Annotated in this window: 103 protein-coding genes, 1 other RNA gene and 1 other annotated feature (2 of these 105 running past the window's edge); of the genes, 11 read left to right on the plus strand and 93 right to left on the minus strand. The window is 46.8% G+C overall.

The genetic code is table 11. The features are described 5' to 3' along the window. The 8 genes from bshC to FS628_RS15440 form a co-directional block, all read right to left on the minus strand. Positions 1 to 895: the 5' portion of a bacillithiol biosynthesis cysteine-adding enzyme BshC gene (gene bshC / locus FS628_RS15405; protein WP_145323190.1), read on the minus strand. The gene continues 737 nt to the left of window position 1, outside the view; the window shows 895 of its 1,632 coding nt (coding positions 1-895); the start codon lies at positions 893 to 895; its stop codon lies off the left edge, out of view. 157 nt (positions 896 to 1,052) lie between these two features. Further along, entirely contained in the window at positions 1,053 to 2,822 is a 1,770-nt protein-coding gene (locus FS628_RS33035) for an ABC transporter ATP-binding protein (protein ID WP_145323193.1), read from the minus strand. Between the two features lie 17 nt (positions 2,823 to 2,839). Continuing rightward, positions 2,840 to 3,721, minus strand: coding sequence for an ABC transporter permease (locus FS628_RS15415; protein WP_405173030.1), 882 nt, complete (start codon positions 3,719 to 3,721; stop codon positions 2,840 to 2,842). Between the two features lie 47 nt (positions 3,722 to 3,768). Beyond that, positions 3,769 to 4,701 (minus strand): ABC transporter permease, encoded by a 933-nt coding sequence (locus tag FS628_RS15420; RefSeq protein WP_100527052.1) that lies wholly within the window; start codon positions 4,699 to 4,701, stop codon positions 3,769 to 3,771. A 190-nt stretch (positions 4,702 to 4,891) separates the two neighbouring features. Continuing rightward, complete coding sequence (locus FS628_RS15425) at positions 4,892 to 6,589, minus strand: peptide ABC transporter substrate-binding protein (RefSeq protein ID WP_145323195.1); 1,698 nt, start codon at positions 6,587 to 6,589, stop codon at positions 4,892 to 4,894. 153 nt (positions 6,590 to 6,742) lie between these two features. After that, a complete protein-coding gene (locus FS628_RS15430) occupies positions 6,743 to 7,117 on the minus strand; it encodes a DUF3397 domain-containing protein (RefSeq protein ID WP_145323197.1) in 375 nt (124 codons plus the stop codon). 17 nt (positions 7,118 to 7,134) lie between these two features. Continuing rightward, positions 7,135 to 8,076, minus strand: a complete 942-nt coding sequence (locus tag FS628_RS15435; protein ID WP_145323199.1) for a ketopantoate reductase family protein — start codon at positions 8,074 to 8,076, stop codon at positions 7,135 to 7,137. Positions 8,077 to 8,226: 150 nt separating this feature from the next. Then, on the minus strand, positions 8,227 to 8,877 hold the full coding sequence (locus FS628_RS15440; RefSeq protein ID WP_017687282.1) for an RsfA family transcriptional regulator: 651 nt from the start codon (positions 8,875 to 8,877) through the stop codon (positions 8,227 to 8,229). A 315-nt stretch (positions 8,878 to 9,192) separates the two neighbouring features. Here FS628_RS15440 and FS628_RS15445 point away from each other — a divergent pair, with 315 nt between their 5' ends. Together FS628_RS15445 and FS628_RS15450 are read left to right on the plus strand one after the other, a co-directional pair. Then, the gene (locus FS628_RS15445) at positions 9,193 to 9,429 is read left to right on the plus strand and encodes a DUF2626 domain-containing protein (protein WP_076332330.1); all 237 of its coding nucleotides are present in this window, start codon (positions 9,193 to 9,195) and stop codon (positions 9,427 to 9,429) included. Between the two features lie 183 nt (positions 9,430 to 9,612). Continuing rightward, positions 9,613 to 10,692, plus strand: coding sequence for a hypothetical protein (locus FS628_RS15450; protein WP_145323201.1), 1,080 nt, complete (start codon positions 9,613 to 9,615; stop codon positions 10,690 to 10,692). A gap of 2 nt (positions 10,693 to 10,694) precedes the next feature. On the opposite strand, the gene FS628_RS15455 is transcribed toward FS628_RS15450, so the two are convergent. Continuing rightward, positions 10,695 to 11,960: an ABC transporter substrate-binding protein gene (locus FS628_RS15455; RefSeq protein WP_145323203.1), complete on the minus strand. Its 1,266-nt coding sequence runs from the start codon at positions 11,958 to 11,960 to the stop codon at positions 10,695 to 10,697. A gap of 221 nt (positions 11,961 to 12,181) precedes the next feature. Continuing rightward, positions 12,182 to 13,516, minus strand: a complete 1,335-nt coding sequence (locus FS628_RS15460; protein WP_145323205.1) for a PhoH family protein — start codon at positions 13,514 to 13,516, stop codon at positions 12,182 to 12,184. 241 nt (positions 13,517 to 13,757) lie between these two features. Here FS628_RS15460 and FS628_RS15465 point away from each other — a divergent pair, with 241 nt between their 5' ends. After that, a complete protein-coding gene (locus FS628_RS15465) occupies positions 13,758 to 14,453 on the plus strand; it encodes a YhcN/YlaJ family sporulation lipoprotein (RefSeq protein ID WP_145323207.1) in 696 nt (231 codons plus the stop codon). Positions 14,454 to 14,460: 7 nt separating this feature from the next. Here FS628_RS15465 and FS628_RS15470 read toward each other — a convergent pair whose 3' ends face one another. The 6 genes from FS628_RS15470 to FS628_RS15495 form a co-directional block, all read right to left on the minus strand. Then, entirely contained in the window at positions 14,461 to 14,913 is a 453-nt protein-coding gene (locus FS628_RS15470; RefSeq protein ID WP_145323209.1) for a pyridoxamine 5'-phosphate oxidase family protein, read from the minus strand. Between the two features lie 99 nt (positions 14,914 to 15,012). Then, positions 15,013 to 16,074, minus strand: a complete 1,062-nt coding sequence (locus FS628_RS15475; RefSeq protein ID WP_145323211.1) for an LCP family protein — start codon at positions 16,072 to 16,074, stop codon at positions 15,013 to 15,015. Between the two features lie 90 nt (positions 16,075 to 16,164). Beyond that, entirely contained in the window at positions 16,165 to 16,461 is a 297-nt protein-coding gene (locus tag FS628_RS15480; protein WP_047843765.1) for a YlaH-like family protein, read from the minus strand. A 301-nt stretch (positions 16,462 to 16,762) separates the two neighbouring features. After that, positions 16,763 to 18,607 carry a translational GTPase TypA gene (gene typA / locus FS628_RS15485; protein WP_145323213.1) on the minus strand — a complete coding sequence of 615 codons (1,845 nt, stop codon included), beginning with the start codon at positions 18,605 to 18,607 and terminating at the stop codon, positions 16,763 to 16,765. 176 nt (positions 18,608 to 18,783) lie between these two features. Next, positions 18,784 to 19,278 carry a hypothetical protein gene (locus FS628_RS15490; protein ID WP_145323215.1) on the minus strand — a complete coding sequence of 165 codons (495 nt, stop codon included), beginning with the start codon at positions 19,276 to 19,278 and terminating at the stop codon, positions 18,784 to 18,786. Between the two features lie 297 nt (positions 19,279 to 19,575). After that, on the minus strand, positions 19,576 to 20,235 hold the full coding sequence (locus FS628_RS15495) for a TerC family protein (RefSeq protein ID WP_145323217.1): 660 nt from the start codon (positions 20,233 to 20,235) through the stop codon (positions 19,576 to 19,578). Between the two features lie 87 nt (positions 20,236 to 20,322). Between FS628_RS15495 and FS628_RS15500 the strand changes: the two genes are divergently transcribed. Further along, positions 20,323 to 21,033 carry a TerC family protein gene (locus FS628_RS15500; protein ID WP_062835479.1) on the plus strand — a complete coding sequence of 237 codons (711 nt, stop codon included), beginning with the start codon at positions 20,323 to 20,325 and terminating at the stop codon, positions 21,031 to 21,033. Positions 21,034 to 21,154: 121 nt separating this feature from the next. Here FS628_RS15500 and thiI read toward each other — a convergent pair whose 3' ends face one another. The 6 genes from thiI to FS628_RS15530 all read right to left on the minus strand — a co-directional run bounded on the left by thiI (position 21,155) and on the right by FS628_RS15530 (position 26,002). Next, positions 21,155 to 22,396 (minus strand): tRNA uracil 4-sulfurtransferase ThiI, encoded by a 1,242-nt coding sequence (gene thiI / locus FS628_RS15505; protein WP_145324187.1) that lies wholly within the window; start codon positions 22,394 to 22,396, stop codon positions 21,155 to 21,157. 6 nt (positions 22,397 to 22,402) lie between these two features. After that, complete coding sequence (locus FS628_RS15510) at positions 22,403 to 23,551, minus strand: cysteine desulfurase family protein (RefSeq protein WP_145323219.1); 1,149 nt, start codon at positions 23,549 to 23,551, stop codon at positions 22,403 to 22,405. Positions 23,552 to 23,723: 172 nt separating this feature from the next. Continuing rightward, entirely contained in the window at positions 23,724 to 24,470 is a 747-nt protein-coding gene (locus tag FS628_RS15515) for a lytic transglycosylase domain-containing protein (RefSeq protein ID WP_145323221.1), read from the minus strand. A 190-nt stretch (positions 24,471 to 24,660) separates the two neighbouring features. Continuing rightward, on the minus strand, positions 24,661 to 25,074 hold the full coding sequence (locus FS628_RS15520) for an MFS transporter (RefSeq protein ID WP_145323223.1): 414 nt from the start codon (positions 25,072 to 25,074) through the stop codon (positions 24,661 to 24,663). Positions 25,075 to 25,110: 36 nt separating this feature from the next. Continuing rightward, positions 25,111 to 25,329, minus strand: a complete 219-nt coding sequence (locus tag FS628_RS15525; protein ID WP_076211597.1) for a DUF1540 domain-containing protein — start codon at positions 25,327 to 25,329, stop codon at positions 25,111 to 25,113. A gap of 166 nt (positions 25,330 to 25,495) precedes the next feature. Beyond that, entirely contained in the window at positions 25,496 to 26,002 is a 507-nt protein-coding gene (locus FS628_RS15530; RefSeq protein ID WP_145323225.1) for a YpuI family protein, read from the minus strand. A 282-nt stretch (positions 26,003 to 26,284) separates the two neighbouring features. On the opposite strand from FS628_RS15530, the gene FS628_RS15535 reads away from it, so the two are divergent. Then, positions 26,285 to 28,159, plus strand: a complete 1,875-nt coding sequence (locus FS628_RS15535) for a S8 family peptidase (protein ID WP_145323227.1) — start codon at positions 26,285 to 26,287, stop codon at positions 28,157 to 28,159. A gap of 444 nt (positions 28,160 to 28,603) precedes the next feature. Here FS628_RS15535 and pdxR read toward each other — a convergent pair whose 3' ends face one another. After that, complete coding sequence (gene pdxR, locus FS628_RS15545) at positions 28,604 to 30,124, minus strand: MocR-like pyridoxine biosynthesis transcription factor PdxR (protein ID WP_145323231.1); 1,521 nt, start codon at positions 30,122 to 30,124, stop codon at positions 28,604 to 28,606. A 108-nt stretch (positions 30,125 to 30,232) separates the two neighbouring features. Here pdxR and FS628_RS15550 point away from each other — a divergent pair, with 108 nt between their 5' ends. Then, positions 30,233 to 31,462 (plus strand): aminotransferase-like domain-containing protein, encoded by a 1,230-nt coding sequence (locus tag FS628_RS15550; protein WP_145323233.1) that lies wholly within the window; start codon positions 30,233 to 30,235, stop codon positions 31,460 to 31,462. Between the two features lie 250 nt (positions 31,463 to 31,712). On the opposite strand, the gene rnpB is transcribed toward FS628_RS15550, so the two are convergent. From rnpB to FS628_RS15700, 31 genes are all read right to left on the minus strand, one after another. Next, positions 31,713 to 32,121: RNase P RNA component class A (rnpB, locus tag FS628_RS15555), an RNA gene on the minus strand. A gap of 82 nt (positions 32,122 to 32,203) precedes the next feature. Next, a complete protein-coding gene (locus tag FS628_RS15560) occupies positions 32,204 to 33,319 on the minus strand; it encodes a Nif3-like dinuclear metal center hexameric protein (protein ID WP_145323235.1) in 1,116 nt (371 codons plus the stop codon). Further along, on the minus strand, positions 33,295 to 34,053 hold the full coding sequence (locus tag FS628_RS15565) for a tRNA (adenine(22)-N(1))-methyltransferase (protein WP_145323237.1): 759 nt from the start codon (positions 34,051 to 34,053) through the stop codon (positions 33,295 to 33,297). Before FS628_RS15565 ends, FS628_RS15560 begins: the two co-directional genes overlap by 25 nt. Before the next feature lie 184 nt (positions 34,054 to 34,237). After that, complete coding sequence (rpoD, locus tag FS628_RS15570) at positions 34,238 to 35,377, minus strand: RNA polymerase sigma factor RpoD (RefSeq protein WP_062835490.1); 1,140 nt, start codon at positions 35,375 to 35,377, stop codon at positions 34,238 to 34,240. Between the two features lie 43 nt (positions 35,378 to 35,420). Beyond that, complete coding sequence (gene dnaG / locus FS628_RS15575) at positions 35,421 to 37,241, minus strand: DNA primase (protein WP_145323239.1); 1,821 nt, start codon at positions 37,239 to 37,241, stop codon at positions 35,421 to 35,423. Between the two features lie 47 nt (positions 37,242 to 37,288). Further along, complete coding sequence (locus tag FS628_RS15580; protein ID WP_440131283.1) at positions 37,289 to 37,756, minus strand: YaiI/YqxD family protein; 468 nt, start codon at positions 37,754 to 37,756, stop codon at positions 37,289 to 37,291. Between the two features lie 229 nt (positions 37,757 to 37,985). Then, positions 37,986 to 40,061, minus strand: coding sequence for a glycine--tRNA ligase subunit beta (glyS, locus tag FS628_RS15585; protein ID WP_145323241.1), 2,076 nt, complete (start codon positions 40,059 to 40,061; stop codon positions 37,986 to 37,988). Further along, complete coding sequence (gene glyQ, locus FS628_RS15590) at positions 40,054 to 40,941, minus strand: glycine--tRNA ligase subunit alpha (protein WP_145323243.1); 888 nt, start codon at positions 40,939 to 40,941, stop codon at positions 40,054 to 40,056. The genes glyS and glyQ overlap by 8 nt, the downstream gene beginning before the upstream one ends. A 102-nt stretch (positions 40,942 to 41,043) precedes the next feature. After that, positions 41,044 to 41,193 (minus strand): hypothetical protein, encoded by a 150-nt coding sequence (locus FS628_RS32020; RefSeq protein WP_222125240.1) that lies wholly within the window; start codon positions 41,191 to 41,193, stop codon positions 41,044 to 41,046. A 158-nt stretch (positions 41,194 to 41,351) separates the two neighbouring features. Beyond that, a complete protein-coding gene (gene recO, locus FS628_RS15595; protein WP_047843778.1) occupies positions 41,352 to 42,104 on the minus strand; it encodes a DNA repair protein RecO in 753 nt (250 codons plus the stop codon). A gap of 33 nt (positions 42,105 to 42,137) precedes the next feature. Beyond that, positions 42,138 to 42,278 carry a YqzL family protein gene (locus tag FS628_RS15600; protein ID WP_145323245.1) on the minus strand — a complete coding sequence of 47 codons (141 nt, stop codon included), beginning with the start codon at positions 42,276 to 42,278 and terminating at the stop codon, positions 42,138 to 42,140. 104 nt (positions 42,279 to 42,382) lie between these two features. Further along, a complete protein-coding gene (gene era / locus FS628_RS15605) occupies positions 42,383 to 43,282 on the minus strand; it encodes a GTPase Era (protein WP_145323247.1) in 900 nt (299 codons plus the stop codon). 37 nt (positions 43,283 to 43,319) lie between these two features. Further along, positions 43,320 to 43,733, minus strand: coding sequence for a cytidine deaminase (locus tag FS628_RS15610; RefSeq protein ID WP_145323249.1), 414 nt, complete (start codon positions 43,731 to 43,733; stop codon positions 43,320 to 43,322). A gap of 293 nt (positions 43,734 to 44,026) precedes the next feature. Next, positions 44,027 to 44,398 carry a diacylglycerol kinase family protein gene (locus FS628_RS15615; protein ID WP_145323251.1) on the minus strand — a complete coding sequence of 124 codons (372 nt, stop codon included), beginning with the start codon at positions 44,396 to 44,398 and terminating at the stop codon, positions 44,027 to 44,029. Continuing rightward, positions 44,398 to 44,895 (minus strand): rRNA maturation RNase YbeY, encoded by a 498-nt coding sequence (ybeY, locus tag FS628_RS15620; RefSeq protein ID WP_036674804.1) that lies wholly within the window; start codon positions 44,893 to 44,895, stop codon positions 44,398 to 44,400. The genes FS628_RS15615 and ybeY overlap by 1 nt, the downstream gene beginning before the upstream one ends. 114 nt (positions 44,896 to 45,009) lie before the next feature. Then, complete coding sequence (locus FS628_RS15625; protein WP_145323253.1) at positions 45,010 to 47,259, minus strand: HD family phosphohydrolase; 2,250 nt, start codon at positions 47,257 to 47,259, stop codon at positions 45,010 to 45,012. A 16-nt stretch (positions 47,260 to 47,275) separates the two neighbouring features. Then, positions 47,276 to 48,247 (minus strand): PhoH family protein, encoded by a 972-nt coding sequence (locus FS628_RS15630; RefSeq protein ID WP_145323255.1) that lies wholly within the window; start codon positions 48,245 to 48,247, stop codon positions 47,276 to 47,278. A gap of 6 nt (positions 48,248 to 48,253) precedes the next feature. After that, positions 48,254 to 49,447 carry a sporulation protein YqfD gene (gene yqfD, locus FS628_RS15635; protein ID WP_145323257.1) on the minus strand — a complete coding sequence of 398 codons (1,194 nt, stop codon included), beginning with the start codon at positions 49,445 to 49,447 and terminating at the stop codon, positions 48,254 to 48,256. Continuing rightward, the gene (gene yqfC / locus FS628_RS15640; protein ID WP_145323259.1) at positions 49,444 to 49,737 is read right to left on the minus strand and encodes a sporulation protein YqfC; all 294 of its coding nucleotides are present in this window, start codon (positions 49,735 to 49,737) and stop codon (positions 49,444 to 49,446) included. The genes yqfD and yqfC overlap by 4 nt, the downstream gene beginning before the upstream one ends. A 180-nt stretch (positions 49,738 to 49,917) precedes the next feature. Further along, on the minus strand, positions 49,918 to 50,517 hold the full coding sequence (locus FS628_RS15645) for a hypothetical protein (RefSeq protein WP_145323261.1): 600 nt from the start codon (positions 50,515 to 50,517) through the stop codon (positions 49,918 to 49,920). Positions 50,518 to 50,530: 13 nt separating this feature from the next. After that, positions 50,531 to 51,541, minus strand: a complete 1,011-nt coding sequence (floA, locus tag FS628_RS15650; protein WP_076332307.1) for a flotillin-like protein FloA — start codon at positions 51,539 to 51,541, stop codon at positions 50,531 to 50,533. A 164-nt stretch (positions 51,542 to 51,705) separates the two neighbouring features. Then, the gene (locus FS628_RS15655; protein ID WP_145324189.1) at positions 51,706 to 53,028 is read right to left on the minus strand and encodes an NfeD family protein; all 1,323 of its coding nucleotides are present in this window, start codon (positions 53,026 to 53,028) and stop codon (positions 51,706 to 51,708) included. Between the two features lie 285 nt (positions 53,029 to 53,313). Then, entirely contained in the window at positions 53,314 to 53,757 is a 444-nt protein-coding gene (locus tag FS628_RS15660) for a GatB/YqeY domain-containing protein (protein ID WP_062835503.1), read from the minus strand. A gap of 15 nt (positions 53,758 to 53,772) precedes the next feature. Next, the gene (rpsU, locus tag FS628_RS15665) at positions 53,773 to 53,946 is read right to left on the minus strand and encodes a 30S ribosomal protein S21 (RefSeq protein ID WP_005547957.1); all 174 of its coding nucleotides are present in this window, start codon (positions 53,944 to 53,946) and stop codon (positions 53,773 to 53,775) included. A gap of 269 nt (positions 53,947 to 54,215) precedes the next feature. Next, on the minus strand, positions 54,216 to 54,575 hold the full coding sequence (locus FS628_RS15670; RefSeq protein ID WP_145323263.1) for a histidine triad nucleotide-binding protein: 360 nt from the start codon (positions 54,573 to 54,575) through the stop codon (positions 54,216 to 54,218). Positions 54,576 to 54,924: 349 nt separating this feature from the next. Continuing rightward, complete coding sequence (locus tag FS628_RS15675) at positions 54,925 to 55,269, minus strand: hypothetical protein (RefSeq protein ID WP_145323265.1); 345 nt, start codon at positions 55,267 to 55,269, stop codon at positions 54,925 to 54,927. Between the two features lie 432 nt (positions 55,270 to 55,701). Further along, on the minus strand, positions 55,702 to 59,121 hold the full coding sequence (locus tag FS628_RS15680; RefSeq protein WP_145323267.1) for an SbcC/MukB-like Walker B domain-containing protein: 3,420 nt from the start codon (positions 59,119 to 59,121) through the stop codon (positions 55,702 to 55,704). Continuing rightward, the gene (locus FS628_RS15685; RefSeq protein WP_145323269.1) at positions 59,118 to 60,302 is read right to left on the minus strand and encodes an exonuclease SbcCD subunit D; all 1,185 of its coding nucleotides are present in this window, start codon (positions 60,300 to 60,302) and stop codon (positions 59,118 to 59,120) included. Before FS628_RS15685 ends, FS628_RS15680 begins: the two co-directional genes overlap by 4 nt. Before the next feature lie 59 nt (positions 60,303 to 60,361). Next, positions 60,362 to 64,780, minus strand: coding sequence for a helicase-exonuclease AddAB subunit AddA (addA, locus tag FS628_RS15690; protein ID WP_145323272.1), 4,419 nt, complete (start codon positions 64,778 to 64,780; stop codon positions 60,362 to 60,364). Further along, positions 64,777 to 68,280 carry a helicase-exonuclease AddAB subunit AddB gene (addB, locus tag FS628_RS15695; protein WP_145323274.1) on the minus strand — a complete coding sequence of 1,168 codons (3,504 nt, stop codon included), beginning with the start codon at positions 68,278 to 68,280 and terminating at the stop codon, positions 64,777 to 64,779. Before addB ends, addA begins: the two co-directional genes overlap by 4 nt. 428 nt (positions 68,281 to 68,708) lie before the next feature. Beyond that, on the minus strand, positions 68,709 to 70,085 hold the full coding sequence (locus FS628_RS15700) for a class I SAM-dependent rRNA methyltransferase (RefSeq protein WP_145323275.1): 1,377 nt from the start codon (positions 70,083 to 70,085) through the stop codon (positions 68,709 to 68,711). Between the two features lie 699 nt (positions 70,086 to 70,784). Between FS628_RS15700 and FS628_RS15705 the strand changes: the two genes are divergently transcribed. Then, positions 70,785 to 71,786: a Na/Pi cotransporter family protein gene (locus FS628_RS15705; RefSeq protein ID WP_145323277.1), complete on the plus strand. Its 1,002-nt coding sequence runs from the start codon at positions 70,785 to 70,787 to the stop codon at positions 71,784 to 71,786. A 66-nt stretch (positions 71,787 to 71,852) separates the two neighbouring features. Here FS628_RS15705 and FS628_RS15710 read toward each other — a convergent pair whose 3' ends face one another. From FS628_RS15710 to gpr, 18 genes are all read right to left on the minus strand, one after another. Continuing rightward, positions 71,853 to 72,287, minus strand: coding sequence for an NUDIX hydrolase (locus FS628_RS15710; protein ID WP_145323279.1), 435 nt, complete (start codon positions 72,285 to 72,287; stop codon positions 71,853 to 71,855). Positions 72,288 to 72,400: 113 nt separating this feature from the next. Continuing rightward, the gene (mtaB, locus tag FS628_RS15715) at positions 72,401 to 73,747 is read right to left on the minus strand and encodes a tRNA (N(6)-L-threonylcarbamoyladenosine(37)-C(2))-methylthiotransferase MtaB (RefSeq protein WP_145323281.1); all 1,347 of its coding nucleotides are present in this window, start codon (positions 73,745 to 73,747) and stop codon (positions 72,401 to 72,403) included. A gap of 2 nt (positions 73,748 to 73,749) precedes the next feature. Then, positions 73,750 to 74,514, minus strand: a complete 765-nt coding sequence (locus FS628_RS15720; RefSeq protein ID WP_145323283.1) for an RsmE family RNA methyltransferase — start codon at positions 74,512 to 74,514, stop codon at positions 73,750 to 73,752. Positions 74,515 to 74,652: 138 nt separating this feature from the next. Beyond that, on the minus strand, positions 74,653 to 75,333 hold the full coding sequence (locus FS628_RS15725; protein ID WP_145323285.1) for a site-2 protease family protein: 681 nt from the start codon (positions 75,331 to 75,333) through the stop codon (positions 74,653 to 74,655). Between the two features lie 3 nt (positions 75,334 to 75,336). Continuing rightward, positions 75,337 to 76,302, minus strand: coding sequence for a 50S ribosomal protein L11 methyltransferase (prmA, locus tag FS628_RS15730; protein ID WP_145323287.1), 966 nt, complete (start codon positions 76,300 to 76,302; stop codon positions 75,337 to 75,339). 161 nt (positions 76,303 to 76,463) lie between these two features. Next, positions 76,464 to 76,856: a hypothetical protein gene (locus tag FS628_RS15735; protein WP_145323289.1), complete on the minus strand. Its 393-nt coding sequence runs from the start codon at positions 76,854 to 76,856 to the stop codon at positions 76,464 to 76,466. Then, positions 76,849 to 77,028 carry a YfhD family protein gene (locus FS628_RS15740; RefSeq protein WP_062835520.1) on the minus strand — a complete coding sequence of 60 codons (180 nt, stop codon included), beginning with the start codon at positions 77,026 to 77,028 and terminating at the stop codon, positions 76,849 to 76,851. The genes FS628_RS15735 and FS628_RS15740 overlap by 8 nt, the downstream gene beginning before the upstream one ends. 221 nt (positions 77,029 to 77,249) lie before the next feature. Further along, the gene (locus FS628_RS15745; protein ID WP_145323291.1) at positions 77,250 to 77,618 is read right to left on the minus strand and encodes a hypothetical protein; all 369 of its coding nucleotides are present in this window, start codon (positions 77,616 to 77,618) and stop codon (positions 77,250 to 77,252) included. Positions 77,619 to 77,861: 243 nt separating this feature from the next. Beyond that, the gene (gene dnaJ, locus FS628_RS15750) at positions 77,862 to 78,986 is read right to left on the minus strand and encodes a molecular chaperone DnaJ (RefSeq protein ID WP_062835521.1); all 1,125 of its coding nucleotides are present in this window, start codon (positions 78,984 to 78,986) and stop codon (positions 77,862 to 77,864) included. Positions 78,987 to 79,115: 129 nt separating this feature from the next. After that, a complete protein-coding gene (dnaK, locus tag FS628_RS15755; protein WP_062835522.1) occupies positions 79,116 to 80,960 on the minus strand; it encodes a molecular chaperone DnaK in 1,845 nt (614 codons plus the stop codon). A gap of 158 nt (positions 80,961 to 81,118) precedes the next feature. Beyond that, positions 81,119 to 81,682: a nucleotide exchange factor GrpE gene (grpE, locus tag FS628_RS15760; RefSeq protein ID WP_145323293.1), complete on the minus strand. Its 564-nt coding sequence runs from the start codon at positions 81,680 to 81,682 to the stop codon at positions 81,119 to 81,121. Between the two features lie 43 nt (positions 81,683 to 81,725). Further along, a complete protein-coding gene (gene hrcA / locus FS628_RS15765) occupies positions 81,726 to 82,757 on the minus strand; it encodes a heat-inducible transcriptional repressor HrcA (RefSeq protein WP_145323295.1) in 1,032 nt (343 codons plus the stop codon). A gap of 255 nt (positions 82,758 to 83,012) precedes the next feature. After that, positions 83,013 to 83,483 carry an N-acetyltransferase gene (locus FS628_RS15770; protein WP_145323298.1) on the minus strand — a complete coding sequence of 157 codons (471 nt, stop codon included), beginning with the start codon at positions 83,481 to 83,483 and terminating at the stop codon, positions 83,013 to 83,015. Positions 83,484 to 83,601: 118 nt separating this feature from the next. Then, positions 83,602 to 84,786, minus strand: coding sequence for a radical SAM family heme chaperone HemW (gene hemW / locus FS628_RS15775; protein ID WP_145323300.1), 1,185 nt, complete (start codon positions 84,784 to 84,786; stop codon positions 83,602 to 83,604). A gap of 221 nt (positions 84,787 to 85,007) precedes the next feature. Further along, complete coding sequence (lepA, locus tag FS628_RS15780) at positions 85,008 to 86,822, minus strand: translation elongation factor 4 (RefSeq protein ID WP_145323302.1); 1,815 nt, start codon at positions 86,820 to 86,822, stop codon at positions 85,008 to 85,010. A 146-nt stretch (positions 86,823 to 86,968) separates the two neighbouring features. Further along, complete coding sequence (locus tag FS628_RS15785; protein WP_145323304.1) at positions 86,969 to 87,328, minus strand: hypothetical protein; 360 nt, start codon at positions 87,326 to 87,328, stop codon at positions 86,969 to 86,971. A 53-nt stretch (positions 87,329 to 87,381) separates the two neighbouring features. Continuing rightward, entirely contained in the window at positions 87,382 to 88,677 is a 1,296-nt protein-coding gene (locus FS628_RS15790) for a stage II sporulation protein P (protein WP_145323306.1), read from the minus strand. 144 nt (positions 88,678 to 88,821) lie between these two features. Beyond that, the gene (gene gpr / locus FS628_RS15795; RefSeq protein ID WP_145323308.1) at positions 88,822 to 89,823 is read right to left on the minus strand and encodes a GPR endopeptidase; all 1,002 of its coding nucleotides are present in this window, start codon (positions 89,821 to 89,823) and stop codon (positions 88,822 to 88,824) included. Positions 89,824 to 89,998: 175 nt separating this feature from the next. Between gpr and rpsT the strand changes: the two genes are divergently transcribed. Beyond that, positions 89,999 to 90,271: a 30S ribosomal protein S20 gene (gene rpsT / locus FS628_RS15800; RefSeq protein ID WP_024628504.1), complete on the plus strand. Its 273-nt coding sequence runs from the start codon at positions 89,999 to 90,001 to the stop codon at positions 90,269 to 90,271. Positions 90,272 to 90,460: 189 nt separating this feature from the next. Here the strand turns inward: rpsT and holA are convergent, their stop codons facing one another. The 3 genes from holA to FS628_RS15815 form a co-directional block, all read right to left on the minus strand. Next, a complete protein-coding gene (gene holA / locus FS628_RS15805; protein ID WP_145323310.1) occupies positions 90,461 to 91,477 on the minus strand; it encodes a DNA polymerase III subunit delta in 1,017 nt (338 codons plus the stop codon). A 256-nt stretch (positions 91,478 to 91,733) separates the two neighbouring features. Next, on the minus strand, positions 91,734 to 93,029 hold the full coding sequence (locus FS628_RS15810) for an anti-sigma factor (RefSeq protein WP_145323312.1): 1,296 nt from the start codon (positions 93,027 to 93,029) through the stop codon (positions 91,734 to 91,736). Further along, positions 93,026 to 93,574, minus strand: a complete 549-nt coding sequence (locus FS628_RS15815) for an RNA polymerase sigma factor (protein WP_145323315.1) — start codon at positions 93,572 to 93,574, stop codon at positions 93,026 to 93,028. The genes FS628_RS15810 and FS628_RS15815 overlap by 4 nt, the downstream gene beginning before the upstream one ends. Before the next feature lie 351 nt (positions 93,575 to 93,925). Between FS628_RS15815 and FS628_RS15820 the strand changes: the two genes are divergently transcribed. Beyond that, a complete protein-coding gene (locus tag FS628_RS15820; protein ID WP_145323317.1) occupies positions 93,926 to 94,228 on the plus strand; it encodes a hypothetical protein in 303 nt (100 codons plus the stop codon). A gap of 130 nt (positions 94,229 to 94,358) precedes the next feature. Here FS628_RS15820 and FS628_RS15825 read toward each other — a convergent pair whose 3' ends face one another. The 9 genes from FS628_RS15825 to FS628_RS15865 all read right to left on the minus strand — a co-directional run bounded on the left by FS628_RS15825 (position 94,359) and on the right by FS628_RS15865 (position 102,694). Beyond that, entirely contained in the window at positions 94,359 to 95,129 is a 771-nt protein-coding gene (locus tag FS628_RS15825) for a glycosyltransferase family A protein (protein WP_260871047.1), read from the minus strand. A 280-nt stretch (positions 95,130 to 95,409) separates the two neighbouring features. Further along, the gene (locus FS628_RS15830; protein ID WP_145323319.1) at positions 95,410 to 96,723 is read right to left on the minus strand and encodes an ABC transporter substrate-binding protein; all 1,314 of its coding nucleotides are present in this window, start codon (positions 96,721 to 96,723) and stop codon (positions 95,410 to 95,412) included. 24 nt (positions 96,724 to 96,747) lie between these two features. Then, complete coding sequence (locus tag FS628_RS15835; protein WP_145323321.1) at positions 96,748 to 97,572, minus strand: carbohydrate ABC transporter permease; 825 nt, start codon at positions 97,570 to 97,572, stop codon at positions 96,748 to 96,750. A 19-nt stretch (positions 97,573 to 97,591) separates the two neighbouring features. Next, positions 97,592 to 98,464 carry a carbohydrate ABC transporter permease gene (locus FS628_RS15840; protein ID WP_145323323.1) on the minus strand — a complete coding sequence of 291 codons (873 nt, stop codon included), beginning with the start codon at positions 98,462 to 98,464 and terminating at the stop codon, positions 97,592 to 97,594. Continuing rightward, positions 98,461 to 99,549, minus strand: coding sequence for an ABC transporter ATP-binding protein (locus FS628_RS15845; RefSeq protein WP_145323325.1), 1,089 nt, complete (start codon positions 99,547 to 99,549; stop codon positions 98,461 to 98,463). The genes FS628_RS15840 and FS628_RS15845 overlap by 4 nt, the downstream gene beginning before the upstream one ends. Positions 99,550 to 99,572: 23 nt before the next feature. Further along, positions 99,573 to 100,409, minus strand: a complete 837-nt coding sequence (locus FS628_RS15850; RefSeq protein ID WP_145323327.1) for a metallophosphoesterase family protein — start codon at positions 100,407 to 100,409, stop codon at positions 99,573 to 99,575. Positions 100,410 to 100,448: 39 nt separating this feature from the next. After that, positions 100,449 to 101,282 (minus strand): HAD-IIA family hydrolase, encoded by an 834-nt coding sequence (locus FS628_RS15855; protein ID WP_145323329.1) that lies wholly within the window; start codon positions 101,280 to 101,282, stop codon positions 100,449 to 100,451. Between the two features lie 18 nt (positions 101,283 to 101,300). Beyond that, positions 101,301 to 102,014 (minus strand): glycerophosphodiester phosphodiesterase, encoded by a 714-nt coding sequence (locus tag FS628_RS15860; RefSeq protein ID WP_145323331.1) that lies wholly within the window; start codon positions 102,012 to 102,014, stop codon positions 101,301 to 101,303. A 140-nt stretch (positions 102,015 to 102,154) separates the two neighbouring features. Next, complete coding sequence (locus FS628_RS15865; RefSeq protein WP_145323333.1) at positions 102,155 to 102,694, minus strand: glycerol-3-phosphate responsive antiterminator; 540 nt, start codon at positions 102,692 to 102,694, stop codon at positions 102,155 to 102,157. Between the two features lie 164 nt (positions 102,695 to 102,858). Here FS628_RS15865 and FS628_RS15870 point away from each other — a divergent pair, with 164 nt between their 5' ends. Then, complete coding sequence (locus FS628_RS15870) at positions 102,859 to 103,347, plus strand: pyridoxamine 5'-phosphate oxidase family protein (protein ID WP_145323335.1); 489 nt, start codon at positions 102,859 to 102,861, stop codon at positions 103,345 to 103,347. 133 nt (positions 103,348 to 103,480) lie between these two features. Here the strand turns inward: FS628_RS15870 and FS628_RS15875 are convergent, their stop codons facing one another. The 3 genes from FS628_RS15875 to FS628_RS15885 all read right to left on the minus strand — a co-directional run bounded on the left by FS628_RS15875 (position 103,481) and on the right by FS628_RS15885 (position 107,648). Next, on the minus strand, positions 103,481 to 106,351 hold the full coding sequence (locus tag FS628_RS15875) for a ComEC/Rec2 family competence protein (RefSeq protein ID WP_260871048.1): 2,871 nt from the start codon (positions 106,349 to 106,351) through the stop codon (positions 103,481 to 103,483). 103 nt (positions 106,352 to 106,454) lie between these two features. Then, a complete protein-coding gene (locus FS628_RS15880; RefSeq protein ID WP_145323337.1) occupies positions 106,455 to 106,973 on the minus strand; it encodes a deoxycytidylate deaminase in 519 nt (172 codons plus the stop codon). A gap of 39 nt (positions 106,974 to 107,012) precedes the next feature. Further along, entirely contained in the window at positions 107,013 to 107,648 is a 636-nt protein-coding gene (locus tag FS628_RS15885; protein WP_186327828.1) for a helix-hairpin-helix domain-containing protein, read from the minus strand. 185 nt (positions 107,649 to 107,833) lie between these two features. On the opposite strand from FS628_RS15885, the gene comER reads away from it, so the two are divergent. Continuing rightward, positions 107,834 to 108,679, plus strand: coding sequence for a late competence protein ComER (gene comER / locus FS628_RS15890; protein ID WP_145323341.1), 846 nt, complete (start codon positions 107,834 to 107,836; stop codon positions 108,677 to 108,679). Here the strand turns inward: comER and leuS are convergent. The 6 genes from leuS to yqeK form a co-directional block, all read right to left on the minus strand. After that, the gene (gene leuS, locus FS628_RS15895; protein WP_145323343.1) at positions 108,660 to 111,104 is read right to left on the minus strand and encodes a leucine--tRNA ligase; all 2,445 of its coding nucleotides are present in this window, start codon (positions 111,102 to 111,104) and stop codon (positions 108,660 to 108,662) included. The two genes, comER and leuS, sit on opposite strands and share 20 nt — an antisense overlap. Before the next feature lie 74 nt (positions 111,105 to 111,178). Continuing rightward, positions 111,179 to 111,448, minus strand: a binding site (T-box leader). Positions 111,449 to 111,560: 112 nt separating this feature from the next. Then, positions 111,561 to 112,517: a phosphotransferase family protein gene (locus FS628_RS15900; RefSeq protein WP_145323345.1), complete on the minus strand. Its 957-nt coding sequence runs from the start codon at positions 112,515 to 112,517 to the stop codon at positions 111,561 to 111,563. A 218-nt stretch (positions 112,518 to 112,735) separates the two neighbouring features. Beyond that, on the minus strand, positions 112,736 to 113,506 hold the full coding sequence (locus FS628_RS15905; protein ID WP_145323347.1) for a class I SAM-dependent DNA methyltransferase: 771 nt from the start codon (positions 113,504 to 113,506) through the stop codon (positions 112,736 to 112,738). Between the two features lie 130 nt (positions 113,507 to 113,636). After that, the gene (locus tag FS628_RS15910; RefSeq protein WP_145323349.1) at positions 113,637 to 114,542 is read right to left on the minus strand and encodes a CvfB family protein; all 906 of its coding nucleotides are present in this window, start codon (positions 114,540 to 114,542) and stop codon (positions 113,637 to 113,639) included. After that, complete coding sequence (gene rsfS / locus FS628_RS15915) at positions 114,539 to 114,886, minus strand: ribosome silencing factor (protein WP_036615136.1); 348 nt, start codon at positions 114,884 to 114,886, stop codon at positions 114,539 to 114,541. Before rsfS ends, FS628_RS15910 begins: the two co-directional genes overlap by 4 nt. A gap of 17 nt (positions 114,887 to 114,903) precedes the next feature. After that, on the minus strand, positions 114,904 to 115,343 hold the 3' portion of the coding sequence (gene yqeK, locus FS628_RS15920) for a bis(5'-nucleosyl)-tetraphosphatase (symmetrical) YqeK (RefSeq protein WP_145323351.1). Its footprint extends 127 nt past the window's final position; the window shows 440 of its 567 coding nt (coding positions 128-567); the start codon falls outside the window, past its right edge; its stop codon occupies positions 114,904 to 114,906.

The following is a 115,343-nucleotide window of genomic DNA, read 5'->3' on the forward strand; positions in this document are numbered from 1 at the left end:
GCAACCGCGCGCCTTCATGGATATAGAACAGATTGGCTCCATCCTCCGCCACTTCGGCAGGCATAGCATAACCAGCTTGTTCTACCAACGAAGATCCTTGCATATAAGCGTTACGCAACACTTCATTACTACGGATCAGCCGTTCAAAAACAGGCTGTTCCAATCTGCGCAAGTCTGGATCTGATGCATCCATTAGAACAAGTCCACTGCTGGCAAACAAAGCAGATATCATGCGGGCAAAGGCATCACTTAGATTCGAACTGGATTGATGGATTTCTGTGATGCATTTCATCAATCCTGGTTTATATATCGTATCAGGTAACAGATGTTCCACCTGTTCGATTACATTCATCCATTGTTCCGTATCCACTTGAACATTACTCACAGAATCCCTTCCTGCGAATCGTCCTTGTAACTTAACTTTCTTCATGTCTCCCTGGTGATCAGGCAGATACGTATGGTTAACTTCATCCCAGTCATGGTCTTCACCCGCGATCCAGAATACTGGAACTACCGGGCGTTGAAGCCTCTCTTCGGCTTCACGCGCAGCTGCCACTACGCTGGCGGCTTTGTATATGACAAACAGTGGTCCGGTGAGCAAACCACTTTGCTGTCCTCCTGTAACCACCAATGCACCTTGTTCTGCCAAACGAGTGATGGACGCATGAACCTCCCCATGGTCGTTCACCCGTTTATTATATATACGTAAATACTCTGCCAGATCACGACGATCAATACGTGTGTTTTCCGATTGGTCCAACCACTCGGCACGTGCCTGAAGTCCTGATTCCCAGCGAATGTCATACTCGTAAAGGCCACGCGCAGCATCTCTTGAACAGATATAATCTTCTGCAAGTTTAGATCCGCTGCGGAGTGCCTCGGTAATACCGTTCATGAGGTCTGCCTCCTATTCTGCTTCAAAGAGCCTTTCTTGATTGTACCGAATTCAGGGTCGCTTCGTCAAAAGAAAGTAATTAAAAAAACAAAAAAACCGCCGAACAAGTCGGCGGCAATTAATACATCAATAATAGCATATCACTTTAGAAATTCTATTATACGTAAGGTTCTGCAACCCAGTGACCTTTGGAAACCTCAATCAATTGAGCATTTTCCAGGTTGTACGGGTCATTAGCAGGACCGCCAGATCCATTCTGAATCGGGCTCATATGCTCATCCGGCAGCAAGATGCGACGCTTGTTCGCTTCCACTTCCGGATCAGGTACAGGGATCGCTGAAAGCAATGTTTTGGTGTAAGGGTGAACAGGGTTCGCATACAGTTCTTCACTTTCTGCGAGCTCAACCACTTTACCCATGTACATTACAGCTACACGGTCACTGATATGTTTAACCATCGACAAGTCATGCGCAATAAACAGGTATGTCAAGCCGAGACGTTGCTGAAGTTCTTCAAGCAATTTAACGACCTGCGCCTGAATGGATACATCCAGTGCAGACAATGGCTCATCACAGATGATGAATTTAGGGTCTACAGCAAGCGCACGCGCAATCCCGATCCGTTGTCTTTGACCACCGGAGAATTCATGTGGATAACGCAGTGCATGACTTGGATTCAAACCTACCAGATCAAGCAGCTCCTCCACTCGTCTCTTACGCTCTTTAGAGCTGGAAGCCAGGCCATGAATATCCAGGGACTCCCCGATAATATCCATTACGTTGAAACGCGGGTTAAGGGATGCATATGGATCTTGGAAGATCATCTGCATATCTTTACGCATTTCTTTCATTTTGCGCGGGGACAACTTGTAGATATCCGTTCCGTTAAAGTTAACATTTCCACCCGTTGGCTCGTAAAGACGCAGAATAGTACGACCTGTTGTGGATTTACCACAGCCGGACTCGCCTACAACGCCAAGTGTTTCACCTTCAAAGATATCAAAGCTTACATCATTGACCGCTTTGAGAATGTTACCTTTACCCAAATTAAAGTACTGTTTCAAGTTTTTCACTTGTACCAGAGGCTTGTTGCTGCCTTTGATAATACCAGCCGGAGCTGGTTTTTCCTTTTTGGGCTCGTCCAGGCGAGGCAAAGCATTTAGCAATTTAATCGTATATGGATGTTGAGGGTTATTAAAGATTTCAGCGGTTGTTCCTGTTTCAACAACTTCGCCTTCTTTCATAACAACCACACGGTCACACATACCTGCTACAACACCAAGGTCATGCGTAATGAGCATGATTGATGTTCCAAGCTTTTGCTGCATGTCTTTCATTACATCCAGAATTTGAGCCTGTATTGTAACGTCAAGTGCAGTTGTCGGCTCATCTGCAATCAGAAGAGATGGACGACAAGCAAGCGCGATTGCAATCATGGCACGCTGACGCATACCACCAGAGAATTGGTGTGGGTAATGATTCATGCGGATAGCCGCATTTTTGATACCTACAAGTTCCAGCATCTCCAAAGCCGCTTTATTCGCCACTTGTTTGGACATGTTCTGATGCTTGCGCAATACTTCAGTAATTTGTTTACCAATTTTAATGGTAGGATTCAATGAAGTCATTGGATCTTGGAAGATCATACCGATATCTTTACCACGAATCGCTTCCATTTGTTTGTCCGTCTTATTCAGCAGGTCTTGCCCGTGAAAAGTAATTTCTCCGCTTTTGACCTTCGAAGGCGGGGAGGGAATCAATTTCATGATGGTTTGGGCGGTAACACTCTTACCACTACCAGATTCACCTACGATCCCCAGCGTCTCTCCTTTGCCAATTTCAAAACTCACATTTTTAACGGCATCAAATTCACCAGAGCGCGTTGAGAATGATACGCTCAAGTCCTTGACTGTTAAAATCGGCTCCATAATCCCACCTCCTATTTCTATTTACGTAATTTCGGATCGAGCGCGTCGCGCAAACCATCACCGAGCAAGTTAAATGCAAGCATAGTCAGAACCATCAGACCTGCCGGGAACCACATCCGCCAAGGATACAGCGTCCAGCCTGTGAGTGCGTCATTGATCATGGATCCCAGGGATGATCTCGGTGCAGATACACCAAGTCCGAGGAAGCTCAGAAACGCCTCAGCAAAAATCGCATTAGGAATTGACAATGTCAAAGTTACGATAATCGGGCCAATCGCATTTGGCAACAAGTGGCGGAACAATTGACGTCCTGTACTTGCACCCATGGAGCGGGCCGCGAGAATGAAGTCTCTGTTTTTGAGTTGCATAATCTCACCACGTACAATCCAAGACATACTGATCCAGCCTGTAATGGTGAGGGCAATGATGATGGTTGTCAGACTTGGTTCCAATACAACCAGCAACAAGATAACAACGAGCATGTAAGGCAGGGAGTACAGAATCTCAGAGAACTTGTTCATGATACCATCAACACGTCCGCCGTAGTAACCCATAATTGCACCATAGATTACACCAATAACAAGGTCAATCAGAGCTGCTGCCAAACCTACAGTAAGAGATACACGGGCACCAACCCATGTTCTTACCCACACGTCACGACCCAGGTCGTCTGTACCAAACCAGTGCTCGGCACTAGGTGCTGCGTTGGCATTCATCAAATCATTGGAATAATAATTATAACTTGTAAACAAAGAAGTTGGACCAATCAAAGCGAAAATCACGACAAGAACCAACACACTCAGACTGATCATTGCAGCCTTATTGGTTGCAAGTCTGTACATGGCATCTTTAAAAAGGGATACACTTTCTTGCGGTTTAACCGCTGCCTGACTAGTCAGGTTCGTGTTCGCCGTTTCATTCTTTTTATTATTCGTGCCAGACAACGTTATGCCCCCTTCCGGCTTTCCAGCTTAATTCTAGGATCAATTAGTACATAAGCGATATCCGTCAGGAAGCGTGCCAACATGAGGAGAATACCATAGAAAATCGTGATTCCCATAATCATGGTGTAATCCCGGTTAGTGATGCTTTCTACGAATACTTTACCAATTCCCCCGATGTTAAAGATCTGTTCAATAACAACGGAACCTGTAATGATGTTTGCTGTCATTGGACCAACATAAGTTACTACCGGTAAAATACCATTACGTACAACGTGTTTAAACATAATCGCTGGCCATTTCAAACCTTTGGCCTTAGCCGTTTTGATATAATCGGCATGTAAAACTTCCAGCATGCTGGAACGCGTCAAACGTGCAATAAAGGCAATTGGTGATGCAGACAGTGCTGCAACAGGGAGCACATAGTCAAGTGGTCCATCGAAGCCCATAACGTTGAACCATCCCAATTTGAAAGCAAAGACATATTGCAATAACGATGCAAGCAAGAAGCTCGGAACAGCAATACCTATGACAGCGACGACCATGGTGACATCATCAATCAATTTGCGGTGATAAACTGCTGCGAGAAGACCCAACAATACACCAACAATAATGGAGATAAGGATTGCAAAGATCCCAAGCTTCAGTGAAGCTGTGAATGTTTGAGTAATCATGTCCGTTACATCCTGGTTCAGATACCTCATAGAAACGCCGAAATCCCCTTTAAGGATTCCACCCATATACTTCAGGTATTGTTCATACATCGGTTTATCCAAACCGTACTTAACTTCTAAAAGTGCACGAATTTCTGGCGATAGTTTTTTTTCTGCTGTAAACGGGTCACCAGGAATGGCCTTCATCAGGAAGAAAGTCAGCGATGCGAGTATGAAAAGCGATAGCAGCATAAATAATAGTTTTTTCAACACATACTTAACCAACCCTTGCACACCTCCACAAACAATATTTTGTATACAAATCGATTGTAGAATTAGACAGAAATAAAGTCCAATCCATTTATCGGAAATTTCAAGAATTATAAGGAAAATCGGTGCACATACAAAAAAATCGGGATATATATGGAATTCCACATATATATCCCGAAGTAATCATATTAGACTTCAGAACAACTTATTTCTCTTCCAGATATGCACGCGTGAAGTCAATAGCTCCACTGAAATCAAGTTGTACGCCTTTCAGGTAAGGCTTGGTCAAAGATACGTTAGTGTAGTAATAGATTGGCAAAACGCCCATTTCATCTTGAATCAGGATTTTCTCAGCGTCAGCAAATGCAGCCATACGTGTAGCTGGATCAGCAGATTTTACAGTTTCTTTAACATCTTTGTCATACTGTTCGTTGCTGAATTTGGAATCATTGTTTGTGTTTCCAGTAGTCCACATTTCCAAGAAGTTGTATGGATCGTTGTAGTCAGCAGACCAACCTGCACGAGCTACTTGGAAGTTTTGATTTTGACGGTTCTCAAGGAATACGCCCCACTCTTGGTTTTCTGTTTTCACATCAACACCAAGATTTTGTTTCCACATGTCAGCAACCGCCAAAGCGATTTTTGCGTGACCATCACTAGTATTGTAGATCAAAGTAACAGCTGGCAATGTTGTGTAACCTTCTTCTTTCATACCTTCAGCAAGCAATGCTTTTGCTTCGTCCACATTTTCTGTGAAGTAATCGTCTTTGTGCTCATCACGGAATTCGCCGTTTTCACCACGGATACCTGGAGGTACAAAGCCGAATGCTGGAATTTGTCCACCTTGTGTTACTTTGTCAACAATCAGTTGACGGTTAATGGACATTGCAAATGCTTTACGGATTTTAACGTTGTTAAATGGTGCTTCGTTTACGTTGAACTGGTAGTAGTAAGTACTTGCAATACCAGTAGCTTTGAACTCGTCCGGCAATTCCGCTTTTACAGAAGGAATTTGGTCGGATGGAATTTCACCGTTAGGTGCACCAGTGTAGTCCAATTGTCCTGATTTGTAAGCTTGCAGTTCGGAAGCACTGCTGTTAGTCAGAGACATATCGATTTGAGCCAATTTAATATCGGCAGCTGCATGGTAACTATCGTTTTTCTTCACAACAATTTTTTGACCTTTAGCGTATTGATCCATTACGAATGGTCCGTTAACGATCATGTTTTTGTAGTCTGTGAAGAATTTGTCATTCGTGTCAGCAGATGCATGTACTGGGTAGTACGTGTAGAATGCTGTCAGACCCAAGAAGTAAGGTGTTGGGTTTTCCAACGTTACTTCCAATGTGTGCTCATCAGTAGCTTTAACGCCTACTTGTGAGAAATCTGTGATTTTAGTACCAGTGTATGTTTCATCTTTGCTGAGGTTGTAACCTTCAGCACCTTTGATGTAGTACAATTGGTATGCATATGGAGAAGCTGTTTCCGGTTTCAAAGCACGTTCCCAAGAACGAACAAAGTCTTCGGCAGTGATTGCATCACCGTTGCTCCATTTTGCTTCCGGGTTCAGGTTAAAAACATATTTCAACCCATCTTCGGAGATTGTCCAGTCTTTAGCAACACCTGGAGCTTCTTTACCATCAGCATCGATGCGAACAAGACCTTCATACAAGAATTTCAGAACTGTGTTGGTTTGGCTATCTTTTGCTTGAGCCGGGTCCAACGTAGGAGGTTCAGCTGACAGGTTGATTTTCAGGATTTGATCTTTAGCAAGACCATTTCCTTCGTTTGCAGAACCAGTATCGGTGTTACCTGTGCCTTCGTTTTTCGATCCGCACGCTGCAAGTACGGTACCGAACGCCAAAATCAGCGTCAAAAGGACTAATAGACTTTTCCTTTTCATCTAACACGTTCCCCCTAAATTGATATGGTTTATATGTTTATAGATTATACAACCACCGGTCAAAAAAATCTACATTACTTTTTCAGAAAGTAATGTTTTTTTCAGTTTTCGACAAAATCGACACATTTTTTAGCCCTTTTGCGTTATGTATCCTCACATCTGTTGCATGAAGTATCTAATTAATCCAAATAAAGTAAACAAAACATACCCGAAACTCATAATGATGAAGGCCATGCGCCATACGGCCCGGAACATTCTACCCCCATCGACCTTCCCCTTTAGTCGATTTTGCGCACCCCCGATGAATCCAAGTGCTAGTAGTATGAGTAATAGTGTCAGATAAAAACCAAAATTCGATTCAAATGTTAAGTTGAATAACGCCGAAACTGAAAATACAAGAAAAAAAGTGGTTACATCCATTGCTGTCCGCATTGCTGTGCGTTTGTCTTTTTTCCATGCGTACATGCCCCAATATACAAGAAAGAACGGAAAAAAGGGTAGTATGCTTAAAACAATAAAAAGTCCCATTAACTCACTCCTTCCGGTTACAATCCTTCAATCAGATCAAGCAGTATTCCATGTGTAGGTGCAGCAAGGCCTGACTTATGTGCCATCCTTACGATATGTCCGTTGATTGATCCGACTTCTGTACCACGTCCTTGAAGAACATCTGCAAGCATAGAGGAAGTATTCGAGGCTGTGGAACGACAGACACTAATCAGTTGCTCCCACATATCCTGATCTAGGTGTATTCCACTTGCGGAGTAGATCACCAATGTTTCATCATATAACTGGCGCATAAACCGCTTACGTTCTTCCTTGTTGATTAATTCACCATTGGGAATACGCCAGAGTGCCGTAAGCGGGTTAATGACCGCGTTGATCAACAGTTTCCTGTATATCAGCTTATCGATTTCATTCGACACTGTACAGTCAAATCCTGCCTGCTGCATAAGTCTCAATAGAGTAAATGTTTTCTCCATCTCTATAGATGTAGAAGCTTCTATATCTATGTTACGATTTCCTAGTCTGGTTTCACCTGTGCCTGCACGAGTCACCTGGTACTCGGTACGCTTTGCCCCCTCTGTGGTAATCGCGCTACATATAAGTGAATGCGGCAAAGCAGCTTGTAGTTTCTCCAGATGGCCCATCCCATTTTGAAAACACGCGATATTCAGCACCTGATCTTTCAATAGACTAATCTCATGAATGAAATCGTCAATGCTTGTTTGCTTAACCATTAGCAGTAACCATTCTCCAGGCGTGCGCTCCCATGTGTCAGACAGCTCATTGATCGGTTTGGCCTGTATCTGATCCGGTTGTATATGTATCTTCCTATCTTGTTCCACGATAGTTACTCCAATACGGTTTAGTAGGTCTGCCTGAGCAGTTGTTCGGGTCCAAAATCGAACCTGATTACCCGCCGCGAGCAGTTTTCCGCCATACAAAAGACCCAGCGATCCTGCTCCTACAACGTCAATGATCATAAGATTCGCTCCTCTCAGCTTCAGTAGTTACTCTCATTTTATCTATCATAGAACAAAAACAGCAAACTAAAAACCCGTCATACCTACCGTCATGTAACGGAGGTGTGGCGGGTTCATATCTGAGTTTCGCAAATCAAACACTTGTTCTTACTATTCAATCCGTTCCAGGTTCCCGTTGGCATCCATCTTGAAACGTGTTTTGAGTTCCTCTTCTTCTTCGGACAAAAATGCGAGTCTGCGAGCCCGATCCATAATCTGAATCAAAGCCTTATAATCGTCATTCACCACACGGTAATCCGTCTGTACTTCGTTCACTTCCTTGGAGAGACGGTCATTCTCGCAGCGCAGTTCAAGCAATTCATCTTCTTTCTCCCGAAGTTCCTTTTCCAGCATCTTGAGCTGACGACTACTCTCCTGCACTGTTCCTTTCCATTGTCGCAGGAAGCGAATTACTGCATCCATAGATAATGAATCGTCCGAAATCCCATCTGATTTGTACAGATGTTCTTCGGTATCCAGTGTAGACAGAGCTGCAACCTGCGGTCCCAGCATAGCCGGCTGCTTTCTGAGATAACTACGTTTTTGCCGTTGTGCCTTAGCATTGCTGATGGCAGACTCATACTTTTTACGCACACAACTGTTCCAGCGAAAACCGCATGCGGCAGAAGTTCTGCCTATTTTTTCGCCCACCTCTTCAAAAGCGGCCAGTTGTGTACTGCCTTCCCGAATATGACGCAAAGTTACCTCAGCCAATATCAAATCGTCCTCTGTACTCCAAGCATCCTGTCTCACTGCAGTCATGCTATAATACCCTCCTAACAACATCCTAAAATAACCGTCCGCATTACCGGAAGCCCGGTATGTGAATTAGGTATAAAAGCTGCTTCATTCATTCTTATGCCTCTCATAGAGTTCATAGAATTGATTTCATACTAAAATGTATTTCCACATTTAGGCTTGCTCATACGTAACATCTGTAAAACTACTCCCGTTATACTTGCTTTGGGACAAAAAAAGAATTCGCTTTCATATCCAAATTTGTTTACACGTTTTTCCTTTCCCGGTATAATGTTGTGTAGACAATCTATGATCGTACTTAGGAGAGGAGGATTTACCGTGGCACGCATGTTTCGGGTACTCGGGTTCTTCACGCTTGCGATTGGCCTGATGGCTTTTGCGGGAGATCTGGTCGAAATGGCTTTGCTTTTTTTCCTGCAGACTGCGTTTTTTGTCATTTTGGGATACTTGAAATTCACTGAACGGACGTACATATTGCTCTTCTGGGGTTATATGATCGTGACCTTCACGGGGTTCAGCTACTGGACCGTATTCCAAATGGGGTTGCCGCTCTAATCCACCTGCAACATCAAAGTGATCCGGCATCAGTCGGATTGCTTTTTTGTTGTTTTCAGAATACATGTTTGTTCGTGGTGTTATGTAACCACTAAGGATATTTTACGTACTTGTTTCATATATTGTCTGGAAGGCAACAAGCCTGTACTATTGTCATTTAGGAAATGGAAAGGAGAATGATCGGTGAAACGTCAATACGGCATTGCCGCCTTTTTATTATGCATCATTTTATTCATACAGCCACCTTCTACCTATGCCTATGGAGAGTCTTCACCCGAGGATACACGTGAAATATTGCAAAAAAGTCTATCCATCGTCGAAATCGATCATGAAATCGAACGCATCGCAGAAAGGCAAAAACTGCTGGCTCAACAATACGAGACATTATCCGTCCAGCTTCAGGAACAGGAGCAACAGATACATATTCAGCAAGATCGGGCCGGGGCTGTGGTGAGGTCCTACTACACGGGAGAACGTGACAGTCTTCTCATGACTGTCTTGGGAGCCAGGTCACTTAAAGACCTGTTCGTATTGTATGATTATTACCAGATCATTATTGGACGCGATCAGGCTGTGCTGGACAAGTATCAGGACCGTTATCGCAACTTGCAGCAGACTTCCACTCAGATTCATCAAACTACATCAGAATTATCTGAAATGAAGACTAATCTACAAAACCAGCGGGAACGTGTAGTCGCCTTGCAAAAAGAAATGGACACCCAAATCGCCACCAGCGGAGATGCGGCAGCGATTCAAAAACTGATGGATGAATTAACCCTTTATTGGGAGAACATCGGCATCTATGAGGTGAAACGGTATTTCAAAGCATTGGCATCTGCCATGCAGAACCTGCCCGATTTTATTCAAGAGCACAATGGAGGCATATCCACAACCGGAACGACGTATACGATTCGAATTGGTCAAGATGAGCTTAATGCTTTTCTTCGTTCTCAGAATCCCATTTTTGAAGACTTTGCGTTTGAATTCAATCAGGACAAAATCACAGCTTCCGGTCAGCGAGATCAGTTGCAATTAAGCATTGAAGGACATTATACGGTAGAAAATGAACCTCAAAACTCCATTCGTTTTCATGTAGATAAACTTGTGTTCAATCAGCTTGAATTACCAGACACCACTCGCCGAATGCTGGAAAGAGAGTTCGATCTCGGATTCTATCCGCAGAAAATCTTATCCTTTGTCAAAGCCACCGATGTTTCAACGAGTGAAGGCGTACTGGAAGTAAAACTTGCTATATCATTTTAAGGTTAGTTTGTCGTTCTGATACTATCTACGTATTGATTGGCAGTAATCTCTCCCTTTAGAAACTGTTGCACTTTTTGATGAGAACGGATAATCAAAGCACGACTTTCAGGCGTTGCAGCCGGGACATCTTCGGTTGAAAACCAGGATTGTCCCTTGGTCATATCGTAATGTTCCGCGAGTTTCTCAGACTCCACATCCAGTTCCTGTTGCTTTGCGGGCAACCGATTAGTCTGTTGGTACCATTTCAACTGTGTACCAGCAGATGTCATGCCTTCAATCCACCTACTTGCTTCCTCCGCCTCAACCGAACCGGCAGTAATGACAAGACTTCTAGAGTTTACAGGTCCCAACGTTTCGATAGAAATACGCTCCATGGAATCTTTATCAACTGTACTTTGTTCTGCATTTAATAATTGAGATAACAATGATACAATCATCGGCGTTACTTTCTGATCAGCAGATGAAGAGAAATCCGGATTGTCAGCCTGAACCAGGATATACGGTTGAATCTGATTCATTAACTGCATTCCTTGTTGGAAATCCCCCGTTTGCGAAGAATTCTGCGCTCCCTTAACTTGATCCGGTGCCATCCCCGGTTCCAAATGATGCAACCACCCACTCGTTCCGTACACATCGTTCAGGTTCAATGCAATTAGAGGTATTCCTTCCGCAATGGCTTGTTGAGTCAATTTGGCCCACTGATCTTTACTATGAGGTAACGTCTGCAGACCCGCTTTTTTCAGAAATGAAGAATGTGCTGCCATAATGTATGGATCAAAATCAAAGGGCATGCCCCACTGATAACCATTCCACTCTGTCATTCCACGTAACCCGGCAACCGTCTCTCCAAGCGACTTCGACAATGTTGTGCCATTCAGCGGATACAGATACCCTTTTTGGGCATAGTATTGCACTTCCTCACTATCAAGCAGAACAATATCCCCGTTCTCCCCTAGCGAAAATTCAAGATCAAGAACACGTTTATATGTATCCGGCTTCTCATTCCGAAGATTGATCTCTACCAGCTGAGAAGCAGCAACTTCTTTAGCTATCTTTTGAAAGGCTTTAAACTCTCCATCCGACATGGCGACTACAATCTCCAGTGGAGCTTGAGCATCTTCATTACGGGATGAAGAACCAGGAAAGGCATCCTTTTCCTGATCACGTTCCTGATTAAGCTGTGAACCTCTGAAGTCAAAACTCGGAGACAGGATCGTTAACGAAAGCAGCAAAACCGCGAATAAAACAACCTGATGTCTACGCTTCATAAACTTCCCTCCCTGCTCACCTCGTTTTTTCCTGCAGCAATTATTGTAACAAATAAGTAGTGCTCTTGTCCTACCCTGCCAAAAAACACTTTTTCGGCTTTTTGCATAATAAGAGGATATCGAGTTCTGTGTAATAACGCTTTCTCATTTTTTCAGCAAAAAGCCGGCTCCAAGAGCCGGCTTCCAAGGTAACATTTTCCGGGAAATAAATAACCTGAATTTTACAACAAATCAGCTGCAAGCTGTGCCAGCTTGGAGCGTTCTCCTTTTTCGAGCATGATGTGTCCGCTGATTCCCTCTTGTTTGAACCGTTCCACGATATACGTCAGGCCGTTACTTGCGGAATCGAGATATGGATGGTCTATCTGCTCAGGGTCTCCCATCAAAATAATTTTACTGCCTTCACCGACCCTTGATACGATCGTTTTCACTTCATGGCGAGACAGGTTCTGAGCTTCATCAATAATGATAAACTGTCCAGGTATCGATCTTCCACGAATATATGTTAGAGCCTCCACCTGAATACTGCCAAGCCCCATTAGAATTTTATCGATATCTCCGGATTTTTTGGTGTCAAACAAGAACTCCAGATTATCATAAATCGGTTGCATCCATGGCCGGAGCTTTTCTTCCTTCTCACCAGGCAAGTAACCGATATCTTTCCCCATCGGAACGACAGGACGAGCAATCAACAGTTTTTTGTATTTATGATCATCCTCTACCTTAAGCAGACCTGCTGCCAGCGCCAGCAAGGTTTTCCCTGTTCCAGCTTTACCAGTAATGGTAACCAGCGGGATATCATCATTTAAAAGCAGCTCCAGTGCCATACGTTGTTGCGCGTTACGAGCGCTAATGCCCCAGACATTATCATTACTGAGGAAAAGCGGCTCAAGCTTCGTCCCCTCTGTATTTACTTTTAACAAAGCCGATTTATTCGTTCCCATCTCATCCTTGAGAATGACAAATTCATTCGGGTAGAGCGAATATGACAACTGCAACGGCTTGATTGGTAAAAAACGATATGTGTAAAACTCATCAATCACTGACGGATGAACTTTTAGGGCTGTATAGCCTGGATATAATTCACTGAGTCCTGCCGTCCGATCTGATAAGTAATCCTGTGTGAACAGACCAAGTACATCCGCTTTGATACGCACGAGTACATCTTTACTGACAAGCACTACTTGACGTTCAACTATCTCCTTCTCGTTTTCCTCAATCTGATAATTCAGCGCGACAGCCAAAATCCGATTATCATTGGACACCTCACCAAACATTTCCTGAACTTTCACGAAACTCCGATGATTCAACTCTACTTTCAGATTACCTCCATTAGCCAAAGGCACCCCACTGTGCAGGTGACCCAGCTCACGTAATCCATCCAACAGTCTGGATACATTGCGGGCGTTACGCCCAATTTCATCGGCATTTCTTTTTTTGGAGTCGATTTCCTCCAGTACAACCGCGGGAATGATTACCTCATGTTCCTCAAAGGCAAATATGGCATTGGGGTCATGCAGAAGCACGTTGGTATCCAATACAAAAATCTTTTTCATTCAATCCCCTCCAAAGCGGCGTCGTTAAAGGCATGGGCTGGAACGTAAAACTCGGGAATGTCGGATTAATCCTTGTATTATCCTCGAAGGAAGCCCGTTTCCCTTCATTCCCGAGTTCATCTTGATCGTATGATCTTATCAGCAGCGGCATGGACAATCATGCTCCCATACATAAATGTATTCGACTAGGACAAAATAATTGTCAACCATTCTGAAAAACTCCAAGAAAGGATGAACACTTATGAAAAAATGGGTTTGCACGTTGCTTCTAATCTTCTTAATTACCGGTTGTAATAACACTTCACGAAGTGCTTCACAAGAGCCGCATACGTCACATCCCAGAAGTTATGGAGGCAATATTGAAACACGAGAGAATCAACAGAATGGGACCCAACCGATCTATACACAGGACGATCGAATGAACCCTTCACGTCTGGACCGTTTCAACGAAAATACAGGTGAAGTCCATGACACGAACATTGTTGAAGATGATAAAAGTGGACGAATGTCAAATGAGAAACGAGTCAATCACCTGAAAGCCCTTGCCAAGCAAGTGGAAGGTGTTGAAGATGCGAACTGCGTTATACTGGGTAATACAGCCGTAGTGGGCATTGATGTTGATGGTGAACTTGAACGTGCACGGGTGGGTACGATTAAGTACTCTGTTGCCGAAGCGCTTCGCAAAGATCCCGAAGGTGTAGATTCTATTGTTACTGCCGATGCCGATGTCACTGAACGAATTAAAGAAATTGGTGAACATATTCGTCAAGGACACCCGATATCCGGTTTTGCTTCAGAACTCGCAGACATGGTGGGACGAATTATTCCCCAACTTCCGAAAGACGTCAAAGTCCGTCAAAATCCGGATGAACACGAGGATCAAGAACAACAAATGCAGCAGCATTCAACGGACAAAAGACAACAAAAAGCCCAGTGATCTCTCACTAGGCTTTTTTCATGGCAGCAAAAACCTGCTCATCTAATTTCTCAGCAGCACGCTGATCATATATTTTGACATATTGAGGCACAGAGGACAGTTGAGCGCCGTAAAACAGGGCATTCCTCACTGCTTCAATCGTGATGTCGAAACAACACATATTAAATGGAACATCCTGCAGCGGATCTTGTCGTACCGTCGCACGTCCGTTCACTGCGTACACCGTCTCTTCTCCAAAGACAGTAACCGTAATGAGCGGATTAGTGAGCATGTTGTTCACCAGGCGTGAACGATGATCGATCGCCACACGAAAAGTAGAAGCATTCTCCGCATAGATCCAGGAGATGGCTGTTGAAGTCGGACCTCCGGATTCTGCATCCACGGTGCTCAGAAGCACAAAGGTCTCATTCTTGAATTGCTGTAAAAGAGATTCAGTTAATTGTGTGACGGCTTCGGACATTCAACCAGCCCCCCTAAACTTCTTTATGCAATTCTTAAACTTGGTTTATGTTATTATAGCATACCGATTAATGTGCTTCCAATCCCAAAAGAATGAACGTTATTCACCTGAAGGTGAAGTTGTTACTTTACCAGAAAGTGTATCTTGTAAAGCCTGCTTCGCATTGGCCAGTTCCGTCTCATTAATATACACATACGGACTTCTCCACTCTCCGGTAACCGGAGTAAAATGCACATCTGAGGTAGAGATATTCCAATACGTCGAGATAAAGTTCTTCATTTGTTCCGATTCCACATCTGTCGTCATGTTCTTATCAACTGCACCAATCACTTTGCTAATCTTCGTAATACCGCCAAGAGATTTCATCTGATCCAGCATGGAATTCAGCACTTGGTTTTGACGTTTGTTCCGATCAAAGTCGTTAGACTCATCCGTCTTTGGATTACAATTCGATTTGCGGTAACGAACAAAATCCAGTGCCTCTTTACCATCGAGATGTTGTTCGCCTGCAACCAGATTGATATCGGTACCGTCGGCTGTATCTCTGTAACACATATTTTTATCCACAGTCACATCTACGCCACCTACGGCATTGACAGCATCACGGAAAGCCTGGAAATTCAGGACGGTGGTGTAATTAATGTCTACATCCAAATACTTGCCCACCATCTCTTTCATCTGATCCTCTGCATTTTTGCCAGTAGTCTTTTCCTGTGCCTTGAACCTCGGATAATAGGAGTTCAGCTTGTTAGATTTATACCCATCCAGTTGAATACGCGTGTCTCGGGGCAAAGATACAATCGTTGCCGTCTTCGTCTCCGGATTCAACGAAGCCACCATAACGACATCCGAGAGATACGTGCCAGTTTCCGGACGGTTATCTGTACCAAGCAACAGCATCGTGATCGGTTTCGTTGTGGCTGACATCCCCGGAGGTACCGGTTTGTCGATGCCTGTATCCACGACTTGATTGTATACCCAATACGCATATCCGCCGCCTACCACAATGGCGATAACCAATAGACTTAAAAGGATTCTGCCAAACGCATTCATTCTCTTTTTCTTCTTAGGCTGCTTACCCTTGCCATTCTTCGATCCAGAAGCGCCGGATTGCGTCGGTGCCTGTCTCCGTGGAGGCAGTCCGTTCGAATTCGAGTTCATATTTTCAACACCTTTATCACATCTGTTTTTGTCTAAATAAAAGACAACCGCTTTCCCTAAGGAAAACGGATGGTCTGTACAAGACAGGATTTATGAGTTTCGAGCGGCAGCTTCCGCTTTTTTCTTTTGACGACCTTCAATAAAATAGCGCACTCTCACTAACAACATCAAACCAACTGCCACCAACAAACATTGAATGATGGGAAGCTTGTCGATTTGAAAAATAAGAAGCATGAATGTGCCCATCGCCATCAATATATAGAGAACGATTTCCTTACCAAGCGGTAATTTCTGACGTACCCGAAACACCTTGTTATATACGTAAGTAATCAATACAAAGATGACGATGTAGGCTACGATCGGGTTTGACGCGAACCATGCTTGCATGCACAGCCAGCTCCTTTCGTTATCATGCTAGGATATAAGTTAACTGGTTGATGGAATCCCCTCTAGCAACTTAGAGAGCCCAGTACGTGCGTCGTGACCGTTTCGGTCTCAGCTCGTTCTTACGATCGCTGTTATCCCCAGATTTTTTTGATCCATTTCTCAATGGTAAAATCCGGGGATAAAGGCGAACGCTTCGCTTCTTCAGAATCGATTCTGATCCCTACACTACTATAGACTGTACAAGCTCTCGTTACTTGTAGGGCCCATCAAATGCTAACTTATATAAATTATTTTGTTGTTATTAAGATTTTGAAGCCATTTTGCGTTGTTTTTCTGCACGCTCACGCTCGGATTTGTTCAGAATCTTCTTACGAAGACGAATAGATTTTGGTGTAATCTCACAATATTCATCGTCATTCAGATATTCAAGCGCCTGTTCCAACGAGAAGATAATCGGAGTTTTAATTTTAACCGTATCATCTTTACCTGAAGAACGAACGTTAGTCAGTTGTTTTTCTTTACAAATGTTGACAACGATATCATTGTCACGTGTATGCTCACCAACGATCATACCTTCGTAAATTTCTGTTCCAGGCTCAAGGAAGAGCGTACCACGATCCTCAACGCCCATCATTCCATAGAACGTAGATGTACCAGTTTCAGTTGAGATCAGTACACCTTGGTGACGTCCACCCACTTGACCGGACACTACCGGAGCGTAGCTGTCAAATGCATGGTTCATAACACCGTAACCACGAGTCAATGTCAGGAAGTTTGTGCTATATCCGATCAAACCACGTGCTGGAATCAGGAACTCCAGACGAACTTGACCACTACCTGTGTTGACCATGTTAACCATCTCTGCTTTACGTGCGCCCAGGCTCTCCATTACGGAACCCATGCTCTCTTCAGGGATATCAATCAACAAGCGCTCAATAGGCTCTGTTTTCTTACCGTCAACTTCTCTTACGATAACTTCTGGTTTGGATACTTGAAGCTCATATCCTTCACGACGCATATTTTCAATCAGGATACCCAAGTGAAGCTCACCACGTCCGGAAACGACAAATGCATCCGGGCTTTCCGTTTCGTCAACACGAAGAGAAACGTCTGTTTCCAACTCTTTGAACAAACGCTCACGAAGTTTACGGGAAGTTACCCATTTACCTTCACGACCTGCGAATGGACTGTTGTTCACGAGGAACGTCATTTGCAGTGTAGGCTCATCAATTTTCAAAACTGGAAGTGCTTCTGGGTTGTTCGGATCAGCGATGGTTTCACCAATGTTGATGTCCTTGATTCCTGCAATCGCAACGATGTCGCCTGCTCCTGCTTCTTCTGTCTCAACACGCTTGAGACCTTGGAAACCAAACAGTTTCTCGATACGTGCAGTTTTACTTTTACCATCACGCATAATAACCGTTACCGATTGTCCTTGACGGATCACACCGCGGTTAACACGACCAATGGCAATACGGCCAAGGTATTCATTGTAGTCCATCAAAGTAACGAGGAATTGAAGTGGCTCTTCAACATTCTCTGTTGGGTGAGGGATATGACTAACGATCGTATTGTAGATCGCCATCATGTTGTCGTCTTGTTTCGCAGGATCATTATCCATGCTGGATGTTCCGTTCAATGCGGAAGCATATACAACAGGGAATTCAAGTTGTTGATCGTTGGCACCCAGTTCAATGAACAGGTCTAGTACTTCATCAATAACCTCAGTCGGACGAGCCGCTGGACGGTCAATTTTATTTACAACAACGATTGGTGTCAGGTTGTGCTCCAGGGCTTTACGAAGTACGAACTTCGTTTGTGGCATACAACCTTCATATGCATCAACAACGAGCAATACGCCGTCAACCATTTTCATGATACGTTCCACTTCACCACCGAAGTCGGCGTGTCCTGGTGTATCCACAATGTTGATCAGGTAATCTTTATAAGTTATAGCCGTGTTTTTGGCCAAAATCGTAATACCGCGTTCACGCTCCAAATCGTTGGAGTCCATTGCGCGCTCCTGTACCGTTTCGTGATCACGGAAAGTACCGGATTGCTGGAGCAACTTGTCGACGAGCGTAGTTTTCCCGTGGTCGACGTGGGCAATAATCGCAATATTGCGAATGTGTTCTCTTGAATGCATGGTTTGTATCCATATCCTTTCCAATTTCAATTCTTATCTACTAAACTTCCCGCAATTTCGCAGGTTACTCACAAAATAAGCGTCGGTGATATCCCGACGCATGTCTATATCCCTTATATTATAGTTTATTATAGGTAAAAATCAAGATATTTCGCACGAAAAGACCACTGGGAATGTTACCAGCCTCTCCCTTGACGTCCTCGACCAAGCAATAACCAGGCTCCGCCCAAGATCAAAAGGACAGCCAGCACATAGATTATTCCCGTTTGAAGCAGGGTGAATCCGAATAATATGATGGACACCGCACCAAGGATCAAAGCCGCAGGTAATACAAATTCCGGTCTTCTCCGCTCAGCCATTGCATATTCGAGTAAACCTATGGCGATCCCCAGCAAGAATGCTGGCCACAGCCTGCTCATAAGTCCTGCACCCCATGTATTCGTTATACTGAATAAAACACCATACACCGTTAGTATGCCGGCAGGAACAAGTGACCACGATGGTGAAATACGCGCATAATATAACGCATGAAGGGCGATGCCTGGCAGCAGGATCAGCAAAGGCCAGAAATTACGACCAATGAATCCAAACACACCAAACTTGCCAAGCAAAATAATAATCCCCGCAACTACAATAAATAATCCAATCGCTTTTTCATTTCTCATCCTCATCTGCAATCACCTCTTATACCATTGGCTATGTACTTTTACTCTTATAATCGATGCGCATTCCATGATGACTGTTGGTTTCCTAACCTGTAATCCTGCTTCTAGTGTATCCGATGTTTCGGCAAAAAACTATACTTTATGTCGCACTTTGCTTGCTCCCTTTACCTGTATTACCCTAAAATCTGCAACTTATGACTAGCCCAATGAGAACTCCATGGAAAAGATATTTCTCTCCACACAAAACCGCCTAAACCAGATGGTTCAGACGGCCCTATGTCCAAGCAATTATTCAAAATCAAACTATGCGTTCTTCCGCACAAATTTATGTGCGCCTCCAACCGCGACTACCAGACAAGCCATCGCTGTGGGTAGTAGCGTATGCACCTCTGATGCCATTCCTCCCAGCCACTCTCCCAACTTGGGATCTTTCATTACCATCTCACCTGCTGTGAAGGCCAGAATGCCTGAGCCGACGAATACCAGAATCGGAAATCGCTTCAACAAACCAACAATTAGACCGCTCCCCCATACGACAATAGGAATACTGATGGCAATCCCGATGACGATCAAAGCCAGATCCCCATCCGCCAATGCTGCTATAGCCAAGACATTATCCAGACTCATTACAAAATCGGCAATCAGAATCGTTTGGATGGCTTTCCAGGTCGTCGAAGCCTCTCTAATATGTACTTCATCATCATTTTGAAGCAGCAGCTTCACTGCAATCCACAGTAACAGCAGCCCACCTGCGGCCTGGATAAACGGAATTCCCAGCAATAATACTGCTACGAAGGTTAATACGCAGCGTAACACTACCGCACCAAAAGCCCCCCACCATACCGCCTTTTTACGTTGTATCGGTGGCAGATCCTTGCTGGCAAGCGCAATAACAACCGCATTATCTCCACTTAATACCAGATTGATCATTAAAATCTCAGTTAACAGCCATAGCGTATCCATGTCCTCATCCCCCCACATTAACTTGTATGTCAGAGTTGTCCATGCTATTCTTAATGATTGAACAGTATATAAGGAGTGACATATCCCATGGAGCTATTTAGTCCCACATTCTGGCTGGCTTTGTTGAACGTTGTCTTTATTGATCTTATTCTGGCTGGAGACAATGCAATCGTCATTGGCCTGGCAGCTCGAAATTTGCACCCTTCCGTGCAGAAAAAGGCGATTTTATACGGAACCGGTGGTGCACTTCTGATTCGAATTTTGGCAACGGTTGTTGTGTTATGGTTGCTTAAGGTTCCTTGGCTCTTGCTTGTAGGGGGCATACTTCTGATCTGGATTGCCTATAAATTATTGGCGGATCAGGGGGATGAACACAATGATATTCAGGCGGGAACTTCCTTATGGACCGCTATTCGTACCATTGTGATCGCGGATGCAGCCATGGGATTAGATAACGTGATTGCAGTCGCTGGAGCTGCGCAGCAGCATCTCGTGCTTGTCATTCTCGGACTCTTAATCAGCGTACCGATCATTGTCTGGGGTAGTACCCTGTTTATCAAGCTCATCAATCATTTCCCTTGGATCATCTATGTTGGAGCCATCGTTCTCGGGTATACGGCTTCCAATATGATTACTGAGGAGCAGCGACTCTTGCCTTACTTTACTGAACATCCGGCATTGCGCATTCTCTTCATCGTTGTCGTTATTGCAGGTGTAGTCTTTGCCGGTTATCGCAAACGCTCCAGCAGCTCCAGCAACAAGGGATCTGGAGGAGAACAGCAGCGCTCCTATTCATAGGGGTATCTAATCTAAAATGTCTTCTGAATACAGCAAAGGACTGAACGATATTACATCGGACAGTCCTTTTTTGCAGTTAACATAGCCCTTATTATGTCAGCCATGCTAATTTTTATTGAGTTTAGAACCAATCATCCTTTAACCCATTATCACCTGTCTGATTGGATACCACGGAAGTTTCACCGGCATGCAGTGTGATCGTTTCTGTCTGCTCTACCGCCTGAGCCAGCCACTCTGGCAACAGGCTCATTGTCGATTCAATTTTATCCACAATCCGAAGATTTGGATTGGTTGAAGGCGACTTTGGCACGAAGAGAGTACAGCAATCCTCATATGGCAAAATAGATATGTCATACGTTCCGATCTGTTTGGATAGGGTGATGATCTCCTGTTTATCCATCATGACCAGTGGCCGCAGCAGCGGTAGATCCGTCGCACGACCAATGACGTTCATACTCGGAAGAGTTTGACTCGCTACTTGGCCCAGACTATCCCCGGTAATCAGTGCGAGTGCACGCTCACGCTCGGCAAGTTTGGAGGCAATTCGTAGCATTGAACGTCTCATCAGCGTAATAATCAGGTTATCCTGACCCAGTTGGGTAAATGCCGTTTGAATCTCTGTAAATGGAACCAGATGCAGCTTAATTGTTCCTGCATGATCAGCAAGGACACGCGCCAAATCAATGACTTTCTCTTTGGCACGCTCGCTTGTGAACGGGTAACTGTAGAAATGGACACATTCCACTTCCAGTCCACGGCGCATGGAAGACCAAGCTGCAACGGGACTGTCTATTCCACCTGACAGCAGCACCATCGCTTTTCCATTCGTACCCAGTGGAAACCCACCTACTGCCGGAATGGTTTCGTTGAAAATATAGGTGCCCTGATCCCGAATTTCCACTCGCAGTTCAATATCAGGTTGACGAACATCAACACTTAATTGCTGAAATTTCCGAAGGATCGGGGAACCAACCAAATGATTCATTTCATGTGAAGAGTTCGGAAACTCCTTCCATACCCGCCTTACATTCACCTTGAATGTGGTGCCTTCCTTGAATTCATCTTCTCTTTCGTCCATAAACGCAACTGCTGTTTTCACAATTTCATCGAGCTCGGATGGGGTGACTTTAACCGGACTAATCGACATTACACCGAATACCCGCTTCAGCACCTTAATCAGTTCAGTATGTGATTCACCGCCGAGATCCACATAGACACGGCCATATTCTTTACGAAGGCTCGCTCCAGGGTAAGGTTTAAGCAAGGCTTTCACCTGTGTAATGATCGTTTTTTCAAATCGGGCACGATTCTTCCCTTTTAACATAAACTCTCCGAAACGGAGAAGCAGCATATCATATTTCATATCCATTCACATCCGCCTTTCGAGGGGTCGCAGCTGCGCCACCATCTGATGTAAAGCCTGCTCAAGCAAGGCTACATCTTCTTCTGTATGTTCATCTCCAAGACTAATACGCAATCCACCAGCAGCACAAGCTGTATCTCTGCCCATCGCAAGCAGAGCCCGACTCGGTTCAGCCGAACGTGAAGAACAGGCCGATTGGGTGGATATCGTTACGCCCAGTTGCTCCAAGGTGTGCAGCGCCACTTCTGCCTTCATCCCGGGATAGGAGAAATGCACAATATGAGGTGCCCCCTCTTGGCGACTGTTCAATTCAAATTCAGGAATGGCACGTATCGTTTCCATTAATCGATCACGGAACACCGTTGTACGCCGGGCAAAATCAACCTGATCTTCTGCTGCCATCCGCATGGCCTTTGCCATACCTACCAGCAAGGCCACGTTTTCTGTGCCTGCTCTTAGGCCCTGCTCCTGTGATCCACCTGACAATAATGGCGTAAGCTCCACTCCGCTTCGCACATACAGGAGGCCTGCACCCTTCGGTCCACGGATCTTGTGAGCAGACAGACTGTACAGATCTGCACCCCAAGCGGCAGGTGCTGCTTCCATTTTCCCAAACCCTTGCACACCATCCACATGGAAAAGCACGCGTGGTGCTTTCTTTTTGAGCTGTTTGCCGATCTCTCCAATCGGATGAATGGCCCCTGTTTCATTGTTTACATGCATCAGACTCACAAGCACCGTGTCTGGCTTAATCGCGTCTACAACCTGCTGAGCATTCACCACACCATCGGAATTGACAGGAATTAGCGTCACGTCCCATCCCCACTGCTGCAGTTGCATAAAACTTTCATACACCGAGGCATGCTCGGTAGCTGTTGTGATGATGTGTCTGCCACGTGACTGATAACGTAATGCTGCACCTTTTATCGCGAGATTATTACTCTCGGTCGCACCGGAAGTAAACACAATCTCTTCAGGCTTAACACCTATTGCCGCAGCACAGCCGGATCGAGCACGACGCAACAATTGATCTGCACGCTCTCCATATCCATGAATAGAGGACGGATTTCCGAATTGTGTCTCCATAATTTCGGCCATCGTACGAATCACATCCGGATGGGGAGGTGTGGTTGCAGCATAATCAAAATATTTCAAATGAGGTTAGACCTCCCTTATCTCTTCGTTCATGAATCTACTGTGAGCATTGTAACACGATACCCATACAACACAAAAAGACCAACTGGGAACAGACGGTTTTAAGCGCCACTGTCCCCACATTTGATCTCATCCTGCCTATGATGGTTATCGCCAATGTCTTTCTGTGAGTTTAGATCACATATTTCGACTGTGCCTTCTCCACCTTGGAGATATAATTCTGAGTTTCTGAAGGCAGACGGTTAAGCACACTCATCAGTTCGCTATCACTCGACACACCCAGACGTGAAACACGACCCGGTCCTGCATTATATGCTGCAAGTGCCATCTTCACTTCTCCACCGAAACGCTGGAGCTGAAGGGAAAGATATTTAGTACCCGCATCAATGTTCTGGGCAGGATCAAATGAATTACTCACACCCAGCCCTGCAGCCGTGCCATCCATTAATTGCATAAGACCCTTGGCACCTGCGGAGGACACCACATTCGGGTTAAAATTGGATTCTGTATCAATGACGGCTTTGATCAACGATTCAGGAACACCATACTTGGCGCTTGCCTCCGCAATCAAAGATTCAAAATCCGTAGGTACAGATGCACCGGAATCCACAATGCCGGTATCGGATAAAGACTCAACGATGTTATTGGAGACAGAGGACGACCCTGCCGTATTCATATCCGGATTGTACGTGCTTCCAAGTTGCAGCCACAAAAGACCATCACTGGATCTTTTGGAGACCGTTTCGGTTGAACCGTTCATGTTCGTCGCATTGGAACCCGTGCCTAACAGCCCGTCCATCATATTGGCAAAATCCACTGTTGAACCAGCATCTGGGGCTGATCCATTGGTTTGGTTATTATTCACATTGGACAATTGCAGTTCCAACAACTGCCGCGATCCGCGTGGATCAATCTGCATGCGTTATATCCACTCCCGTATAATTAAGCGTATTATGACCTTATTCTACATCGTTTTACAGCAAGGTTCCATTGTTTTCAAAAAAATAAATGTATCACGCCGCCTAACCTGCACATATACGAAAAAAACCTTCTGTATATCACCACATTGGGGTGAGAACAGAAGGCTATTGAATGAACAATTGTATACTCTAGCGAGCGAATGGAATCATGAAAAAATAACTGAGCGTGGCTACAATACCCAGTCCAATGGACCAAGCTCCCGCTGTTTTCCGACCATTCACATAGGCATAGTAACCCAGTACGGCTGCTGCCGGTCCAAGTACGATTGACCACATGAATAAGGACGCGATCCCGAAGGCAAGCCCCATGTAACCCGCGACCTTGCCTGTTGACTCCATAACACGGTCTGCCTCATGCTTCTCAGGTACGTGTTCTGAACGCTCGGTGCCTCCAGTTCTTACCACAGTCGGAGGAGCAACCTCTGCCCCATATTCTTCCCGATGTGTTTTTCTTGGATAATCGACACGCATACGCTGTTTTTCACCTTCTACATTGGTTTCAGGGCGATCTTTAAAATTAAACTTATTATCGTCATTTTTCATTTGGAAGCACCTCCGTTATGAAATAGGGATGACTGCTCACTTGGGTTTGAACGTGTGACAGCATGTTGCAGAGGATGTACGTGCATGATCATGGTGGTCAGAGTCAAATGTTTCACCGGCAAATTCTTCATGCAGACGACGGGTGGCATGTTGGTCAATGTCAATCATGATGGCATCAGCTTGGCAGAAGTTGTTTTCTCCCCAAAAGTTGCAGTTGGAGACGCTGCATTTGACAATAGGTTTGTCTTGGCTCATTTTTTATCACCTCGAGTACTATTGTCTCCCCGCCACAAAACCGATATTCCCCGTCGAAATGCCAGATGATGACATGATCTCGTCTTGGTCTGATCCTTATATAAAGACACAAAAAAACCGCCACAAGGGCGGTTTTGTCCAATTTCATATCAGGTTTTAACAGGAATTAGGCGTGATTACGCTGATTCTGCATACGGCGCTGAGTCAGGTAGTCACTTTCATAATATGCCAGATCATCGCGCAATTCTTCGTACGTTTTGGAAACCTCAAGAATGACATCCCGTACCGAACGGATTGGCTTGTCACGGAAACGAATGGCATCTTGTCCCGTATAAGCATATCTTCCGTCTTCAGAATAACATTCATTTTTAGGATAGAAAAAGCTGTTTACGCATTGGTGATACGTATTATAAAGAGCCTTTTCGGCAAAATCGACATCAAAGTTGGCACGACGCAGCACAACGCCAAGTTTTTCGTAAGAAACTTCAGAAAAAACGAGCAAATGACGGAGATCTGAAAGAAATCCTTTGTAGAAGGCTGTTGATTCTTCCGTCTGATTCTGATCCAGTTCAGGCAAGGCATTTTCATTCAAAAATTTTTCGATCCGATCGATAGCCGGTTTTAACTTTTCCCTAGTTGACTCACATGTTTTCTGTACATTGGCTGCTGACATAAAGGTAGCTCCCCCTTAAATAAGTCCTTACATATAGGTCGGCCAACGGTGGTTTTCCCCTGACCTTTGAATTCTCAGCTATAATCCTACCATAAAAAGATGACGAGCGGTATCCCTTAATCAGGCTTTCCGTTTCTACCATCAAACATGCCTATTATGCGCAGTTAGACTCGAACTCGGTTGCATAAAAATATCCGCTTATCCTAACGATAGATACAACCAGTGACAATGATGAAGCACTGTTGATGATTGTCCAAAATGAACGAAGGAGGTTCCATCCCCATGTCCAGACCGAAATGGATTAACTGGGCCATAGCAGCTGGTGCGGGAGCACTCGCCCTGACTCTTCTGCTTCCAACATCCAATCGTCCCGAACCTAAGCCAAGCGCCCTTTCCGACTCTGCCCATGAAGAGCACACGAACAAACAGCGATTGAAAGTACAGGATGTCAAAGCAACAGATCATCTGACCCGCATGGATGCCAAACAGCACCTCAGTATCATGCTGGAGAAAACCTCCACTATGAATACTGCGCAGTTTAATCAATACGTGAAGGATCTCCAACGTTCGCATAAACATATTCGATCCATTCATCTCATGGATACCAACGGATCATTCAACAAGCCATTTGATCAGGCATCCAAGCAAGGTAGCAAGCTGGAGCAACAGAAGCTTGAACACGCTCTAAACCTTGCCAAAAAAGCGGTAAACAAACGTCAAAGCTTCGAATCCTCTTCTTTCCCCTTGGGAAAAGAAAAATACTTTGTGATGGGGCAACCTTCGAAAGATGGTAAAAGAGCTGTGATCGCCTTGTTCAGTCAGAACGTATTGAGTGCTGTTGAGCAACACCAGCGCAAAAATCTGCGCATGATCCCATATCCGCGTGAAGGTAAGTTCAAAATTGAGTCCGTTCACCCGGATACCCTTAACGAAATCACGGTAAAAACAGGGCACGACAATGCCAATGCCAGTCATTTTTACGAAAATGAAATTGTTATCCGTTTTCGGCAGGATCCTGGTGACCGGGATATGCGTATCATTAAATCTGATCTAAGAACGCAGTCTGCGCGTAAGCTGGGATACACGTATGTTTTTCGGTCAGAACACATGAATTACAAGCAATTGCATAACTATTTCGAAAGCAAATGGAATCCACTCTATATGGAACCCCACTACATGTATTTAACCAATGACACTGTAACTGAACAAACAGATGTAACGATACCCAACGATATTTTGTTCTCCGATTATCAGTGGAACCTGCCTGCAATCGAGACAAATCGCGGCTGGAATATTAGCAAGGGAAACAAGGACGTTATCGTTGCAGTGGTCGACACAGGGGTTGATTTGAATCATCCTGATCTGAAAGGCAAGCTCCTGGAGGGATATAATGTGGTCGATCCGGGAAGCCAACCGCTGGATGATGTGGGACATGGCACACACGTTGCCGGCATTATCGGCGCTATTGTTAACAATAACGAAGGCGTGGCAGGCATGAGCTGGTATAACAAGGTACTTCCGGTCAAAGTACTGGACAACTCTGGTTCAGGCACCACGTATGCCGTTGCTGAAGGTATCATTTGGGCAGCTGATCATGGAGCCAAAGTCATCAACATGAGTCTTGGCAATTACGCCGATGCCCAATTTCTTCATGACGCCATTAAATACGCTTTTGACCGGGATATCGTCTTGATTGCAGCTACAGGGAACGATAATACCGAGCGTCCAGGATACCCTGCTGCCTATCCGGAAGTATTTGCCGTGTCCGCTACGGACCCGGATATGAGCAAAGCTTCCTATTCCAACTACGGGGATTATGTGGATGTGATGGCCCCTGGGTCCAGTATCGCAAGTACGTATCCGGACAATCAGTATGCAGCTTTGTCTGGTACATCCATGGCTAGCCCGCATGTAGCAGCACTTGCAGGATTGATTCGTTCCTTGAACCCGGACTTAACCAACACGGAAGTGATGGATCTAATGCGCCAAAGTGTCATTGACCTCGGTGATCCGGGTCACGATAAGTATTTCGGCTATGGGCAGATCGATGTCTATAAAGCACTGCAAGCCGCATCAGGCAACAGCGCTCCTCTGCAGTTCTGGCCCCAGCATGTCAGACAACAAATGGATAATACGATGAAAAAGTATACGCAGTAAGCGTAATGTGGATAATCTGTAAAAAATACAAAAGCAGCTGCGCCCCGGGGCGTACGCTGCTCTTTGGTTTATATCCAATTCCCCGGGGCACCCGCTGCGATTAGCGTTTGCGAGAAGTTGTGCGGGCTTTGCTTGATTTTTTCACGGATTTTTTCTTCGTGTTGTGACTGGATACATAGCAAGAATCTTCCTCTTTGACAACAACTGGGTACATGTGGTGGTGAATTGGAACGCAGTGATGTTTTTTGATAACTTCAATCGGGTGAATTACAGGCACGATTTGTGGGATGTAGTAATCCTCAACAACCTGGATCGGGTCACAGACAATCGGACAAAGCGGTGGACAGTAATGGTTCATTTCAAAACCAACTCCCTTTCTGGTGATACTATAACCTATTGCAGCAGGTCGAAAGTGGATTGGATGTATGTCCATACTCCGAAAAATTATATGAGCGGTAGCCTGTCCGCCAATGCCCCACCTTCCTGAGGTGTAACCTTGTCAATGACAGAGCACAGTACACGCAGCCCTTCACACAAAAGCTCAACGTTCGTCACGGTGAAGCAAATGCGCAGACTTGAAGTATCCGTTTCACCCACATAACAGGCGGAACCTGGCAGGAAAGACACCCCGGCGGCAAGTGACTGACGGTGAAGTTCACGCATATCCAAGTTATCCTGCAGTTGGAGCCACAGATTGAGTCCCCCATCCGGCAAACGCCAGTGCATCCCCACAGGTGCATGCTCTTTCAGTACTTCAGCTGCTGCACATAAGCGAGAATACAGTTCATCCCTCAAGTGGGATACATACACCCCGTACTGATTCTGAATAAAGGATTGCAATGCCTTCTGTGTAAGGAGCGGGCTCCCCAAATCGGCCGTAGATTTCGCAGCCACAAGCCGGGTCAATACACTTCCGTCTGCAATAGCGCAGGCTATACGGCAACCAGGAGATAACACCTTGCTGAAGCTTTTGATGTACACAACGTGACCTGTCCCATCCATCGATTTAATGGAAGCCGGGGGAGGGTCACGGAAATAAAGATCTGCAAACGGGTCATCTTCCAGAATGAGGCAGTGGTAACTTTGCGCGAGATTCAGGAGCTGAGCTCGTCTTCTTGCACTCATCGTAATGCCTGTTGGATTATGATAGGTCGGGATTGTATAGATCAACTTGGGAGGATATGTATCACATAACCGGGTTAACAGATCAATACGCATACCTTCGTCGTCCATCGGAACCGTAATGATCTTCGCACCTCTACTTGTAAACACATCAATGGCTCCGGTATAGCTCGGCGCCTCCATGTACACTACATCGCCGGGTCCAACAAAAGTCCGTGCCACCAGATCAATTCCTTGTTGGGCGCCACTTGTAATCAGCATGCGTTCAGGTGTCACCTGTAGTCCACGCTCGGCAAAATGTTCCGAAAAGGTCTGTCTGAGTTCCCGATCTCCCTGAAAAGATCCATACGCGGCCATACGCTCTGCATGATCCGAGGAAAGGCGGTAGGCACTATCGATAATCTCGCGAGTAGGCAAAAGTTCAGGCTGAATCGCTGACATATGAAGTTCAACCCGTACTTGAGGTGATGTATCAAAATGTCTCCAGAGCTGTGCTCTTGGTAAATAATCCACCAGTGCCATCTGCCAATTCCAAGGCGTACTGGATTCACTATTACCATTCATCCGCTGCGTCCGGTCCAGCTCCTCCGTCTGATCCGTGTGCAACGCGCCTCTTACATAGCAACCTTTACCCTGGGAGCAGGTGATCAATTGAATGGCCTCGAGTTCAGCATACGCTTTGGATACAGTGACCAGGCTGACACCCAGATCGGCGGTCATTTTACGAACAGAAGGAAGTCGGGTTCCGGGTTCAATGAGTCCTGATCTGATGCGATCGGCAATCGTTAGCGCAATCTGCACGTACAATTTGGTACTGCTTCCCCGTTTTAATTCAATATGCATACGCGCTCCCCCTAACTGTTATGATCTTCATTTTACTGTTATAGTGCAGTCCGTCTATTATAGTTTATAATATCAGTATAACAGTGAATAACAGGAGATGAGAATAACATGAGTATCCCTTGGTCCAAAATGGCACAAAACACCCCGTCCTCTGTCGTTCGCGACATGCTCCAGGCCGCCCAGGCACCTGGAATGATTTCACTTGCAGGTGGATTACCAGCCCAAACTTCGTTCCCGCTGGAAGCCATCCGCGTTGCATATGAAAAAGTATTTATGAGCGGAGCAGCCGCTCTTCAATATGCGGAGACTGAAGGATACCGTCCTCTTCGCGCCAAAATTGCCGAGCGTCTTGAATCCAAGGGCATTCCCGCTTCACCAGACCACATGCTTCTCACTACAGGTTCACAACAATCCATTGATTTGGTGTGCCGCATCCTTCTCGACCCGGGTGACCGCGTACTGGTTGAATCACCAACCTACCTCGCTGCTCTGCAAGTTATCCATTCCTATCAGGCTGAATCTCACGGTGTAGCCTGCGATGATCATGGCATGTTGCCTGAATCTCTGGAGGAACAGCTTCAACTTCATCGTCCAAAGCTTGTTTATATCAACCCAACATTTTCCAATCCTACGGGTAAAGTGTGGTCAAGAGAAAGAAGACAACAAGCTGTGGATCTGTGCCGCAAGTATGGTGTGCTCATTCTGGAAGATGATCCATATGGCGAAATTCGATTCAATCCGGAACATTTGGATGTCCCTGCTCTCGCAGAACTGGATGCAGCCTCCTATGGCGCCCCTTCCAATGTTATCTACACCAGTACGTTCTCCAAAACGGTAGCACCAGGCCTTCGTACCGGCTGGATACTGGCTGCTCCCGACATTGTCAAAATGGCAGCACGGGCCAAACAGGGTGCCGACTTGCATTCCAGCAGCATCGACCAAAGAGCTCTTCATGCATTGCTTGAATCTTTCGATCTGGATGCGCATATCCGCCATATTTCACAGGATTACGAGCAACGCATGAAAACACTGACTACACTCATGGCAGCCAAATCATGGGAAGGTATCTCGTGGAATTCACCTCAAGGTGGCATGTTCTTGTGGCTACAGCTACCTGAAGGCATGCTGGCAAGCAATCTGTTCACTTACGGTATCCAAGAGAAAGTGTGCATTGTCCCAGGTGATTCCTTCTATGCGGGCACACCAGAGTTGAACCGGATGCGAATCAACTTTACGCATACAGATCCTGAGCTTCTCCCTGAAGCCGTGGAACGAATGGATCGGGCCATTCAGCGCTGGCATGCCGAATTACAATCTGACCGTGTGGTTACACTGTAATTCACTGTCATTCAACTGTTTCCATTCATAGAATGTGAAAGTGCACGAAACATTTACTTGATATAACACAAATACGGCGGCAGACCGAGAATCTCGGAACTGCCGCCGTATTTTATATGACCTGTCATGAACAGGAAGTATGCGATTGTGGTAAATTTCATGGGTCCTTCTGATCAGTCAGGCCATCGGTGAATCTCACGGATTGTCCTCGACTGATAGGTGGACTACACTGTAAAGCTGTTGTTGCAGTTAGGAAAGCTTACCGTAAGCCGGGTTCTGTGCTCTTCGTGGTTCATACGGGAACTACCCTCCCACCAGAAGCGACAATCATCTATCTAGGCCATACATTGCTGCACAGCTCAAGCGACCAACCTAGACACACCTCGGGCTAAGGCTGTCTCCTCCGAAGAGTTGACTGTGTCCCATTAGGTCTTGCTCCAGATGGGGTTTACCAGGAACGAAGTCACCAGCGTTCCTCGGGGTCTCTTACACCTCGGTTCCATCCTTGCCTGTGCCGGAAATCCGGCCATCGGCGGTCCATTTCTGTGGCACTATCCTTCAACTCGCGCTGACTGGACGTTATCCAGCATCCTGCCCTGTGGAGCCCGGACTTTCCTCTCGTGGCAACAAAGGCCACCAGCGATTGTCTGTCAAGCTTTCCGAACAACATTACATAGTATACAGGCATTTGGGTTCCCAGACAAGCTTAATATTACTGGGAATCCGACATCACCTGTCCTTTTAGATAAACTGGAATACTTCCGTATTTACCTCAGAAGCTGTAACTTGCGTTTCATATCGTTTATCTTCCAATCGAGAACGAAGCCAATCCGCTGTTTTCGGTTTCATGATTTTCTCAGAATTATGCCCTGGATCAATGATGCACATGCCTGCCATTAACGCATCATGTGCCGTGTGATAATCGATATCCCCGGTCACAATAACATCTGCACCTTTGAAGCGGGCTGTGAGCGCATAACGACTGCCAGAGCCGCCAAGAACTGCTGCCTTTTTGATTGTCTTGTTCAGATCTCCAACAACACGAACATGAGACACGTTGAATTGGGTCTTCACGACCTCCACCAGCTCACCTAATGTCTTAGGCTCCCTAAGGGGTCCCAAGCGTCCCAGGCCGAGCGTACGGCCCTTTAAATCCATTGCATAGAGGTCATAGGCAACTTCTTCATACGGGTGAGCCTTAAGCATCGCCTGTACGACCTTACTGCGCAGACTCTGAGGCACGATTGTCTCAATCCGCATTTCTTCTACACGTTCCATCTGCCCTTGGGTACCAATATACGGTTGTGTCCCTTCACCGGGTACAAATGTTCCTATACCTTCCGTATTGAAGCTGCACTTGTTGTATTGACCGATACTGCCTGCTCCAGCTTCGAGGATGGCTTGAAGCACCTGTTCATGATGCGTTCGTGGTACGAATACCGCCAGCTTGTACAGATGATCTGTATGTACATCCTCCAGCGATTCCTTGCTCTCAATGCCGAGTGCTTCGGCCATCCAGTCATTTATGCCACCTTCGGCTACGTCTAGGTTCGTATGACTGATATAGACAGCAATATCATGCTTAATCAGCTTTTCATACAATTTACCCATAGGCGTATCCGTACTCAGTGACTTAACCGGTCGGAAAATGATGGCATGATGAGCGATAATCAGATTGGCACCGATACGAATTGCTTCGTCCACCACTTCATCCGTCACATCCAAAGCAACAAGCACGTGACTGATTTCTTTTTGCAAACTGCCGAGCTGCAGACCGATGCGGTCATCCGGCACAGCCAGATGTTTTGGAGCGAGCTGCTCCATCAGTTGAATTACAGTTTGACCTTTGGCAAACATGCCAAAACCTCCTTCAAGTTTGCGATAAGACGTTCTACCTCAGCCGCCTTGTCCCGGGAAGAATCCTGATCCGATTTGGAGATGGAGTTTACAACCCCTTGCAGTTTGACGATCTCACTTTCCCATTTGGCAAAGAATACATCCGTTGGACGATCCACCAAATATGGTCCCATCCGTAGCAGCAAATCTTCAGTCAATTCCGCCCCGCCTTGAAGCGGACGTGTACGATACACCTCAACATTGGCAATCGGGCTTACGGATTGTGGCATCGCCGTTATAATCTCATAGATCTTGCCATCTTCTTCGAGCAACTGTTCTGCTACAACCACCCAGTGATGCTCCAACAACCAACGTCTGAGGATGTCCTCTCCCACATTCGGTTGCAAAATAAGTAACTGAACTCCTTCCAGTTTGGATATACCTCTGTCCAAAATAGAAGCAATCAAGGCCCCACCCATACCTGCAATGGTGATGACATCCACTTCACCCGCAGAGATCACCTCAAGCCCGTCTCCACGTCGCACCGTAATTTTTTCTTTCATGCCAGCATCGCTGACTTGTTTGCATGCCGCATCATAAGGGCCAGGGTTGACTTCCCCAGCAACGGCACTTGCGGCTTTTCCACTGCGGATCGCGGCTACTGGCAGCAACGCGTGATCTGAACCGATATCAGCCATGCGGCTACCATCGGGAATTTGATCATGTATTCGCTGTAATCGATTCGAAAGTTTCATGAAGCACCTACACCATTCATTTAATTTATTGATTTGCATTGAACAAGGAAAAGCGATAAAATAAAATCCAATCAAACATTTCAAGGATGAATTTCCAAAACCAAGAAATCAAGACGTTCAAATTAAAAATAAAGGAGACCCCGCCGCCGCTAAAGCGTCTTGCGGAAAGTCTCCCATAGTTCGATTATTCGAGGAAATCCTTGAGTCGTTTACTACGACTCGGGTGGCGCAATTTACGAAGAGCCTTGGCTTCGATCTGACGAATACGCTCACGCGTAACACCAAATACCTTGCCCACTTCCTCCAGCGTTCTCGTCCGTCCATCGTCCAGACCAAAACGTAGACGAAGAACATTCTCTTCACGCTCAGTCAATGTATCCAGTACATCTTCGAGCTGTTCTTTCAGCAACTCATACGCAGCAGCATCTGCCGGAGCAAGTGCTTCCTGATCCTCAATAAAGTCACCCAGATGGGAATCATCTTCCTCACCAATCGGTGTTTCAAGAGAAACCGGTTCCTGTGCAATCTTCGTAATTTCACGAACTTTCTCTACACTCAGATCCATCTCAGCAGCGATTTCTTCTGGAGTCGGTTCACGCCCAAGTTCCTGCAACAGCTGACGGGATACCCGGATCAGCTTATTAATCGTCTCCACCATGTGCACAGGGATACGAATTGTACGCGCCTGGTCAGCAATAGCACGAGTGATCGCCTGGCGAATCCACCATGTAGCATACGTACTGAACTTGTATCCTTTTTTGTGGTCAAACTTCTCAACCGCTTTGATCAGACCCATATTACCTTCCTGAATCAAATCAAGGAACAACATTCCACGTCCAACGTAACGCTTGGCGATACTGACTACGAGACGCAGGTTCGCTTCAGCGAGACGACGCTTGGCTTCTTCATCCCCGTTCTCAATCCGTTTGGCCAGTTGAACTTCATCATCTGCCGACAACAATGGCACACGACCAATTTCCTTGAGATACATACGGACAGGGTCATTAATTTTGATACCTGGCGGCAAGCTCAGATCATCATCAAAGTGGAATTCGTCCTCTCCCTCTCTGGTGTTGTTCTCGGAATCTTCACTAGGACGAAGTGTAACCTCTTCATCATTTTCATTCACTACATCGATACCCAGATCGCTCAGTTGCTCATAGAACTCATCCATTTGCTCTGCATCCTGCTCAAAAGGAGAGAGTTTCTCTATAATTTCCTTGTAATTCAGCGAAGCTCTTTTCTTACCTGATTCAATCAATTGATCTTTAACCTGATCCAGTGTCAATTCTGTTTCTAGTTCAGTATGCTGATCATTCGCCATAACTCGACTCCCTCCTCCCTAGAAACATCCAATAATCAGACGTTCACTGTCTCTCTAGGGCAATCATTTCAATTGCAATCTGTGCCGCGCGTACAGAATCACCTGCCCGCTCTGCAGCAATCATTTCTTCTTTTTTCAAATCGTACTCTTTCTTACGCGGATACTTCAGCACTTCCCTGATGCAATCATCGAGCATTTGAATACTCCATTCACCTGGACCATCCATCATCGAGATTGAACTGACCGTTTTTTCCAGGCGATCGTCATGCAGTGAAGACATAAAACGGCTTGTATCCGACGGTTTGCCTTGCGCATAGTAGGCATATAGATAAGCAGCAATAGCTGCATGATCATCCAAGTTAAAAGCTTCACCAAGATGCTCGTTCACGTACTGGGCGGCCTCATCATCCTGCAACATCCAGGCGATTAGTTTGCGTTCCGCAGCGTGGTAAGCTGGCAACAGATTGGGTGTAGGCACCTGCCTATTTTGTTGCCTACCATTATTCCACCTTTTCGGGTTATTATCCCCAAACTGGAGGTTATTTTTCATTGCTTCCCGCTCTTCATTACACTCCTGCTTCAATGTTTCGAAGGATACGTCCACTTCTGCAGCCAGTTCACGAAGATATACTTCCCGCTCTGTTGGAGAAGGTAAGGGGGCAATCAATTTTACTGCTTCTTTCGAATAGGCGATTTGTCCGCCACCTTCTAGCAGTATATGGCTTTTTTTTAGGTTTATAAGTTTAAATTTTGTAGTGGTCACAGCACCGTCCACAATTTGGTTTCGGAACCGCTCACCACCATGCTTCCGGATAAAATCATCCGGGTCAAGTCCCTCAGGAATGAGAGCCACTTTGACCTGCAATCCGGCTTCCTCAAGAATCGGGAAGTTTTTGAGTGCAGCAGCCTGTCCTGCACGGTCACCGTCATAACATATGATGACCTCGTCGCACATGCCTTTGAGCATCAGTGCCTGATTCTCAGTTAGCGCAGTACCCATTGCCGCAACACCATTCTGGATATCCTGATCCCATGCGGAGATGACATCACCATATCCCTCGAACAAAATGGCTTGCCTTTGTTTGCGAATTGCATTTTTGGCATGATGCAGATTATAGAGAACACGGCTTTTGTTAAATAACCGGGTTTCCGGTGAATTTAGATACTTCGGTTGCCCGTCTCCCAATATGCGCCCTGCAAATGCAATTGGCTTACCGCTCCTGCCGTTAATCGGAAACATAATCCGGTCGCGGAATCGATCCACATATCCCTGACCTTCATTTCGCGGTGAGAGAAGCCCACCCTTTTCCATCTCTTCGAGCGGATAGTTACGTTTTTCGAGAAATTGTACCAATGTATCCCATCGATTTGGTGCAAAACCAATCTGGAATTGGTCAATTAACTTATCGCCAAAACCTCGTGAGCGTAAATACTCCATGGCTGACTTGCCGTGTTCTGTATTTTTCAACAAAAAATGATACAGCTTCGCGGTAAGCTCATAGGCCTCCAACAGACGTTCCGTCTCCGGATTCACATGAGCAGATTCACGCCCTTGCCAGTCCCCCATAGAGATGTGGCTTTCTTCCGCCATCGTCTTGACAGCCTCGGGAAAGGATAACCCTTCGATTTCCATCCTGAATTTGATGGCATTTCCGCCCGTGCCGCAACCGTAGCAGTAGAAAATTTGTTTCTCAGGTGTAACGGTGAACGAAGGGGTCTTCTCGGAATGAAAAGGACAGAGGCCTTTCATATACTTCCCCTGCTTGGTCAGATGCACAAATCGGCTCACCGTATCGACGATATCATTCTGCTGTAACACCGATTCAATAATACTTTCGGGTATACCGCCTTGTCCGGTACTCATCACTGGCCACCTTCATCTCTTCAACACGTAAATATAATTCGATAAACTTACACATTCTCCTGCAAATCTTTTAAAAGTTTTGTCAGTTTATGTTGAAAAATTTCTCGATCCTGCTCTGTGAAAGGCTTTGGGCCTTTCCCGTAATGGCCTCTTTTTCGTGCTTTGGCCGCAGTATGACGAGAATCCAACATGAAATCAATGTCCCGATCGTTGAATTCACGACCACGAAAGGATAAAACATAACAACGTTTGCCAAGCGCAAGTGCCGCAAGTCCATAGTCCTGAGTAATAACCACATCGTATGGCTTAATATGATTAGCAATATAGAGGTCTGCGCTCTGATCACTTCGATCCACTTGCACGGTACGCACCCCTTCTCCTCCTTGAAGCAAATGATCAAATGAAGAGACTAACAGTACAGGGATGTTGAAAAGGCGAGCGGTTTGCGCAATCTCGGTTTTGACCGGACAAGCATCACCATCCACAACAATGTGGCGTATATTTAACTCACTCAAACCCAGACCACCCGGTTTCATAAAATAGCTGCATATTGTAATATACGACCTCGGCCAGGCAAAATCCTTCTGCCGGAACAAGGGAAATCAAAGGCTAAAATACGGAGCGGTTGTAAAAAATACATTTCACAACCCGTTCCGTATATTTATACCCTCATATATCCTTCTTTAATACTGAATTTTAGCTTTGCTCCAAGTCTGTGGAAAAGGACTCATGATTTACGCCCAATTACCAAACCAACTTGGAAAAATCAGCAAATCCTTTCAAGTCACGATCAATAGCCGCGAGCAAGGCAAGTCGATTCGCACGGACAGCCTCATCTTCAGCCATAACCATGACCGAATCGAAGAATGAGGTAATACCATCCTTCCAAGCGGATGCAATAGCCAGTGCTTCAGCAGCATCATGCTGAGTTAACGCCTGACGATATTCTGCATTCGTTTTGCTCCATGACTCATGTAGCTGACGCTCTCCATCTTCTGTGAACAGTTCTGGATGTACGGAAGCATTGGATGCTTTGGCAGCCAAATTACCCACACGGTTGAACGATTCAACCGTTGTTTTGAATGCGTCTCCTGTCAGAACAGCCGCCATCAACGCTTCACCTTTTGGAACCACAGCGCTGATATCATCGAATCCGGAAGAAATTACGGCATCCACTACATCGTAACGGACGGTTTCGGACAACAATTTTTTCACACGAAGACCGAAGAAGTCTTGCAGATCTTTACGAACCTCTTCATCTGCACGTTTCAACAGGTTCATCTGGGCATGCACTTGAAGTGCCACTCCGAACACGTCTGACAATGTCAGCGGAAGCTTGTGATCCAGCAAGATCTGTACAATACCTGCAGCCTGACGGCGCAGCGCATACGGATCCTGAGAACCCGTTGGAATGATGTTGATGGAGAAACATCCCACGATTGTATCCATTTTATCCGCAGCACTCACAATGGCACCGACAAGAGAAGCGGGGGATTGATCTCCGGCGAAACGTGGCTGATAGTGTTCAAATACGGCTTTGGCCACCTCTTCTTTTTCACCAGCTTTACGAGCGTAATCCTCACCCATCACACCTTGCAATTCCGGGAATTCACCCACCATCAGTGTCACCAGATCGAATTTGCAGATATCTGCTGAGCGGCTAACGGATTCGGCAACATCACCGGATACTTGCAGTTTGGCAGCAATTCCATCGGCAATCTTGCGAATACGGCGTACTTTATCTCCAACCGTACCCAGCTCTTCCTGGAAGACGATACTTTCAAGCTTCGACAGTGCATCCTTAATCTGTAGCTTCTGGTCTTCCTCATAGAAGAACTTGGCATCAGACAGACGTGCACGCAGTACTTTTTCATTCCCTTTTGCAATAACGTCCAGTGAATCACTTCCACCGTTACGTACCGTCACGAAGAATGGCAACAATTGTCCCTCATTGTCCAGTACAGGGAAATAACGTTGATGCTCACGCATGGAAGTAATCAATACTTCTTGTGGAATATTCAAAAATGATGAGTCGAATGTCCCGAACAACACTGTAGGTGTCTCCACCAGGAACAGGACTTCCTCCAGCAAGTCTTCCTTGATCGCAATATCCCATTTTTTCTCAGCAGCTAATGCCTGAATCTGGGATACAATCATCTGTTCACGTTCCTGGATATCTGCAATAACATGTTCGGAACGCAGCACTTCCACATATGAAGACGGGTTGGAAATCACGGCCTCCTTACCGAGGAAACGATGTCCTCGAGTTACATTACCAGACTTGACACCTGTCACTTCCAGATCGATGACATCACTGCCGAGCATAGCCACAATCCAGCGGATTGGACGTACAAATTTGAAATCATAGGAAGCCCAACGCATGAATTTCGGGAACGTCATGGCATGTAATACAGAAAGCAGTCCCTCGCCAATCACAGAAGCCGTTTCCACACCTTTACTGCTCTTCGTTGCATAGATATATTCGACACCGTTCAATTCCTTGAACGTAAACTGGTCCGGTTCAACACCTTGACTGCGGGCGAATCCGAGTGCTGCCTTGCTCCAATTGCCACTGTCGTCCAGTGCAATTTTGCGTGAAGGACCTTTCACTTCTTCCTCGATATCTTCCTGCTTTTCAGCCACATTCTGAATCAAAACAGCCAGTCGGCGAGGTGTGGCATACGCATTCACTTCACCATAAGCAATACGGGATGCGTCAAGCCATTTCACGACACGCTCTTGCAGCTGTGCGATTGCTGCGCGCATGAAGCGGGCAGGTACTTCTTCCAGGCCGATTTCAAACAACAGATCCTTAGACATGCTCGGCTCCCCCTTTCTTGATTAGCGGGAAGCCTAGCTTCTCACGCTCTTCCATATATGTTGCAGCGACTTGACGAGCCAGATTACGGACACGAGTGATGTAACCCGTACGTTCCGTTACACTGATGGCCCCACGTGCATCCAACAGGTTGAACGTGTGGGAACATTTCAGCACATAGTCATATGCAGGGAATACCAAATGTTGCGCCATGGCTTTGTTTGCTTCTTCTTCGTGCATGTTGAAGAGTGTAAACAGCATTTTGACATCAGATACTTCAAACGTATATTTGGAATGTTCGAATTCTGGCTGACGGAATACATCACCATAAGTGATACCTTCCACCCATTCCAGATCAAACACATTTTCTTTTTCCTGAATGTAAGAAGCCAAACGCTCCATACCATACGTAATTTCAACAGCTACCGGATTCGTCTCGATTCCACCAACCTGTTGGAAATACGTGAATTGCGTAATCTCCATTCCGTCCAACCATACTTCCCAACCAAGACCTGCACAACCAAGGGAAGGATTCTCCCAGTTATCTTCAACAAACCGAATATCATGTTTAAGCGGATCAATGCCCAGACGCTTCAGACTTTCCAGATAAATTTCCTGAATATTGTCCGGAGAAGGCTTGATGATTACCTGGAACTGATGATGCTGATACAGCCGGTTAGGGTTCTCACCATAACGTCCGTCCGAAGGACGACGGGAAGGCTCTACATAGGCCACTTTCCAAGGTTCGGGTCCAAGCGAACGTAAAAAGGTCATCGGGTTCATCGTACCTGCCCCTTTTTCCGTATCGTATGGCTGGACAATAATACAGTTATGCTCGGCCCAGAATTGTTGCAGCGTTAGAATCATCTGCTGAAAATTCATAATCATGCTCCTTTTCAATGGTTTGTTAGCAAGCTTAGAACGGCGCAGACAACAATAAATAGCCCCCGTCCTACGCCTGTTGTACAGACGTAGGGACGAGAGCTATTCCCGCGGTTCCACCCTACTTGGCTTGGATCCAACAGGATAATCCTGTTGATTCCAGCCCACTTTTCCGTGTCCATTCATGCTCCCGAGTGCCGTTTCAAAGACCGATTCAGTCAGGCTCCCACCATCCCCAACTCGCTTATTCATGATATCCAAGTGTTCTACAACGACTTGTCCCCATAAATGCAATAAATCCAGTCTTTTACTTTCTCGTTCAATGCATGTCTCATAAAGAGAAATTATATTTCATAATATATAAAATCTAGTATGAAGTCAAGATATAGTTTCACTTCCACATAAACGCCTCAAATCCCGTACTTCTCCATCTGATCGAGGAAAGAACGGGATTTAAGATTCAGACCAAGCTGATGATCCATAAAGGCACGCATCAGCTTTTTGATCTCATCACGGGTAGACTCACTCACTGATATATTCCCCAAGCGCTGCAGATCCAACTGCGCGAACAAGCGCAACAACTTCAGAGCCTTTGGACTGACTGACATCGCCGGAGGATCGAAATGTTTGCATGCACGACACAGGACGCCGCCAAGTCTTGGACTGATAAACAACTGCTCATCCGGTCGCTCCTGATTACAGGAGATACACTCATCGAACTGCGGACCATAACCGGATGCCTGTAATATTTTCATTTCGTACAGACTTGTAATGACAACCGGATCTTTCTCTTCCTTCAACGCCTGCAGACACGCCTTTAACTGTTTGAACCAAAATGTACCTGTCTCTTCATCCTGAAGCACGCGATCCAATAGTTCACACGCATAAGAGGCATAAGAGGCCTTGACCAGATCTTCACGCAACTCATGATAGGATTCAACAATCTCTCCAGCATTCAGTGTGCCTAGACCCGTATTGCGAAAATATACATATTGACCATACGTAAACGGCTGCACCAGTGCAGCATGTCGGCTCTTGGGCTTTTTGGCACCGCGGACGAGTACACCTACTTTCCCGCCGCTTTCGGTGCAAAGCGTAATAATTTTGTTCCCTTCGCCGTAATCCATGCTGCGGATGACAATCCCTTCCACCCTGTATAGCATGCCTCGTCACCTAACCATTCCCGAATTAGCCAGTTATCCTTCGGCTTCTTCATCTTCAATCACTTCCCTTGCAGGTTCCGACTCCTGTCCTAACGAGTTACACGCCTCGGTATATAACAAATAGGACTCCACATCCCCCGTCATCGCAAAAACCTTCCACGAAAAATCTCGCATCGGAATTTCATCCTCTCTTCGGAAATGACGTCTGCATCTACCAAATAGGATGGAGTCTTGCAAGGTAAACTATGTGTTGCAATTACTGGATAAAACTCAAATCATTAATCGCGGCCAAAGCCAAGGTCACGCAGAACCCGATCCTGATTTCTCCAGTCTTTTTTCACTTTAACCCATAGATCCATGAAAATTTTGGAACCGAGGAGGTTCTGAATGTCGTGTCGAGCTCGTTTACCCACTTCTTTCAGAAGAGCACCCTGCTTCCCGATAATGATCCCTTTTTGTGAGTCCCGTTCCACAAATATGACGGCTGAGATATAAACGACACCGTTATCCTGTACTTTCATATCTTCAATCGTTACAGCAATGGAGTGAGGTACTTCTTCACGAGTCATCTGTAGAATCTTCTCACGAATCAACTCTGCACATACAAACTGTTCCGGATGGTCAGTGACCTGGTCATCAGGATAGTACTGTGGACCTTCAGGCAAATACTTCCCAAGCTGTTCGAGCAAGGTGCTTACATTGCTACCCAGCTTGGCAGATACAGGCACGATTTCAGCGAAATCATGCAGTTTGCGATACTCCTCCATAAGGGGCAGCAACGCTTCCGGCTCAATTTTGTCAATTTTATTCATGACGAGAATGACAGGAGTACGGATATTTTTCAACTGTTCCGCAATATAACGATCACCGCCACCCATTCCTTCCGAAGCGTCAATCAAGAACAGTGCTGCTTCCACTTCTCCGAGCGTGTTCAGAGCAGTCTGGTTCATGTAATCGCCAAGTTTGGATTGACGTTTGTGAATACCCGGTGTATCCAGGAAAACGATTTGCTGATGTTCTGATGTATACACACCATGAATCTTATTACGAGTGGTTTGCGGCTTGTCCGACATAATCGCGATTTTTTGTCCGATAACCTGGTTCATCAGTGTGGATTTACCTACGTTCGGACGTCCAATAATGGCTACAAAACCGGATTTAAATGCTTGTTTTTTCATATGTTCCTCCTCAGGCGCCTAGGCCTGGAATATTGGTTTATTTTTTGGCAGAATTCAGATCAGATGGCCCAAAAGCCCAAGGTAACAGTTCGGCAACAGTCGTCTCTTGCAGATCACCTTTCATGTTCCCCAAGATGACTTTCATATCCGGTTCACACAGCTCGTACATGACCTGACGACATACACCACAAGGAGCAATCGGACCATCCGTGTCTCCTACAATGGCAATCGCTTTGAAGCTGCGAGGCTTCTGTCCACCTGCAATGGCACTGAACATCGCTGTACGTTCAGCACAGTTACCTGGGGAATAAGCAGCATTCTCAATATTACAACCATGATGCACATGTCCTTCACTGTCAAGCAAAGCCGCACCTACACCAAAATGGGAATAAGGCGTATACGCCTTCGTACGTGCCTTAATTGCTTCCTGCATTAACAAACCGTTATCCATCATTATTCTCTCCCTTAGGGTGATATAAAGCTGTGCTCTATAAGTTAAGTTCAACCAAAGCCAAATTTACACTTGCCACTTCGAGTCCAGAATAACCTTTCGATCGCTGTTATCCCCAGATTTTTTGATTCACTTTTTCAAAGTGAAAATCCGGGGATAAAGGCGAACGCTTCGCTTCTACAGGTTTATTTCTGTCCTCTTCGTTATCGTGTAACGTCTACAAGTTCAACTTAAAAAAGATCCAACTTTATATTAGTGTGTAGTATTAAAATCAAAACAAAGTTAAAACAAAATCAGTACAAACCTAGCCAGCTCATTACCGGCTTTATGAAAACGATACAACCGATGATGACGGCGAATACCGCAGCCAGCAGAACTGCACCAGCCGCGGTATCCTTCGCCGCTTTTGCCAGCGGATGGATATGGGGATGTGCCAAATCAACTGCAGCCTCTACAGCCGTGTTCATCAATTCAGTAACCAGGACCAAAAAGACTGCGGTCAGCACAAACATCCAATCCGTTCTTGAGATTCTGAAATAAAAGCCGGCTACACACATCAAAACAGCCACTCCCGTGTGAACTCTCACATTACGCTGAGTCCGCAACCCATATGCGATTCCTTCCGCAGCATTGCGGAATACCAGACCCCAGGAGCGCCTTTTCATTATCGTGTCAACCCGGCCTGGGCCAATACCGCTTCTTGTTTGCCCATCATTTCAGCCTCACTAGCTTCATCCTGATGGTCGTATCCGAGCAGGTGCAAGAAGCCATGGACAAACAGAAAACCAAGTTCACGTTCAAATGAGTGTCCATACTCCTCACTTTGCAGGATGGTCCGTGGTACGGAAATGATGATGTCTCCAAGAACATCCGGCATTTCTTCCATTTCTTCATCTTCGTCCAGCTCATAGATAATATCGAGCTCTTCATCCACCGTCTCGTTCATCGCAAAAGACAATACATCCGTTGGACGGTCAATGCCGCGATAATCACGGTTCAACTCATGAATCTGCTCATCGTTCACAAAAGTCAGAGCCACTTCCCCGTCTGCAACACCTTCTGCTTCTCCCGCAAGGTTCAGCAACTGTTCCAGCATTGCAATCATCGGTTCTGTAATTTCTTTATCCTGTTGTTCATTATTCCATGCCAGATTAAGACTCATTCTTCCATAACTCCTGTCTGCTCATATTAGAGGTTGTTCAAAAAGCCTTTCTAGCTTCATCGCATCTTCTCGGTACTGAAAACCGGGCCTTTTTGAACACGAACTATTATTGAATTATCCTGCTTCGGGCGAAGTCGGCTTCGGTTTCTTAATCTCCTCCGGATATTCTATCCTGGAGTGGAAGATACCCATCACCGTTTCCTTCAATGTTCTGGCGACGATATCCAGTTCACGCATCGTAAGATCACAATCGTTGAACTGATGATCGTCCAATCGCCCTTTAATAATTTTCTCAATCATCGACTCCACTTGCTCCACTGTCGGTTTGCGCAAAGACCTCACAGCAGCCTCCACACTATCGGCAATGCCAACAATAGCAGATTCCTTGGACTGAGCCTTCGGCCCTGGGTAACGGAAATCCTCTTCCGTGAAATCAGGCTCAACGCCTGCTTCCTCTGCTTGGCGCAGTGCTTTGTGATAGAAATAGTGGAGAAATGTTGTGCCGTGATGCTGTTCCGCAATATCCCGAATAGGTCTGGGCAGTTTGTAATCCTTCTGCATTTCCACACCATCACGCGCATGGGCAACGATGATGGATTTGCTCAGTTTCGGATCGATCGAATCATGCGGATTCTCCATATTATTCTGATTTTCAATAAAATAAATGGGTCTCTTGGTCTTGCCAATATCATGATAATACGATCCCACTCGGCAGAGCAATCCGTTAGCTCCAATGGCCTCTGCCGCGGCTTCGGACAGATTACCTACCATAACGCTGTGATGATAAGTACCTGGTGTCTCCGTCAGCAACTTGCGGAGAAGCGGATGGTTCGGATTGGACAGTTCCACCAGTTTGAGCGCTGACAAGATGCCAAATGAAGTTTCGAAAAATGGCATCAGCCCAATGACCAGTATGGCAGTAAGCACGCCACCAGCAAATGCAAATCCAACGCCATACAGTGTCGTGGTTCGATTCCAATCGCCCGAGTCAATCAGAGCCAAGGTGAAGACGGCGATGGACCCGAACAGACAGACCATAATGGCCCCTTTCAGGATCGTTGATCGCTGGCTGGCCTTATGAGTTGCGAAGATCGCAACAAATGAAACCAATACAGCGAAGAAACCCAGTTCAAAGTCAAAAAGCTGACCCTGATGCGTGTTCAAAATAATGCTGGACAACATACCGATCAAAATCGAACATACAAAGGCAAGCGAGGTATCCAGCAGAAGTGCAATTAACATCGCCCCTACCGCAACAGGAGCAAGGAAACCTACATAAGACCTCTCATTGGTCTGGATAATCGCCGTCACATGCATAACCACAATCGTAATAATAAAAATGAGAACAAGCATCAACAGCTGCGCATTATTATACTTAAAGTGCGTTCCGCTGCCTTGCTGAATATACATCAGAATTGCTGCCGACAACAGGCAGGAAAACATAAGAAGTCCAAGCTGCGGCCAGTAGTTCACTTCATTTTTCAGCAAGTCATTCTCATCCAATAGCGTATACATTTCCGGGGTGATCATTTCACCCTTGGCAACTAATGTGTCCCCTTGCTTAATGAAGACCGTTTGTGTGTTCTCACGTGCCTGAACTTTCGCTTCCTTGGTTCCCTCTTCATCATAGAAGCGGTTAGCGGTCACCACGAGGCGAGCAAGTTCTTGCACCACCTCACGTTGCGTACGCTTACTAAGCGAGCTTACACTCACCATCTCGGCTACTTTCGCACGCGCAGTGGTTGCATCGTTGATCTGATCGGTCATTAACCGGGCAACAATATCCCTCGCAACTGGTTTCATCTCTTGGATATCATCCGATGTCAGACGCGAGATTTTGATGTAAGTTTCTTCAGGAATACGATAACTTTGCTCCTGAACCACGTTTCTGATCTCTTCCAACAGAGTCTCGGAGTATGTACCGGCTTTCCGATTGTTATTGATATAGTTGGTTACAAAATCCTTCTGACGCTGCGGGATTTCATCCCGATAAATATCAATCTTGTCCTGACTTGAAATCTGATCATCCTGATTCAATCGATCTACACGATCAAGCAGGGTCGTCATCAAATTTTCGTTTCGCATCTGCACGATCTGAAATATCGGCTGTACCCGTTCAGCAGCTTCTTCCTGTGCTTTGAGTGTGGCCTTGTTATTTGGAATCTGCATGGGCGCAGCAATATCCACTTCACTCCGTGTACCTTCCTGGATATCATACCGCTCGGGGAGCAGCTTGGAAGCCAGACTCACGTAGAAAAGAATCACCAGAAACAAAAACAGAAGATAGCGTGCCCACACGCTATACTTCCATCCTGTAGCCTTATTCTGAAAAGATTTGCCTTTTGACGGTTCCTTCGAGGTCACTTTAGACAATCCCTTTCTATGCTTGATTTTCTGCGGCGTGGTTGTAAGCCACGATAATTTTCTGGACAAGGGAATGCCGTACAACATCTTGCTCGGCAAAATACACAAATCCAATCTCATTAACTTCGTTCAAGATCGTATTCGCTTCCACAAGCCCGGATTTCTTACCACGCGGTAAATCAATCTGTGTCACGTCTCCGGTGATGACCATTTTGGAGCCAAAACCAAGACGTGTCAGGAACATCTTCATCTGTTCCGGTGTTGTATTCTGTGCTTCATCAAGAATGATGAAGGAGTCATCCAGCGTACGCCCCCGCATGTAGGCGAGTGGCGCGATTTCGATTAACCCTCGCTCCAGTGCCTTCGCGGTCTGTTCCTGTCCCATAACGTCATACAGGGCATCATACAGCGGTCTCAAATACGGGTCTACCTTCTCCTGAAGATCACCTGGCAAAAACCCAAGACTCTCTCCTGCTTCAACAGCAGGCCGTGTGAGCACAATACGTTTGACGCTGCCTTCCTTGATTGCGGCAACAGCCAGTACAACAGCAAGGTAGGTTTTACCTGTACCAGCAGGACCAATGCCAAATACAATATCACGTTTTTTAATTGTAGTTACATAGTGCTTCTGTCCAATGGTTTTAACACGGATTGGTTTACCTCGGTATGTCGTCGTAATCTCGCCCTTGAACAGGTCCAATAGCTGGTCTGCCCGCATATCCTTGGCAAGTTCAATCGCATACTTCACATCTCTCTCGGTTAACACATATCCATTGCGTATCAATTGCAGTAACACATCAAATAATTGTTCAAGCGATTCCACATGCTGTGCATTGCCGAAAATCACAATCTCCGCTTCACGGGATGCAATCTGGGCGGGAATCTCGGATTCAATCAGTTTAAGAAAAGTATCTTGGGGTCCAAAAAGAGATTGGCCCTCTCCCGCACTCTGGAGGGAGATTTGTATACTGCGTGTTTGCTCTGACAAATATCCTCATTCTCCTTGACTATGGACTAGCGGAAGTTCTTCCGCAATGCTTTCTTCTACTTCAAATAAGACTTTCATATAAACTTTACCATTCTCTTTCTTCTCATGCAAAATTTTTTCACTTATAATTTTCGTTCCTTTGCCATTTTTGGCAATAATATCGTTCCTTGCTCCTTCCAATCCTTTCGTTCTGGCCCACTCTATGGTCTGTTGTTCCTCATGTTCACGGGTCTCCAGGTCCTTCTCTGTCAACCAGCCCATGGGAAGTGTAAAGGATCTCCAGGTCAGTGGTTTATGATTACTCTCGGTATCAAAAGAAGTAAATGGTGTATTTCCGTATCCCCACAGCTGGATCGCCCATTTTCCCAGCACCATGTAAAAGCGCTCTTTGCTCTCACCAGTCATCGTGTTATGTTTTTGCACAAGCGGGACTTCTACCTGATACTCACGCCATACCAGACCACGAACTTCCCCTTTGGCAACGATAGTTTTGGTGTTCTCCTCATCTCCGAGAATACCTGAGATCAGTACCTGACCCTTTTTGACACGCATGTCCTTCTGAACAACAGGACGCCCCTGCTCCGCATAGATTTGAGTGACGACAGCATCTGCTTTGCTGATCAGATGTCTCGGGTTCAGTAACGGTTCGCGCTTCGGTTGTGCAGACTCCACGACTTGAATGGTAATGGTTGTCCCTTCTTTGCTCACCCCGATCCAGGTCACATCCGGCAGAGCAAGTGCAAGTTGCCTGGAGAGCTTGTCTTGGCTTTGCAAGCGGAACGCCCACTGGAAAGGATATACCCCCTCTTTCTTCGCTGCTGCGAGCACTTCGTCCGTAGGAATGGTGACGTTACCCTTGACCTCCACATTCCATACCATAGACGACAACGCAAACAAAGCTGCCACAAAAAACAGCATTCCTCCGAGAAAAAACTTCCTTCGCAATAGTCGGGCTGCAAAAAAAGGAAAACCGCTGCGGTGGGTTACTTTCACTCTGCAGCCTGTCCGTTTCAACACAGGACGCAGCCTGAAAAAATGCGGCAGCAGAATGTTCATCTCTGCCACGCGTCCATCGTGAGCACGCAGGTTCCACACTTCCAGTCCCTGCTCTGCCACCGTGTTGATCAATGCTTCAATGTCTCCCCCAGTGACCGTGATTCGGACTGCTCCCCGCAGTTTGTACAGACTGGGCTGCTTCATGCGTTCCCCTCCACTCCATTCATATGAATATCCAGAATCGTTCCTTCAACAGCTACTTCATCCGGCAAAATGTTGCGTATCACCAAGGCAGTTCCTTTGATCTCCAACTGGCCTTGTGAAAGAGCCAGCACGATGCGATCCGGCGTGAAATGGATGACACCGCGATGATTCTCTATATACAGTTGCTTGCTGCCGATCAGGGTTAACCGTGGCATATCATAAAGCACATCCTGCGGCAGATCCAACACTTCACTGGTCCATCTGCGCAGCTTGCGGCTGATCCGGGTCATTCGAAGGTCTTCCCCCTTCCTCTACAGTTCAACTTATGCGCAGATTCATGAATTTATGAAAATTCCGGGGCGTGTTAGGGACGAATGTTGAGAAAAAAGTAAAGAACACAGAAAAAGCCGTCTCCGGCGGCTTTCTGCTCACCAGAGACGGCTCTATTTCTGTTCATTATGAAGACTTGGTTACAGTTTCCCTCTTGTACCAAACGGCTGTTTGGAACGAGGAGAACCCAGTACTTCTGCCCACAGCACACCTGTACGAATATCAGCAGGACGAAGCCGAGATGCTCCCGATTCATCGGTGCTGGTCTCATCCCAACTGGAATCAGACACAACTGGCCGATTCGCAGAAGAGATGCGATTCAAGCGTTCTTCAATCAAGCGCTGCTGTTGTTCCATGCCTCTCATCTGTTCCTCAAGTGAATTTTCCATGGCGCTCATCGTGCCCTCACTTCTGTAGTCACTTGCGGTCCGAGAAGAAGCAGCAGGCTCTGAGTACGGCTGATCATACTGATTCTCATATTGTTCGTCATCATATCGATCGTCATACTGTTCATCATAACGGGGATCTACAGGTCCGGAAGACTGCTGCGGAGATGAGTTATCTCTTGAGCGTTCATCCCGGTCTGAATCACCGCCACCTCCAAACGTAGGCATCCCGTTGGCAGGACGCTTTTTGTTCGGATCAGCCGATTTGGCAGCTTTCCCTAAGAACGAGAAGAGCGCAAAACCGATGACGGCCACAATATACAGATTATCAAAAATCCATTCAAATAGGCCCATATGCACTCACCGCCTATCTTCCGTTTTTGGAATCACCCTGATCGTTGGAATTCGAACCTTCACCAGGTTTTCCCAATGTGTTACGCATTTGAGTATCCGCTTCAATATTCTTCAGGTTCATGTAATCCATGACACCGATCTTACCACTACGCAGGGCTTCGGACATTGCCAAAGGTACTTGGGATTCGGATTCAACAACGCGGGCTCTCATTTCCACTACGCGTGCTTTCATCTCTTGCTCTTGCGCTACGGCCATTGCACGACGCTCTTCTGCTTTTGCTTGAGCGATACGTTTGTCAGCTTCTGCTTGCTCTGTTTGCAAGAAGGCACCAATGTTTTTACCTACATCAACGTCCGCAATATCAATGGACAGAATTTCAAAAGCAGTACCTGCATCCAGACCTTTGGACAACACGGTACGGGAGATCAGATCCGGATTTTCTAGGACGTCTTTGTGAGAATTGGAGGAACCGTTCGTACTTACGATACCTTCGCCGACACGGGCGATAATTGTCTCTTCACCAGCACCACCGACGAGACGATCAATATTGGCACGAACGGTAACCCGTGCTCTAACTTTAACTTCGATACCATCTTTGGCTACCGCAGAGACAATCGGTGTTTCGATAACACGCGGGTTAACGCTCATTTGTACGGCTTGCAATACGTCACGACCTGCGAGGTCAATGGCAGCAGCACGTTCAAATTCGAGTGGAATGTTCGCACGTTGTGCAGCAATCAGAGCGTTTACAACACGGTCAACGTTACCACCTGCCAGGAAGTGACTCTCCAGTTGGTTCATTGAAAGTTTAAGACCCGCTTTCGTTGCTTTGATCATTGGGTTCACGATACGACTAGGTGTTACACGTCTGAGTCTCATCGCTACCAGTGTAATAATGCTTACTCGTACGCCGGATGCAATCGCTGATACCCAGAGCATAACCGGGAAAAAGCTGAAGAATACGCTCAATACGATAATACCTACTACCGCAATGAGCAAAATCGTGATCATAGATGTGTCCATAGTTTAATTTCCTCCATTTGCAATTCAAATTTGATAAATACATCAGAGAAGACATTATTCATGAGTCCGCTGCTAAATGAAAGAATGCACCACTGCACTGGCAGCTTCAGCTAAGTGGTTATGTACATTGTCGAAGCGTTAGTCCGCTTCGACAACAGAGCGGGTTACACCGGCAGAGCTTGCTGAACTACAATCCGGGTACCTTCCGCTTTGATCACAATAATCGGTGTATCGATGGGAATAAAGTCTCCGTCGGTCACAACGTCAATTCGTTCCCCTTCAAACATCGCTGTTCCCGAAGGACGAAGCGGTGTCAAGCTGATTCCTTGCAGACCAACGAGCTCTTTGCGCTCTGTGGCTGATGAATAACCACGATCCGCAGACATGCTGTCACTCAATATGAACCGATTCCATATTCCTCGATCCTTAAAGACGATCGCAATGATCGCAATGACTACCAGCGCTGCTCCAAAAGCGATACCCAGAGATACAAATGCATCACTCGTATCATAAGCAGCCCTTACAACACCAGCCACAAGCGCAATCGATCCCAAAATACCCAGAATACCGAAGCTCGGAATAAACATCTCCAGGATCATCATAATCAGTCCGACTGTAAATAGTACCCATGTCTCTGCTCCGGCAAATCCCGCAATGTAGTTACCCGAGAAATACAACACGAAACACACGATACCTATAATACCAGGAACTCCAAAACCAGGAACAATCAATTCAATGATCACACCCGCGATTCCGAGGAACAATAATACAGTCATGACAACAGGATTGGTAAGAAAAGATGAGATATTCTCTGCTGTCGTCCGTTCTACCTTGAATACATCATCCTGACTGTAACCGAGCCAAGTTGCCGCTTCTTCCGGTGTGTTGCTGATGTGGTCGGCATAACCGACTTTCAGCGCTTCTTCAGCCGAGAGAGCAATAATTTCACCTTTTTGCTTGGTTTTATTGATCTCTGGCATTTCCACAACCATGTTAACATCCGTCATTCCAGCTGCGATCTTGCCATCACGGCCACTAATTTCAGCCGCTCCCTGCATTTTGCTTTTCCAGAACGCAACAAGCTTCGGATCATCAACATGTTTGCCCGAACTGTCCACCATTGCTGCCGCACCGATCATACTGCCTGGTGACATTACGATCTTATCTGCATTCAGGGCCAGAAAACTTCCGGCTGAAGCAGCATCTCCACGGACAAATGCAACAGTCTCTATCGGACTGTCCTTAATCAGGGTACCCAACGTTTCCGCAGTGTCGACACGGCCTCCCGGCGTATTGATATCAAGAACGATCAGGCCAGCGTTCATCTTTTCCGCTTCCTTGAACCCGCGTTCCATAAACTTGCCAAGTCCCTGCTCGATTGGTTTGTCAACCGGAATAATATATACGGCGCCACTCTTCTCAGCTGCATGCGCTGACGGTGATCCAATCCAGACAGGAAGCAACAGCGTCAGCAGCATTAAGAGCATCAATGGCCCCGTAAGCTTCTTCCGGCGCTTTCCCTTCACAATAGTCCCCCCTTTTCCATTAATGTTATACTGTCCAGCTTATGGTATTTATTACGTACAATGCAACATTTCGTTTCAAAATCTTAAAATTATATTTGAAAACTGGAGCAATTGCAAGAATTCAAAACCATAATAATATATATTAACCATTTAAAAGAAATAATTGCTATCAGAAGGCCATCATGCGTTCATGAAAAAATGGAAAAAACACCTCCTGACAAGTCAGAAGGTGTTTATTAGTTTGCTTTATTGCAGAAATTGTTGAACTGCTTGATTTACCAGTTTGCCGTCCGCTTTGCCTTTAACTTTCGGCATAAGGGCCGCCATGACTTTCCCCATCTCGGCTTTCGAAGAAGCACCGGTTTCCTGGATGGTCTGCTGTACAATAACTTTAATTTCTTCTTCGGAAAGCTGTGCGGGAAGGTACTGGATGAGTACTTCAATTTCCGCTTTTGCATTTGCCGCGAGGTCTTCACGGCCCGCTTTGTCAAATTCTTGGAGGGCATCTTTGCGCTGTTTGATTTCACGACTCAGGATATCAAGCACTTCGTTGTCATCCAAATCTCTTTTCAAATCTATTTCAAGATTCTTGATCGTCGAACGAATCAACCGAATGTTGGAGAGTCTGAACTTGTCCTTACTCTTCATCGCTTGCTTCATATCTTCGTTCAATCGTTCGCTAAGATTCATGTAGTTAAAATCCTCCTAAAACTTTCTCTTACGAGCAGCCTCGGACTTTTTCTTGCGCTTTACGCTTGGCTTCTCATAATGCTTACGTTTCTTCACCTCAGCCAATACGCCATCTTTAGCGATGGAGCGTTTAAAACGACGAAGTGCAGCATCAATAGTCTCGTTTTTGCGAACTTTAGTTTCAGACACCAGTTTTCCCTCCCTCCGACCAGACCGTCCAAGAGCAATAACACGGTTCATCATCTTTCATTATAGGCGAAAGGTAATAAAGGTGTCAACCTCAATGTAATGATCACTTATTTGAATCAATTTCATAACTCACTAAAAATAGATTTTGTACCCTGATTAAAGCAGCTAAAGGTATTATGAAATTGATTCATTTATATGAGCGTTAAGTCACATATTCATGGATTTAATACATATGTCTAAATCCTCGATATTAGTACACATTAGCTCGTTTATTTGTGAGAATCAGACAAACTTGTCAGTACACCAAGTCTGGTACCGCCAAGCAAATGGTAATGCAGATGGTGGACAGTTTGCTCTCCATCCTTACCACAGTTGTTGATCAGGCGATATCCTGTTTCGTGCACGCCAAGACGTTTGGCCGCTTCTTGAGCAGCCAGATGAATCTCACCGATCAAAGGCAGATCTTCTGCGGTCACTTCATTCATGGAAGCAATATGTTTCTTCGGAATGACGAGAACATGTGTAGGCGCAGCGGGCTGGATGTCATGAAAAACGATAACATGGTCATTCTCCAGTACTTTATTGGAGGGGATGCTGCCCTCTACAATTTTGCAAAATAAGCAATCCATAGTTCATACCCTCCTTTTGTTTTGAAAATTATGTATTCCTGTACATCATACCCGAAGTAAAAAGTGTAGTCCAATTTTCTTCACTACGGGTGAACATCTTTTTAGCTACAGGTGTCAGCCTGTTAAAGACTTTTCTTTCCATACTATTCAAGTGAACTTACCAATTGGGGATAAATAACAGATATTGTATAAAAGCAAAAAACCTTTCTGCATCTCAATGAGTTCCATTCTTGCACGTGGAGATGAGAAAGGTTCTATGCTTGATCCATCCTTTAATAATTTTTTTATTCAGTTGAAGCCAATGTCACTCCATATAAGCAACTGATCCGGATTTACGCCAGTGCATGGTTCAATAATAAGGCAGCAACGTTAATGCAGTGAGTGCAAATAACGGGAGCACGAGTCGGTTAAAACGTCTGCGGCCGTAACCATAATAAGGATAAGGCGTAGGGTACCCGTATCCTGGATAGAATCCGCGGGTATGACCTATAGGATAATTCGCTCCCGGCATTGCATTTGGAGCCCAGTTCGCATGATGTACGACAGCTTCAGGCCCAACTGGAACAGCCAGATAAATCATTTCATCATCCACGTTTTCCATAATGCCATCATATTGCATGCCGTCATTCATCTGCACACATACATATCGGTGCATGTGTTCCTTGCATATTTTCTTCGCTTCCACCTTTTCCACTTGCCAACGCCTCCCTGAATCTGCTCTTGATCACCTTTTCATGGTATTCAGATCTGGGCGAATTGACACAACGTTGAAAATACAAAAAAAGAAGCACCCCGTAGCGGCTTCCTTGGAAGGCTGCTGCGCGGACATCTATTCAGGAAGCGTCCTGATCAGATGTCCGCCGGGGTACTTAAAATAAAGTTTGTCGGCTTAACTGTAGTATAACAGCGGGATGAACCTGTATCTGTGATGTAACTCACTACGCTAAGTTATAAAAGCAAGAAAAGAGATATTTTTACAATAACATTCGATTCATCAAAAATGAAAGTCATTCTGACGAAAGGTCTAGTCTCTAAATAAACTTAAGTCCAGCGCATCTTCTTCGACCATCTCGCAAAATCTTGGATCATGAGCCCGGCACATATAACAGATTATACATCTTGCTCTCTACAGGGTCTCCAAGACCACCCGCGAACCGCCTCCGCCTTCACCTGCCGGGATCACCACAAGCTTACGCGGCAAGCGTGCGCGCAGTTCAGGAACGTGACTGATTACACCGACAGCCAATCGGTCGTCATGCAGTTTTTCCAAAGACGTGATAACGGTATCCAACAGCTCCGGGTCAAGTGTACCGAACCCTTCATCCAGGAAGAAGAATTGAAGTGGGTACTGGCCTCGCAGCTGAATCTGGGCCGACAGTGCCAACGCCAATGACAATGAGGTCAAGAACGTCTCGCCACCTGATAACGTTGATACTGGTCGTTTGACTCCCCCATTGGCATCATCACAGATTACAAAACCACCACCGGAGTCCACCTCCAGTGAATAGCGTTGTTTGGTCAGGAAACGCAGACGCTGAGAAGCCGCATGACTAACCTGCATCAGTTGCTCTTCGGCAATATACTCGACAAAAGCATTGCCTCTGAACGCGGATTGAAGTTTGCTGAGCAGTTCGCCTTGACGGCTTACCTCCACCCGCTTGTTCTCCAGTTCGGTCCAGCGAACATGTCGCTGCTCTACATCCTCGAGATCACGTTCTGCCCGTGCTTTGGCACGAAGAGCCGCCTCATCCTCAGTCCGGACTTGCTGCAAACGTTCAGTACAGGCGAACCACTGTTCATCCGATACATTAGCACCACCCAACTTCTGTTCCAGTTCGCGCAATTGGGATGCCAGTTCACGCTCACGTTCACGGTGCTGCTGGATCTCTCCTGCCAGTCGTTCCGCCTCCTGGGATGGAATCGCCGCGGACACGACAGCATCGTCCGAGTCAAACGGAGATTGTTCCAGCAATTGCTGCCAGCGTTCCTGTGCCTGTTGCAGATGTTCTGCGGCCGAGACGGCGGCTTGCTGTGCCATGACATCTTTCTTGGCTGACTCCTGCTTCAGCGTGTCCGCTTCTTTGAAGCGTTGTGCCGACTCCGCAGCTGCTTTTCGCAGTCCATCCAGACGAACCTGAGCCGAAGTAATCAGATCTTCTACCCGCTGCTCCCCAACCCACTGACGCAAGCGTTCTTCCTTCTCAGCCAGTTGTTTGCTGTTGCCCTGCCATTCCGTTTGCCACTGAATCAGTTGTTTATCCAATTCAACCAGCTTCTGTTGGAGAGATTGAATGATCTGGTCTTTTTCCTCAAGGAACGTCACGCTTTTGTTCAGACGTTCCTTGATGTCCTCGGCGCGCGCATCGCGCTCCTGCATCGCCTGATAGAGGGCCTTGGCCTCCTCCTGAGCGATGCCCGGCAGTTCCGTGGCCCAGCGGCCCTGCAAGGCAGCCGCTGCGGCCTCGCTCTCGGCCAGCTTGCGCTCCGCCTGGGCGAGCCCGGCACGGCCGGCCTCCTGCGCAGCTGCCGCTTCCATGCGGCGCTGCTGGGCGCCTACAGCCGCCTGCTGCAACGCGGCGGCTTCAGCCTGCAATGGCGCTGCTGCGCCATCCAGCGCCTGCGCGGCTTCGCGCAGCGCAGCGGCACGCGATGCCCAGGCTGCCGGGGAGCGCCCGTGTTCGGGCGACCCGGCGGGCTCGGGCTCCGCTGCCGCAGGCGCGGCCTCGGCTGCGGCCGGAGCTTCGCCGGCCGCAGCGCCAAGCTGCGTCAGCAGGCTGCGACGTTCGTGCAGCTGCTGGCGCAGCCCAAAGCGCAGCTCCTGCAGCTCTGCATGCAGGCTGCGCAGCAGTTCCAGGTCCGCATCGCCTGCGTGCGGACCTTCTCCCGGCGGCGCAGCCGGGAGCGGGTGGTGCGGCGAGCCGCACACCGGGCATGGCTCGCCGTCGTGCAGTTCGGCGCGCAAAGCGGAGGACAGCCGGTGCAGCTCCTGCTCACGCATCGTGTCACGCAGCTGTTCCTCCGCAAGGGCCAGCAGGCTCTGTTCGCGGCTAATGTCCTGCTCACAGGCAAGCAAGGCCTCAAGACCTGCTGACGCCTGTTCTACCAGATGGATACGCTGATCACTCAGGCGTCTTTCTTCCTCAGCCGCCGCTTTCAGCTTGTCGGCTCCCTGTTCTGCTGACTGCTTGTAGGCTTGCATGTCAGCCTTGTTTTGCTGCAACTGCTCCGCGGCAGTATCCACACGATGCTTCAGTTCAAGCGCAGCCTGAAGCTGCCTGCGTTCCTCTGACTTCACTTCATTCGGCTTGAGGCTCTCCTGTAGTTCCTCACGCCGTTTGCGCCCGCGCTGCTGCAACTCCTTTTCTTTCTCAAGCTGCTGTCCCAGCGCACTCTGTTCGCCCTGTCCCTGTTCTAGAAGTTGCATGAGGCGCGAGCAATCCACTTGAAGACCGTCCCGTTCCCTTTGCAGCTCTTTCGCTTGTTCAAGCTGCTCCAGGCGTAACAGCAGTTTCGGTTCTTCCTCAGCCATTTGCGTACGTGCGATCTCGGCCTTCTCTGCTTGCTGAACGGACAGACGCTCATGTTCCAATGCTTGCTGTTGAGCTGTCTCTGCGATAGCCTGCCGTTGCTTCTGCATAGCCATAGCATCTCGAACCGTCTGCAACGCAGGCAGTATTGCATCTGCTGCTACAGATTGTTTCAGCCGTTGTTCGCCTGCCTCGATCTGTGGTTCCAGTGCTTTCAGCTTCTGCTGTTCATCTGTACGGGCCTGCCGTTCGTTACTTAACTCACGTATTTTACCCAGTTGTTCGGCTTCCTTCGCCGCTTCATCCAGCGCTTTGCGAGACAATTCAGACTGTTGCACTGCGATTTGAAGAAGACGTTTGGTCTCTTCCAGTGTCTCCTTGCTGGCATTGCCAAGTCCCTGTTGCTCGGCAGCAAGAGATTGGTGAACCATATCATTATCCTTGACCCGCCGACTTAATTTGATGGCCAGCTGATCCCCATACTTCTCCAGATGGAATAAGCGTTGCAGCATCTGGCGACGTTCACTGCCTTTGAGTGACAAAAACTCGGCGAATTTCCCTTGCGGAAGCACCACTGCTCGTGTAAAATCATCCATCTTCAAACCGATCACATCTTCAACGCAGCGATTAACATCTGCCAATTTGTCGGCAAGTACCTGTTCTTCGCCATTGACCGTCTCTATGAATTTACTTATCGTGTTACTCACCGACACTTCATTAGTTCGTTTGAAACGTCGCTCTACGCGAAATCTTCGAATCCCCTCTGCCGACATCAGTTCGAATGTAAAAGCAACCGACAACGAATCCTCTGCATGATTCATAATGCCCTGCGTGCCGTTTACTGCACGTTCCACTTTCCCGTACATGGCGAGTGTGATTGCATCGAGCAAGGAAGATTTACCGCTGCCTGTTGGACCGAATATACCGAATAGCCCCGTTTCCGTCAGCACGGTAAAATCAATCTCCTGCATCTCCCGATAGCTCTGCAGTCCGGCAACTTTTAATAGAATCGGCTTCATCTTTCCTCGACCTCCTCACGCACACCCGGCTCATCTTCATCGACAAGTTCCAGAAAAAGCTGTACCAGGCTCTCTTCCGGTTGTGCGCCACCCGTCTGACGCTGATAGAATTTACGGAACAGTTCGTGGACCGGCAGTTCGGATCGTTGCTCCAAAAGTCCTGCTGCAGCCATCTCGGGATACACGGGGCGTATGTGAATGATACCCTCATGTGATTTTCGCAGCTGCTGAATCTCCTTCAGAGACATCGCCTCGTCCAACCACACTTCCATGTCGATAAAAGCCTGTGGATCACGTCCCTCGTCCAGCCAGCGATATACTTCCGCCAGACCACCACGCGCCTGCCAACGAACGAGCGGACGCCCGGACGTTAACAAGACTTCCTCTACCTGTGCAGCTCCGCCTGGTGCAAGATCAACCATCGTGACAGACTTGCTCTGCCCCGCTTCCGAGAAGCTGTAGGCCAGCGGAGAGCCACTATATCGAATCAGACCGTCTCCCTTGACAGCCTGTGCACGATGAAGATGCCCGAGTGCCGTGTATTGCGCACCAGTCGATAAAGACGAAGGGTCCACCGTGTAAGCCCCACCGATCTGAATCGGACGTTCCGAATCACTCTCAAGACCGCCAAGCACATAGATATGGCTCATGGCCAAGTTCACAGTATCCGGGCGAAAAGAAGCTGCCAGACGCTGCATTAACATGCCCACCCGGTGGCTATATGCCTGACGAAGCACATTTTCATCCCCATCCGTTGTCAGCAATTCATTCAATCTTGCTTCAGAAGGATAAGGTAATGCCGCAATCTGTGCAGTCTCTCCGGTTCGCTGTGCATAGATGGTTACGGCTTCTGAAGTAGGCATCCCTACGAGTGTGATGCCCTGTCTGTTCACAAGCGGAGTCACAGAAGCCACCCGCTCTGGCTGATCATGATTCCCTGCAATCACCACGAGAGGTCTTCCATGCGCCGTCAGACGCGCTGCCGCTTCATAAAAAAGTTGTTCCGCCGCTGCGGGAGGATTCACGGAATCATACACATCTCCGGCCATCAATATGGCATCCGCCTGCTGCTCATCAGCCAGCCTGACGAGTTCATCAACGAAATCTTCCTGTTCACGCAGTCGACTTCGTCCTTCCAGCGTTTTTCCCAAATGCCAGTCTCCTGTATGCAAAATACGCATCGTCCGTACCACCCCTCTCCCATGTGAGATCCATGGTTCTGAATTCCAATCCGTTTCTTTTACAATTTCACTGCATGTCCACCGTCAAAAAAGTACAGCCATTTCCGGTCAACTTTCCGACCCAGTATATCTTCAATGGCCCGTCCATACAGATCCAGTTGGAAGCGATAATTTTTGGTGAGTTGATCCAAACCACCACGATGCTCCAATACCCGATCCGTCTTGTAATCAAGCAAGACAAGCTCGCCGTCCACCTCATAAAGACAATCAATAATCCCCTGTACAAGGACCGTTTCATTTTCAATCGTTGCCTGCATTTTGCTATCTTCATTTAGCATCTGCATATCTGAGTTCGCTGCCCGTTCATGGAGCCATTCCACAGGAGACTGATGTGCCGGAAGTCCATACACAAACGGAATCTCCCGTTTTACCCACTCTGCATGCAACAGTTCTTTGCCTGGTTCTGTATCGAAGAATCCGACCAGTTCTTCAGGTTCGATAGCCTCCGCGTGATGGGACAGCAAAATCTGAAGCTCCACCAGTCGTTCAATTGTGTGCTCAATAAGCTGTGAATCAATGGCTGTTCCATCTATAGGAAGATGCTGCATCAACGTATGATACACGTTCCCCCGTTCTGCCCCTGTCAGTTGTTTCTCCCCCATAAATTTGGGACGACGCAGGTGCAATTTGAAAGACGCATCCTCAGATCCCGCAACCGAAACGTTCACCATACCGTTTGAAACTGACCCTAATTCAGCCTCATGCTCGATAGATTCAACAGATGCACCACGTAGTACATGGATTGCTTCACCCTTGATGTAATTCATTCCTGAAGTGTTGTGATCCAACACTCTCTCGGACTGTTCTCCCAGTTCCTCCATCACCTCTACGGACTGGATGTCCTGCATCGAAAGTAACGTTTTCAACTCGGTCACAGATGTGCTGGCTGCTACTTGAGTTGCTGCTTCATAGGGATAAGTCCACGAAAGCCGTCGATCAACCTCGCGAATCAGGCGTGTCTCTTCTTCTTGAGAGATTCCTGGATCTGTACCTTCAGCTCCAAAGTTTTGGTTAGCTGCATTTTGTGCGCTCTCCGTCAGCTTTTCTACAGTTGAGGATGAAATCAGCTCCACAGGCAGAACCGCTTTGAGCGCAGCAATTCGTTCTTTCCGCATTTCAGTCATCCCGTCTTCTTCTCCGAGTGTCTGATCCACCACATGGTCACGGGATACCTGATCGGCAGAGATAATAGAAATCGCCCATCGTGATTGATCATCTGCAAGACAGGCTGAGAACGAATCATTGCTTCCTGCAAGTTCACGCAATACAGCCGCATCTGGATGTCTCATCAGGGATGGCCCAATCCAGTCCAGGTAGCTTCGTCCGGCAGCAAGCAGATAGTCCGGCAATGCCAGTTCAGGGCTATCCTTGACCTGAGACCACGCCAGTGCTTTTTTAGATGCATCTTTTACGGTACCCAGCAAAATCATTTTCTCTTTGGGACGGGTCAACGCAACATACAGCACACGCATCTCTTCAGCAAGCAGTTCAAATTGGGCCCGACGACGAATCGCCAGATTGGCTAGTGTAGGATAGGCAACCCGGTTCTCACGATCCACAAACCTCGGACCAAATCCCAGTTCCTTATGCATGAGAAACGGTGCGTTCAGATCCTGCTGATTGAACATCTTGGATATGCCACCAACAAAGACAATTGGAAACTCCAAACCTTTACTCCGGTGAATGGTCATAATACGCACCGCGTTGTCCTGCTCACCTGAACTACCCGCTACAGTCCCGAGGTCTCCCCCGTTTTCCCGCAGTCTGGAGACATAGGTCAGGAAACGGAACAAGCCGCGATTTGCAGTTGATTCCTCATATTGTCTTGCGCGATCGTACAGTGCCTTAAGATTACTTTGACGTTGCAGGCCTCCTGGAAGACCACCAACCCAGTCCAAATACCCGGTTTCCCGATACATACGCCAGATCAGTTCACTTAGACTGCCTTGTCTTGCCTCAAGTCTCCACTGCTCCAATTGACGCATAAACCGGCTTAACTTTTGCTCAAGCTCCGAGCCTGAAATCTCCGTTATGTCCCTGTCCTCGTTTGCATGTCCAGTAAAATCAGCAGCTTGATTTCCATCTGTAAGCACATCAAATTCGTATACATCGTCCAGAATCTCTGCCTCAGCAGAAGCTGCTGTCTCCCGCTGCCCCTGTTCCATCTCTGACCAGGCTTCCGGCCACTGCAACTGGACCATATTGGAGTCAGGATGGTTATCTTGCCGGGATTGATGTACGGCATTCGTAGAGGAATCGTTCCATTTTCCAGCAGCCGATATAACCGCATCATAGAATGACTGTCTTTTGTCACCAAGACGAATCTGTGCCAGCTCCTCTTCGTCCAGTCCGACAATCGGGGAACGTAGCACAGAAGCGAGCGGAATATCCTGCCTTGGATTATCAACAAGCTGAAGCAGAGACATCATGATTTCCACTTCTGTAGCCTGGAAGTAGCCCTTGCTCTGTTCTCCTCCAGCAGGAATTCCCTGCTGTCTGAATTCCTCAATCATGAGCGGAGCCCACATCAAGGTTGAACGGAGCAAGATGACCATGTCGCCGTAACGTGCCGGGCGCATCGTTTGCAGGGCTTTGTCATATACATGGAGGGCAGGTTTGTCCGTATCCCCAACCATTTCACGAATACGCCTTGCAATCGCCCGTGCTTCCAACTGAGCTGTTTCGAGTTCGGCACTCTCCAGTTCTGCGGAGATCGATGCATCCCCATTCTCATCCGTACTCTCTGTCAGATCAGGCCCACCGCCCTGACGATCAATCAGCATGAGTTCAGGCGTATACGCCTCATCGCCAAGCGTCTCTGACGGGAACGTAGCCCCATATGCCAGCTCAGCTCGTTCATCATAAGCAATCTCTGCCACACCTTCGTTCATGAGTTGCCGGAATATCATGTTGACCGAATGCACGACTTCTGCACGACTACGGAAATTCCGTGCAAGATCAATACGTTGACCTGTACGACTCAAGCGATCTTCAATACTTCCATCCTCACGCATGCTTGCTCCATACTGGCGATACTTGTTCATAAATAGACCCGGCTCCGCCAAACGGAAACGGTAGATACTCTGTTTGACATCACCTACCATGAATCGGTTACCCGGTTTTTCTCTGGAGATCAGTTTCACGATATCTTCCTGAACCGTATTGGTGTCCTGATATTCATCAAGTAACACTTCATCGAATCGTGAACGGTACTCCATAGCCGCATCGGAAGGCATCGACAGTTCAGGCGTTGAATCCTCATGTCGCAAAATGTGAAGGCAGTAGTGCTCTAGATCACTGAAGTCAACTTGCCCCCGTTCCTGTTTGGCCTGTCGATAACGTTCTCCAAATGTACTAACCAGCCTCGACAGTTCCTGCATGAGTGGTGCCGCCTGCTCCAGCTCCTGCCAGAACGAAAAAGCAGTTCTTCCAAACAGCGATCCTTTCAGGTCGGAAACGGCCTTTTTCGCAGCTTCACGTAGTTCCTTCACCTGATCTTGTAAAACAGGGTCCGTTTGATCCTTTTTGCAGGGTTTCAGTTTGCCAAATGCAGCGGGTTGAAACACTTCAGGCAACCTCTCCCATGGCATAACCTCAACTGCAGACAGCAGCTCTTCCACCATCACCAGATCTTCTTTTAACGTATCTGCATAAGGTGCCGGGCCTTCAGGCTGCATGGAAATATGGATGCCTTGACGGAGCAGTCCTGCTGCACCACTTAAGGCAAGAGCCGCATCACGCAAAATACTCTGAACCCATGCTGAATGTCCAAGCTCCTCCACGCTTTCTACCTGAAAAGCGGATGCCATCTCTGAGAGCCAATGATCCGGCCAGGAATGACTGCGGGAGAAATCATACAATCGTTGCACAAGTCGATGCATGGCATCATCGTTTCGCTCTCCACTGAACCAGTCCACCAATTCGCGGAAGGTACTGCCTTCATCTTCTTCGCCATACTTTTCCTCAAAGAGTTCTTCGAGCAATTCCTGCCGCATGATTTCCGCTTCATTTTCATTCAGGATACGAAAAGCCGGGTTCAACGGAATTTGCTGATAGTAACGGCGAATGACTTCCATACAGAATGAATGCAATGTTGTAATAGATGCACGCCCAAGCAGCGACAGCTGCTTACGCAAATGTTCTTCTCCAGGCTGTTCTTCCAGCGCACGTTCCAGCGCTTCCCGAATCCGTTGTTTCATCTCGGCGGCCGCTGCTTTGGTAAATGTGGCTACAAGTAAGCGATCCACACTGAATCCTTGGGAGGGATCTGCGATCTTGCGAATAATTCGTTCAACCAATACAGCTGTCTTGCCTGATCCCGCCGCAGCGGCAACCAGAATGTCTTCTCCGCTTTCGGAGATGGCACTCCACTGGTCATCACTCCAGAAGCTTCCTTCCGGTTTTGGCATATTCGTCATGATGTTTCCCCTCCCTTGGTGTGAGATAACATATCCCAGATTTGCTGTTTGCCCGGTTTGGACAACAGGTTATATTCATTTCCTTCAATATTCTCATCAAACTGACAAACAGGCTTATATGGACAGAACGTGCACGCCACTTCCTGCTGAATACGATAAGGCTCAATGGCCACATCCCCATCCGTAATTCGGGTACCAATCTCACGGATATTACTGCGAACCGAAGCCAGCAGCGTATCCCATTGCTCTGGCGTGGCTACAGCGGCGCTACTATAAAAGCTTCCGTCCGCCTTAAGGGCAACTGGAATAATAGCTGAATACCCCTTATCCAGGGTGTTATCCATTTGAGCGATTGCGTCCCGATCCGCCAGCAGCAAACCTTTCATTTTGAACCGTTTCAGCAGTTCTTGTCCGGCCTGCTCCGATGTCATGCCATTTGCGGATTGCAACAGCGGGTTATGCACATGGAAATACAGCGTTCCTCCCGGCATCGCCGTTTCCCCAAGCCATTCCTCGGCAGCACTAAGCAGCACCTCCAGATAGGTGAGCATCTGCAATGACAGACCATAGTACACTTCATGCAGCTTGAGATCCGTCTGGCTGGACTTGTAGTCAATGACACGCAAGAGCAGACCGTTCTCTCCTTCTGCCACATCCACACGGTCAATCCGACCCACAATCTCCATCACACAGCCATTCTCCAGTTCAAAACGCAGAGGTGGCAGTGTTTTATCCGGTCCAAAATCAAGCTCCAACCCAATCGGTTCAAAACTTCCACGTCTGGACTGTTCACCGAGAATAACGGATGCCCGGCTAACAATGTCCTTCAATTTGCGGAAAATATAACCGTATCGCTTGGTGCTTAGCAAAATCTCTCCTTGCAGTTGCGGTGCAATCTGCTCCACCGTTTGCTCGGCTTCCTTGCGGCATTGGTCTGGAGTCAAGCTGCCCCAACTGCGATTTTCTTCACGCAACCGCATAGCCAGCTGACTCAGTGCAGCATGAAACAGTTGTCCGATATCAGGAGCCTGAAGACGGTACAATTGCCGTTCTTTGAGACGTAGCCCGTGCGAAGCAAAATGGGAGAACGGACAAGCTACGAACCGCTCCATTCGCGAAACACTCGTTCTCACCTCTGTGCCATACAATCTGCGACTGGTAGCTGTGCGTAGGGGCAATGCCCGATTACGGTAAAAGATCGATCCCAGCAGCCGCTCCAGCTGAGGTCTGCTTGTCTCCCGAGATACATGCCAATTGTAGACCGCCCACCACATTTCTGGAATGTCTTCTCCACGGCGCCATTTGCGCAATTGTCCAATGAGCGCAGACAGACTCTGACCCGGATGGGTAACATAGGACCAATGAGCTTCTTCCGAGTTCGCAACTGGTGGTTGAGCGAGCAATGGCCGTTCTTGTAAACCAAACATCTTCCGTACATGACGGACAATCTCGGAAGGAGGCAGTGTTTTTCCCTCATCATCAGCAACCGGATAACTCAGCCACAACTGACTGCTTGCCGCTGTAAGTGCCGTATAGATCAGAAAACGTTCATCCAGCATCTGTCTTGTTGCTCCTGGTCCAAGCGCCACGCCTCTTTCTGTCAGCAACGATCTTTCCAGCTCCGTTAATACTCCAGCCTCCTGAGGTACAGCAGGCAGTTCACCATCAACCGCACCGAGAATAAATACGTATTTGATATCCTGAAGACGTGTACGATCCATGGAACCGACCAATACCTGATCAAGTGCTGGTGGTACCAGACCCAGCTTCAGTTCGGTCAATCCGGTCTCGATCATCCCGGCGAACAGAGTGACATCCAGCCGTTCATTGCCCATCATATCGACCATCTGATCCAATAAATCCAGCACAGCTCCCCACATCTGCCGATGTTCTCTCGAGCGTTCGGGGTCACCTTGAGCCTTAGCTTCAGCAGACATACTCTCCAGTTTCCATGGGATCTCGGCCTCTTCCAGCAATCTGTATAGTGCCTCGCATTGGGCTTTGGCTGTCTTTGCCTTTTTCATACGTTTCTCAAAAGCACCCATGGAATCTGTAATGACCGTTCGACAACTCTCCATTAAAGACAGCATTTGATCCCGTCCTCGACTACGACCATCCTGACCATTGTCTTCAAGTGAAAGGCTTGGCACATATTTCCATGGTTTGCCGTCAGTCCAGCGATATCCATGAATACCACAAGCCAATACATAATTCTCAAGCTGGTCCATATCTTCACGGGTGATGGAACCATCACGCGGAAGCAGCAGGTCCGTTTTGACGCAGCGAAATACATCCTCGTAACGCCAATGTCGACGAACAATGTCGAGTGCGGAACGGATAAACTCGGATAACGGATGATGAAGTTCATTTCTTCTGCGGTCCAGAAAGACAGGCACGCCATAATCTCTGAATAACGGTTCAGCTATATCGGCGTAGGTATCCAACTGACGAACAAGCACCGCCATATCCCGATAACGTGCACCTTCGTTTTGCGCCAAACGCCGCATCTCACGCAGTGCTCCCTCCATCTCAGCTCGACGGTTCTCAGCTGCGACTAGTCGGATTCCGGAATCAAGGCCTTCACCTTTCCACCGAATTCGGCGGTCAAATCCAGCCTCCAGATGAGCAAGTCCCGGACGATCCTTGTATCGCGGTGGAGTCTCCGAATCAAGTACAATTATATCGCTCGTTACACCCAGCTCTTCGGCCATTCCTTTGAGACGCGCGTAAGCACTTGCCGTGGGATAGAACAGTTCCAGTTCTCCAGGCAATGCACCGTGATCATAAGGGCGATCCAATGTCAGGGCAATCGTAACGGAAGAGCACTGCAACATCAGCCGACCAATCACACTCATCTCCTGTGGAGTGAATCCCTGAAAACCATCAATCCAGATCTGGGCATCCTGCAGCAATGCACTTTCCGACAAACGCTCTGTCAGTTCGGTCAACGTATCTTCATCATCAATATATAATTCGGACAGTTCCTGTTCATAATCACGATATATCAGATTCAAGTCATGTAGCTTATCCTCCAGAATTGGCGAAGAGGATGAGTTATTCCATCCAGATAGCCCTTCTTCCAGCGATGATGGATCAACTTCATAACGTTTAAATTCACTATATAAGTCATTTAATTCGCCTATAAAACCCAGCTGGCTGCCGGATGCACCAAACAGCTTCAATTCATCCTTACGACGCTGGATGACTTTGTAGAGTAGCATCTTTTTGCCTTCGGCTCCGATCGGAATACGGGCAGAACCGCCTGCTTCCTGCATGACGCGGTAGGCTAGACGGCGAAAGCCCAGCACTTCTGCACGCATCGTACCTTTAATTGCTCCAGAAGACACCAACGCTTGCTCTGTTCGAAAGGAACTCTGTTCCGGAACGAGTAAAATCAAAGGTTTACCTTGCGGCTCCTTTTGAAGCAGGGATGTAATTTCCCGGGTAATCAGCGAGCTTTTGCCGCTGCCTGCCCGGCCAATAACAAAACGAACGGACATGTCTAATCCTCCAAACCACACGTACAAGATTTTAATTCCCAGTATAACATATCTGACTTGGTTCGGAACATACGTTTGCCACTATCCGGTAAAACCGGAGATCATCTCCGTTAACACAGCAAAACAGCAAAAAGCCCGCAGCTACTCACACTGTGGACTTTTGACTTGATCTATAGATTAATTAAAGAATATTTACACTTGCCACTCCGATGACAGAACAACCCTCCGATCGCTGTTATTCCCAGATTTTTTTGATTCAATTTATAAAAGTGAGAAAATCCGAGAATAAAGGCGAAGATTATGCTTCCGAAGCAGCTTTCCTTCAGAAAGCTTTTAGCTCCACTTCTTCAGGTTATTTCTGTCCTCTACTTTCTCGTGTAAATGTTTAGTTCAATCTATACAGTTAAATTAGAACGGAAATCATACGATTAATTCTTTTTACTGCGCACTTCGAAAATAGCAAATTTCAGGTAATGCCCTTCATCTACGCCCAAAATTTGCGGGTGATCCTTACCTGCTGCTTTCCAGTCGATTAGACGCAACACCTTGCCTGCATCTTCTGCTGCATCAGCAATCGTGTCCAGGAAGAGATCAGGACGCATATGATACGAACAGCTGGCTGTTACCAAATATCCGCCCTCATTAACCAGTTTCATTCCTTGCAGGTTGATATCCTTATAACCGCGACATGCACCTTTTACTGCTGATTTCGTTTTGGCAAACGCAGGGGGATCGAGGATGACTACATCAAATGTTTTACCGCCAGCTGCAAGCGCTTTGGATGTATCTACTTTTTGTTCGCCTGCACGTGCACGTGCGGTACGTTCATCCAGACCTTTCACTTGTTCACGCAAGTACTGGAATGCATCAGCAACAACGAATTCTACGCGATCGGTAAAACCGTTCAGCTCCACATTCGTTCGTGCACTCTCAATGGCGTGCTCCGAAATATCAAGACATGTCACTTTTTTGGCTCCATACTTGCAAGCATTCAACGTGAAACTGCCTGTGTGTGAGAAGCACTCCAGCACAGTAGCACCATCCCAATAAGGGAATGTAACTACCTTGCCGCTTTTATTCACAGGCAACAGCTGCTCTGTGCCATCCTGCTCGGTCTGCTGGAGTGTGATTCCACTCTTGTAGCCCCACCCCTTCATAAGCGGTTCGATAGCTGCACGATTCTCGCGTTGGTCGAAGAAATAACCTGTCTTCTGTCCTTCCACGATATCCACTTTAATAAGCAGTCCGTTCTCTGTAACGGTGACATGCCGCGGGCAATCCCCGTACAGTGGACCTTTGGTCTGCTCCAAACCTTCCAGTTCACGAATCGAGACATCACTGCGCTCATATATACCTTCCGGCTGCATCACTTCAATGAGTGCTTGTACGATAGCTTCACGGCAACGATCCATGCCGAGTGTAAGCAACTGTACAACGAGAATGCTGCCGAATCGGTCAACGATCAGTCCTGGCAGAAAATCAGCTTCGCCATAAACGAGACGGTACGCCTCGCCATCCTGGATAAAGCGTTCCCGATGACGCAAACAATCGCGGAAACGAGCTGCAAAGAACGCGGTGTCCATCTGTTCGGACTCCAGCGGTTGATACGCTACGACCCTTACTGTGATCTGAGATGCGGGATTGTAATAACCTGTCGCCAGATAGCGACCTTGATGATTCAATACATTGACCAGATCTCCCGGTTCCGGGTTTCCGTCAACAGAGGCAATTTCGTTGTTAAATATCCATGGATGTGCATGTTCAAGCCGCTTTTTGCGACTGCGTTCGAGTGTAACTGATGGCAAGGTAGATCCACTTCCTTTAATTTAATAGTTCAAAAGATAGGTTTGGTGCGGCGCGTAGGTGGCGTTTCGGTTACGAATCGATCTTCCGATCGCTGTTGTCTCCAGATTTTTTTGATTCCCTTTCTTAAAGGGAAAATCCGGAGACAAAGGCGCACGCTTCGCTTCTTCTGATTCGATTTCGTCCCCTCCACTACGCTTGCACAAATCACCGTATCTTTCGAATTGGGGTGCGGCAGTTAAGTGACGTTCCGGTTACGAATCGATCTTCCGATCGCTGTTGTCTCCAGATTTTTTTGATTCCCTTTCTTAAAGGGAAAATCCGGAGACAAAGGCGCACGCTTCGCTTCTTCAGATTCGATTTCGTCCCCTCCACTACGCTTGCACGAATCACCGTATCTTTCGAATTGGGGTGCGGCAGTTAAGTGACGTTCCGGTTACGAATCGATCTTCTGATCGCTGTTGTCTCCAGATTTTTTTGATTCCCTTTCTTAAAGGGAAAATCCCGAGACAAAGGCGCACGCTTCGCTTCTTCAGATTCGATTTCGTCCCCTCCACTACGTTTGCTCGAATCACCGTATCTTTCGAATTGGGGTGGGATAATTAAGGTTCGCTTCCCTCTGAATTCCTTTAGGCTTGTCATGGTTGTCTTTATTTACTCATAGGATGAGTTAAGGAATCGGACGGAAGGAATGATTTTGTATGTTTAGAGATGTTATACTGCCCCTGCTATATGGGCTTATTATCTTTTTTGGCGGCATGAAGTTGATGGAAACCGCCTTGCAGCGCATGGCAGGGCCCATGCTGGCAGGTTGGCTCAATCGAGCTACCTCTGCTCCCTGGAAAGGCATGGCTTTCAGCGCGGGTGCAACGGCCCTGTTGCAGAGCAGTACTGCGGTCACCGTACTCACCATTGGACTGGCTAATGCCAGATTGATTACTTACGGACGCACACTCGGCATCATCCTTGGCACCAACATCGGGACATGCCTGACAACGGAGCTGGTGGGGCTGCAGATCGGACGTGCTTCCCTGCCCCTGCTTGTCCTGTCGCTGACGGGCTGGGCCATGTTTGTTGTACTTGGTGAACGCAATCTAGCCGCTCCTGAACGCACGCGGCAGACTCTGTTTAACATCCAATACAGCTTCCTCGCAGCTGCCGGATTTGCACTTGTCATGACAGGCATTCAGGTCATGCAATCCATTGCCTTGCCACTGCGGAGCATGGGCGTATTTCAATGGTTTCTCGACCGCTCGGCCGACAGCTTGTGGTGGGGCTTCCTGGCAGGTGCGTGTCTCACGGCGCTCATTCACAGCAGCGCGGCCGTCATTAGCATGGCAATTACGCTCGCAGCCACAGGGGTATTACCTGTGGAGATCGGTATCGCCATTGTGATCGGGTCCAACGTGGGGACCTGCATCACTGCTGTAATTGCTGCCGCGGGCGGAGCATCTGCAGGCAAATTTGTCGCAGCCTCCCATGTTGTATTAAACATTGCGGGAGCACTGTTGTTCATGCCGTTGATCGGCCAGCTGCATGCAGCTTCGGCTTGGCTGTCAGCGGACAATGGGGCACAGATCGCGCATGCCCAGACCCTTTTTAACATCACCAGTTCACTGCTTGCTTTGCCGTTCTGTTACTTGCCAATCTGGCACAAAAAACCACCGGTCCACGCCCCCGCGGCGAAGTCACCCGTGTCTTGATGATCTGCCTATCCAGACCCACAGAGCGCCCGGCTAACTGACTCGTCGAATTAGAACTATAATGCGTTATACGTTAATGCCCAACTTGTTCAGTGCTACACGCAAGATGTCATCGTTATTATCATATCCGCTCTGCTGCTGTAGGGACCATGCTTCTTCCGGAGCATACCAATCCACACCCTTGATTTCTTCAATCTGAGGCTGTAAATCTCCACTCTCAGCTTCAACGAGATAGTAATGAACTTCCTTATCTACCGGGCCATACTCTGCATGTTGGTACGTATAGGCGATAATATTAACCGGCTCGACAATGCGACCGACCATACCCGTCTCTTCCAGGATCTCGCGCAGTGCGGTCTGTTCAATCGTTTCTCCATCTTCCATTTTGCCCTTGGCGAGAGTCGTTTTACCGTAACGATCTACGATAAGCTGAATTTGAAGACGTCCGTCTTCCCCTGTTCTATAAACAACTCCGCCTGCTGAAATTTCTTTTTTGTTCATCGTGCTCTCCCCCATCGACTTCAATATCTGTATCTTATTTTTTGCAAAAGAAGGACCTCATCTCCACGGGTAAGCTCCCCAAGGAAATGAAATCCTTGTTTCTGACGCCTCGATTACATCGCGGCGGACTTGAGATTATCTTCCAATACACGTACGAGCGTACCCTGACTTTCGTTCACGCCAGCATCAACCAATTTGACTCGGCATACTTTACCGACCATATCCATGGTTCCGTCAAAGACCAGCTGAATGTAATTGTCGCTATATCCGTGCAGTTTGCCACTTCCCTCGCGGCCTTTGGCTTCACCTTCGGGAATGACATCCAGTACCTGTCCGACAAACTGTTTGGCGTACTCCAGTTGCATCTGCTCAGACAGTTCAATAAGTTCATGCACACGTGCATTTTTGACCTCTTCGTCCACCTGATCTTCCATCCGTGCTGCAGGAGTACCTGTACGTTTGGAATAAGGGAATACGTGCATTTCGGAAAAACCGATTTTTCGCATCAACTCATAGCCATTACGGTACATTTCATCCGTCTCACCCGGAAATCCAACAATAATGTCAGTCGTAATCGCCACATCTGGCATCGCTTCTCGAATGCGAAGCATTTTGTTGTAGAACTCTTCTGTCGTATACTTGCGACGCATGCGTTTTAATACCGTATCATCGCCAGCTTGCAGCGGAATATGAAAGTGACGAACGAGTTTATCCGAACGTTTAATCACGTCGAGCATGCGATCGTCGATCTGGCTGGCTTCAATCGAGCTGATTCGAATACGCTCCAGGCCCTCTACTTTATCCAAATCCCACAGCAGATCAGTTAGATCATAGTTCTCCATGTCATCCCCATATCCACCTGTATGAATACCTGTAAGAACAATTTCCTTGTATCCGGCGTGTACGAGTTGATGGGCCTGTTGAACGATACTGTTCGCTTCCCGGCTACGTGAGAGACCACGAGACCACGGAATGATGCAGAACGTGCAAAAATTATTGCATCCATCCTGAATTTTCAGGAAAGCTCGGGTACGATCAGCAAAATCAGGTACATCCATCTCTTCAAACACACGGGTTTTCATAATATTGCGCACCGCGTTAACGGGTTGACGGGACTCCTGAATTTCATTGACATATGGCAGAATTTTGTCACGGTCCTGTGTACCGATAACCAGGTCCACGCCAGGGATGTCCAGAATCTCTGCCGGAGAAGTCTGCGCATAGCAGCCTGTAACGGCCACAATGGCCTCCGGGTTGCGCCGAATGGCACGACGAATAATTTGACGGCTCTTTTTGTCGCCGGTATTGGTTACTGTACAAGTATTAATCAAGTATACATCTGCTGTCTGTTCGTCAAAGTCCACTTGATCGTATCCTTCGTTTTTGAACAATTGCCAAATCGCCTCTGTATCATAGAAATTAACTTTGCAGCCTAAGGTGTAAAACGCCACGGATGGCATAATTACATTCCTCCCATTTCTCCGGATTCATATAGCACGCAAGTTAGTGCTGCCATTCCAGCTGTCTCAGCACGCAAAATGCGTTTGCCCAGTCCAACAGATACAGCACCAGCCCGATCAGCCTCTGCCGTCTCCTTCTCAGAAAATCCACCTTCCGGTCCAACAACGATCAAAACTTCTGCACGTGCATCAGGTGCAAGTTGCTCAACAAACGGTTTCAGCGCGTCTCTCAGCTGTTTACCGTTTTCTTTCTCATAACAATAACATACCAGGCTATAGCCCTCAAAAGAAGATAACAGCCCTTTCCAGGAAAGTGGCTGCTCCACGGATGGAATGCGATTCCGGTGGCTCTGTTCGGCTGCTTCCTTGGCAATTTTCCGCCACCGCTCCAACCGTTTGCCTTCTTTCTTGGCATCGTATTGCACAATCGTACGTTCTGAGAGGAAGGGTACAAATGATACTGCCCCAATCTCGGTACATCTCTGGATGACCGTCTCCATCTTGTCGCCTTTGGGCAAGCTCTGTGCCACGGTTACGCGAATCCGTGCTTCATGGTCCATAACCAAAGGCTCTACAATATTGGCCGTCACTTGGCCTGCTTCAATACTTTCAATTTCCACTAGTGCCTCTCTGGAGTTTCCGTCACTGACAATCAGTTTATCTCCAGGTTTACCACGCATAACCTTGCCGATATGGCGTGCATCATCACCTGTGATGATCACAGCATGTTCATTAAACTGTTCTGCAGATACAAAATATCGCTGCATTAGTCAATCCACCCATTCTGTCCTGTTATGACTGGAATTCACCCCGTCTGATGACAGGCGTGAATCCAATCGCCACAGATGATCATACAACTTTTACGTGTTTCTGACCAGTATTCTGGTCCATAACACAACGTGCTTTTAGCGATATAGTTCAATAACCAGCTTTGCCAGGTCCACATACATCGTTTGCGCAAACTCATACAAAGGTTGAATCGTCATATTTTGCAACGGAGGTATAACAAGAATCAATAGGAAGATAAAAATGGACCATTGCTCCACACCTTGCAGCTTGCGGCTGATTGAAGGTGGCAGTACATCTTCCAGAATCCGATAACCATCCAGCGGGGGCAACGGAATCAAGTTAAACAGGAACAGGAAAAAGTTTGTTAGGTTAAAAATAGCGAAGAACGTCGTGATTGCTGTCAGCAGCCGCTCATTATCAATGCCGCCAAGTGCTCCAGAACCAACCAGTGAAGCATAGATGATTGTACCGATGATCGCGAGTAACAGATTGCTCAGAGGCCCTGCTGCGGATACGATGATGCCCATCAATCTAGGCTTGTCGAAGTTAGCCCGATTAACCGGAACCGGACGAGCCCAACCGAAGCCCGCTATAATGAGCAACAGCACACCAAACAAGTCAAAGTGCACAACCGGATTCAGCGTGACCCGACCCAACAGCTTGGCTGTCGGATCACCGAATTTGTTGGCGAAATATGCATGCGAGAATTCATGCACCGTAAATGCGATCAGAATGGTCAGCAGGAAGAATGGCAGCTGATCGATCGGATAACGAAAGAACGAATTCCAAAAGTCCATACGTTACCCCTTTCTGGCTACATACGCCAGCCAATCCTCATCACGGTGGATGGCACTCACTTCAAACCCGGAGGCTACCAATGCATCATGCACAACCTGCTCTTTGTTCTTCCAAATGCCCGATACAATATAGGTGCCGCCAGACTCAAGTGCATTATACACATCGTCCACGAACAACAAAATGATCTCTGCCAGAATGTTAGCCACCACAACCTTAACAGGCAGTTGTACTCCAAGTGCAGGGTCCTGATTGCCAAGGACGGACAGCAAATCACTCTCTTTAACCGTAATTTGTTGCTCCAGCCCATTCAGTTCTACATTCTCCCTGGCACTGATGACCGCAACTGGATCCAGATCGAGCGCCAACACATGTTTAGCACCAAGCTTTATCGCTCCAATTGCCAAAATGCCAGAACCTGTACCTACGTCAATGATTTCCTCGCCGCCTTGAATAACCGTTTCCAGTGTACGCAAGCAGAGGGAAGTCGTTGGATGAGTTCCTGTACCAAAAGCCATGCCTGGGTCAAGTTCAATAATTTTCTCATCCGGACTTTCTGGCGTATACTCTTCCCACGTTGGTTTAATCGTCAGACGTTCTGATACACGTACCGGTTTGAAATATTGCTTCCAGGCCGTTGCCCAGTCATTTTCATCCACTGTACGTGTCTCATAACGAACCTCACCCGTATCAATTCCGAATTCAGTGAGTTCTTCGATTCTTGGATTAACTTCTGACTGCAATGCAACCATATCCGTACCTTCGGAGAAGTACCCTTTGATGACCGCAAAGCCTTCAGGAATATCATTCAAAGGAACATCGTATAACTCACCATATGTCGTGTCTCGTTTTTTATTTAAAGTACCGGACTCTTCAATCGAAACCCCTCCAGCACCCGCTTCATGTAAAAAATTAGAAATCATCTCCACAGCTTCTTCTGTGGTATGTATTGTTAGTTCATGCCATAACATACTTGGTTTTTCCTCCTCATTTTTCAAACATCCCAACTATTGTACTACACAAGCGAGCAGGAGTACAAAGCCGCATCAGTAAAAGAAAAACAAAACAGGATATCCGCAGCTTGACCGCTCGAATATCCTGTCGTGTAATGATCATTATCAGGTTCATTTACTTAGCAAAAACGCCCACCGTTCTGTGTAATCATCTCTGCGGCTTGCGGTAACGAATCGTTGGATACGGACACCGTCAACAATATTTCTTGTCTTAGCCTGTTTACCGAATCCTCTTCGGGTGTATCATAGACCTGCCCATTTGATAACATTTCCGTTTCATCACTAATCAGGCCAAGTACATTCAGCTCGCCACTAAATCCTCCGACGACAGCCGTAGGAGAACTATCGGTGCCTGTAACATCGTGTGAGTCCAATGCAGACGATTCATTACTACGACTCTCGATACTTAATTGGTTCGGGTGCAACAATTCCAGAGCTCTACGTGCAGACTCCGCCTCAGTCCAGCTGGTAAAAACAGCTTCGAGGGTCACTGCCGAGCGATCTTCAGTCATGAAGCTCCCGTCCCTGACGTCGATCAGCCGCTTCACTGCGGCGTAGTGCTTCTATATCTTCATGATCTGCAGCTTCAGCGCTGAATTCCACGTCTTCATTTTTGGCGGACTGCAATCGTTTCATCTTTTCCGTTTTTGTGAGAATCTTGCCTGGGCGTTCGTGTTCTGCCATTGTTATGTTCCTCCTTCAAATTAAAATGAACTAATACGTGTTACACTGTAACACTCCGATTGTAGTCCCATCCTCCGATCGCTGTTATCCCCAGATTTCTTCAACTCCCTTCTTATAGGGAGAAATCCAGGGATAAAGGCGAACGCTTTGCTTCTTCAGATTGGTTCTACACTCTCCGTTAAAGTGTAATTCTCTGTTCATCTTATATAGATTTCCTGAAACTAAATCATTCCACCGGCTTGTTCGATTATAGACATAGCACGGTGATGTACCGACTCATCTACAACGACAGTTAATAATACATCTCTTCCTGTAGGTCCACCCTGTCCGCCATCACTCATGCCACTTGCGGAAGGGTCTGCCGCAGCCATGATTCCAGCACTGGCATTCGTTTGCATTGAATCGGGCACCCATGATGAAAAACTGCCGGAAACGCCCGGCTTGTAGGAAGCCCCGCTTGGTCCTACACCCGCATATCGGCTGAATCGATTAATCGACAGGTCCTCCACTCGCAATGCCTCCAGTTTTTTGGCTGCCCCTTGAGCTTGCTCCGGGCTGTGAAAGTACGCCAAAATATTTTTCTCGGTCATTCGCTTCACCTGCTTCCCTAATTTCTCGCATATCAGCTATGCATATCATTCTCGCCATGCTATCTTTCCGCAAGTTCGCTCAGAATATACCGAAATGCTCCCACAACTTGCTGCCGTTCTTCGTATCAAAAATTCATGGATTCTGCCAAGACTAATGGATAGCCACTCCAAAAGGCGTACAAAAAAGGACACCCTGCGGTAAAAACCGCTGTGGTGTCCTTTTGAGATTGCTATATTTTATTCTCAGTCGCCACGGAAGGCGCGCTTCACTCTGTCAAAGAAGGATTGTTCATGCTCATGTGTCTGCTCTCCATCCAGCGCAGCAATTTGGCGAAGCAGATCTTTCTGCTCGTCATTCAGCTTACTAGGTGTAACCACAACCACTTTCACATGCTGATCCCCTTGCCCCATACCACGCAGGCGTGGTACACCTTTGCCTTTGAGACGGAAATACGTTCCCGTTTGTGTACCGGCTGGTACTTTCAACTTCACTTTCTCGGTCAGTGTCGGGATCTCAACTTCATCTCCCAGAGCTGCCTGGGCAAAGGTGAGTGGGATTTCACAATAGATATCGTCGCCTTCACGCTCGAAGAAATCATGGGATTTCACACGAATGACAATATACAGATCTCCCGCTGGTCCGCCACGCAGACCGCCTTCGCCCTCGCCTGTCATACGCAGTTGCGCACCATCATCTACACCCGCTGGAATGCGAACATGGATTTTGCGTTGCTTGCGGACTTTACCGCTACCGCTACATGTCGTACATTTTTCTTTGATGATCTGGCCTGAACCACTACAGTTCGAACATGCACGACGATTAACCATACGACCAAACGGTGTATTCTGCACGACTTCCTGCTGACCGCTACCTTGGCAGACCGAGCAGGTTTCCGGTTTCGTTCCAGGTTTGGCACCTGAGCCATGACAGGTATCACAGCCTTCGGTACGCGGAATCGTAATATCGGTTTCTTTCCCGAATACAGCTTCCTTGAATTCAATGGTCATCGTGTACTGCAGGTCATTCCCCCGTTGCGGAGCATTTGGATCACGTCGTCCGCCGCCACCGCCACCAAAGAACATGTCGAAGATGTCGCCAAATCCGCCGCCGCCAAAATCACCGCCACCACCGAATCCACCCTGATTCGGATCGACATGACCATATTGGTCATACTGTGCACGCTTCTGACCGTCACTCACGACATCATAAGCTTCTTTAACTTCTTTAAATTTAGCTTCCGCATCAGCAGCCTTGTTTACGTCAGGGTGATACTGACGGGCAAGCTTACGGTAAGCCTTTTTAATCTCATCGTCGTTAGCCGTTTTACTAACGCCAAGCACCTCATAATAATCACGCTTTTCAGCCACTCTTCCACCCCCATATCATTCACCATATCGCACATCGTGACAAAAGGAAAGCCAAAGCACGGGAGCCCCGGCTATGACTTTCCCTCTAATTCGAACGTCACCGATGTTTAATTCGCGTAGAACTACGAATTAGTTTTGTTTTTTATCTTCATCCACAACTTCGTAATCAGCGTCTACAACGTTGTCACGTTTTGCGGAACCTTGTTGCTCTTCAGCACCTTGTGCTTCTTGCTCTTGCGCCTGTGCTTGCTCATACAGTTTCACGGACAGTTGTTGAACGATCTCTGTCAGTTCTTCTGTAGCAGCTTTGATGTCTTCCAGGTTGTCGGAAGCCAGAACGCCTTGCAGTTTTTCTTTGGCTGCATTTGCTTTTTCAACTTCGCCAGCATCTGCTTTTTCGCCAAGATCTTTGATCGTTTTGTCAACAGAGTAGATCAATTGATCTGCACTGTTTTTCGCTTCAACGAGTTCTCTGCGTTTTTTATCTTCTTCAGCGTGCAGCTCAGCATCTTTCATCATTTGCTCAACTTCAGCATCGCTCAAACCGCTGGAAGAAGTGATTGTGATTTTTTGAGTTTTGTTTGTACCTTTATCTGTTGCAGATACGTTAACGATACCATTGGCATCAATATCGAAGCTAACTTCGATCTGCGGAACGCCACGTGGAGCTGGTGGAATATCACCCAACATGAAACGTCCAAGCGATTTGTTACCCGCTGCCATCTCACGCTCACCTTGCAGAACATGAATCTCAACGCTTGGTTGATTGTCTGCATACGTGGAGAATACTTGAGATTTGCTTGTAGGGATCGTTGTGTTACGTTCGATCATTTTAGTGAATACGCCACCTGCTGTTTCGATACCCAGGGACAATGGAGTTACGTCGAGCAATACAACGTCTTTCACATCACCTGTCAGTACGCCCGCTTGTACAGCAGCACCCAAAGCTACAACTTCATCCGGGTTAACGCCTTTGTGTGGCTCTTTACCAGTCAGTTTCTTGATCGCTTCTTGTACTGCAGGAATACGTGTGGAACCACCAACCAATACGATCTTGTCGATATCGTTAGCCGTCATACCCGCATCGCTCAATGCACGACGAGTTGGTTCGAGTGTACGCTCAACCAGACCTTCAGAGATTTCTTCAAATTTCGCACGGCTCAGGTTCAACTCCAAATGCTGAGGAACGCCATCAGCAACCGTGATGAACGGCAAGGAGATCGTTGTAGTCAATACGCCGGAAAGTTCTTTTTTCGCTTTTTCCGCTGCATCTTTCAAACGTTGAACCGCTGCTTTATCTTTGCTCAAGTCAATGCCTTGATCTTTTTTGAATTCACTTACGAGATAATCGATGATCACTTGGTCAAAGTCATCCCCGCCCAGTTGGTTGTCCCCGCTAGTTGCTTTAACTTCGAAGAAGCCGTCACCCAGTTCAAGAATGGATACGTCGAACGTACCGCCACCCAAGTCATATACGAGAATCGTTTGGTCTTCGGATTTCTCCATACCGTATGCCAAAGCTGCTGCTGTTGGCTCGTTGACGATACGCAGAACTTCCAAACCTGCAATTTTACCCGCATCTTTAGTCGCTTGACGCTGACTGTCATTGAAGTAAGCTGGTACAGTGATAACTGCTTGAGTTACCGTTTGGCCCAGATAAGCTTCAGCATCGGATTTCAATTTTTGCAGGATGATTGCAGAGATCTCTTGTGCAGAGTAGTCTTTGCTATCGATTGTTTCTTTGTGGGAAGTACCCATATGACGTTTGATCGACATGATGGTACGATCCGGATTCGTGATCGCTTGACGTTTTGCTGTTTCACCGACAACACGCTCTCCATCTTTTTTGAAACCTACTACGGATGGGGTTGTACGTGCGCCCTCGGGATTTGGAATTACGACTGCCTCGCCGCCTTCCATTACCGCTACGCATGAGTTTGTTGTTCCTAAGTCAATACCGATTACTTTACTCATGGAAAAATTTCCTCCTCGACAATTTAAAATAAATGGGTCAGGTATGACCCTTATTGGATGTTCATGTTGCTAATCGTGCTCTATGTGTACAAACCTTTATATTAAGCTTCGACCACATTATTCAACCATGGAGCCGACTCATTCTTTCCTGCCGGAAATTATGAGCTGACTTTAACCATAGCCGGACGAAGCACTTTATCTTTCAGCATGTAGCCTTTTTGGACTTCCTCAACAACGATACCTTCTTCGTACTCGTCGCTCTCCACTTGCATGATTGCTTGGTGGAATTCAGGATTGAACGGTTGTCCTACTGATTCCATCGCCGTCAGACCTTCATTCGTCATCACAGTTTCCAATTGACGGAAAATCATTTGGATACCTTTTGAGAAAGATTCGGACTCTGTTCCTTCCGGTACAGTAGCCATGGCACGCTCGAAGTTATCAATAACCGGTACCAGTTCGGTGACCAGCTTCATCGAAGCATATTTAGCCAATTCCTCTTTTTCCTTCTGTGTACGACGACGGAAGTTATCAAAATCAGCCTGTGCACGGACATAACGCTGCTGTTGCTCCTCAGCTTCTGCCTTCAGACGTGCAAGCTCATCCTGCTCCTGATCAGCGATCTCTTCAGCTTGTGCTTCTGCAGCGCCAGCTTCATTGACAGGCTCATGCTCAGCTGCTGTTACCTCTTGTTCTTCTGTAAATGATTGCTCCTCTTTCAAGATGTTCACCTCCTTATACGAATGAAATGTTCATTTCCGTCTCTTATTTGAAACGATGCGTCAGCATCGCCGTCAAATCACGGGATAGTGTATTTAGAATATGAATGACACGTGCGTAATCCATCCGCGTGGGTCCCAGAATACCGATCGAACCCAAAGCCTCACCGTCCAATGAATAGGAGGCTGTAATCAGGCTGCAGTTAGCAAAGGCTTCATGATCATTCTCGGTGCCTATTCGCACCTGAATACCAGATCCACCCGGCACGGGCATCATCAATTTCATGAGTGTTGGTGTTTCCTCAAGCAGATCAAGAATATCTTTTACCTTTTCGATATCTTTAAACTCCGGCTGAGTTAACATATTAGTGGCACCACTGAGGAACAGACGATTATCATTTTCATTATCAAAGGCACTGTTCAGCACCTGCATGACTTCCTCATAACGTGTAATATGCCGTTCCATCTCTTGCCCAAGTTCGCTATAGAGACGGGATTTCAATTTGTAAATTGGCACTCCAACCAGCTTGGTGTTCAATAGTCGAACCACATTCTCCATCTCGGCTACCGAGATTTCTGGCGGAATCTGGACCGTCTTGTTCTCAACCTGACCGGTATTGGTCACAATGATTGCCACAGCTTCACTTTCGTTCAGCGGAAGCAATTGGAAGTGGCGAAGGGACGTATGGAATACTTCCGGTCCAAGCAGGATCGAAGTATAATTCGTCATATGTGACAAAATATTGGATGCATGTTGAATAACTTGTTCCATGACATTCAGCTTTTCGGCGAAGAACGACTTCAGATCGTCCAATTCCTGCGGCTCCACCTGATTCCAAGGAACCAAATGATCGACATAATATCGATAGCCTTTATGGGAAGGAATGCGTCCTGCCGATGTATGCGGCTGTTCCAGGAAACCCATATCTTCAAGGTCCGCCATTTCATTACGGATCGTCGCCGGACTGTATCCAACATCTCCCCTTTTGGAAATGCTCCGGGACCCTACGGGCTCAGCTGAACGGATATAGTCATCCACTATAGCGTTCAGAATCATTCGTTGACGCTCTGTTAACATGGTGAGTATTCCCTCCTTCTGACTGTACTGTCCCATGTCGTTAGCACTCCGGTTAGATGAGTGCTAAGCGGTAATACAAAAATACCAAACTGACGTGAACATTGTCAAGTGAGTTTGATGAGCGGGCTCATCTATTTATAGTATAGACCAATGTCGTGGTGTACTAACAACTTTACTGAAGATAGTTTGAAGTAAAAAAGGACTGCATGTAGGGCAGAGGTTGACTCGGCTCAATCCATGCAGTCCATTCTGTTGTTAGGCCGATACGTTAAGCTCTTTTAATACGGCGATCTCATCACAGCAATCCTGCTTGCTGCAATGAACACAGTCGGTCCATACTTTCTCGGGAAAAATCTCTTTTTCCACCACGGCAAATCCGTTTTTGAGAAAGAAGGACACCTCGTAGGTTAACGCCATAACTTTAGGAATCTGTTGTCTCTCCGCTTCTTCTACCAGCCGGTCCAGCAATCGGGAGCCAATACCGAGCCCTTTATGCCCTTCCGAGATACCGAGTGATCTGACTTCCACCAGATCATTCCCCAGACGACAAAGTGATCCGCAACCCACCACTTCACCATCGACTTCGGCTACAACAAAGTGCTCCAGCTGTCGGTGCAGTATTTCCCGTGATCGCGGAAGCATGATCCCACGCTCTGCATAGCCCTTAATCATTTCATACAGTGGTTCAACATCTTCCGGCACAGCTTTTCTGCATATTACCGACATCCTGCTCTCCTCCTATTACCAAGCTTTCCAGAGGAAAGCTGACTTCGTAGTTGTTAAAATAACACGCTCTGTAAATTCAATATGAATAAATATACAACAGAGCGTATAGAATTTCAAGCTACGAATTCAGCGATATGGACCCGATAAACTCCGCAAAAACGTCATTTCCGAACAGGATGCCCTGCTCGCTCAGTCGGAAGCCGTCTGCCGTCCGCTCAAGCAATCCTGCGTTAAGCATTTTGCCCAAAGGCTTCGCAAACACTTCTTCCATGGACTCTCCGAACTGTTCGGTAAAGCGTGAAGATGAAGCCCCTTCCAGCATTCTCAGTCCAACCATCAGATAATCTTCCATGGCTTCCGGGCGAGCGATCTCAAAATGATCCAGACGAGGCAGCCCTGCCCGTGAAGCTTCAACATAAGGATTTATACCTTTAATATTCATATGCCGTTCGCGGCCTACATATCCATGTGCACCTGCACCGAGACCATAGTAGTCCTCATTACGCCAGTACGTAATATTGTGGCGACTCTCAAAGCCTGGCTTGGCAAAGTTACTGATCTCGTATTGTCCATAGCCTGCTTCTTTCATCCGTTTCATTAATAGAAGATACATTTCCAGTTCATCATCTTCATGAGGAAGCGGTAACTGGTTCTTCTGATACAGTGTATGGAAAAGTGTATTCTCTTCTACCTTAAGGCTGTAGATGGAGTAATGCGGCAGATCCAGTTCCAGTGCTTTGTCGATGCTCTCATTCAACATCGCTACGGTCTGGTTCGGCAACCCGAACATCAGGTCAATGGAGAGGTTATTCAAACCTGCTTTGCGAGCATTCTCCAGACTGCGATATACATCATCCGTATTATGAATACGGCCAATGCCTGTCAGCAGATCATTCTGAAAAGCCTGTACGCCAAAACTGACGCGATTGACTCCGCCTTCTTTCATCGCAATGAGCTTCTCTGCATCCGTTGTTCCCGGGTTGGCTTCCATCGAAAATTCAATGTCGTCCGCCCAATTCGGAAAATACGTTTTGACTGAACGAAGAAATACCGCCATCTCATCCGATTTCAGAGCCGTTGGCGTACCGCCACCTACAAATATGGTCTTGATCTCACCCGGTGGATTGGCCTTAACTGTATGTTCCATCTCCCGTTCCAGCGCTTCGAGATATTGCATCACGGGCTGATCTTTCAGAACGTAAGAGTTAAAGTCGCAATAAAAACATTTATTCGTGCAAAAGGGAATGTGAAGATACACCGCTTGGGGCGCACCTGTCTTCCGGCTGTGTGCTGCCAATGTCATGGCAAGTCCCCCTCTATTTGAAAAAAGGAAAGCCATCCGGCTTCCCTTTCAGCTTAGTTATTTAATATTTTGTGTTGTAACCATGTTGCAGGCAAACGTCCTACAATTCAATTTCGATACACACACTCTGTGATGTACCCGAAACAAACTATCGTTTATCCTTTCATACACAAATTATTGATGTACCAAAAGGATTCACGTGACGTTTGCAAGCAAACGTCCTAGTCATCGATTTTCAGTACTGCCATGAACGCCTCTTGCGGCACCTCAACGTTACCAACCTGCTTCATCCGCTTCTTACCTTCCTTCTGCTTCTCAAGCAGTTTCCGTTTCCGCGAGATGTCACCACCATAACACTTGGCAAGTACGTTTTTACGCATTGCTTTTACCGTTTCACGAGCAACGACCTTGGTACCCACGGATGCCTGAATTGGCACCTCGAACATTTGCCGCGGAATCAGCTCGCGCAGTTTCTCACAGACAATGCGTCCGCGATTATAGGCACGGTCACGGTGAACGATGAAGGACAGAGCATCAACCTGTTCGCCATTGAGTACAATATCCATTTTCGCCAGATTGGACTGACGGTAACCGGACAGCTCATAATCCAGGGATGCGTATCCTTTGGTACCGGATTTCAACTGGTCGAAGAAGTCATATACAATCTCGGACAACGGAATCTCATAGGTAATGGTAACCCGGGTTGTGTCCAGATATTCCATATTCACATATTCACCGCGTTTATTCTGACACAGCTCCATAATGGTACCTACATAATCATTCGGTACGATAATATCTGCCTTGACGTATGGTTCCTCGACGTAATCAATCCGTCCCACCTCAGGATAGTTGGATGGGTTGTCGATTTTCATCACTTCACCATTGGTTAAGGTGACGTGATAGATTACACTTGGTGCCGTTGTGATCAACGGAATGTTAAACTCCCGCTCGATTCGCTCCTGGATAACGTCCATGTGAAGCAGTCCAAGGAATCCACAACGGAATCCAAAACCGAGTGCACTGGATGTTTCCGGTTCAAAGCTCAGAGACGCATCGTTCAACTGCAATTTCTCCAACGCTTCACGCAGATCAACATAGTCCGATGTTTCAATCGGATAGAGACCACAATACACCATTGGGTTAATTTTGCGATAACCCGGCAGAGGTTCCGGTGTTGGATTTTTGGCATCTGTCACCGTATCCCCGACTTGTGTATCGCCTACATGCCGAATACCGGCAACAATAAATCCAACATCACCCACGTTCAGCTCGTCCACGATGGTCATGCGAGGTTTGAACGCGCCAACTTCAATGACTTCAAATGATTTACCTGTTGCCATCATTTTGATTTTGGAACCGGATTTGATTTTGCCATCAACAACACGTACGTATACGATTACACCTTTGTACGGGTCATAATGCGAGTCGAAAATCAGCGCTTTCAGTGGTTGATCCGGGTCACCAGTAGGTGCCGGAACACTTTGCACCACTTGCTCCAGAATCTCTTTGATCCCGATACCCGACTTGGCCGAAGCCAGAACAGCGTTACTCGTATCCAAACCAATAACATCTTCCACTTCCTGCTTTACCCGTTCAGGATCAGCGCTCGGAAGGTCAATTTTGTTGATAACCGGTAAAATTTCAAGGTTGTTATCCAATGCCAGATACACGTTGGCAAGTGTTTGGGCTTCAATTCCCTGAGCCGCATCCACAACCAGCAGAGCACCTTCACATGCAGCAAGACTGCGTGATACTTCATACGTGAAGTCTACGTGTCCCGGTGTATCAATCAGATTCAATAAATACTCTTCACCGTCATCAGCTTTGTAGCTCAGAGCAACTGCCTGTAGCTTGATCGTTATTCCACGTTCGCGTTCAAGATCCATCTTATCCAGAACTTGATCCTGCATTTCACGTGAAGTGAGCGCACCTGTGTACTCCAAGATCCGGTCCGCAAGTGTTGATTTGCCGTGATCTATATGTGCAATAATAGAAAAGTTACGAATTTTACGTTGTCTTGCCCGAATATCAGTCATTCCTTACCCCCAGAAACAGCCTAGTGTCAATCACTTCATTATAACAGTTGATGCAGGGTGCATCAATCCCGTGATGTCTTAACTTTTATAATAAAGTGTAATCATTCACTCCCAGAGGTTATATTGTACCTTTAAATCATGGTATTTTATTCAGCAACTCCGCTAAATAGAGAGACCACCCACTTGATTCCACTTTGAGACAAATTTTGTAATAGTCCAGCCGTTTTGTCTGCCAGTTCATCAACCGGAGCTTTATTCTGATCTGCCCCAAGCACTTGGCTTGGTGATTGTACAGGTACAAATGGTGGTTCTTTGACTTCCTTTTGGACAGGTGCAGTCTGAACAGATTCGGTAACCGATGTTGCTCGCTCTGTTGTCACGGCGGTTGGTGTGGCACCTGATGGATTACCCATATGAAAGTTACTGCCAGCCAGCTGCATTCCGAACAAAACACCCAGCAACATTAATACAGCGATAGATAACAGTCTTTTACCGAATCTGGACATATGCTTTGCCTCCCGTCACTCTACTATTTTTTGTCTTCTTACATATATAGTTCCTAACCACCCTGCGACGAAGTCTCTGCACTGGCTTTGTCCACCTTCTGATCTTCCCAATACACCTCGGCAATCATATCAGCGAGAATCTTGGATGTGCGCTGTAGCTCAGCTCCTGTATTGTCAATGCCGCCAATCTCGATCAAAATGCTGTTGGGCGAAAGGGTTTGGTTATACTCTCCGTTGTTGGCTCCTCCGCCATCCTTGCCCCACACACCTCGGGATACCCCAGGATACTTGGCTTCCAGTTTCTTATGAATTTTCGCTGCAAAGGCTTCATTTTGACGCCAATTCGGATTTTCATGTCCAATAATGAAATACACTTTGGCATAGCCCAAGTCGTTAATGGTAGTCGTTGTTTTGCCATGACGCTGGGAATCCCGATGAATGTCTATGAGGTACGTCAGATCGTCATTTTGAGCAAGTGCCGTTTTTACGGTTTGACGGGAGTATTTATAGGAATAGTTCCAGTTATAATCCTTTACTTTGGTAGGGTAATCATCCTTTGCGTGTTCTACGCCGATTCCCAGCTTCTCCAGACTGTCTGAGAGATAGGTTCCCACTTGAAACACATTGCCTGTTGATTTGCCGGATGATGGATTGTCACTCTTTGTACCTAACAGCGGGTTGTAGCCTTCCCGTGGATGGGAATGATAGATAAGAACTGATTTTCTGCCTGATGTCGGTGAGCCGCTATTGTCTTTCTCGCCATCCTTTGCTGGGGGGTCTTCTTTAACTTCTCCATCTCCCGGCTCGCTCGAATCAGGCGGATCCGTGTTGTCCTGACCTGGCGGAACATGCAGCTCACTACCGGGTTTCCCTCCACCCGCAGATGCCGTATCCGTAAGACCAGGACCGGGCTGATAATCTTCGGGAGCCTCGGCCTTTTCGTTACCAGAGCCGGGCCGGAGCAGTACAGGTTGGTTGGCACCCATGCCGGGCATTTCTCTCGCAATCAGGCTCTTGGGATCTTGAGGGTTAACATTCGTAAGTAGTTGAAAAACAAAAGAGGTGAGATTCTCTCCTGATATGGCAGAGGTCTGTTCTTTCTGGGTGAGATGGGGCATCTCCATACCAAGCATATCGACAAAAAAGCGGCTTGATACGGCGCTCGCAAATCCTTTCATGGAAGAAACGGGTGAATTATTTAGACGTTTCTCTGCCATTCCTCCGAGACCAAGTACGACAAAAAACAAAGCGGATATGATCATAAGCAACAACAACGTACGGCCCATGGCCAGCACGTGCAGACATCTTTTTTTCCACTTTCCAATATTCCAGGCCAATATCTTGTTCATTCTGCTGTCTCCTTCCTTGCTGGACAACTCTTATACTTCAACTCTATGAGCCTGCAAGATTTGATAGAACAGGAAAATGAAAGATTCCAGGAACAAAAAAGAAAGTCCGATAGATTCGGACCTTCTTCTGAGCAGTTTTTAGTTTTAATGTGTATAGGCAGCAACGTTATCCGGATTCACTGCATCATGGAGTGCGGCGTTAAGCCCTGTAGCAATAACATTGGCAATGCCTTCGATAAACTCATCAATTTCCTTTGGGGTTACGATTAGGTCATGACCCAGTGGTTCCAGTACCTCTTTCACCAAACTCAGGCGATCTTCTTCACCGATGTCGTCCAGCATGCCCATAATTTGCTTCGTCTGATCCGTTTCCTGGCGGAAATGTGAGCGCATCATCTCAATGACATTGTTCACAATAGTAGACGCGTAACATACGGTCGGTACACCGATAGCGATGCAGGGAACACCTAATATCTCACGGGTCAAGCCTCGCCGTTTGTTCCCAATACCTGAACCAGGATGGATACCGATGTCCGCTACCTGAATGGTTGTATTCACACGTTCCAGAGAACGGGAGGCCAGGGCATCAATCGCAATAATGGCATCCGGCTTGGTACGGTCAACAATACCCTGTACAATGTCACTGGATTCAATGCCCGTTGTACCCAGCACACCGGGAGCAATCGCGCTGACTTCCCGATACCCTGGGGCGACCTGATCTGGCACCAATTCGAAATACTGACGGGTCACCATCAGATTCTCCACCACAAGCGGACCAAGTGAATCCGGCGTGACATGCAAGTTACCGAGACCCACAATCAGGATCTTGGATGTTTTGTTGATCCCCGCCTTAATCATAAAATCTTCCATCTCACGTGTAAATTCAGCGGCAACACGCTCCTGTAGCACGGTATCACCATTCCGAAGTGACGGCACCTCCAAAGTGACATAGTGACCTTTCACCCTACCAATGGCTTTGGCAGCTTCATCATTAAGTACATCAATACGTGTAATCGTAATACCCTCTTTTTTCTCTACATCTTCCCGTAGTCCGGGAATCGTCTGTTTCTGTCCACCTTGCGCCATTTCCTTGGAGTCGATTGCCAAATCGGTACGAACTGTATAGTTTTGCAAATCCAGTGTCATTCTGTCCCTGCCTCCCTTACCGCATTTGAGCATATTGTGTGGGAAAAAGAGTTTCTTTATGCAGCATGTCGAACATCGTAGGAATATCTGTTGCATTTTACATGCTAGCGTGATAGAATATTTTAAGTTGTGAAACGTTTGTATTCATGCAAATGCCTTACAGGAGGTGAATGTAATGCCAAACATCAAATCCGCTGTTAAACGCGTAAAAACGAGCGACAAGCGCCGCGCACTCAACGCTTCCCAGAAATCTGCACTCCGTACAGCTGTTAAAGCTGCTGATGCTGCTCTGGTAAGTAACGAAGTTGATACTGCAAAAGCTGCGATTCAAGCTGCTTCCAAAAAGCTGGACAAGGCTGTAACTAAAGGTCTGGTTCATAAAAATGCTGCAGCACGCAAAAAGTCTCGCTTGGCGAAAAAACTGAACGCTCTTTCCGCACAAGCGTAAGAAGCGTTACTTATACGATCCAATGGAAAAATCCTGAACAGCATAGGCTTTCAGGATTTTTTAGTATCTGATTCGATAAGTATACGACACAGACAAAGCGACCTTTATTCCGATGATTTAACCATCATGGAGCAAAGGTCGCTTTGTTTTTTTATTCATCCTATGATTCTATCAGGTTTAGGTATCATTTTACGCACCAAGTCTTAATAAGAACAACTCCAGACCAAGCACTTTATCGATAGCTCCTGTTTTCATCTGGTAATCCAGTTCACTGAGGTGACTCAGGATCATTCTCAGACGATCCGGCTGAAATTTACGAGCTTGTTCACCTGCAATCTTGACAGCGTAAGGATGCAGACCAAGCTGACTGGCAATTTGCTGCTGGGAGTAACTTTGTTGGCCCAACTCTTTCACCTGAATCATGATCCGAAACTGGCGGGCGATTAAAGCTGCAATTTTGATCGGTTCTTCCCGTTGTTTCAACAGCTCATAGAAAAGAGCAAGCGCCTTCTCTAATCGCAAATTGGCGAGTTCTTCCACCAGGGAAAATACATTCTGCTCTGTGCTACGGGCAACCAGCGATTCAATATCAGCACGCTTGATTGTCCCCCCACTACCCGCGAACAAACATAGTTTGTCTACTTCAGCAGATAAGGTCTGAAGCCCTGTTCCCGCGTAGCTAACCAGTGTGTCCGCTGCTCCAGTTTCAAAAGAGACATCGCGCTGCTTCGCCAGTTTTACAATCCAACTCAACAGCTCATCTCCACTTAATGGAGCAAAAGCAAGAACGACCGCCTGCTTCTTAACAGCCTTCACCAGTTTCTTCCGCTCATCCAACTTATCCCCCTGAGCCAAAAACACAATCGTACTATATTCTGCAGGATTGTCCATATATGTAAGCAGACGATCAACCTGGTGTTCGATCTTGGATTCTTTACCTGCAGTAAACAGGCTCGCATCCCTTACAATAATTAATTTGCGGGGAACCAGAAATGGTACGGTCTCCGCTTCTTCAATAACGACCTCCACGGCCGTTTCAGACAAATCATATGGAATAATCGCAAAATCACGATGTTCTTCTTCAATAACCTGCTCTTTTAACATATCCGTAAATTGCTGTATCTGATACTTCTCCGTTCCATACAGCACATAGATCGGAGCTGGTTCTCCACTACGTATTGCCTTTGTTGCACTCTTCACATCCATTCACGGTGCCTCCTTATCCCTCTTATCCTACCAGAAAAAGCGCAAGACAACAAAGGGACCTTACATCCAGTTACGGATGAAGGTCCCCTGTCCTACATCTATATAAACGCTGACACCAGCAGTTCTAGAAAAAGCTGATGCGCGGTCATACGACGTCAGTTGTTTGAACTGAGATAGGACGTTTTGTTACTTCCAATATATGCTTGTCATACTGAAAATGTTCTTTTGTTTTAAGGATTAGAATCCCTAACTCCACTTATTTGGCAGAAGCTCCACCTGAAACAGAAGGTACATTAAACGAGTTCTTCGCCGTTGTTCCGTCCTTGTCCGTTTCGTAATTAAATAGGGTACCATCCTTCGACCAACTCGCTGACTTCAGTGTCCCCTCTATACTGCGTTGTTCAACCAAATTTAGAACATCCGGTTCGTTGGCAGGTTTGGAGTATATGCTGATTTGATCACCAATAAGCATAACTACATAGGAGCCGTCAGGTGACTTCCATTCTTTTGGTGCTGCTGTTGTAGTCATTCCCTGATCCGGTCCTGCTGCGAATCCTTTGTTTCCTCCAGAAGCGTCTGCACCTGCACTGGAATCAGGTACAGTGTTACCTTCAACCGGAACATCTTCAGTCATATTAGGTGTTGTATCCTGAGAAGTGAAGGATTTCGCATCTCCATTTTCTGTTTCTGTTTCTGTTTCTGTTACTCCATTCTCTTCCCCATCTGCAGAAGATTTAGGAGAATCTCCTGATCCCTGAATTCTCTGCTCAGAATCTTGGTTCTGAACCGGATTCTTCTGATTATCGGTCGAAGGAGTTTTGGACGAATTATCCTGCGGTCCTTTATTCGGAGCAGGCGTTGATTCGGTAGCCGGTTGTTTAGGTGTCGGATCTGACTGAACTTCAGGCTCCTGTACCTCATCTCCACCGTTCTCTTCAGGAATTGTTTCTACGCCTTGGTTATCTGGTTTAGTTGGTGAAACATTCGATTGATCCACAAACACATCGTTGCTGCTTGGTTGGGACGAAGTGGCAGGATCATAATTTTCAATCTTCTTGCTTAATGGATTTTCATCCACATTGCCGCTCTCTTGAGAAGCTCCAGAGCTCATCAGCATGGAATCGGCATTCTCAATCTGTTCAGGCGGATTTCCCCAGATGGCGAATCCCAATATAACTGCCGCAGCCGCTGCACCCATGGACATACGTCCTGCCATCGAGTTAAGCCATTTTTGCTTCGTTTTCCGCTCACTTGAACGTTGTAAATTCTCAAATGCAGCGGGGACAGGATTCATTTCCTGTATGGTGCTACTTTGTTCCTTCCGCGCTTCGTCAATGGCATCAAGCTGCGGCATAATCGCATCAACCAGACTAAATTTCGGGCTTACTTGCGGTAATTCTTCCAGTTCTCTGGAAAGAGCTCTGAGTAAACTAAAATTCTCGGCGCACTCCGGACACTTCGCCACATGCTGTAGCATCTGCGCGGTTTCCGCCTCGTCCAGATCATGATCCAGATAGCGGTGCATCCATTCCACCACCTCTTCGCATTTCATCCTGTCACACCACCTTTCTGATATTCCTGTAGTAGATTCTGTAATTGTTGTCTGGCTCTAAATAAATAAGATTTCACCGTATTTAACGGAAGATCGAGACAATCCGCAATTTCGTTGTAGGATAAGTCCTGCAAATATCTTAGAACAATAACGGTACGATGATGCTCGGGAAGCTTGTTGATCGCATCCTGAATGTCCTGTGCCACATATGTGGACATGACCTCATATTCGACATCCTGATTATCCTGAAAAACCATTTCATGTTCGTCAATGGAGACAGACGGCTTGGTTCTTCGGAATTTATCAATACAGATGTTCGTAACGATACGTTGTACCCATGTTTTGAATTGGGCCTTTTCTTCGTATGAGTTGATTTTGGTGTAAATTCGGATCAACGCTTCCTGAGCAGCATCCAAAGCGTCCTGTTCATTATTTAGAATGTAATATGCGGTCCGATAGACGTGTTGTTCAATCTCCCGCAATAGGGTAATTAGAGCGTCGCGATCGCCCGATTGAGCGGCTCTGATGAGTTCCGGCTCTACCACAAAGGATCCCCCTCTCCCTGCAACCTTACAGACGTGATCATCAATAAAATTGTTGCAAAGTTAAGTATTTTTTTAATTTGCCATAACAAAATAACGGCGTATGTATTAGGGCCGCTGAAATCTTCTCTTAGAATAACAGAAATTGCATAATGAGTCACCAAACGAGTACAAAAGGGATTCCATTACTTACACGACTCAATTCAAATGCAATAGCATACATTATAGCCAACCCCTTTTTTGGTCCCTAAAATAAAAAAAGTCGAAATTTGTCCAAATTTAAGCTGTTTTTAATGTAATTTTCATGAAAATAGTGTATTGTAAATTTACATTCATAAACACGAGGTGATGAGCATGCCAGCTCTTGCGAAAATTCAAGCTTTAAAAGAACAAATGCCCAAAGAATATCAAAGCATTTCCCATTTTGTGGAACATGCATTAGAGTCCATTGATACTCTGGTTGAGGAACATCGGAAGTACGTAGCTGCACAGGCATTATACGGCGATAAAATCGTTGGAACGGAAGAACGCTTGTACAGAGAAACTGTACTTGATGTGAGAGCTCAGCTGTTGATGACTCTTGAGAAAACGGTAGAAGATCTGCTGCACAAAGGCGACAAACACTGGAACAAACACTTTAAGGATGGCGTTGAGTAGTTATTATATAATTTCAACCATTTAAAGAAATAGCCCGTTTTCCGATATTCTCCCTCGTGGAGTGTAACGGAAAGCGGGCTTTGCTTGTTGGACCCTCATTTCCCCCCTGTCCCAGGAAAGAAGCGTATATTCAGAAAAAGTTGTTTAATATCCGTTCGATTTCATTTGGCTTTGTAATTTCAGGACCAAAAACAGCCCTAGGTTGCTTACTGTTATTCCAAGGCTCCAACGTACAAGCATCATGAACATTAGCTATTTTCCAATCCAGTACATTGTCAAAAGTCGTTCCTGTATTCTGTCCATGAATATGATTAATCCAGATGGGTTCTTTGATATGAATAAATTCTCTGGGTACCTTTAGTGCATCGCGCCAGCTATAACGGGCTGCTTGTCCTTTTAAATACTCATCCACATGGATAAGTGTTGCACCGTAGCTGGGAAGCCAGAAAAAAAAATTCCCCAGTCGCTTTTGTACTGAATCGTAGATGTAACCGTATTGAGGTATCAAGGCAACCGTGCCCTTTTGTGGTTCATAGACGTGCAGTTGTTTTATAAAATCTTTGTGGTACATATCGTCGCTGGACAGATAGACACGGTACAAATACTTGAACTCCTCAATACCTTGGATTACATGAGCTTTGTAATCTATAGGTGTAACAAAACAGATATTGGAAGGCAGGGGAGGGTAGTTTTTTAGTGTCCCTTGTACGAGGTTCTCAGACTTCGGATCATATAGCACGTAGCAGGTAAAATCCTGAGAAGATTGAAGGAGCAGGCTCTTGAGTGTATATTTCATGAATAAATCTATTCTGTATTCTATCCACTGCTTGGTGAGTCGGTCCGATGTCCCTCCCCAGTTATTAAAGAGCATTTCTATAATGAGTTTTTTTTCCTTAGACACCACTTAGCCCTCCTTTGGTGTTCAAATGATCAAAGATCTGAATAGTATATGTATTTCCAATAAAATTGCAATGGACAAATTACTAGTAGCATAATTCATTTCCTGAAAGCAAGTTAGGGCGTGCTATGAATCAATCCAGTACACCTCTGGTCAGATCATGAATTCTCGTAATACCTGTTCAATCTCTTCCCGATTCAGCGGTCTTTAGCGACTTCCATGGACTCATACAACAAAAAAGCTAAGCGGAAATTATACCGCCTAGCTTCTTAGTCTTATCATTTTACTTATTCAACAAAGCATCGGCCTTCTTCGCCGCTTCAGCTACAGCTGCCTCTGCCGAAACGGACGAATCAACAACCGCGCGAAGAATCTCATCCTTGATCATCTCACCAATCTCAGGATAAACCTTCTGCATTGGGCGTGGACCCGCGTATTCCAATTGGTCTACCGCCACCTTAAACAACGGCTTTTCCTCATAAAGCTTCTTCATATCATCGCTTTCCACTGCACTGATTCGGCTAGGCAAATATCCCGTGAAGGAGCTTGCATATATCGTTTGCTCTTTGGCGGTCATCCATTTAATGAACTTCCACGCCGCCTCCTGCTTTTCTGGAGACAGGCCGGAAGTCATCACCAGGTTGGCACCACCTGTTGGAACCCCATACGTATCATTCGCAGGCATAAATGTCGTCCCAAGTTCAAAACCCTGCTCTTCTGCAACCTTCATATTATTGGTCAAATCTGCAGTGGAAGCAAATATCATGGCTGAACGCTGATTATGGAAATCCGTCTTGGCTTGCGTACCTGCATCATCAGTCGTACCGATGCTCATGATGCCTTCATCCTTCATCTTCAGCCATAACTTCACTGGTTCAATTCCGGTTTCATTATTGAATGCTGCACTTTTCCCATCCTCGCTGATCATCGTTCCTCCGCTCTGTTTAACAAAAGCCTCATAGAACCAAATATCAACAGGCATCGAGATACCGTAACGCTGATCCTTAATCGTTAGCTTGCGTGCATAATCTTCAAATTCCGTCCAATTCTTCGGTCCAGCAGGATCAAGTCCCGCATCCTTCAGCATGGTACGGTTCAAATACAGGATTGGTGTACTCCGCAAATATGGAAGAGCATACAGTTTGTCGTTTACATAGGAATTTCCCATTAGCCCTGGAATGAAATCTTCCATATCAAGCTGATCTTTTTCAACAAATGAAGTCAACTCCTGAGTCATGCCGGATTCGGCAAACACACCAACTGAAGCAATTTCATTTTGCCAAACTTCGGGTGCATTGCCTGCTGCGAAAGCAGCCTGAGCCTTAGAGTGCTGATCTGCATACGATCCCTGGTATTCCGCCTTCACAATGACTTCATCTTGGGATTCATTAAACATTTTAACCAAGTTTTCATTGTTCTCGGCGATCTTGTCCCCCCATGAGTACCAATATGTAATCTCTACCGGTTTATTGGCCGTGCCATTCGAACTACTAGAAGCAGCAGCATTATCGGTTGAACCCGCGGAATTGGAATCACCACAACCAGTTACTGCAAGTGCAAGCGTTGCTGCTAACAAAATTGACCCAAATTTTTTCATGGATAAACCCTCCTATGAATTGGATTACTTCACACCCGAATAGACAAACGCTTTAATAATTTGCCGTTGTCCGAATAAGAAAACAATAAGAATCGGAACGACCAAAATCATGTTTCCAGCCATCAAAATGTGCCAGGCGGCTCCTCCGTCAACCTCGCGCAGCTTGGAGATCCCAATCGGAAGCGTTCTGGCTGCATCGGAGGTCGTCATTACGAGCGGCCAGAAGTAATCATTCCAGTGTGCAATGAAGCTGAACAATGCAAAGGTCACCAGCGTTGGCCGTGCCATGGGCACCATAATCTTGAGAATGATCTTCCATTCCGGTGTTTGGTCAAGCCGTGCCGCTTCAATAAGCTCTTCCTGTACTTGCTTGAATGACTGCCTCAGCATGAATATGCCAAAGGCACTGGAAGAGAAAGGAAGAATGAGTGCCAGCAAATTGTTAATGAGTCCCCACTTGCTGAGCAGCAAATAAACAGGCAGGAAAATAAGCTGACCAGGAATCATCAAGGTCACCATCGTTATCCCGAAGAGCAGCTTGTCTCCTTTGAAGGAGTACCTTGCAAACGCGTAGGCAGCCAATATAATGGTTGTGAATTGAAGAAGGAGTATACTGACCGATACAACAACGCTATTCATTAGATATTTCAAAAAAGGCCCAGATTCCCACGCCGCTTGGAAGTTGCTCCACATCACCTTGGAGGGAATCCATTTGGGTGGAAAGATCACGGTCTCCGGGTAAGACTTCAGTGATGTTGAAATCATCCATAGAAAAGGGATAGCAAAAATCGCAACCAGTACCATCGTGGCAATAATATTCAGAATACGCAGCAATGACTTTCTTGCCATGATATTTCCCTGCTCCTTTCTATTGGTAGTGAACCTTGCGGCTCAGCAACTTGAAGTAGACCAGCGTAAGCAAACCAACGACAACGAGCAGTATAACTCCTGCAGCCGAAGCGTAACCGATCTTGAAATAGCGGAATCCGTACTCGTAGATGTAAAAGACGAGCGTGTTGGTTGAATTGACCGGACCCCCGTTGGTCATGATGGCAATGGTCTCAAACACTTGGAATGAACTGATCAAATTAATGATAATCAAGAAAAACAGGGTCGGCGAAAGCATGGGCAGCGTAATTTTGTAGAACTTCCGCCACCAATTGGCCTCGTCCAGAGCCGAGGCTTCATACACATCCTTCGGAATGCTTTGGAGACCAGCGATGAAAATGAGAGCGTTGTATCCCACGCCTTTCCAGACCGAAACAAGCACAAGCGACAATAATGAACTGTCGGGACTACTCAGCCACTCCAGCTTGGGCAAACCAACCATATCAAGCAAACCATTAAGCAAACCGAATTTGGGATCCATCAGCCACATCCACACCAGGGATACCGATACAAGCGAAACAATATGTGGACTAAATAGCGCACCTTGAACAAACCCGTACCATGCCCCTTCCCGATTCAGCCAAATCGCAAGCAGAAGCGAAATCACAATGGATAAGGATACGGAAAGAAGCGTATAGTTCAAGGAATTGCTCAGGACCTGAAGAAACGCACTATCCTTAAATAACTCGACAAAGTTGTTGAAGCCCACAAACTCCTTGACCGGATTAATAAAATCCCAATTGTAAAAACTCAAAAAGATCATATAGAAGATCGGATAAATGAAGAAAATAGAGAAAATCACGATAGAGGGAGCCACCATGACATAGGGACGGAATCTGGACCAAACGGTCATGAATATTTCCCTCCCAGGACAATGAGCTCTCTAGCTTCAGACCGCTCATGCTGACGCACACGGACTCCGTTCCGATCAAAATAGTACATATCCTGCATGGAGACCATGACGTTTACCTCGGAGGCTGACTCCAAAGGCTTCAAAAAGCTCTTCACGGCAACAGGTCCAAGCGCCGAATCAAGTTGATAGATAATTTCTGCGCCTAGAGTCTCGCGTGTCATGATCTGGGCCGTGAATTGAACATGCCCCGTCTGCGGTCTGTTCTCAAGTGTCATCGTTGCTTTCTCTGGTCGAAAGCCAATCTGCCCAATATCGTCATGAAGCTGCCCATTCAAATAAGGCAGGATACGTTCACGATCAATTACATTCATCGGCGGTGTACCGATAAACTGGGCTGTAAAAACATTATCCGGATCATCGTAGATTTTCATTGGACGATCTGCTTGTTGAATACGCCCTTTATTCATGATGACGATACGATCTCCCATAGACATGGCCTCAACCTGGTCATGCGTAACAAAGACAAAGGTTGCGCCTAACCGTTTGTGAAGCTGGATTAGCTCCGTTCGCATCTGATGGCGAAGCTTGGCATCCAAATTGGACAATGGTTCGTCCATCAGGAAGACTGCGGGTTTCTTCACCATGGCCCGAGCCAAGGCAACCCGCTGACGCTGACCTCCGGACAGAGCCTGCGGCTTCTTGTGCAAATACTCGGCTAGGCCGACGACCTCTGTGATCTCCTTAACGAGACGCTCTCGCTCGGGCCGGGGAACCTTGCGATTCACTAATCCGAATTCGATGTTCTCCTTGACCGTCATCATTGGATATAATGCATAGTTTTGAAATACCATGGCGACATTGCGCTTGCCCGGCTCCAATCCATTGACAGAATGGTCTCCGATCCAAATTTCACCGCCCGACTCCTTATCAAGTCCTGCGATCATGCGGAGTGTCGTCGATTTTCCACAGCCGGACGGGCCTACCAATACGGTAAAGGAACCATCCTCAATGGTCAGATCGAGACCCTCGATGACTTTATCCTGCTTGAAGCTTTTTTCAATCTGCTTCAACACAATCTGTGCCATGACATTCCCTCCTTCTCTTTACATTACTGAGCGGCCGATGCTAATTGAATGGATAAGATAAGGTCGTTTTCTTCTCCCAATGCATCAGCGACAGGTCCAAAGCCCGGCATATCACTACAAAAGCTCTGAATATCGTCGATGAGACCGGCACCCTGTATAAGCCGGTGAGTTATCGCTACTTTTCCCTCATGAACTTCAATAACGCGGTAGGCAGGTACATCGAGACAAGCTGCGGTCTGTACGTAATGCCATTTTGCTTGCTTAACGATGGAGTTTATGTGATTATGCCCGCAAAAATAGATGCCTCCTTCTGGCCGACTATTGAATATGCTCTTCAGTTCATCCTGCGGACGGACATACAGCTTATCGAGCGTCGAACGTGCAGTTGTATCGAATACCGGATGATGCCCGAAGAGGAGTACTTGCTTCTTATGCGAATCGGCAAGCTGGTCTTTGAGCCATGCCAGTTGCTCTCCGTCCAGTTCTCCTCCCCAATCCTCACGGTTCATTTCCTGGGTAGTATCCAGAAAAACCAGCTTGGCATGAGGCGTGTCAATCGTTCGATAGCGATCCTGACCTGTTAGCGTGGAAATCTCATGCTTTGGTATCGAATAGGTATCATGATTGCCCAGCACATGAATAAAGTTCCGTTCACTTCTTGCAAGAATGGAGTAAATCGATCGAAGTTCCTGAGCCGTTCCTTCATGTGTTAAATCGCCAATAGAGATATGAAAGTCCGCCTCTTCCTTCAGAAAAGCCTCGAGCATATGCTCGTATGCCCGGACTCTCGCAGCCTTCATTTCCTCGGTCCCGTGACTCATACTTGAATAGTGAAAATCACCTAGTAACGCCAGACGCATTAAACGCCACCTCCATCTTTATTTTGGACACCTTGCTGCTCAAGCTCTCTCCACCTGCAACACATCTGAAGGCTTTAAATGGTCATCCTGCTCCATGATGCATTCGTTGAAGGAAGGCCATATATAATCCGGAATGATACCGGTCTTTCCAATATCCTCTCTTGAGGAGATACCCGTAAGCACGAGCGCAGTCTTCATTCCATTCTGCTGTCCAAATAAAATATCCGTTTCCAGCCGATCACCTATCATGAGGCATCTGCTGCTATCCACATCCAAAAGCTCGAGCGCCTTCTCTGCATAATAGCGGGAAGGCTTGCCAATCACGACCGATGCTTTCTGCTGGCTAGCTGCCTCGATCGAGCTTAGAATGGCTCCGGTGTCCGGAATGATATCTCCTGGCACGGGACAGCAGTTGTCCGGATTCGTTGCGAGCAGAACCGCCCCATGACGGACTGCTTTTGCCGCTAAATGAAGCTTATCGTAATGAAACTGCCGATCCATGCCAACTAACACATGCGTTGATCGATACGGATCTTCGGTAATGACTATCCCGATTGCCCGAAGTTCTCTCTGCAAAGCCTCCTCACCGACAACCAGCACCTTGGCGTCCGGGGCATGCTCTGTAAAATACATTCCTGACACGTATCCTGCGGTCAGAATTTCATCAAGCTGGCACGAAACACCCAAATTCAGCAGCCGCTTGTAGCAATCCTCCCTGGTATGAACGGGAGTATTCGTAAGGAACAAGAGACGCTTGCCTCGTGATCGCAAGCCACTAATTAAGTTATTTACGCCAGGGAGCATCATCTGGCCGACATAAATCGTCCCGTCTAAATCGAAGCAATACGCATCGTAAGCATACAAATCCTCCATGACCTTAACCCTGCCCGCTCACACTGAGCTGGACAACTCCAATACATTCATGAAGCATTCGAGCTCATCTGTACAGACCCATACGGACGGATATTCCTGAAATTTCTCCATTATGGAAGTCTCATTTATTGTCCAAGCCATCAGTTGAATTCCTAGCTCTTGACATCGATGAATGTAATCTTCAGTCACGAAGGCATAGTGCATGGACAAGAATGTCGCCCCCATCTCTAACGACCAGTCAAGAATAGCCTTCGAACACCCAAAAGTGATGAGACCGATGCGTACATCGCTAGATAATTGCCTGATCTTCTCCAAGGCATCAAAATCAAATGACGTAATGACTACCTGATTCAGCAGGTTGAATTCTTTGATAACTTCAAGTACCTTTTCCTCCAGCTGAGGGTAATAGTTACCCATCTGCTTAAGCTCAATGTTAAGCCCAATCTTACCCTTTAAAGCACGCAGCACCTCTTCAAGGGTTGGAATATGCTCATCTTGCTTCATTTTAAAAGATTGCAGCTCCGAAGCTGTATAATCGGCTACCCTGCCCGTCCCATTTGTCATGCGGTCAAGCGTATGATCATGAATGACAACCGGGATTCCATCCTTGCTGAGATGTACATCCAGTTCAAGATGTGTGAACCCAAGCTCCACCGCTTTTAAAAAGGAAGACATCGTATTTTCAGGATATTTCTTTGGATAGCCGCGATGAGCAACTGCTTGAATGGTCATGCTAAAGTTACCTCCCGTTGTATTTTATGGACAACACAAAAAACCCAGCAGCAAATCACCCTCCTTCAACATCAAGGTTGTATCGATTTACTTACCACCGGGTTTTCTCGTCGTCTCCACCCAAGGATAAATGTATGAAATTAAGTCCAGAATTTCTCATGGCCTATCGAAACAAAATCTGCCCCGCTCTTTAATGCTTCCTGAATTTCTTCCTCATGCCGGATAAGTCCTCCAACAATCAACGGCTGCGTGATGCGTTCTTTCAGTTCTTGGATAATTCGGGGCATAAGTCCCGGCATCAATTCAACCTCATCAGGCTTGTAGCTCTTAATCATCCGAACTGCAGTCTCAATTGCAGCTGAATCAATGGCAAATATGCGCTGTATGCTTAATAAGCCTGCTTGCTTTGCAGCAGAAACCGCATTGCTCTTCGTCGTCACGATCCCATCGACTTTAAACACATCAGCAAGATATTGAATGGCGGAGGCATCTCGTCCAATCCCGGATACCATCTCGGTATGCACGTAAGCCTGTTTGCCGCTTTGATGCAGACTGTCTATGATTGAACCAAGATTGGTGATGTTGCCTGTCATCAGAATAACTCTCTTCACATCGCTTGCTATAGCTTGAGAAATTTGCTCGTCTACCGTAATGGAGGCGATGATGGGATAATTCTTCATGATTTAGTCCTCATTCCCTCGTTTGTCATCTTAAATGATAAAGCTTTAATATTCGTTTGGTATCACCGCCATGTAAACGGGGTATTAACTTAAGCCCTGAGGTTTGGCGAAGCCTAGCGAGGGAAATAGTGATAATACTACACATCGAAAGGATGAATCATACGATGAATCCAACTTCAGATCACCAAGAAGCAATTGAGAAAATTCAGGAATTGATCAAAGACATCGACGTTGCGATGCTTACAACGGTATCAGAAGAAGGGCTAGTTTCACGCCCAATGAAAACCCAGGATGTCGAGTTCGACAGCAACCTGTGGTTCCTGACCAAGAAAGATACGAGCAAATTTCATGAACTGCTTCACAACCAGCAAGTTAACATCGCATATGCGGGTAAATCTTTCGTCTCCATCCGTGGCGAAGCCGAACTCGTGGAAAGCTCTGAGAAGATTAAGGAATTTTGGAGCCCGGTCTACGAGAACGTACTAGAAACCACGTATGATGATCCGAACCTCGTTCTCATCAAGGTCAAAGCCGAAACTGCCGAGTATTGGGATACCGGCAACAAGTTTAAGATGGCCAAGTTCTTGTTCCGTCGACTACTGGGCAAAAATACTGAAGGAACAGATATCAATCAGATTGTGGAATTCAATTAGATACGTAAAGAAATTTCATAAAGAGAAGTGCCCATCATGCTATAGCGATGGGCACTTTGAATTCGATCTTATACAGGATATCAATCCATAATAGTCAGAGGCGTTCAAAAAAACGATTTAGGCCAGCCAAAACTCATCCCTCCTTGTCAACCAACTTGTACCGAATATCAATCTTCCCATCTTTCACTCTCATCTGAACCTCACCCACCTGATCTGTCCGATAAATCTCTGACCCGGTAGCCTCCAAACGTTCCATCACCCCCGGATTGGGATGCCCATATGTGTTATTAACACCGGCAGATATGACCGCGGTTTTGGCTTTCCAGTATTGGAGCCAGGCTTCGGTTGATGATGTTTTACTACCATGATGAGCGACCTTTAACACGTCAATGGAGACAGAAGCTGAGGCATCTTTTGAATTGTCCTGCAACAGGCCTGTAAGTACCTGTTGTACAACTCTCTCTGCAACTCCAAGATCTGCACCTCTCTGTTCAAACGCTTCAGCGAGCGAGCCATCTTGAATCATATAGAGCAGGTTCTGTTCGGCCGCTGCATCCATGTCTCCCGTGAACAACATGGATGTCCCAGCCATGTCCAGCAAAAAGACAACGGAATCATGATTCTGGTGTTCAGACACAGGCAAACTGCCAGAAGCTTCTATTTCCATATGTTCCAGATCTGGAGCTATAAAATGTAAACTCGTCTCCTTGTCAGCCTTATAAGACATGCCCTGCTGGATGGCGTAAAGTGGAATCTTTCGTTCCATGGCTGTAGTCAGTAATTTATCAAAGTTATCCTTACCACTAGTTGTGCCATTAAACATGAATCGTTTAACCGGGATCTGTTCCAGCACAGCCTGTAGTCCTCCCGCATGATCCTGGTCAGCATGCGTTACAATTACAGCGTCCAGTTGATGGATGCCTCTCTTTTTCAATAGAGGAACAACGACCTTGGCTCCCACTTCATACGGATCCCGCCTTGTTTTCCATGATTGTTCGGTGTTCCCAAAGTTCACCGTGCCTCCGCCATCCACCAAAATGTGTTTGCCTTCTGGCGTTGTAATCAACGTGCTGTCTCCCTGACCAATGTCCAAGAATTGAACAATGCCGGTTCCAGCAGGCTTCGGAGTCTGGTATGCCCACCACAATCCAGCAACAAAGCTGATCGCGAGCAAGCCGCACAACCACCGCTGAACTTTACTCATTCGCTGATGCGTATAATAACCTGCACCTCGTGCAGTAAATGCACTTGTATACTCCGGCCATGCGATACTGGCTCCTAAAGTCGTTAATGAAGTTTCTTTTCCATCTACATGGTTCTTACCTCGATACTGTTCCCCGGTAGACATCGAAGAACGAATGCCCACATTCCCCATTGCAACAGAAGGCTGTCGCATGACAAGAGGAGCCGTATCCTCCTCAGTAACCACTGTTTCTTGCTGTGTACCGTTGCCCTGATGAAGTAGATACAGCAGAGCATACAACACGGCGTAATATGCAGCAATCCACAACAGTGAAGGCGTAGCCCAGATCAATACAAAACCTGGCATGCTGTTCATCCACTCTACGCTTGTAAACGTCAGTTGATTCAGTTGAATTGCAACCCATGCGAGGGGTTTCGCCAAGGGAACCCATATGAAAGACAACAGCATGGCGACCGTCCCCAGAGGTAATACAATCGCACTAATCAAAGAAACAAGCAGAAAGTTAGCCACAAATGAGAGCAATGAGAACTGGTTGAAATATAAAATGGTTACTGGGAACGAAATCAACTGAGCGGTCACGGTAACGGATGCTGTCGCTGCCAGAGATTTCGGCCAACTGCTGAACAATCGGTTAATCAATGGCATGTAGATCATCAAACCTGCGGTTACGAGAAAAGATAACTGAAAGCTAACGCTCAGCAAAAAGTACGGGTTCCACCACATCATCAGCAATGCTGCTGCACTAATCATCTGAAGACCATCTCTGGCAAGACCACGACGAGCCATATACAGCCCAATCATGGACATTATGCCTGCCCGAATCACTGAAGGTGAACCACCGGATAGCAGCACATAAGCTGGTACCAGTATAAGAACAATCGTAAGTGCCGTCTCTCTGGTAAGCCTTAGCCAGGATAAAATAAGGAGAAGAGAAGCTACATATACAGCGACATGAGTTCCGGAGATTGCCAGGATATGCGTTAGACCCAGTTGTGAAAACTGACCATAGGTACCAGGATCGATATCATTAGCCATCCCGATAATCAGACCCTTCATATACCCTGCATGAGGCTCGGGGAATAATCGCTCGACCGCCGAACCCAACGCATGCCGCATCCAATCCGTCCACCGTAGTACGTTAAATTGTCCAACCCCTTCAGGGGGAGCTGCTGTTACTGAACTGGCTCCCTTCACTTTGAACAACCAGTGGATATGCAGGGTTCGCAAATAGCTGCGATAATCAAACCCGTCAAAGTTCCTGGCTTCACCAGGAAGGGCAAAAGAACCATGAAGCGTGATTGAATCGCCCCTCTTCCAACCTGCCGCTACCTGCTGTTCTTCCTCCTCCGCCAATCTGACTTGCACCATCAATTGTTCATCTATGTTGAACGCAGATGATGTTGCCAGATCTGTATCTGATGATGAATCCGAGATAGGCAATATTGAAGACATCTGAATCTTAAAGTCAGCCCGATCTCCATCAATGCGTACATCTGACACCAGCTCACCCTGAATTTCGGCTGACCAACCGTCCAGCGCATCAGCAGCGATCTGCATGGTCTCCGGCAGACTGCTATGATTGCGTGCGTCATTCCACTCCCAATGTGCAGCACCTCCAATAAAGGCAGCGAGTAAAAATACAATAGACCATCCACGCACATCCATAAAGCGAAGTAGAAGTGGCAGACATGCCAGCGCTCCAATGAACCCCCAGATTAACGTCCATCCTGTTAACGCGCATGCCATCCCGCTCCCGCATAACCAGCAAATCGTAAAACTCAGTAACGGTCTGCCTTTCATTCCTTCCCCTCCTTCATTCCACCCCATTAAACGCAGAAAAACCCCCGGAAAGCCGATTCAGGCTTGCCGGAGGTTCTCCCTCGCGCATTAGACTATATTAATATTAGTTGCTCACGGTCATCATCGTTTCCCGCGGCGGCTGGTAATTCTCCAGTCTGCGGAACGTTATGCCCTTCTGTTGCATCATATTCGTAACCTTGCCGGTATCTTTAGGATAAGAACGATGAAACACGATTTCTGTAATCCCGCTATTCGCCAGCATATTGGCACATGTCCAGCAAGGTTCGTCGGTCACATACACAGACGAGCCTTCGCGGTCAATTCGATCTGTGAATAAAAGCAAATTTTGCTCCGCGTGGATTGTGCGAATGCAGCGTTGCTTTTTGACCATTTCTTCTTGTCCATCGGTTACGACCAACTCATATTCTTCCGATATCATGCAACCTGCTTCAGAACAATCCGGGACGCCCGTGGGTGCACCATTATAGGCTGTTCCAAGCAGTTTCTTTCCCTGAACAAGCACAGCACCCACGTGACGACGCGAACAGCGGGAACGGGTCGAGACCATATATGCAATGTCCATAAAATACGTGTCCCAGTCCTTGCGTACCTCTGTACTCATGCTGCTTTCCTCCCGCTCAATACAATTTTTATTCTAATATTACCGGATCTGCACATGCGGTGCCATCTTCTCCAGCATCTTCATGCCGATTCCTTTGACCTTCGTCAAATCACTCACTTTCGTAAAAGGACCATGTGTATTCCGATAGTCCACAATGGCCTGAGCTTTCTTCTCCCCGATTCCGGGAAGCTCCGTAAGCTTGGAGACAGGTGCAGTATTCACATCAATCTTGCCGTTGTCGCTAGGTTCCTCACGAACGACAGATGGATTACTGTTCGTGCCCATCTCGGAAGTAACCGAAGGATTCGAATTCGTACTTTGCGCCACTGGTTCAATCGAAGTAGCAGCATCTGAAGGATTATCGTTCGTCTGACTTGTAGTTTGAACAACCGAATCACCTTCAACCCCAACGCTCGCAAGCTCTTTAGACTCTTCTGCCTTTGCCTCATTCCCAGTCTGCATCCCACTTGCATCCGTTCTCGAAGATGCTCCTGTATTGCTCTGAACCGAAGTAGCCGACTGTACAGCAGGTAGTTCCTGCTTTATCGTCGGCTTCTCGGTGCCGAGCTGCAAGGGTTCCCAGCCACTAGGTGGTTGTTCACTTTTGCCCGACCACAATATGAGTATACTTCCAACCACCGCTGCAGCAATGGTCATTCCTTTATTCCATCTCATTCTTCCACACCTCTCCCTGAATTCAAAATCATTCATTTCGAACACGGGCGGTGCTTCCGAACCGTTGAACTTTCCTTATGAAACAAGTTGTGCATTTTTCATGTCATGTGAAACAGGTCCTCACGCATAGAATAGAGGGAATGAACTGCGCCAGTACCGTAAAGCATGAAAGGAGGCCTGAAACAATGAAGGTTGGATTTATCGGAACCGGCAGCATGGGCAGCCTGTTGATCTATGCCCTGATCCAATCGGGTGCACTCGAACCCCGGCAGATCGCCGCCAGCAATCGAACCCCGTCCAAAGTACGTCAGTTATCCCTCCGTTACCCTGGTCTGCATGAATCCCAGAGTAATCGGGAAACGGTGATCCGAAGCAATATCATATTCCTGTGCGTGAAGCCGCTTGAATTCAAACATGTCATTGAAGACATCCTGCCTGTCGTGAATCCCAATCATATAATTGTCTCGATCACCAGTCCCGTGCAGCTGCGCCATCTGGAATCTTCACTTCCTTGCAAAGTCTCCAAGGTTATTCCCAGCGTCACACACCAGGTCGGCAGCGGAGCATCCCTGTGCATACACGGTGAACGAATGACCAGTGAAGACCGCGCTGTATTAGAAAGTCTGCTCAGTCATATAGGCAGGCCCTACCAAGTGGATGAAGCCTGTACACGAATTACATCCGACTTCTCCAGCTGCGGACCGGCATTCATATCGTTCTTCTTGGAACAGTGGATCGAAAGTGCAGTGAAGCTGACAGACATCAAAAGAGCAGATGCCTGTGCTCTGGCTGGCGAAATGCTCCTGGGAACAGGCAAGCTGCTCACCGAAGGAGGTTACACTCCGCAAGAACTTCAGGCTCGTGTCGCTGTACCTGGCGGTATAACCGCTCAGGCACTTGCATTGCTGAAGGTTAGTCTCGACGGCGTTTTCGACAGCCTGATCCACACAACACATGACAAGTATGATGAAGATTTGTTAAAGCTGGATGAACTATTCCGAGCCGGTGAGATTAACCGGCAACAATATTAACGAGTTTGCCTGGAACGGCAATGACCTTGCGAATGGTCTTGCCTTCCAGCGCCTGCTTAACAGGTGCCAGCTCCATCGTAAAGTCCTGCATACCCTGTGCATCCAGATCCTTCGCGATCGTAGCACGTGTTACGATTTTACCGTTTACCTGAACAACGATTTCTACTTCCGCATCCACTGTCATGGACTCATCATATTCAGGCCAAGCCACGTAAGAGATTCCACCTTCATGACCCAAACGGCTCCACAGTTCCTCTGCCATATGCGGTGCCAGTGGTGACAACAGCTGCACAAAGTTCTCCATCGCTTCACGAGGCAGTGTATCGGCTTTGTAAGCATCATTGATGAAGATCATCAGCTGACTAATGGATGTGTTGAAACGCAGATGTTCCAGATCTTCCGTAACTTTTTTGATCGTTTTGTGAGCCGTCCGCTTGAACTCATCCGTTCCACCGTCCACCGTAATCTTGTCATTGATGGCTCCTGTGTCTTCGTTGATGAAGAGACGCCATACACGTGACAGGAAGCGGTGCATGCCTTCAACCCCGTTTGCATTCCACGGTTTTGTCGCTTCCAATGGTCCCATGAACATCTCGTACAGACGCAATGTATCTGCACCGAATTCATTCACGATTTCATCCGGGTTAATGACATTACCACGGGATTTACTCATTTTCTCATTATTGGTACCCAGGATCATACCTTGGTTCACCAGTTTGTGGAAAGGCTCTTTGGTATCCACAACACCCAGATCATACAGCACTTTGTGCCAGAAACGAGCGTACAGCAAGTGAAGCACCGCGTGCTCTGCTCCGCCAATGTACAGATCAACTGGCAGCCACTGCTGCTGTTTATCCTTGGAGATCAGTTCCTTGTCATTATGCGGATCAATAAAGCGCAGGTAATACCAGCAGCTACCCGCCCATTGTGGCATGGTGTTGGTTTCGCGACGTGCCTTCATTCCCGTTTCCGGATCTACCGTATTCACCCACTCTGTAACATTCGCCAGTGGTGATTCTCCAGTACCCGAAGGTTTGATCTGGTCGATATCAGGCAGCAGCAGTGGAAGTTGATCCTCCGGTACGGTCTTCATCGTTCCGTCTTCCAGATGCAGAATTGGGATTGGCTCACCCCAGTAACGCTGACGGCTGAACAGCCAATCGCGCAGACGATAGGTTACTTTACCTTGTCCTTTACCGTTCTCTTCCAACCAAGCAATCATTTTGGCAACCGCTTCTTCATTGTTCAGTCCGTTCAGGAAATCGGAATTCACATGCGCACCATCACCCGAATATGCCTCTTGTGTAACGTCTCCACCTTGAATAACCTCGATAATATCCAGACCGAACTGCTTCGCAAATTCCCAGTCACGTGCATCATGACCCGGAACAGCCATAACTGCACCTGTACCGTAACCAGCAAGGACATAATCGGCAATCCAGATTGGCAGTTTTGCACCATTAACGGGATTGATTGCATAAGCGCCAGTGAATACACCTGTTTTGTCTTTGGCCAAATCCGTACGTTCCAGATCACTCTTACGAGAAGCCTGCTCCTGATAAGCCTGAATCGCTTCACGTTGGTCATCAGTTGTAATTGCTCCTACCAATTCATGTTCCGGAGCAAGTACCGCAAAGCTCGCACCGAACAATGTGTCCGCACGGGTAGTGAACACCTTGATGACTTCCTCGCGACCCTCAATGGCAAATACAACTTCTGCACCTGTCGATTTACCGATCCAGTTGCGCTGCATATCCTTGATGCTTTCAGACCAATCCAGCTCTTCCAGGTCTTCCAACAGACGCTCTGCATACTCGGTAATTCTCAGAACCCATTGACGCATCGGTTTGCGTACAACCGGATGTCCACCACGTTCACTCTTGCCATCAATAACCTCTTCATTAGCAAGTACCGTTCCAAGTGCTTCACACCAGTTAACGGCTACTTCATCCACATAAGCGAGGCCTTTATTATACAGTTGGATAAAGATCCATTGCGTCCATTTATAGTATTCAGGGTCCGTTGTGCTGATCTCACGATCCCAGTCATAAGAGAAACCGAGCGATTTGATCTGGCGACGGAAATTGTCAATATTACGGAATGTAATATCTCGTGGATGTTCACCTGTATCCAGTGCATGCTGCTCAGCAGGCAGACCGAAAGCGTCCCAACCCATTGGGTGCAATACGTTGTAACCGCGCATACGTTTGTAACGGGAAACGATATCCGTTGCCGTATATCCTTCCGGGTGGCCTACGTGCAGACCTGAACCGGATGGATATGGGAACATATCCAGTGCATAAAACTTCGGTTTAGCAGGATCTTCACCCGTTTTAAACGTTTTATTCGCATCCCAGTATTGCTGCCAACTTTTTTCCATGACTTGTGGCTGATAGCCGTGTTTCGGCTGGTTATTCTCACTCATCTATTGTTCCTCCTTCAGGTTATTCGCATTTTAATTGCAACAAAAAAACCTCAGCATCCCGTAGCGTTTGCAGCGCTAGGGACGAGAGGTTGAATTCCCGTGGTACCACCCTAGTTAGCGGACGAACGTGCTTCGTCATCCACTCCCTTTGGACCTGTAACGGCGGTTAACCGATGCGGATTTCCATTCCTGAACCCAAGCTTTATACAAGCAGGTTAAACAGAATGGTGTAATCACCGCATTTCTCCAAGGCGAGTTCGCAAATCACTGTCAACCGGCTTGCACCAACCGCCGGCTCTCTGTTATGTACAGGAATTACTACTGATCCTTATCATCGAAATATGTATACAATATCGGGAACATTATATAAAAAAGCAAGCCCAAAGTCAATATTACACGTGATAATCACCTTTTTAAGCCACACGGTTCGTATCTTTTAATAACACTCGTTGCTGTTCAGGATAAACGAAAACGCTCGATGCCTTCCTCCAGATTATGAATGGCCCAATTCACATGTTCCTGATTATCATATTGGCGATAAGCGCATTCAATGCGTAATACCAGATCAAAATACAAGTCGTATAGACTTCTTCTTCTCAGCTCACTTTCAGTCGTAATCGCATGCCCGTATCCCTTCACGAATCCGGGAGTATAGTTAAAATGACTAAAGTAATGCTCCATCAAAGGGTCTGCCCACAGAGAACGTTCAAAATCAATAATTGCTGTGATGCGACCTGCGTCTACCAGAACATTGCCATCCCACAGATCCCAACTGACAAGTACAGGTTCTTTTACATCGTCCAGCACATCCGATTTTTCTTCAATCAAGCGTCTCAATTCAGGGTATTCACTCGAAAATGTAATCCCGGCTTCTTCCCCATCGTTAAGAATGTCATCCATCAGATGGATAAATGCTTCTTTCCAAGTGGAATAACGTTGTTTTTGCTCCGAGAAATATCCGAACTTCTCTCCTTTGATTTCATTAATCCGACGATTGTAACGACCCAGCTGTTGTTCAATAGCTTCCTGCTCTTCCGCCGCGTACTGATCCTTGACCTGATTGTAGGGTGTTCCAGACATATACTCCATGATAAAATAACGCGCTGGAGCAATGGTTAACGAATCATCATAAGCCAGCACTTGCGGTACGGGAACATCCTGTAGTTTCGTAATGAGGCGTAGTGCCTCAACCTCGGCAATCATGAGATCCTGCTCACAGCGCATCAGATTTGTCGAAGCCGACGGGGCAATTTTGAGTACCACCCGCTGTGCATCACTTAGGGTAATGAGATATGCATGATTGGCCCAGCCATCCACCATCTCCTTATAGTCCTGTATACTTGCAGAGAGATGTTGTTTGATTATGGTATTCAGCTGTTCTGACGTGAGTCTTGTTTTATATGTACTTTCCATTACTGCACCTCGCTTTGAATATTAATTCGGTTAGAAAACGCTTTCTTTCCAACCATTATGGCTTCCTTTCCTATAACTAGCAATACTTTTTGTCACCTCATTATGTCTTTTCTTGCATTCCTTGTCCGATTCACAGAAGCTTGTTATTCATTCTCCTTGGAGTATCAAACAAAAAAACTGCCCTTATGCACCATAAGGACAGCTCTTCTCATTCGCTCTTACTTCACAGCAACGTAGAACAAGCGCTGTGCGCTGTCTCCGGCTTCTTCCCATTCAAAATCGGCATACACCTTCACGTCTCTGAAACCTGCCTTGGATAACTCCAGCTTCATCCAGTCCGGATTATACGCGCGCTGGACATGAACTTCTTCAAAACGCTGGTACATATCCTTGCTCCCATCATCCACACGCGAAAAGATACTCAGATGATGCTCAATCTCACAACGATCTTGATCCAATCCACAAGTCCATATATACGATACGGAGCGTTCATCCAATACAAAAGGCTGTTCCTCATCATAACGAATAAGGGTATTGGGATGATGAACATCAAACAGGAACGTTCCACCAGGTTTCAACATCTCATATGTGCGCTGGAATGTACGAACGACATCTTCTTGTTCAAGCAGGTAATTGACGCAATCACAGAAAGATATCACTGAATCCACAGGCTCCGGAACTCGCCAATCCCGCATATCCTGCTGCACCCAACGTACACTGCCTTCGCGGTACAAGCGATGACCTTGAGGCGTGGCCTCCATCTTACTGCGCGCAACCGACAGCATATCTGCTGAGAGGTCAATGCCTGTAACTTCAAAACCGGAGTTCACGAGCGGGATCGTAATCGAGCCCGTCCCACAGCCAAGTTCTGCGACACTTTTGGGCATTCCATGATGTTCCCAGGCTGTTCTTGCAAACCTTATCCAGTCCGGATAAGGCATATCTTCCATTAATTCATCATAGACATAGGCAAATTTCCGGTAAGACATTCAGGCACCGCACTTTCAATTTCATTTTCCAATCCTGATCTAACAAAAGAAAAAGCAGGGGTATCCGGTGTTTACCCAGCCTAGCCCTGCCTTCTCCTAGTTCCATGTTACAAATATTTAATCAAGAAAATTACTTGGTTTCATCCTGATCCGCAGGTGCAGATTCGGACAAATACGTCCAGCTCTCCTTTTGCACGATCAGTCCGTCTTTCATCAATTTGCCCAAGGCACGCTTGAAAGCAGACTTACTGATGCCAAAGCGCTGCTTGATGATATCCGGCGGAGTTGCATCCGAGTATGGCATGCCCCCCATAGGACGTTCTTTCATGAAAGCGAGCAGCTTGTCTGCATCTTCGTTACGTCCAACTTGTTTTAGTTGAGTCATGGCCAGATTCACACGTCCGTCTTCACGTACCAGTGTCACCCGACATTTAACTTTTTCACCAAGACGCAGCATATGACTACGTTCGGATGAATGAATCATACCAATCGCGCCAAAGCCCAGTACACCGCCCTCTACAAGTACAAAAGTACCCATCTGCAGTGGCTTGTACACCGTCGCTTCAACCCATTCGTTTAACCATGAAGTTGGAGCATGGAAAGACAATGGTGAAAGCTCACGTTCCCCGGCCAATTTGGCACGCAGACGTCCTTGCTTGTCATGTTCCATGATTACAAAGACTTCATCCCCTACTTGAGGACGCAGTTCTTCCAGTTCAGGCAGCTCACGGATGGGAAGCAGCAATTGCCGTCCAAGTCCCATTTCGAGGAAACAACCCAGTCGTGGGTGGACATCAGCCACAACCAGTCGTGCCATTTCGCCGAGCATGAGATAAGGCTTTTTCATCGTTACGGCCAGACGGTCTTCTGTATCAAAGAATACAAAAACCTCAAGCGTCTCGCCAATCTTAATATCCCGCGTTAACTCGGTGTAGTGAAGCAGTACATCTTCCGATCCTGTCGTCAAAAAGAAGCCAAACGGAGACACTTCACGTGAAACCGGCAAAGAGACGACTGTTCCAGCAATCAAACTCATACAGTTTCCACCACTTTGGCATCAGACCATAGACGTTCAATATTGTAGTATTCACGCTCGTCACGGTGGAAGATATGAACAACAACATCGCCCATGTCCATCAATACCCAACGTGCGGAATCCATACCTTCGATACCTTTGATCGTCGCTCCGGCTGCATGAGCTTGTTTGCGAATTTCAGTGGCAATGGCTTGTACCTGTGTATCGGAATTCCCGTGACAAATAACAAAATAATCCGCCACCAGAGAAACATTAATCAGGTCCAACGCTACAATGTTGGATGCCTTTTTGTCGTCAGCGGCAGCAACCGCCATATTCATAAGTTCTTTCGATGATACTGTCATGAACCAACCTCCATAATCTATAATTGTGCAATCAAGTCATTACGCGACAGCATGGTCAAAGGATAAATGACACGTCGTTGCGAGATCAGCAAGCTGATCGTCGAATCGAATCCGGCAATTAAACCTTCCTCCAGACTACGTTCAGCCTGTTCGCGAATGTGATCCACTCCCGGGAAATCTCGTCCCGGCTCAATGTAATCGGCAAGACATACCACTTTGTCCAGCAAGCTCATGCCTACCCGACCCGAGGTATGCCACCGGATGGCATTAATAACTTCGGAATCCGCTACACCGTAATCACGCTCGGCTACAAAAGCACCGACTTCGGAATGCCAGAGCTGCTTGTCATGCTGCAGAAGTTCCTGGTTTAATCCGTTATCACGGATGACCACTTCCATCTCCGCTACGGGCCAGTACTTCGCCACATCATGCAATATCGCTGCCAGATCCGCTTTTA

The sequence above is a fragment of the Paenibacillus xylanexedens genome (assembly GCF_007676705.1).
Lineage (GTDB): Bacteria > Bacillota > Bacilli > Paenibacillales > Paenibacillaceae > Paenibacillus > Paenibacillus xylanexedens_C.

Bases quoted from the DNA above. Each gene is read 5' to 3' on its own strand.
- FS628_RS33035 (WP_145323193.1), bottom strand. From the start codon at position 2,822: ATGGAGCCGATTTTAACAGTCAAGGACTTGAGCGTATCATTCTCAACG.
- FS628_RS15425 (WP_145323195.1), bottom strand. From the start codon at position 6,589: ATGAAAAGGAAAAGTCTATTAGTCCTTTTGACGCTGATTTTGGCGTTC.
- FS628_RS15430 (WP_145323197.1), bottom strand. From the start codon at position 7,117: ATGGGACTTTTTATTGTTTTAAGCATACTACCCTTTTTTCCGTTCTTT.
- FS628_RS15435 (WP_145323199.1), bottom strand. From the start codon at position 8,076: ATGATCATTGACGTTGTAGGAGCAGGATCGCTGGGTCTTTTGTATGGC.
- FS628_RS15440 (WP_017687282.1), bottom strand. From the start codon at position 8,877: ATGACTGCAGTGAGACAGGATGCTTGGAGTACAGAGGACGATTTGATA.
- FS628_RS15455 (WP_145323203.1), bottom strand. From the start codon at position 11,960: ATGAAGCGTAGACATCAGGTTGTTTTATTCGCGGTTTTGCTGCTTTCG.
- FS628_RS15460 (WP_145323205.1), bottom strand. From the start codon at position 13,516: ATGAAAAAGATTTTTGTATTGGATACCAACGTGCTTCTGCATGACCCC.
- FS628_RS15465 (WP_145323207.1), top strand. From the start codon at position 13,758: ATGAAAAAATGGGTTTGCACGTTGCTTCTAATCTTCTTAATTACCGGT.
- FS628_RS15470 (WP_145323209.1), bottom strand. From the start codon at position 14,913: ATGTCCGAAGCCGTCACACAATTAACTGAATCTCTTTTACAGCAATTC.
- FS628_RS15475 (WP_145323211.1), bottom strand. From the start codon at position 16,074: ATGAACTCGAATTCGAACGGACTGCCTCCACGGAGACAGGCACCGACG.
- FS628_RS15480 (WP_047843765.1), bottom strand. From the start codon at position 16,461: ATGCAAGCATGGTTCGCGTCAAACCCGATCGTAGCCTACATCGTCATC.
- typA (WP_145323213.1), bottom strand. From the start codon at position 18,607: ATGCATTCAAGAGAACACATTCGCAATATTGCGATTATTGCCCACGTC.
- FS628_RS15490 (WP_145323215.1), bottom strand. From the start codon at position 19,278: ATGAGGATGAGAAATGAAAAAGCGATTGGATTATTTATTGTAGTTGCG.
- FS628_RS15495 (WP_145323217.1), bottom strand. From the start codon at position 20,235: ATGGATACGCTATGGCTGTTAACTGAGATTTTAATGATCAATCTGGTA.
- FS628_RS15500 (WP_062835479.1), top strand. From the start codon at position 20,323: ATGGAGCTATTTAGTCCCACATTCTGGCTGGCTTTGTTGAACGTTGTC.
- thiI (WP_145324187.1), bottom strand. From the start codon at position 22,396: ATGAAATATGATATGCTGCTTCTCCGTTTCGGAGAGTTTATGTTAAAA.
- FS628_RS15515 (WP_145323221.1), bottom strand. From the start codon at position 24,470: ATGCAGATTGATCCACGCGGATCGCGGCAGTTGTTGGAACTGCAATTG.
- FS628_RS15520 (WP_145323223.1), bottom strand. From the start codon at position 25,074: ATGAAAAATGACGATAATAAGTTTAATTTTAAAGATCGCCCTGAAACC.
- FS628_RS15525 (WP_076211597.1), bottom strand. From the start codon at position 25,329: ATGAGCCAAGACAAACCTATTGTCAAATGCAGCGTCTCCAACTGCAAC.
- FS628_RS15530 (WP_145323225.1), bottom strand. From the start codon at position 26,002: ATGTCAGCAGCCAATGTACAGAAAACATGTGAGTCAACTAGGGAAAAG.
- FS628_RS15535 (WP_145323227.1), top strand. From the start codon at position 26,285: ATGTCCAGACCGAAATGGATTAACTGGGCCATAGCAGCTGGTGCGGGA.
- pdxR (WP_145323231.1), bottom strand. From the start codon at position 30,124: ATGCATATTGAATTAAAACGGGGAAGCAGTACCAAATTGTACGTGCAG.
- FS628_RS15550 (WP_145323233.1), top strand. From the start codon at position 30,233: ATGAGTATCCCTTGGTCCAAAATGGCACAAAACACCCCGTCCTCTGTC.
- FS628_RS15560 (WP_145323235.1), bottom strand. From the start codon at position 33,319: ATGTTTGCCAAAGGTCAAACTGTAATTCAACTGATGGAGCAGCTCGCT.
- FS628_RS15565 (WP_145323237.1), bottom strand. From the start codon at position 34,053: ATGAAACTTTCGAATCGATTACAGCGAATACATGATCAAATTCCCGAT.
- rpoD (WP_062835490.1), bottom strand. From the start codon at position 35,377: ATGGCGAATGATCAGCATACTGAACTAGAAACAGAATTGACACTGGAT.
- dnaG (WP_145323239.1), bottom strand. From the start codon at position 37,241: ATGAGTACCGGACAAGGCGGTATACCCGAAAGTATTATTGAATCGGTG.
- glyS (WP_145323241.1), bottom strand. From the start codon at position 40,061: ATGTCTAAGGATCTGTTGTTTGAAATCGGCCTGGAAGAAGTACCTGCC.
- glyQ (WP_145323243.1), bottom strand. From the start codon at position 40,941: ATGAATTTTCAGCAGATGATTCTAACGCTGCAACAATTCTGGGCCGAG.
- FS628_RS32020 (WP_222125240.1), bottom strand. From the start codon at position 41,193: ATGAATAAGCGAGTTGGGGATGGTGGGAGCCTGACTGAATCGGTCTTT.
- recO (WP_047843778.1), bottom strand. From the start codon at position 42,104: ATGCTATACAGGGTGGAAGGGATTGTCATCCGCAGCATGGATTACGGC.
- FS628_RS15600 (WP_145323245.1), bottom strand. From the start codon at position 42,278: ATGCGAGATTTTTCGTGGAAGGTTTTTGCGATGACGGGGGATGTGGAG.
- era (WP_145323247.1), bottom strand. From the start codon at position 43,282: ATGAAAAAACAAGCATTTAAATCCGGTTTTGTAGCCATTATTGGACGT.
- FS628_RS15610 (WP_145323249.1), bottom strand. From the start codon at position 43,733: ATGGATAACGGTTTGTTAATGCAGGAAGCAATTAAGGCACGTACGAAG.
- FS628_RS15615 (WP_145323251.1), bottom strand. From the start codon at position 44,398: ATGAAAAGGCGCTCCTGGGGTCTGGTATTCCGCAATGCTGCGGAAGGA.
- ybeY (WP_036674804.1), bottom strand. From the start codon at position 44,895: ATGAGTCTTAATCTGGCATGGAATAATGAACAACAGGATAAAGAAATT.
- yqfD (WP_145323257.1), bottom strand. From the start codon at position 49,447: ATGAAGCAGCCCAGTCTGTACAAACTGCGGGGAGCAGTCCGAATCACG.
- yqfC (WP_145323259.1), bottom strand. From the start codon at position 49,737: ATGACCCGGATCAGCCGCAAGCTGCGCAGATGGACCAGTGAAGTGTTG.
- FS628_RS15645 (WP_145323261.1), bottom strand. From the start codon at position 50,517: ATGGGCCTATTTGAATGGATTTTTGATAATCTGTATATTGTGGCCGTC.
- floA (WP_076332307.1), bottom strand. From the start codon at position 51,541: ATGGACACATCTATGATCACGATTTTGCTCATTGCGGTAGTAGGTATT.
- FS628_RS15655 (WP_145324189.1), bottom strand. From the start codon at position 53,028: ATGCTCTTAATGCTGCTGACGCTGTTGCTTCCTGTCTGGATTGGATCA.
- FS628_RS15660 (WP_062835503.1), bottom strand. From the start codon at position 53,757: ATGAATCTTAGCGAACGATTGAACGAAGATATGAAGCAAGCGATGAAG.
- FS628_RS15670 (WP_145323263.1), bottom strand. From the start codon at position 54,575: ATGGATTGCTTATTTTGCAAAATTGTAGAGGGCAGCATCCCCTCCAAT.
- FS628_RS15680 (WP_145323267.1), bottom strand. From the start codon at position 59,121: ATGAAGCCGATTCTATTAAAAGTTGCCGGACTGCAGAGCTATCGGGAG.
- FS628_RS15685 (WP_145323269.1), bottom strand. From the start codon at position 60,302: ATGCGTATTTTGCATACAGGAGACTGGCATTTGGGAAAAACGCTGGAA.
- addA (WP_145323272.1), bottom strand. From the start codon at position 64,780: ATGACGAATATGCCAAAACCGGAAGGAAGCTTCTGGAGTGATGACCAG.
- addB (WP_145323274.1), bottom strand. From the start codon at position 68,280: ATGTCCGTTCGTTTTGTTATTGGCCGGGCAGGCAGCGGCAAAAGCTCG.
- FS628_RS15705 (WP_145323277.1), top strand. From the start codon at position 70,785: ATGTTTAGAGATGTTATACTGCCCCTGCTATATGGGCTTATTATCTTT.
- FS628_RS15710 (WP_145323279.1), bottom strand. From the start codon at position 72,287: ATGAACAAAAAAGAAATTTCAGCAGGCGGAGTTGTTTATAGAACAGGG.
- mtaB (WP_145323281.1), bottom strand. From the start codon at position 73,747: ATGCCATCCGTGGCGTTTTACACCTTAGGCTGCAAAGTTAATTTCTAT.
- FS628_RS15720 (WP_145323283.1), bottom strand. From the start codon at position 74,514: ATGCAGCGATATTTTGTATCTGCAGAACAGTTTAATGAACATGCTGTG.
- FS628_RS15725 (WP_145323285.1), bottom strand. From the start codon at position 75,333: ATGGACTTTTGGAATTCGTTCTTTCGTTATCCGATCGATCAGCTGCCA.
- prmA (WP_145323287.1), bottom strand. From the start codon at position 76,302: ATGTTATGGCATGAACTAACAATACATACCACAGAAGAAGCTGTGGAG.
- FS628_RS15735 (WP_145323289.1), bottom strand. From the start codon at position 76,856: ATGACTGAAGATCGCTCGGCAGTGACCCTCGAAGCTGTTTTTACCAGC.
- FS628_RS15740 (WP_062835520.1), bottom strand. From the start codon at position 77,028: ATGGCAGAACACGAACGCCCAGGCAAGATTCTCACAAAAACGGAAAAG.
- FS628_RS15745 (WP_145323291.1), bottom strand. From the start codon at position 77,618: ATGACCGAGAAAAATATTTTGGCGTACTTTCACAGCCCGGAGCAAGCT.
- dnaK (WP_062835522.1), bottom strand. From the start codon at position 80,960: ATGAGTAAAGTAATCGGTATTGACTTAGGAACAACAAACTCATGCGTA.
- hrcA (WP_145323295.1), bottom strand. From the start codon at position 82,757: ATGTTAACAGAGCGTCAACGAATGATTCTGAACGCTATAGTGGATGAC.
- FS628_RS15770 (WP_145323298.1), bottom strand. From the start codon at position 83,483: ATGTCGGTAATATGCAGAAAAGCTGTGCCGGAAGATGTTGAACCACTG.
- hemW (WP_145323300.1), bottom strand. From the start codon at position 84,786: ATGACATTGGCAGCACACAGCCGGAAGACAGGTGCGCCCCAAGCGGTG.
- lepA (WP_145323302.1), bottom strand. From the start codon at position 86,822: ATGACTGATATTCGGGCAAGACAACGTAAAATTCGTAACTTTTCTATT.
- FS628_RS15785 (WP_145323304.1), bottom strand. From the start codon at position 87,328: ATGTCCAGATTCGGTAAAAGACTGTTATCTATCGCTGTATTAATGTTG.
- FS628_RS15790 (WP_145323306.1), bottom strand. From the start codon at position 88,677: ATGAACAAGATATTGGCCTGGAATATTGGAAAGTGGAAAAAAAGATGT.
- gpr (WP_145323308.1), bottom strand. From the start codon at position 89,823: ATGACACTGGATTTGCAAAACTATACAGTTCGTACCGATTTGGCAATC.
- rpsT (WP_024628504.1), top strand. From the start codon at position 89,999: ATGCCAAACATCAAATCCGCTGTTAAACGCGTAAAAACGAGCGACAAG.
- holA (WP_145323310.1), bottom strand. From the start codon at position 91,477: ATGGATGTGAAGAGTGCAACAAAGGCAATACGTAGTGGAGAACCAGCT.
- FS628_RS15810 (WP_145323312.1), bottom strand. From the start codon at position 93,029: ATGAAATGCGAAGAGGTGGTGGAATGGATGCACCGCTATCTGGATCAT.
- FS628_RS15820 (WP_145323317.1), top strand. From the start codon at position 93,926: ATGCCAGCTCTTGCGAAAATTCAAGCTTTAAAAGAACAAATGCCCAAA.
- FS628_RS15830 (WP_145323319.1), bottom strand. From the start codon at position 96,723: ATGAAAAAATTTGGGTCAATTTTGTTAGCAGCAACGCTTGCACTTGCA.
- FS628_RS15835 (WP_145323321.1), bottom strand. From the start codon at position 97,572: ATGGCAAGAAAGTCATTGCTGCGTATTCTGAATATTATTGCCACGATG.
- FS628_RS15840 (WP_145323323.1), bottom strand. From the start codon at position 98,464: ATGACCGTTTGGTCCAGATTCCGTCCCTATGTCATGGTGGCTCCCTCT.
- FS628_RS15845 (WP_145323325.1), bottom strand. From the start codon at position 99,549: ATGGCACAGATTGTGTTGAAGCAGATTGAAAAAAGCTTCAAGCAGGAT.
- FS628_RS15850 (WP_145323327.1), bottom strand. From the start codon at position 100,409: ATGCGTCTGGCGTTACTAGGTGATTTTCACTATTCAAGTATGAGTCAC.
- FS628_RS15855 (WP_145323329.1), bottom strand. From the start codon at position 101,282: ATGGAGGATTTGTATGCTTACGATGCGTATTGCTTCGATTTAGACGGG.
- FS628_RS15860 (WP_145323331.1), bottom strand. From the start codon at position 102,014: ATGACCATTCAAGCAGTTGCTCATCGCGGCTATCCAAAGAAATATCCT.
- FS628_RS15865 (WP_145323333.1), bottom strand. From the start codon at position 102,694: ATGAAGAATTATCCCATCATCGCCTCCATTACGGTAGACGAGCAAATT.
- FS628_RS15870 (WP_145323335.1), top strand. From the start codon at position 102,859: ATGAATCCAACTTCAGATCACCAAGAAGCAATTGAGAAAATTCAGGAA.
- FS628_RS15875 (WP_260871048.1), bottom strand. From the start codon at position 106,351: ATGAAAGGCAGACCGTTACTGAGTTTTACGATTTGCTGGTTATGCGGG.
- FS628_RS15880 (WP_145323337.1), bottom strand. From the start codon at position 106,973: ATGAGTACAGAGGTACGCAAGGACTGGGACACGTATTTTATGGACATT.
- FS628_RS15885 (WP_186327828.1), bottom strand. From the start codon at position 107,648: ATGAGATGGAATAAAGGAATGACCATTGCTGCAGCGGTGGTTGGAAGT.
- comER (WP_145323341.1), top strand. From the start codon at position 107,834: ATGAAGGTTGGATTTATCGGAACCGGCAGCATGGGCAGCCTGTTGATC.
- leuS (WP_145323343.1), bottom strand. From the start codon at position 111,104: ATGAGTGAGAATAACCAGCCGAAACACGGCTATCAGCCACAAGTCATG.
- FS628_RS15900 (WP_145323345.1), bottom strand. From the start codon at position 112,517: ATGGAAAGTACATATAAAACAAGACTCACGTCAGAACAGCTGAATACC.
- FS628_RS15905 (WP_145323347.1), bottom strand. From the start codon at position 113,506: ATGTCTTACCGGAAATTTGCCTATGTCTATGATGAATTAATGGAAGAT.
- FS628_RS15910 (WP_145323349.1), bottom strand. From the start codon at position 114,542: ATGAGTTTGATTGCTGGAACAGTCGTCTCTTTGCCGGTTTCACGTGAA.
- rsfS (WP_036615136.1), bottom strand. From the start codon at position 114,886: ATGACAGTATCATCGAAAGAACTTATGAATATGGCGGTTGCTGCCGCT.